This is a genomic window from Pseudomonas sp. EA_15y_Pfl1_P101 (genome assembly GCF_963970835.1).
Classification (GTDB): domain Bacteria; phylum Pseudomonadota; class Gammaproteobacteria; order Pseudomonadales; family Pseudomonadaceae; genus Aquipseudomonas; species Aquipseudomonas tritici.
Window position 1 is genome coordinate 1 of the sequence record NZ_CAXAPA010000001.1, and the last position, 114478, is coordinate 114478.

General features: G+C 59.8%; 107 protein-coding genes and 1 pseudogene (1 of these 108 cut by a window edge). 40 read left to right on the top strand and 68 right to left on the bottom strand.

All coding sequences use genetic code 11. The features are described from left to right. Window positions 1–241 precede the first annotated feature (241 nt). The 5 genes from pdxH to dinG form a co-directional block, all read right to left on the bottom strand. Window positions 242–889 (bottom strand): pyridoxamine 5'-phosphate oxidase, encoded by a 648-nt coding sequence (pdxH, locus tag AACY36_RS00005; RefSeq protein ID WP_339418073.1) that lies wholly within the window; start codon window positions 887–889, stop codon window positions 242–244. Between the two features lie 27 nt (window positions 890–916). Further along, window positions 917–2080, bottom strand: a complete 1164-nt coding sequence (locus AACY36_RS00010) for an OmpA family protein (protein WP_339427092.1) — start codon at window positions 2078–2080, stop codon at window positions 917–919. A gap of 143 nt (window positions 2081–2223) precedes the next feature. Further along, entirely contained in the window at window positions 2224–3369 is a 1146-nt protein-coding gene (locus tag AACY36_RS00015) for a serine hydrolase domain-containing protein (protein WP_339418076.1), read from the bottom strand. Between the two features lie 82 nt (window positions 3370–3451). Next, entirely contained in the window at window positions 3452–5749 is a 2298-nt protein-coding gene (locus tag AACY36_RS00020) for a beta-galactosidase (protein WP_339418079.1), read from the bottom strand. A gap of 88 nt (window positions 5750–5837) precedes the next feature. Continuing rightward, window positions 5838–7982 (bottom strand): ATP-dependent DNA helicase DinG, encoded by a 2145-nt coding sequence (dinG, locus tag AACY36_RS00025; protein ID WP_339418082.1) that lies wholly within the window; start codon window positions 7980–7982, stop codon window positions 5838–5840. A 99-nt stretch (window positions 7983–8081) separates the two neighbouring features. Here dinG and AACY36_RS00030 point away from each other — a divergent pair, with 99 nt between their 5' ends. Continuing rightward, window positions 8082–8546: a CopD family protein gene (locus AACY36_RS00030; RefSeq protein ID WP_339418084.1), complete on the top strand. Its 465-nt coding sequence runs from the start codon at window positions 8082–8084 to the stop codon at window positions 8544–8546. A gap of 57 nt (window positions 8547–8603) precedes the next feature. Here the strand turns inward: AACY36_RS00030 and AACY36_RS00035 are convergent, their stop codons facing one another. Both AACY36_RS00035 and AACY36_RS00040 read right to left on the bottom strand, forming a co-directional pair. Beyond that, entirely contained in the window at window positions 8604–9362 is a 759-nt protein-coding gene (locus tag AACY36_RS00035) for a collagen-like protein (RefSeq protein WP_339418086.1), read from the bottom strand. Between the two features lie 169 nt (window positions 9363–9531). Continuing rightward, window positions 9532–10227 (bottom strand): OmpA family protein, encoded by a 696-nt coding sequence (locus AACY36_RS00040; RefSeq protein WP_339418088.1) that lies wholly within the window; start codon window positions 10225–10227, stop codon window positions 9532–9534. A 190-nt stretch (window positions 10228–10417) separates the two neighbouring features. Here AACY36_RS00040 and AACY36_RS00045 point away from each other — a divergent pair, with 190 nt between their 5' ends. From AACY36_RS00045 to AACY36_RS00105, 13 genes and pseudogenes are all read left to right on the top strand, one after another. Beyond that, entirely contained in the window at window positions 10418–10915 is a 498-nt protein-coding gene (locus tag AACY36_RS00045; RefSeq protein WP_339418089.1) for a DUF6231 family protein, read from the top strand. Between the two features lie 4 nt (window positions 10916–10919). Beyond that, window positions 10920–11390, top strand: a complete 471-nt coding sequence (locus AACY36_RS00050) for a YchJ family protein (protein WP_339418090.1) — start codon at window positions 10920–10922, stop codon at window positions 11388–11390. Between the two features lie 19 nt (window positions 11391–11409). Then, window positions 11410–11892 carry an LEA type 2 family protein gene (locus AACY36_RS00055; protein ID WP_339418091.1) on the top strand — a complete coding sequence of 161 codons (483 nt, stop codon included), beginning with the start codon at window positions 11410–11412 and terminating at the stop codon, window positions 11890–11892. Continuing rightward, complete coding sequence (locus tag AACY36_RS00060) at window positions 11889–12089, top strand: SEC-C metal-binding domain-containing protein (RefSeq protein ID WP_003189235.1); 201 nt, start codon at window positions 11889–11891, stop codon at window positions 12087–12089. Before AACY36_RS00055 ends, AACY36_RS00060 begins: the two co-directional genes overlap by 4 nt. A gap of 193 nt (window positions 12090–12282) precedes the next feature. Beyond that, window positions 12283–12934, top strand: a pseudogene (locus tag AACY36_RS00065) (glutathione binding-like protein). Window positions 12935–13172: 238 nt separating this feature from the next. Next, window positions 13173–15614 carry a penicillin acylase family protein gene (locus AACY36_RS00070; RefSeq protein ID WP_339496667.1) on the top strand — a complete coding sequence of 814 codons (2442 nt, stop codon included), beginning with the start codon at window positions 13173–13175 and terminating at the stop codon, window positions 15612–15614. Window positions 15615–15754: 140 nt separating this feature from the next. Then, window positions 15755–16759, top strand: a complete 1005-nt coding sequence (locus tag AACY36_RS00075) for a ligase-associated DNA damage response exonuclease (protein ID WP_339418097.1) — start codon at window positions 15755–15757, stop codon at window positions 16757–16759. After that, window positions 16756–18390 (top strand): ATP-dependent DNA ligase, encoded by a 1635-nt coding sequence (locus AACY36_RS00080; protein WP_339496669.1) that lies wholly within the window; start codon window positions 16756–16758, stop codon window positions 18388–18390. Before AACY36_RS00075 ends, AACY36_RS00080 begins: the two co-directional genes overlap by 4 nt. Window positions 18391–18639: 249 nt before the next feature. Continuing rightward, window positions 18640–19419, top strand: coding sequence for a transporter substrate-binding domain-containing protein (locus tag AACY36_RS00085; protein WP_339469488.1), 780 nt, complete (start codon window positions 18640–18642; stop codon window positions 19417–19419). A gap of 56 nt (window positions 19420–19475) precedes the next feature. After that, complete coding sequence (locus AACY36_RS00090) at window positions 19476–20204, top strand: ABC transporter permease (RefSeq protein WP_339418102.1); 729 nt, start codon at window positions 19476–19478, stop codon at window positions 20202–20204. After that, a complete protein-coding gene (locus AACY36_RS00095) occupies window positions 20201–20911 on the top strand; it encodes an ABC transporter permease (protein WP_065872420.1) in 711 nt (236 codons plus the stop codon). The genes AACY36_RS00090 and AACY36_RS00095 overlap by 4 nt, the downstream gene beginning before the upstream one ends. A gap of 9 nt (window positions 20912–20920) precedes the next feature. Next, window positions 20921–22039, top strand: coding sequence for a succinylglutamate desuccinylase/aspartoacylase family protein (locus tag AACY36_RS00100; protein ID WP_339427095.1), 1119 nt, complete (start codon window positions 20921–20923; stop codon window positions 22037–22039). 13 nt (window positions 22040–22052) lie between these two features. Further along, window positions 22053–22817: an ABC transporter ATP-binding protein gene (locus AACY36_RS00105; protein ID WP_339418106.1), complete on the top strand. Its 765-nt coding sequence runs from the start codon at window positions 22053–22055 to the stop codon at window positions 22815–22817. Here the strand turns inward: AACY36_RS00105 and AACY36_RS00110 are convergent. Together AACY36_RS00110 and AACY36_RS00115 are read right to left on the bottom strand one after the other, a co-directional pair. Further along, complete coding sequence (locus tag AACY36_RS00110) at window positions 22810–23958, bottom strand: sensor histidine kinase (protein ID WP_339496671.1); 1149 nt, start codon at window positions 23956–23958, stop codon at window positions 22810–22812. The two genes, AACY36_RS00105 and AACY36_RS00110, sit on opposite strands and share 8 nt — an antisense overlap. A gap of 40 nt (window positions 23959–23998) precedes the next feature. Continuing rightward, window positions 23999–24676, bottom strand: coding sequence for a response regulator transcription factor (locus AACY36_RS00115; protein ID WP_339418109.1), 678 nt, complete (start codon window positions 24674–24676; stop codon window positions 23999–24001). 125 nt (window positions 24677–24801) lie between these two features. Here AACY36_RS00115 and AACY36_RS00120 point away from each other — a divergent pair, with 125 nt between their 5' ends. Genes AACY36_RS00120 through pdeM form a run of 5 tightly spaced genes read left to right on the top strand, consistent with a single transcriptional unit; the run spans window position 24802 to window position 30698 of the window. Next, complete coding sequence (locus tag AACY36_RS00120; protein ID WP_339455714.1) at window positions 24802–25188, top strand: GtrA family protein; 387 nt, start codon at window positions 24802–24804, stop codon at window positions 25186–25188. Next, complete coding sequence (locus tag AACY36_RS00125) at window positions 25160–26095, top strand: glycosyltransferase family 2 protein (RefSeq protein WP_339418111.1); 936 nt, start codon at window positions 25160–25162, stop codon at window positions 26093–26095. The genes AACY36_RS00120 and AACY36_RS00125 overlap by 29 nt, the downstream gene beginning before the upstream one ends. A gap of 23 nt (window positions 26096–26118) precedes the next feature. After that, a complete protein-coding gene (locus tag AACY36_RS00130; RefSeq protein ID WP_339418112.1) occupies window positions 26119–27510 on the top strand; it encodes an ArnT family glycosyltransferase in 1392 nt (463 codons plus the stop codon). A gap of 57 nt (window positions 27511–27567) precedes the next feature. Continuing rightward, the gene (locus AACY36_RS00135) at window positions 27568–30048 is read left to right on the top strand and encodes a ligase-associated DNA damage response DEXH box helicase (protein WP_339418113.1); all 2481 of its coding nucleotides are present in this window, start codon (window positions 27568–27570) and stop codon (window positions 30046–30048) included. After that, window positions 30048–30698, top strand: coding sequence for a ligase-associated DNA damage response endonuclease PdeM (gene pdeM / locus AACY36_RS00140; protein ID WP_339437971.1), 651 nt, complete (start codon window positions 30048–30050; stop codon window positions 30696–30698). The genes AACY36_RS00135 and pdeM overlap by 1 nt, the downstream gene beginning before the upstream one ends. Before the next feature lie 15 nt (window positions 30699–30713). On the opposite strand, the gene AACY36_RS00145 is transcribed toward pdeM, so the two are convergent. Together AACY36_RS00145 and dcd are read right to left on the bottom strand one after the other, a co-directional pair. Beyond that, window positions 30714–30914 carry a hypothetical protein gene (locus AACY36_RS00145; RefSeq protein WP_049709645.1) on the bottom strand — a complete coding sequence of 67 codons (201 nt, stop codon included), beginning with the start codon at window positions 30912–30914 and terminating at the stop codon, window positions 30714–30716. 108 nt (window positions 30915–31022) lie between these two features. Then, window positions 31023–31589: a dCTP deaminase gene (gene dcd, locus AACY36_RS00150; RefSeq protein WP_010212421.1), complete on the bottom strand. Its 567-nt coding sequence runs from the start codon at window positions 31587–31589 to the stop codon at window positions 31023–31025. Between the two features lie 386 nt (window positions 31590–31975). On the opposite strand from dcd, the gene AACY36_RS00155 reads away from it, so the two are divergent. Further along, window positions 31976–32185: a cold-shock protein gene (locus AACY36_RS00155; RefSeq protein ID WP_002554837.1), complete on the top strand. Its 210-nt coding sequence runs from the start codon at window positions 31976–31978 to the stop codon at window positions 32183–32185. 154 nt (window positions 32186–32339) lie between these two features. On the opposite strand, the gene rpoS is transcribed toward AACY36_RS00155, so the two are convergent. The 8 genes from rpoS to AACY36_RS00195 form a co-directional block, all read right to left on the bottom strand. After that, a complete protein-coding gene (rpoS, locus tag AACY36_RS00160; protein WP_339418116.1) occupies window positions 32340–33344 on the bottom strand; it encodes an RNA polymerase sigma factor RpoS in 1005 nt (334 codons plus the stop codon). A gap of 106 nt (window positions 33345–33450) precedes the next feature. Beyond that, entirely contained in the window at window positions 33451–34287 is an 837-nt protein-coding gene (locus AACY36_RS00165; RefSeq protein WP_339418297.1) for a peptidoglycan DD-metalloendopeptidase family protein, read from the bottom strand. 207 nt (window positions 34288–34494) lie between these two features. Next, window positions 34495–35130, bottom strand: coding sequence for a protein-L-isoaspartate(D-aspartate) O-methyltransferase (locus AACY36_RS00170; protein WP_010563544.1), 636 nt, complete (start codon window positions 35128–35130; stop codon window positions 34495–34497). Between the two features lie 41 nt (window positions 35131–35171). Beyond that, on the bottom strand, window positions 35172–35921 hold the full coding sequence (surE, locus tag AACY36_RS00175; protein WP_339418117.1) for a 5'/3'-nucleotidase SurE: 750 nt from the start codon (window positions 35919–35921) through the stop codon (window positions 35172–35174). Continuing rightward, complete coding sequence (gene truD / locus AACY36_RS00180; RefSeq protein WP_339418119.1) at window positions 35909–36967, bottom strand: tRNA pseudouridine(13) synthase TruD; 1059 nt, start codon at window positions 36965–36967, stop codon at window positions 35909–35911. The genes surE and truD overlap by 13 nt, the downstream gene beginning before the upstream one ends. After that, window positions 36964–37437: a 2-C-methyl-D-erythritol 2,4-cyclodiphosphate synthase gene (ispF, locus tag AACY36_RS00185; RefSeq protein WP_025855145.1), complete on the bottom strand. Its 474-nt coding sequence runs from the start codon at window positions 37435–37437 to the stop codon at window positions 36964–36966. Before ispF ends, truD begins: the two co-directional genes overlap by 4 nt. A 54-nt stretch (window positions 37438–37491) precedes the next feature. Beyond that, on the bottom strand, window positions 37492–38337 hold the full coding sequence (gene fghA / locus AACY36_RS00190; protein ID WP_370468013.1) for an S-formylglutathione hydrolase: 846 nt from the start codon (window positions 38335–38337) through the stop codon (window positions 37492–37494). A gap of 88 nt (window positions 38338–38425) precedes the next feature. Further along, window positions 38426–39538, bottom strand: a complete 1113-nt coding sequence (locus tag AACY36_RS00195) for an S-(hydroxymethyl)glutathione dehydrogenase/class III alcohol dehydrogenase (protein WP_065880066.1) — start codon at window positions 39536–39538, stop codon at window positions 38426–38428. 109 nt (window positions 39539–39647) lie between these two features. On the opposite strand from AACY36_RS00195, the gene AACY36_RS00200 reads away from it, so the two are divergent. After that, window positions 39648–40544, top strand: a complete 897-nt coding sequence (locus tag AACY36_RS00200) for a LysR substrate-binding domain-containing protein (protein ID WP_339418121.1) — start codon at window positions 39648–39650, stop codon at window positions 40542–40544. Between the two features lie 122 nt (window positions 40545–40666). Here AACY36_RS00200 and ispD read toward each other — a convergent pair whose 3' ends face one another. From ispD to rpsB, 23 genes are all read right to left on the bottom strand, one after another. After that, the gene (gene ispD / locus AACY36_RS00205; RefSeq protein WP_339418124.1) at window positions 40667–41374 is read right to left on the bottom strand and encodes a 2-C-methyl-D-erythritol 4-phosphate cytidylyltransferase; all 708 of its coding nucleotides are present in this window, start codon (window positions 41372–41374) and stop codon (window positions 40667–40669) included. Continuing rightward, window positions 41371–41649 (bottom strand): cell division protein FtsB, encoded by a 279-nt coding sequence (ftsB, locus tag AACY36_RS00210; RefSeq protein ID WP_339418126.1) that lies wholly within the window; start codon window positions 41647–41649, stop codon window positions 41371–41373. Before ftsB ends, ispD begins: the two co-directional genes overlap by 4 nt. A gap of 183 nt (window positions 41650–41832) precedes the next feature. Then, window positions 41833–43122, bottom strand: a complete 1290-nt coding sequence (eno, locus tag AACY36_RS00215) for a phosphopyruvate hydratase (RefSeq protein WP_065872435.1) — start codon at window positions 43120–43122, stop codon at window positions 41833–41835. A 157-nt stretch (window positions 43123–43279) separates the two neighbouring features. Next, window positions 43280–44125: a 3-deoxy-8-phosphooctulonate synthase gene (gene kdsA / locus AACY36_RS00220; protein ID WP_339418128.1), complete on the bottom strand. Its 846-nt coding sequence runs from the start codon at window positions 44123–44125 to the stop codon at window positions 43280–43282. Window positions 44126–44130: 5 nt separating this feature from the next. After that, window positions 44131–45762 carry a CTP synthase gene (locus AACY36_RS00225; protein ID WP_339427097.1) on the bottom strand — a complete coding sequence of 544 codons (1632 nt, stop codon included), beginning with the start codon at window positions 45760–45762 and terminating at the stop codon, window positions 44131–44133. Between the two features lie 274 nt (window positions 45763–46036). Continuing rightward, a complete protein-coding gene (gene tilS / locus AACY36_RS00230) occupies window positions 46037–47356 on the bottom strand; it encodes a tRNA lysidine(34) synthetase TilS (RefSeq protein WP_339418131.1) in 1320 nt (439 codons plus the stop codon). 178 nt (window positions 47357–47534) lie between these two features. Then, window positions 47535–48482: an acetyl-CoA carboxylase carboxyltransferase subunit alpha gene (locus AACY36_RS00235; protein ID WP_339418132.1), complete on the bottom strand. Its 948-nt coding sequence runs from the start codon at window positions 48480–48482 to the stop codon at window positions 47535–47537. 138 nt (window positions 48483–48620) lie between these two features. Continuing rightward, window positions 48621–52142 carry a DNA polymerase III subunit alpha gene (dnaE, locus tag AACY36_RS00240; RefSeq protein WP_339418133.1) on the bottom strand — a complete coding sequence of 1174 codons (3522 nt, stop codon included), beginning with the start codon at window positions 52140–52142 and terminating at the stop codon, window positions 48621–48623. A 76-nt stretch (window positions 52143–52218) separates the two neighbouring features. Then, window positions 52219–52851: a ribonuclease HII gene (gene rnhB / locus AACY36_RS00245; RefSeq protein WP_339469472.1), complete on the bottom strand. Its 633-nt coding sequence runs from the start codon at window positions 52849–52851 to the stop codon at window positions 52219–52221. Further along, entirely contained in the window at window positions 52848–53987 is a 1140-nt protein-coding gene (gene lpxB / locus AACY36_RS00250) for a lipid-A-disaccharide synthase (protein WP_339418136.1), read from the bottom strand. The genes rnhB and lpxB overlap by 4 nt, the downstream gene beginning before the upstream one ends. A gap of 2 nt (window positions 53988–53989) precedes the next feature. After that, window positions 53990–54766: an acyl-ACP--UDP-N-acetylglucosamine O-acyltransferase gene (lpxA, locus tag AACY36_RS00255; RefSeq protein WP_339418138.1), complete on the bottom strand. Its 777-nt coding sequence runs from the start codon at window positions 54764–54766 to the stop codon at window positions 53990–53992. Continuing rightward, complete coding sequence (fabZ, locus tag AACY36_RS00260; RefSeq protein WP_003172281.1) at window positions 54763–55203, bottom strand: 3-hydroxyacyl-ACP dehydratase FabZ; 441 nt, start codon at window positions 55201–55203, stop codon at window positions 54763–54765. The genes lpxA and fabZ overlap by 4 nt, the downstream gene beginning before the upstream one ends. Window positions 55204–55314: 111 nt before the next feature. After that, window positions 55315–56370, bottom strand: coding sequence for a UDP-3-O-(3-hydroxymyristoyl)glucosamine N-acyltransferase (gene lpxD / locus AACY36_RS00265; protein ID WP_339418141.1), 1056 nt, complete (start codon window positions 56368–56370; stop codon window positions 55315–55317). A 3-nt stretch (window positions 56371–56373) separates the two neighbouring features. Beyond that, on the bottom strand, window positions 56374–56877 hold the full coding sequence (locus AACY36_RS00270; protein ID WP_003189173.1) for an OmpH family outer membrane protein: 504 nt from the start codon (window positions 56875–56877) through the stop codon (window positions 56374–56376). 45 nt (window positions 56878–56922) lie between these two features. Further along, window positions 56923–59310 (bottom strand): outer membrane protein assembly factor BamA, encoded by a 2388-nt coding sequence (bamA, locus tag AACY36_RS00275; protein WP_339418143.1) that lies wholly within the window; start codon window positions 59308–59310, stop codon window positions 56923–56925. A gap of 74 nt (window positions 59311–59384) precedes the next feature. Further along, entirely contained in the window at window positions 59385–60737 is a 1353-nt protein-coding gene (gene rseP / locus AACY36_RS00280) for a sigma E protease regulator RseP (RefSeq protein ID WP_339427100.1), read from the bottom strand. 53 nt (window positions 60738–60790) lie between these two features. Then, window positions 60791–61981: a 1-deoxy-D-xylulose-5-phosphate reductoisomerase gene (gene ispC, locus AACY36_RS00285; RefSeq protein ID WP_339418147.1), complete on the bottom strand. Its 1191-nt coding sequence runs from the start codon at window positions 61979–61981 to the stop codon at window positions 60791–60793. Next, window positions 61978–62784: a phosphatidate cytidylyltransferase gene (locus AACY36_RS00290; protein ID WP_339418148.1), complete on the bottom strand. Its 807-nt coding sequence runs from the start codon at window positions 62782–62784 to the stop codon at window positions 61978–61980. The genes ispC and AACY36_RS00290 overlap by 4 nt, the downstream gene beginning before the upstream one ends. Continuing rightward, a complete protein-coding gene (gene uppS, locus AACY36_RS00295; RefSeq protein WP_339418149.1) occupies window positions 62785–63540 on the bottom strand; it encodes a polyprenyl diphosphate synthase in 756 nt (251 codons plus the stop codon). Between the two features lie 17 nt (window positions 63541–63557). Continuing rightward, window positions 63558–64115, bottom strand: coding sequence for a ribosome recycling factor (frr, locus tag AACY36_RS00300; protein ID WP_049709667.1), 558 nt, complete (start codon window positions 64113–64115; stop codon window positions 63558–63560). Continuing rightward, entirely contained in the window at window positions 64112–64855 is a 744-nt protein-coding gene (pyrH, locus tag AACY36_RS00305) for a UMP kinase (protein ID WP_003172271.1), read from the bottom strand. The genes frr and pyrH overlap by 4 nt, the downstream gene beginning before the upstream one ends. A gap of 210 nt (window positions 64856–65065) precedes the next feature. Continuing rightward, window positions 65066–65929: a translation elongation factor Ts gene (gene tsf / locus AACY36_RS00310; protein ID WP_314563261.1), complete on the bottom strand. Its 864-nt coding sequence runs from the start codon at window positions 65927–65929 to the stop codon at window positions 65066–65068. Window positions 65930–66132: 203 nt separating this feature from the next. Continuing rightward, a complete protein-coding gene (gene rpsB, locus AACY36_RS00315) occupies window positions 66133–66870 on the bottom strand; it encodes a 30S ribosomal protein S2 (RefSeq protein WP_049709669.1) in 738 nt (245 codons plus the stop codon). 387 nt (window positions 66871–67257) lie between these two features. Between rpsB and map the strand changes: the two genes are divergently transcribed. The 3 genes from map to dapC all read left to right on the top strand — a co-directional run bounded on the left by map (window position 67258) and on the right by dapC (window position 72162). Further along, on the top strand, window positions 67258–68052 hold the full coding sequence (map, locus tag AACY36_RS00320) for a type I methionyl aminopeptidase (RefSeq protein ID WP_065872446.1): 795 nt from the start codon (window positions 67258–67260) through the stop codon (window positions 68050–68052). 64 nt (window positions 68053–68116) lie between these two features. Further along, window positions 68117–70819 (top strand): [protein-PII] uridylyltransferase, encoded by a 2703-nt coding sequence (locus AACY36_RS00325; RefSeq protein WP_339496672.1) that lies wholly within the window; start codon window positions 68117–68119, stop codon window positions 70817–70819. A gap of 143 nt (window positions 70820–70962) precedes the next feature. Next, a complete protein-coding gene (gene dapC / locus AACY36_RS00330; protein WP_339435887.1) occupies window positions 70963–72162 on the top strand; it encodes a succinyldiaminopimelate transaminase in 1200 nt (399 codons plus the stop codon). Between the two features lie 12 nt (window positions 72163–72174). Here dapC and AACY36_RS00335 read toward each other — a convergent pair whose 3' ends face one another. Further along, window positions 72175–73818: a Na+/H+ antiporter gene (locus tag AACY36_RS00335; protein WP_339435886.1), complete on the bottom strand. Its 1644-nt coding sequence runs from the start codon at window positions 73816–73818 to the stop codon at window positions 72175–72177. A gap of 253 nt (window positions 73819–74071) precedes the next feature. On the opposite strand from AACY36_RS00335, the gene AACY36_RS00340 reads away from it, so the two are divergent. From AACY36_RS00340 to AACY36_RS00355, 4 genes are all read left to right on the top strand, one after another. Next, a complete protein-coding gene (locus AACY36_RS00340) occupies window positions 74072–74380 on the top strand; it encodes an arsenate reductase (RefSeq protein ID WP_231984831.1) in 309 nt (102 codons plus the stop codon). Between the two features lie 32 nt (window positions 74381–74412). Further along, the gene (gene dapD, locus AACY36_RS00345; protein ID WP_339469465.1) at window positions 74413–75447 is read left to right on the top strand and encodes a 2,3,4,5-tetrahydropyridine-2,6-dicarboxylate N-succinyltransferase; all 1035 of its coding nucleotides are present in this window, start codon (window positions 74413–74415) and stop codon (window positions 75445–75447) included. 64 nt (window positions 75448–75511) lie between these two features. After that, the gene (locus tag AACY36_RS00350) at window positions 75512–76717 is read left to right on the top strand and encodes an aminotransferase class V-fold PLP-dependent enzyme (RefSeq protein ID WP_339418161.1); all 1206 of its coding nucleotides are present in this window, start codon (window positions 75512–75514) and stop codon (window positions 76715–76717) included. Beyond that, complete coding sequence (locus AACY36_RS00355) at window positions 76714–77127, top strand: SufE family protein (protein WP_339418162.1); 414 nt, start codon at window positions 76714–76716, stop codon at window positions 77125–77127. Before AACY36_RS00350 ends, AACY36_RS00355 begins: the two co-directional genes overlap by 4 nt. A gap of 130 nt (window positions 77128–77257) precedes the next feature. Here AACY36_RS00355 and tcdA read toward each other — a convergent pair whose 3' ends face one another. After that, window positions 77258–78067: a tRNA cyclic N6-threonylcarbamoyladenosine(37) synthase TcdA gene (gene tcdA, locus AACY36_RS00360; RefSeq protein ID WP_339418163.1), complete on the bottom strand. Its 810-nt coding sequence runs from the start codon at window positions 78065–78067 to the stop codon at window positions 77258–77260. A gap of 217 nt (window positions 78068–78284) precedes the next feature. On the opposite strand from tcdA, the gene AACY36_RS00365 reads away from it, so the two are divergent. From AACY36_RS00365 to AACY36_RS00380, 4 genes are all read left to right on the top strand, one after another. Next, a complete protein-coding gene (locus AACY36_RS00365; protein WP_339418164.1) occupies window positions 78285–80876 on the top strand; it encodes a glycosyltransferase in 2592 nt (863 codons plus the stop codon). Between the two features lie 159 nt (window positions 80877–81035). Next, a complete protein-coding gene (dapE, locus tag AACY36_RS00370; RefSeq protein WP_065872455.1) occupies window positions 81036–82187 on the top strand; it encodes a succinyl-diaminopimelate desuccinylase in 1152 nt (383 codons plus the stop codon). Then, the gene (locus tag AACY36_RS00375) at window positions 82187–82996 is read left to right on the top strand and encodes a putative RNA methyltransferase (RefSeq protein ID WP_339418165.1); all 810 of its coding nucleotides are present in this window, start codon (window positions 82187–82189) and stop codon (window positions 82994–82996) included. The genes dapE and AACY36_RS00375 overlap by 1 nt, the downstream gene beginning before the upstream one ends. A gap of 48 nt (window positions 82997–83044) precedes the next feature. Then, a complete protein-coding gene (locus AACY36_RS00380; RefSeq protein WP_339418166.1) occupies window positions 83045–83422 on the top strand; it encodes a hypothetical protein in 378 nt (125 codons plus the stop codon). A 75-nt stretch (window positions 83423–83497) separates the two neighbouring features. On the opposite strand, the gene AACY36_RS00385 is transcribed toward AACY36_RS00380, so the two are convergent. Beyond that, entirely contained in the window at window positions 83498–83707 is a 210-nt protein-coding gene (locus AACY36_RS00385; protein WP_032891681.1) for a cold-shock protein, read from the bottom strand. A 182-nt stretch (window positions 83708–83889) separates the two neighbouring features. On the opposite strand from AACY36_RS00385, the gene plsB reads away from it, so the two are divergent. From plsB to AACY36_RS00400, 3 genes are read left to right on the top strand one after another with little or no spacing between them, the layout of a single operon-like run. Further along, on the top strand, window positions 83890–86409 hold the full coding sequence (gene plsB, locus AACY36_RS00390; protein ID WP_339418167.1) for a glycerol-3-phosphate 1-O-acyltransferase PlsB: 2520 nt from the start codon (window positions 83890–83892) through the stop codon (window positions 86407–86409). A 51-nt stretch (window positions 86410–86460) separates the two neighbouring features. Further along, window positions 86461–86862, top strand: a complete 402-nt coding sequence (locus tag AACY36_RS00395) for a YbaY family lipoprotein (protein ID WP_339418168.1) — start codon at window positions 86461–86463, stop codon at window positions 86860–86862. A gap of 25 nt (window positions 86863–86887) precedes the next feature. Next, window positions 86888–87577, top strand: coding sequence for a DUF4197 domain-containing protein (locus AACY36_RS00400; protein WP_339418169.1), 690 nt, complete (start codon window positions 86888–86890; stop codon window positions 87575–87577). 65 nt (window positions 87578–87642) lie between these two features. Here AACY36_RS00400 and AACY36_RS00405 read toward each other — a convergent pair whose 3' ends face one another. The 3 genes from AACY36_RS00405 to AACY36_RS00415 all read right to left on the bottom strand — a co-directional run bounded on the left by AACY36_RS00405 (window position 87643) and on the right by AACY36_RS00415 (window position 92174). Further along, window positions 87643–87846, bottom strand: a complete 204-nt coding sequence (locus tag AACY36_RS00405) for a hypothetical protein (RefSeq protein WP_339418170.1) — start codon at window positions 87844–87846, stop codon at window positions 87643–87645. A 154-nt stretch (window positions 87847–88000) separates the two neighbouring features. After that, window positions 88001–91066: an efflux RND transporter permease subunit gene (locus AACY36_RS00410; RefSeq protein WP_339418171.1), complete on the bottom strand. Its 3066-nt coding sequence runs from the start codon at window positions 91064–91066 to the stop codon at window positions 88001–88003. A gap of 7 nt (window positions 91067–91073) precedes the next feature. After that, window positions 91074–92174 (bottom strand): efflux RND transporter periplasmic adaptor subunit, encoded by a 1101-nt coding sequence (locus AACY36_RS00415; RefSeq protein ID WP_339418172.1) that lies wholly within the window; start codon window positions 92172–92174, stop codon window positions 91074–91076. A gap of 93 nt (window positions 92175–92267) precedes the next feature. Here AACY36_RS00415 and AACY36_RS00420 point away from each other — a divergent pair, with 93 nt between their 5' ends. Beyond that, window positions 92268–92921, top strand: a complete 654-nt coding sequence (locus AACY36_RS00420) for a TetR/AcrR family transcriptional regulator (protein WP_339418173.1) — start codon at window positions 92268–92270, stop codon at window positions 92919–92921. Window positions 92922–92965: 44 nt separating this feature from the next. Here the strand turns inward: AACY36_RS00420 and AACY36_RS00425 are convergent, their stop codons facing one another. Beyond that, window positions 92966–93748 (bottom strand): class I SAM-dependent methyltransferase, encoded by a 783-nt coding sequence (locus tag AACY36_RS00425; RefSeq protein WP_339418174.1) that lies wholly within the window; start codon window positions 93746–93748, stop codon window positions 92966–92968. A 96-nt stretch (window positions 93749–93844) separates the two neighbouring features. Between AACY36_RS00425 and AACY36_RS00430 the strand changes: the two genes are divergently transcribed. After that, entirely contained in the window at window positions 93845–94465 is a 621-nt protein-coding gene (locus tag AACY36_RS00430) for an energy transducer TonB (protein ID WP_339418175.1), read from the top strand. Window positions 94466–94468: 3 nt separating this feature from the next. Here the strand turns inward: AACY36_RS00430 and AACY36_RS00435 are convergent, their stop codons facing one another. The 7 genes from AACY36_RS00435 to ppc form a co-directional block, all read right to left on the bottom strand. After that, window positions 94469–95167, bottom strand: coding sequence for an extensin-like domain-containing protein (locus tag AACY36_RS00435; RefSeq protein WP_339418176.1), 699 nt, complete (start codon window positions 95165–95167; stop codon window positions 94469–94471). A gap of 3 nt (window positions 95168–95170) precedes the next feature. Continuing rightward, window positions 95171–95998: an isocitrate lyase/PEP mutase family protein gene (locus AACY36_RS00440; protein WP_339418177.1), complete on the bottom strand. Its 828-nt coding sequence runs from the start codon at window positions 95996–95998 to the stop codon at window positions 95171–95173. A 27-nt stretch (window positions 95999–96025) separates the two neighbouring features. Then, window positions 96026–96886 (bottom strand): DUF72 domain-containing protein, encoded by an 861-nt coding sequence (locus AACY36_RS00445; RefSeq protein WP_339418178.1) that lies wholly within the window; start codon window positions 96884–96886, stop codon window positions 96026–96028. After that, entirely contained in the window at window positions 96886–97188 is a 303-nt protein-coding gene (locus AACY36_RS00450; protein ID WP_339418179.1) for a hypothetical protein, read from the bottom strand. Before AACY36_RS00450 ends, AACY36_RS00445 begins: the two co-directional genes overlap by 1 nt. 160 nt (window positions 97189–97348) lie before the next feature. Beyond that, on the bottom strand, window positions 97349–98035 hold the full coding sequence (tsaB, locus tag AACY36_RS00455; RefSeq protein ID WP_339418180.1) for a tRNA (adenosine(37)-N6)-threonylcarbamoyltransferase complex dimerization subunit type 1 TsaB: 687 nt from the start codon (window positions 98033–98035) through the stop codon (window positions 97349–97351). Between the two features lie 90 nt (window positions 98036–98125). After that, the gene (gene adk / locus AACY36_RS00460; protein ID WP_049709696.1) at window positions 98126–98773 is read right to left on the bottom strand and encodes an adenylate kinase; all 648 of its coding nucleotides are present in this window, start codon (window positions 98771–98773) and stop codon (window positions 98126–98128) included. 294 nt (window positions 98774–99067) lie between these two features. After that, window positions 99068–101695: a phosphoenolpyruvate carboxylase gene (gene ppc, locus AACY36_RS00465; protein ID WP_339427103.1), complete on the bottom strand. Its 2628-nt coding sequence runs from the start codon at window positions 101693–101695 to the stop codon at window positions 99068–99070. 184 nt (window positions 101696–101879) lie between these two features. On the opposite strand from ppc, the gene AACY36_RS00470 reads away from it, so the two are divergent. From AACY36_RS00470 to AACY36_RS00480, 3 genes are all read left to right on the top strand, one after another. Then, complete coding sequence (locus AACY36_RS00470) at window positions 101880–102224, top strand: pilin assembly protein (RefSeq protein ID WP_339418182.1); 345 nt, start codon at window positions 101880–101882, stop codon at window positions 102222–102224. 282 nt (window positions 102225–102506) lie between these two features. Then, window positions 102507–102932, top strand: coding sequence for a DUF4398 domain-containing protein (locus AACY36_RS00475; RefSeq protein ID WP_339418183.1), 426 nt, complete (start codon window positions 102507–102509; stop codon window positions 102930–102932). Between the two features lie 55 nt (window positions 102933–102987). Then, window positions 102988–103773 (top strand): OmpA family protein, encoded by a 786-nt coding sequence (locus tag AACY36_RS00480; RefSeq protein ID WP_339418184.1) that lies wholly within the window; start codon window positions 102988–102990, stop codon window positions 103771–103773. A gap of 29 nt (window positions 103774–103802) precedes the next feature. Here the strand turns inward: AACY36_RS00480 and AACY36_RS00485 are convergent, their stop codons facing one another. From AACY36_RS00485 to AACY36_RS00540, 12 genes are all read right to left on the bottom strand, one after another. Continuing rightward, window positions 103803–103997 carry a hypothetical protein gene (locus AACY36_RS00485; protein WP_339418185.1) on the bottom strand — a complete coding sequence of 65 codons (195 nt, stop codon included), beginning with the start codon at window positions 103995–103997 and terminating at the stop codon, window positions 103803–103805. Between the two features lie 202 nt (window positions 103998–104199). Continuing rightward, a complete protein-coding gene (locus AACY36_RS00490) occupies window positions 104200–104490 on the bottom strand; it encodes a hypothetical protein (protein ID WP_339418186.1) in 291 nt (96 codons plus the stop codon). A 204-nt stretch (window positions 104491–104694) separates the two neighbouring features. Continuing rightward, a complete protein-coding gene (locus AACY36_RS00495; RefSeq protein ID WP_017738324.1) occupies window positions 104695–105021 on the bottom strand; it encodes a hypothetical protein in 327 nt (108 codons plus the stop codon). Then, window positions 105018–105923, bottom strand: a complete 906-nt coding sequence (locus AACY36_RS00500) for an alpha/beta hydrolase (protein ID WP_339418187.1) — start codon at window positions 105921–105923, stop codon at window positions 105018–105020. Before AACY36_RS00500 ends, AACY36_RS00495 begins: the two co-directional genes overlap by 4 nt. A 163-nt stretch (window positions 105924–106086) precedes the next feature. Then, window positions 106087–107364: a flavohemoglobin expression-modulating QEGLA motif protein gene (locus AACY36_RS00505; RefSeq protein WP_339418188.1), complete on the bottom strand. Its 1278-nt coding sequence runs from the start codon at window positions 107362–107364 to the stop codon at window positions 106087–106089. Window positions 107365–107385: 21 nt separating this feature from the next. Further along, a complete protein-coding gene (locus tag AACY36_RS00510; RefSeq protein ID WP_339418189.1) occupies window positions 107386–107946 on the bottom strand; it encodes a hypothetical protein in 561 nt (186 codons plus the stop codon). A gap of 146 nt (window positions 107947–108092) precedes the next feature. Continuing rightward, window positions 108093–108809 carry a TetR/AcrR family transcriptional regulator gene (locus AACY36_RS00515; protein WP_339418190.1) on the bottom strand — a complete coding sequence of 239 codons (717 nt, stop codon included), beginning with the start codon at window positions 108807–108809 and terminating at the stop codon, window positions 108093–108095. Between the two features lie 106 nt (window positions 108810–108915). Next, window positions 108916–110415, bottom strand: coding sequence for a lysine--tRNA ligase (gene lysS, locus AACY36_RS00520; protein WP_339418191.1), 1500 nt, complete (start codon window positions 110413–110415; stop codon window positions 108916–108918). Window positions 110416–110493: 78 nt separating this feature from the next. Next, a protein-coding gene (gene prfB, locus AACY36_RS00525) for a peptide chain release factor 2 (RefSeq protein WP_339418192.1) occupies window positions 110494–111589 on the bottom strand; the annotation gives its coding sequence in 2 pieces (ribosomal slippage) (window positions 110494–111516 and window positions 111518–111589; 1095 coding nt in all). A 173-nt stretch (window positions 111590–111762) separates the two neighbouring features. Continuing rightward, the gene (locus AACY36_RS00530) at window positions 111763–112764 is read right to left on the bottom strand and encodes a PleD family two-component system response regulator (RefSeq protein ID WP_339418193.1); all 1002 of its coding nucleotides are present in this window, start codon (window positions 112762–112764) and stop codon (window positions 111763–111765) included. 52 nt (window positions 112765–112816) lie between these two features. Next, window positions 112817–113827 carry a chemotaxis response regulator protein-glutamate methylesterase gene (locus AACY36_RS00535; RefSeq protein WP_339418194.1) on the bottom strand — a complete coding sequence of 337 codons (1011 nt, stop codon included), beginning with the start codon at window positions 113825–113827 and terminating at the stop codon, window positions 112817–112819. Further along, window positions 113824–114478, bottom strand: partial view of a hybrid sensor histidine kinase/response regulator gene (locus AACY36_RS00540; protein ID WP_339418195.1) — the 3' portion only. Its footprint extends 1613 nt past the window's final position; only the last 655 of its 2268 coding nucleotides appear in the window; its start codon lies off the right edge, out of view; it ends in the stop codon at window positions 113824–113826. Before AACY36_RS00540 ends, AACY36_RS00535 begins: the two co-directional genes overlap by 4 nt.

Below are 114478 nucleotides of genomic sequence, written 5' to 3' on the forward strand. Positions count from 1 at the left end.
GAGCGGTTGCCGCATGCATCCACGGCAGAAGACTACGAAGCGTTGTTACCGTGGAACTGCTCACCGGAAATGCCACGGTAAACGGAAACCGTACCTGATTGTAGGTGTGCTTGGTGGATCGCTTACGTCCGATTTGCCGAACTGGTTGAAAAAAGCCGCGCAGCAGCACACGCCCGAAGCCTCTGCGATAGAGACTTCGGAGTGATCGGCAACATTCAGGTGAGGTGACGAAAGGTGCGGCTCAGGGCGCCAGGCGTTCGCGGGTCCAGTCGGCCCCTTGCAAGCGATAGTTCAAGCGGTCATGCAAGCGGCTGGCGCGACCTTGCCAGAACTCGATGCGCTCCGGCAGCAAACGATAGCCACCCCAGTGCTCGGGGCAATCGGGTTGGGAATCGCTGAAGCGTTGTTCGGTGGCCTTGAGCAGGTCCTGCAGTTCTTCGCGGTCACGGATGACCTGGCTCTGCGGGGACGCCCACGCCCCCAGGCGGCTGCCCAGCGGGCGGACCTGGTAATAAGCGTCCGACTCCTCAGGCGTGACCTTGACCACCCGACCCTCGATGCGCACTTGGCGTTCGAGGGTCGGCCAGAAAAAGGTCATGGCCGCAAACGGCCGAGCCGCGAGCTGTTCGCCCTTGGCACTCTGATAATTGGTGAAGAAGGTAAAGCCCTGCGCATCCAGGCCCTTGAGCAACAGGATGCGGCAGTGCGGGCGACCGTCCTGGTCGACCGTGGCCAAGGTCATGGCATTGGCTTCCACCGGGGGCTGCTCGGTTGTCACCGCGTCAGCAAACCACTCGTGGAACAACGCAAACGGCTCGCTCGGGGCCTGGGCCTCGCTCAAACCATCCCGTGTGTAGTCACGGCGCATATCGGCCAGTGCCTGGGTCATGCGGCTTTATCCTTCTGGTTCAACAGATCAGTTTTTCGCCTGGTCGTTTGCCGGTGCAGCGGCCTTGGCTTTGGCTGGAGCAGGCTTTTTGGCAGCAGGCTTAGCCGGTGCTTTTTTAGCGGCTGGCTTGGCAGCGGCTTTCTTGGCAGCGGCTTTCTTGGCGGCTGTAGCCTTCTTGGCCGGAGCTTTGGCAGCCGGGGCCGGGGCTGGAACGTTGTGTACTGCAACCATTTCAGCCACCGGTGGAGTCTTGCCCGACTGATACTTGCTCAGCAAAGCCAGCATGGTGGTGCGCTGGGTAAACATGATTTCCATACGACGGTTCAGTGCGCGACCCTGAGTGCTGTCGTTGGCGGCACGTGGCATCATGTCGCCCATGCCGCGCAGCATCAGGCGGTCTTGCTTGAGGCCGCTGAGGCTGAAGATAGAGGCGATGGATTGTGCACGTTCCTTGGTCAGCACCTGGCTGGCCGGGGCGGTGCCGGTGGCATCGACGTGGCCCAATACCAGTACGGCGGTCTTTGGATCGGCTTCAACGGCCTTGGCAACGCGAGTGAACGGGCCGAGGGTGACGGGCAGCAGCATCGCTGGGCGTTTCGGGTTGTAGGAGCCGTCTACCGGTGCAATCACCACCAGCACATTGTCACGACGCTCCAGTTGCAGGTTGCTGTCCTTGATGGCGGCGCGCAGGCGTGGCTCATAGTCGTCCAGCCAGGCCTGAGTGATTTTCGGGTCGGGCATTGGTACGTTGGTCACGTCGACCTTGGCCAATGGCTTAGGTTTGCTTTCGAAAGGCCACCACCATTTGGTGTCGGTCTTGGCGACGACTGGGGCGGCGGCAGGTGCTGGCTCCGCGGCCTTGAGGTCGGCTTTCAGGTCAGCCTTGGCATCGGCAGCCTTTTCGTCGGCGCTTTTGAACGAGAACGGCCACCAGCTGGAGCCGGTGTCAGCCTTTGCAGTTGGCGCTGGGGCTTGCGCAGCAGCAGCGGCCGCTACCGGTGCTGCAGGCTTGGCGCCCGCAGCGGGCTTGGCATCCGGCTTGGCGTCGGTTTGGGTCACTGCGTCCTTGGTAGCGGCCTTATCAGATCCAAATGACCACCAATGCCCGCCCTCGGCATCATTTTGTGGAGTTTGTGCGCAGCCAGTAATAGTGAGGCACAGCGCCAGTGCCAAGGACTTGTTCGATAACATGAGATATCCACAAAATGAGAAAAGAAACGGGGGTCTGGGTGACCCGTTAAACAGACGCTTACAGAACATTAAAGTTACATCATTTCGTTCAGCGTCTTCTTATAGTTGCCTTTGTAACAAAAAAACGTGAAACAGCAAGGGGTTTACAGACAACCGGCCAATATTCCGACCAACTTCTGTGCCCGCGGGTCCATTAGTACATAAGGCCCCAATGTATTAGTCACGAAACCAAACGCTACATCATGCTCGGGATCGGCAAACCCGACCGAGCCACCCGCACCGGGATGCCCGAAAGCACGCGGGCCAAGGCCGAAGGTGGCGTTGGGCAACTGCGGTTGGTCCAACATGCAGCCCAGGCCAAAACGGGTTTGTGTCAATAATGTTTTATCCGGCCCGATACTGTGTTCACGGGTCAATTGTTCAAGCATGTCGGCCTCCAGCAAACTACCGTCCAACAATCCACTATAAAAACCCGCCAGGCTACGTGCATTACCGTGACCATTTGCCGCTGGCTGCTGCATACGCCGCCATTCAGGTTTATTAGTGCTGGTCAGAATAGACGGAGGATTGGCAAAAGCACGTGTAGTCATGGCCTCAGGTTCACGCATCATTACTTGCAGTAAACGTTGTGCGGCCTCATCGCCCCTATTGCCTTTGCTGCGCGCTATATGTGCGACGCGATAAAACTCTTCATCGGCCAAGCCCACATGAAAGTCCAGCCCCAATGGCCGTGCAACCCGCGCCACGATGGACTCTCCCGGCCCGCGCCCATCAGCGCGACGCAGCAATTCACCCACCAACCAGCCGTAGGTGATCGCCTCGTACCCATGGCCTTGGCCCGGCGTCCACCAGGGTGCTTCGGCCGCCAGTGTGTCAACCATCAGTTGCCAATCGTACAGGGCTTCAGTAGGCAGCATCTGGCGGATCGCCGGCAACCCGGCCTGGTGGCAGAGCAACTGGCGCAGGGTGATGGCTTCTTTGCCTGACGCCGCAAATTCCGGCCAGTAGTTGGCGACCGGTGCATCCAGTTGCAATTTGCCTTCGGCCACCAGTTGCAGGGCCGTAACGGCGGTAAAGGTCTTGGTGCAGGAAAACAAGTTGACGATCGTATCGCTGTGCCAGGCCTCGCTACCGTCCTTGTCGGCGGTACCGGCCCACAGGTCGACGACGGTTTCACCGCCGATCTGGATGCAGAGCCCGGCCCCGCGCTCTTGCGGGTCATCGAACAACGCGACAAAGGCTTCACGTACCGCTTCGAACTGGAGTTCGTAATGACCCTGGATCTGCACCTGAACACCCTCGGACAACACAGCAAAAAGTGGCCGACATTGTTCCAGCCCTTGTGGGTTTTGTGAACCCGTCAGCACTCAATCAATGACCATTTCCGGAGTGCCCACCGGCATTCCCGGCGCCCTGCACCGGGCCTTTGCCTCCGTGCCCGGCCCTGCCCCCTTCGCTTTCGCGCACGGCACCGGCCGCCTTGGCCTTTTCTGCCTCTTTGCCGAGTTGATCGACCGCCGCCAGGTTACTTTTGCGCACGCTTTCAACAAAACCCTGGAACGGTACGTCGGTGATGCCCACCAGGCCAAAGTGGCCATTTTCACCGTCGAGCAATCGACCGGTCACCGGCTGGTCCAGGTACTGGAACCAATGCACGCCGACAATCGACGGCTCGGCCATGGCCTGCTTCAAGAAGTTGCCGTAAGCCGTGCCACGGTCTTCTTCCTTGGCCAACTGCGTCACGCCGCCCCAGAACGGCCCACGATCGGCCGAGCCAAAGTTGAATTCGGTGATCAGCACCGGCTTGTCCAGCGCACGCAACGCGGCAAAGTCATAGCCGTCCTGTGGCTTAAGCGTGTACATGTTGAAGCTCAGCACATCGCAATACTGCGCGCAGGAGGCCACGGCTTCCGGCGTGCTGACCGCATAACGGCCACCCAACAGCAGTTGGTTGGGGGCGTGCCATTTCAGCGAGTCGGAGATGGTCTTGAAGTAGGCATCCGCAAACGTCTTCTGGAAGTATTGGAAGTCAGCTTCGATTTCCGGGTGCTCAGGGTTGGGAATCGGCGGTTCGAAGCCCGGGTCTTCCATCAATTCCCAGCCCTTCAACTCGATGCCCCAGGCTTTCGACAGGCCTCCTTCGTTACGGTATTTGTCACGCAGTTGTTTGAGGAAGGCGCGCTTGGCCGGTACGTCGGTGGTCATGCGCAAGGTGCCGTAGGCCAAGGCGTAGCGGGATTTAGCATCATCGCTGGGACCGGCCCAGGCCAGCTCGTTGTCGGCAAAAAAACCGACCAACCACGGGTCGTTACGGTGATCGCGGGCGGCGATAGCCACGGCGCGTTCGGTGGCCATGGCGAAACGCGGGTCGAACGGGTCGGGCATGCCACCCCACCAGTCGGTGCCGGTGCTGATGCTGGCGTAGTCACCGACGATCGACAGCGGCAAGGTGTAGGGCACACGATTGGCAGTGGTCAAATCCTCGTCGCTCCAGTTGCCTACGGTGTTGAAACCCCAGGCTTGCAGGCGGTCGAGGGCATGGGTGACCCAGCGTTTTTGGTCGAAACCGTCACCGCCATACGTGCGTTGCAAGTTGGCGCCGTAAAAGTCATACCAACGACCGGCACCAAAGCTACGCCCTTCGCCTGCACCGTTACCGGTACGGTTGTCGCCGCTGCCGTAGTACTTGTCGAAGGGTTCGCCACCTTTAGGCAGCGCCGCGAACATCCATTCACGGCCGGCCACATAAGTCTGGCTGTTGTCCGGGGCCACAGTATTGACGCCCAAGGAGTAGAACGGATGCCCCTCCGGCGTCACCAGGTACCAGCGGCCGTCGCGTTTTTCGGTGCGGAAAAACCCACTGGCGTCGAACGCCGGGCCTTTGTTCCAGCCGCCGTACTGGTCCAGGGCGGACTTATCCCGCGTGGCCAGCCAGCCCTGAAGTTGCTGTTGCTCCTTGGCCGCGGCGGCTTTGAGTTGCCCGTCGCCGCTGACTTTTTCCGGCCAGCGCGCCCGGGCGGATTGACCATAGGCATCCACCAACTCGCTGTAGGCCGCCTTCAACACCGGCTCGCTGTCCTGCACGCCAAAGCGCTCCAGCAAGATGCTCTGGGCGGCGTTAGGCTTGAGCATTGACAAGGTCACCGAAACCACCTGGCTGCGGTCAATTTCACCCACGCTGCCGGCCAGCAATACGCGCCGGCCGTCCACCGTGATCGGCATCGGCGGGCCAGCCTTCATGCCCTGGCTCAACGGCGAATTGGCTTGCAGCGGGATCAGCAAGGTCTGGGCCGGACCGGCTGGCAAGTCAATGCGACTGACCAGGGTGCGGCCATCGCTGCTCTGCACCTTGACATAGAGGGTCAACGCCCAGTCCATCGCACTCTGGATACGCAAGCTCATAGCGCTCGATTGCGACCAGTCCCAGGCGCCGCTTTGCGGGCTGAGCACCAGGCTCGGTTCGGCCGCCGGGTTGAAGGTGATGCGACGCAGCACTTCGCCTTCGGCGGTCTGTTCGGCGTTGTATTGCGGCAGGCTGGCGTCCTGGGTCGCCACCTTGACCACATCGGCAGGCCGGACGAAATTGAACAGCGTTTGTTGCCCCACAGGCGCAGCCATCAAGGGCGCTGTAAACAGCAGGGCAAAAAGAGCGGGCAGCGTGCGAATCATACGAGCAAGGTTCTCCCAGGCGGCTGGTGAATGGCCTGATGACATAATTGAGATAGACCACGAAGTGGGCGAATCCGCCCACGGTGGCTCAAGAAATTTCGCGCCTGAACGGCGGCAAGGCATTAAGGATAGCCTTGCCATAGCGTTGGGTGACCAAACGGCGGTCGAGCAAGGTGATGGTGCCCCGGTCTTCTTCGGTACGCAGCAAGCGACCGCAGGCCTGGACCAGCTTCAAGGAAGCATCCGGCACCGAGATTTCCATGAACGGATTGCCACCCCGTGCTTCGATCCATTCGGCCAGCGCCGCCTCGACCGGATCATCCGGCACCGAGAACGGGATCTTGGCGATCACCACGTGTTCGCAGTAGGCACCGGGCAAGTCCACACCCTCGGCGAAACTCGCCAGGCCGAACAGCACGCTGGAGTCTCCACCGTCGACCCGCGCCTTGTGCTTGTTCAGGGTTTCCTGCTTGGACAGGTTGCCCTGGATAAACACTTGCTTGCGCCAGTCACGGTCGAGGCCGTCGAAAACGTCCTGCATCTGCTTGCGCGACGAGAACAGCACCAGGGTGCCCCGCGAGCCTTCTACCAGCTCCGGCAGGTCGCGGATGATCGCGGCCGTGTGGGCGGGGGCATCCCGCGGGTCGGCCTTGAGGTCCGGCACCCGCAACACACCCGCGTCGGCGTGATGGAACGGGCTTGGCACTACCGCCGTAACCGCTTTTTTTGGCAGGCCGGCACGCATGCGGAAGCGATCAAAAGTACCCAGTGCGGTCAGCGTGGCCGAGGTCACCAGGCAGCCGTAGGCCACGTTCCAGAGGTTGCGCCGCAGCATTTCGGCCGCCAGGATCGGGCTGGCGTTGACCTCGATATCAAACAGTGCCCCGCTTTCGGACAGGGTCAGCCAGCGGGCCATGGGCGGGTTGTCTTCCGGGTCTTCGACGGTAAAGGCGGTCCACAACTCCCAGTTGCCTTGGGAACGGGAAAGCAGACTGCCGAACAGCGGGTACCATTCTTCGGCCTGGTTGCTGGCGATGCCAATGTTGACCTCGCCGTCCATGCCTTCCTTGAGCAGGTCAGTAAGGCGGGTGAACAGGTCGGTCAGGCGCGAGAAGCCCTTCTTTAACTCGATGCCCATTTCACGCATGTGTTCGGGGATCAACCCACCGACGAAACGATGACGGGGTCGCTCACGGCCCTCGACGTCTTCACCGGGCTTGAAGTCAGCCACCTGTTCGCAGGCGCTGAACATGAATTGCTGTTGGGTCTTGATCTCCCTCGCCAGCTCCGGCACTTGTTCGATCAGCTTGCCCAGGTCGCCGGGCAGCGGGTGCTGGGCCAGCAACTTGGTGAGGTTCTTCGCAGTGGTTTCAAGCCAGTCGGCGGTTGAGCGCAGCCGCGTATAGTGGGCGAAGTGGCCGATGGCCTTGTCGGGCAGGTGATGACCTTCGTCGAACACATAGAGGGTGTCGCGCGGGTCAGGCAGCACGGCGCCACCGCCCAGGGCCAGGTCGGCCAGGACCATGTCGTGGTTAGTGACGATGACATCGACCTTGCCCATGCCTTCGCGCGCTTTGTAGAAAGCGCACTGGCCGAAGTTGGGGCAATGGCGGTTGGTGCACTGGCTGTGGTCGGTGGTCAGGCGCGCCCAGTCGGCGTCTTCCAGCGCGGTGGGCCAGCTGTCGCGGTCGCCGTCCCATTTATTACCGGCCAGCTTCTCGATCATGCTGGTGAACAGCTTCTGGCTGACTTCATCCACTTCGATCTTGAAGCCTTCTTCTTCAAACAGCGACGCCGTGGCGGTTTGCGCGTGGCCTTCCTGCAACAGCACGTCGAGCTTGGACAGGCACATGTAGCGGCCACGGCCCTTGGCCAGGGCGAAGGTGAAGTTCAGGCCGCTGTTGCGCATCAGGTCAGGCAGGTCTTTGTAGACGATCTGCTCTTGCAGGGCGACGGTCGCGGTGGCAATCACTAAGCGTTTGCCGGCAGCCTTGGCGGTAGGAATCGCAGCCAGGCTGTAGGCCACGGTCTTGCCGGTACCGGTGCCGGCCTCAACGGCCACGATCGCCGGGTCGCCACTGCGCCGGCCTTCGTCGTCGGTGTCGATATCCCCGAGGACCTTGGCCACTTCGGCGATCATCAGGCGTTGGCCGTAGCGCGGTTTCAAGCGCTTGGCTTCGAGAAAACGCGTGTAGGCGCCCTGGATCGTAGTTTTGAGTTCAGTGCTGATCATGGATAGTCGGGCGCAAAAAACGCTGGATAAATTTTCAGTGGTTCGGATCGGCCGCTATCATACCCCGCTAATTAATCCTGCGCAGAACGGAGTACCTCAATGACTGTGTTTAGCCTCGTTTATACCCTGCATGTACTGGCTGCCCTGATCTGGGTCGGCGGCATGTTTTTCGCCTGGATGATCCTGCGCCCCGCCGCTGTGGCGGCGCTTGAAGGCCCTGCCCGGCTTAAGCTGTGGGCAAATGTATTTCAACGTTTTTTCGTTTGGGTGTGGGTCGCGGTGGCGATTTTGCCGATCAGCGGAATTGGCCTGTTGCACCTGCGCTTCAGCGGGTTTGAGACGGCACCTCGCTATGTGCAGGTGATGATGGGGTTGTATCTGGTGATGACGGCGCTGTTTATCCGTATCCAGGCGTTGAAACTCCCGGAATTGCGCACGGCAGTGGCGGCTGAGGATTGGCCGGCGGGTGCGGCGGTACTGGGTCAGATTCGCAGGTTGGTGGGGATTAACTTGATTGTGGGGTTGGTGGTGGTGGCGATCGCTTCGGCTCGGCCGATGTTCTAATAGTGTGCTTTAGGGCTTCTTCGCGGGCAAGCCCGCGAAGACGTCAGCCCCAACGACTCACAGCCGCTGAATGGTCACAGTACCCGCAGGCCCCGTCGGCCCAGGCTGCCCTTCCAACCCTGGGCGGCCCTTCTCGCCGCCATCAGCGCGGTACACCACACAGCCTTTGGATTGCCCGCCTTTGCCGGGTTTACCCGCCGTGCCCGCTAAACCACCGGCGCCACCGTCGACCCAGACCTTTATCTGCTCAGTCGGAAAACTCTGCGGCAATTCGACCCGCACCTGTGCACCCGCCGCTCCCGGAAGGCCATCCCCGCCGTTATCACCATTGAAACCCCGGCCCGCCGAACCCCAGGTGCAACCTGGGTCTTCACCATTGGCACCATCCAGCCCGGCATAACCCTGGGCACCGGCGCCGCCACGGGCGTCCACCGAGAGCTCTTCAGCGTTCAGCGAATTGATGCGCAAGATCAAATCACGCCCAGCCTTGGCAGGCTTTTCATGGGTACCGGGAGCACCGCGCGAAGTGATCTGGCTGCCGTGATCCAACTGCGCATGGCGCACCTGCAATTGCAGCGCAGTGCCGCCGGGCACGATGGCGATACGAGCGTCACGCCCCAGGTGCAACTCATCCACCGTGACTTGGCTGATGGTGGAAGGCACCAGCAAGGTGCCGTAGTCCGCCACGTCCAGGCGCTCCAGTTGCAACACGCTGGTGCTGCTGGGCAGGCGCATCAACGAGTTGGTTTCAACACTGACGCTTTGCGCCAGGGCAACGGGGCTGACCAACACGGCCAACAGTAAAACCTTACGCATATGAAGCTCCCCGGAATTATTACAAAAGCTATTTCAACTTATTCTTTCGACGCACATTAACGACTTCTACCGGCGTTTTGCCAGTGAAGGATCAAAAAAGTTAACAAAGGGGAGACTTCAGCGAAAGTTGCCAGCAATGCCCCTGTGGAACCCACAGGGGCAAGGGCCGTCAGCGGTTGATCTGGATTTCCGTACGGCGGTTCAAGGCACGGCCTTCAGCGGTTTTATTGTCAGCCACAGGCTGGCTCTCACCCGCACCCGTCACCGCCACAAAAGCGCTGCGTGGCACACCCGAGCCGACCAGGTAATCCGTCACCGAATGCGCGCGCTTATCCGAGAGCCGTTGGTTGTAGGCGTCTTTGCCCACGCTGTCGGTATGGCCGGTGACACGCAGTTGAGCGCTTGGGGCTTCCTGTTTCAGGCGGGTGGCGATGATGTCGAGCTCGGTTTTATCCGCCGCAGTCAGCCTGGCCGAGTCGAATTCAAAGTGCACATCGCGAATCACGATGGTTTCTTCCTTGACCACCACGACCTCCTCAACCACGGCCGCTGGCGGCGCAGGCGGGCACCCATCGGCATTTACCTGCACGCCTTTTGGCGTGCCCGGGCACTTGTCGCGGCTGTCTGGCACGCCGTCGCCGTCTTCGTCGCCATCGCCGTGCACCCAGCAATAGGCGCCGGCCATGCCACCGATCAGCAGCGCACCATAGCCTGCATAGGCCGAGCTTTCAGTGGCACCGATCGCCGCGCCGGTCACACCGCCAACGGCGGCACAGGTGGGCCAGTCGGTTTTTTGCAAACCTGCGCAACCTGTCAATACTCCGGTTAGCAGAACCAAGGGTAGAGCTGTCCGCATGATGCTCATCTGATTTCTCCTGAGGGGATCGGCGGGGGCCGATGGGTGGAGTAAAGACGGCTCTTTTCATCTTCGCCACTGCGCCGTCCCCCTGTATTCATTGAGGTTCGTTGCTACTGTCGGACTTTTCGCTGCCGCCCGCTCTAGGCCCGCACGCTCAGCCGCGCTAGTCTCTACGGTCCTGATGTGAGGATCTCTGATGACCGCTGGTATTTCTGCTCGTACACCCCAGCAAGCCTTGGCCGCCTTGCTTGATCTGCACCCGCCAAAACGCCTGTTGCTGTTGGGCGCCAGCCAGTTCCCGGCGCTGGAGGCTTTTAAAAAGGCGCACCCGGATACCCAGGTGTCTATCGCGGCACCGGGAGCCTTGCCGGCGGAGCTTGCCGCACAGCGGTTTGACCTGGCGCTGGTGGTGGACTGCCTGGAGCACCTGTCAAAACCACAAGGCCTGACGCTGCTGGGCGGCATCCGCAACCTCAATGCCAGCCGCATCGCGGTACTGGTGGACCTGGGCGCCTGTGACTGGAAAGACACCGACTTCTTCTCCCTGGCCTTGCAGGCTGGTGAGCGTTTCCAGCGTGATGAGCAGGTTCTGACGCTGTTTACTTATGATCTGCTTGACTATAAACAAGTACCGGACTGGCTCAACGCCCGCTTTTGGGCCAACCCGGAAAACTTCGGAAAGTACTGGTGGTAACCCGATGAGCACACCCATTTGCCCCTGCGGCAGTGGCAACCTGCTGGATGCCTGCTGCGGCCATTATCACGCCGGGCACCCGGCACCTTGCGCCAGCGCGCTGATGCGCTCGCGCTACAGCGCCTACGTGCTGGGCCTGGTGGACTATCTGGTCGCCACCACCCTGCCCGCCCAACAGCCGGACCTGGACCGCAATGCCATCGGCGCCTGGAGCGCGCAGAGCACCTGGCTCGGCCTTGAAGTGGAAAGCTGCGAGGTGTTTGGCGGCCAGCCGGAACACGCCTTTGTGACCTTCACCGCACGCTGGCATGACAGCACCGGCGAACATAGCCACCGCGAGCAGTCCTCTTTCGTACAGAATGACGGGCGCTGGTACTTCATCGACCCGACAGTGCAAGTGAAGGCCGGACGCAACGATCCGTGCCTGTGCGGCAGTGGGCAGAAATTCAAGAAGTGTTGTTCCAGCTATCTCTAGCCACCACAGGACTCACGCCATGCTCCGGATGTACAGCTTGATGCTGGCGTTAACCCTTGGTTTGAGCGGCTGCGCGTCGTGGTTCGAAGACGACTCACCGCCGCCGCACGTGTCCCTGGTGAAAGTCGAAGTGGTGCGCGCCAAGCTGCTGGAGCAGAAGTTCAAGCTGTTCTTTCGCGTGGACAACCGTGACGACGCCGACCTGACCGTGCGCGGCCTGATCTACAAGGTCAGCCTGGGCGACTTCGTGTTGACCGAGGGCGAGTCCGACGAGTGGCTAACCGTACCGCCGCGCAGTCATAAGTTTTTCCGGGTGTCGGTACGCACCAACCTCTGGCCGCAGATCCGTGATGTGGTGCAGATGCTGAAAAACCCCAACAAGCCTGTGCCGTATCGCCTGGAAGGTGAGTTGAAAACCGGATTATTCATCGGTTATGACGTGCAGGTGAACCACAATGGCGAGATAATCCCCGGCGATTTTATTCCGGAGCGACATCAATGACTCAGCAACCCCATGTCCATGGTCCTGACTGCAACCATGATCACGATCACCATGATCACGACCACGGCCATGTCCACGGCCCGAACTGCGGCCACGCTCACCAGGAGCCTGTGCGCAATGCGTTGAAGGACGTGGGTCGCAATGACCCTTGCCCGTGCGGCAGCGAGAAGAAATTCAAGAAGTGCCACGGGGCGTAAGCCACGCTGAAGATCCAAATGTGGGAGCGGCGGTGCGACGATTCGATTTGCTCGCTCCCACATTGGGTTGGTGGATGGGGCCGTATAAATTGCTTCTAAGATTATGCGCAAATGTTTCATTGAATTTTTGCGCACTGAACATCACCTATACCTACAGGCATCCGCTCAAGCATTCCCCTTTTAGGAGAGCTTCATGATCGACCTGTATTACTGGACCACCCCCAACGGTCACAAAATATCGCTGTTCTTGGAAGAAGCCGGTCTCCCCTACGAGGTGCACCCGATCAATATCGGCCAGGGCGAACAGTTCAAGCCTGACTTCCTGAAGATAGCCCCCAACAACCGCATTCCGGCGATCGTCGATCAGAACCCTGCCGACGGCGGCGCGCCGATTTCGCTGTTTGAATCCGGTGCAATCCTGCTGTACCTCGCGGAAAAAACTGGCCAGTTCATTCCAAAAGACCTGCGCGGTCGTCAGGAAGCCTTGCAATGGCTGTTCTGGCAAATGGGCGGATTGGGGCCAATGGCCGGTCAGAATCATCACTTCAGCCAGTTCGCGCCGGAGAAGATTCCCTACGCAATCAAGCGTTATATAGATGAGACCGCCCGGCTTTACGGCGTGCTGGACCGGCGCTTGGCGGATCGGCCGTGCGTGGCAGGCGAGGCCTACAGCATCGCGGATATGGCGATCTACCCGTGGATTGTTTCCCACAAGTGGCAGAGCCAGCGGCTGGAAGATTTCCCACACCTGGAGCGCTGGTTCAACCGCATCAAGGAACGGCCGGCGACGGTCCGCGCCTATGAACTATGAACTGGTGCAGAAGATCAACCCGCCCAAATCCTGATCTTAAGTCGCACTCAATCAAAATGTGTGGGGTTGCTCGCGAAAGCGGTGTATCAGTCGGTACGTGTGTGACTGACCGACCGCCTTCGCGACCAAGTCGAATCGTCACACCGCAGCCCTCACATTGGTCTGCGCAAGACTCAAGATCTCACGCTTTCCCCAAACTCCCGCTTGCGTCGTTTAGCCGCGCTCACTAACGTAGCGCCTTTACTGACGCTACCCCCCGCAGGAGCTTTGCCATGGCCTCGCCAGCCCTCTCACATTTTCTTCCCCGGTTCGGCGTTGCCGCGGCAGTGGCCAGTGCGTTAAGCTTGGCCGGTTGCCAGCTCCAGAACACCCAGGACACCCTGCCGCCGGTCGCCGGTGTGCTGCCGATCAAAGGCCTGGCTCAAAACGTTTCCGTGCGTCGCAATGCCCAGGGCATGCCGCTGATCGAAAGCAATACCTTCCATGACGCGCTGTTCAGCCTCGGTTACGTGCACGCCAGCGATCGCATCACCCAGATGGTCACCCTGCGCCTGCTGGCCCAGGGTCGCTTGGCGGAAATGGCGGGTGCTGAAGTGCTGGACGTCGACCGTTTCATGCGTGCGGTCAACCTGAAAAAAAGTGCCGGCGAGCTGTATAACGCTTCGTCGCCGCGCCTCAAACGCTTCTTTGAAGTGTATGCCCGTGGCGTCAACGCCTACCTGTTCCGCTACCGCGACAAGCTACCGCCAGACCTGGCCCAGACTGGCTACAAGCCGGAATACTGGAAGCCGGAAGATTCGGCGCTGCTGTTCTGCCTGCTGAATTTCAGCGAGTCGGCCAACCTGCAGGAAGAAATTTCATCCCTGGTGCTGGCGCAGAAAGTCGGCGTCGACAAACTCGCCTGGCTGACCCCAAGCGCGCCGGATGAAGCGGTCCCGCTGGCCGAAGCCGAGAAACTCAAGGGTGTGAGCCTGGGCCAGATCACCGGCCTGGCCGGGCTGGACGCGGTCAGCCAGCAACTGAGTCGCCTCAACTCACTGGCGGTCACCACCTCGAGCAACTGGGCAATCGGTCCGCAACGCAGCCGCAGCGGCAGAAGCCTGTTGGCCAACGACCTCGCCGCCCAGCCGCAAGCCCCGTCGCCATGGAGCTACGTGCAGATCCGTGCACCTAAATACCAGGCCGTGGGCGCCTCGATTGCCGGCTTGCCGACGCTGCTGTCCGGCTTCAACGGCAAGGTCGCGTGGAGCATGAGCACGGTAAAGGGCGACACTCAGGACCTGTTCCTGGAAAAGGTCAAACGCCAGGGCAACGCGTTGTACTACGAGAACAACGGGAAATGGCTACCGGCAGGTGTGCGTAACGAAACCTTTTTCGTGAAAGGCCAGCGCTCGATTCGTGAAGTGGTGTACGAAACCCGCCACGGTGCCCTGCTCAACAGCAGCCAGGCGCTGACCACCGGCCTGGGCCTGGCCCTGCACACCGCCGACTTCAAGGACGACAAGAGCCTGGATGCGTTCTTCGACCTGTCGCGCGCGCAAAACGCCGCCAAGGCCTCGGACGCAACCCGCGAGATTCGCGCCATTGCGCTGAACATGGTCTTCGCCGACGCCAGCAATATTGGCTGGCAAGTCACCGGCCGCTTCCCCAACCGTCGCGAAGGCGAAGGTTTGCTGCCGTCGCCGGGCTGGGACACGCGTTTCGACTGGGACGGTTACGCCGACGCGATGTTGCACCCCTATGACCAGGACCCGGCCCAAGGCTGGGTCGGCACTGCCAACCAGCGCACCGCGCCACGCGGCTATGGCATGCAGTTGTCCAATTCCTGGGACGCCCCGGAACGTAGCGAGCGCCTGGCGCAGTTGGCCAATGCCGGCAAGCATGACAGCCGCAGCATGATCGCCATGCAATACGACCAGACCACCACGTTTGCTGCCAAGCTAAAGACCATGTTCCAGGCCCCAGGCATGGCCCAGCCACTGAAACAGGCGATCGATGCGTTGCCGGCGGCTGAGCAGGTCAAGGCGCGGGAAGCACTGAATCGCTTGATGGCCTTCGATGGTCGACTGGTGGCAACGTCCGCCGACGCCGCGATCTACGAACTGTTCCTGCAAGAAAGCACCCGTCAGATCTTCCTCGACGAACTCGGCCCGGAAAACAGCACCAGCTGGAAGGCTTTCGTCAGCAATGCCAGCCTGTCCTACGCCGCCCAGGCCGATCACTTGCTGGGCCGCGAAGACAGCCCATTCTGGGACGACGTGCGCACCCCGCAGAAAGAAGACAAACCTTTGGTCCTCGCCCGCAGCCTGGCCGCGGCGATCAGCGCCGGTGACAGCCAACTGGGTACCGATCACAAGGCCTGGCAGTGGGGCAAGCTGCACACGACTACCTGGAAAAACACCAATGGCCAGGTGATTCGTGGCCCACTGGCGTCCGGCGGCGACCACAACACCTTGAACCCGGCACCGTACAACTGGGGCCAGGATTTCACCACCACCCAAGTGCCGGCGCTGCGCATGATTGTCGATTTCGGCCAGGTGGAACCAATGATGGGCCAGGGGGGCATCGGCCAGTCCGGCAACCCGGCCAGCCCGAACTATGCCAATGGCATCGACCCGTCGCTCAAGGCGCAATACCTGAGTTTCCCGATGCAGCCGCAGAACTTTGAGAAGGTGTATGGGAAAACAAGGTTGACCCTGACGCCGGGTAAATAACCCGGGGCCTTACTGAAGAAACCGGACAAGAATGTGGGCGCTGGCTTGCCTGCGCCCACATTTGTTCTGTATACATTCCGATCGAACTTCTGCGTTCAGCCCCGCCTCATAAGTAACAAGCCCACTTCCCCGGTCATTCCATGGACCTCGTCATCGCCCGCCCCGAAGGCCTTTATTGCCCCGCCGGAGATTTCTACATCGACCCCTGGCGCCCGGTGGAACGTTCGGTCATCACCCACGCCCACGGCGACCATGCCCGCACCGGCAACCAGCACTACCTGGCGGCGGCTCCCGGCGAAGGCATCCTGCGCTCGCGGCTGGGGCAGGACATCAACCTGCAAACCCTGGCCTACGGCGAACAACTGGTCCATCACGGCGTCACCCTGAGCTTCCACCCGGCCGGGCATGTATTGGGATCGGCCCAAGTGCGCCTGGAATATCAAGGCGAAGTCTGGGTCGCATCCGGCGATTACAAAGTCGAGCCCGACGGCACCTGCACCCCCTTCGAACCGGTGCGTTGCCATACCTTCATCACCGAATCCACCTTCGGCCTGCCGATCTACCGCTGGCAACCCCAGGCGCAGATTTTTGCCGGGATCAACGATTGGTGGAAGGCGAACATCGCAGCCGGCAAGGCCAGCGTGTTGTTCTGTTATTCCTTTGGCAAAGCCCAGCGAATCCTGCATGGGATCGACGCCAGCATCGGCCCGATCCTCAGCCATGGCGCAGTCGAACCGCTGAACCGGGTGTACCGCGAGGCCGGGATCTACATCCCCGAAACCCTGTATGCCGGTGACTTCAAAAAGACCGACCCGTTGTTGCGCCAGGCCTTGATCATCGCCCCCCCCTCCGCCGGCGGCAGCAGTTGGATAAAGCGCTTTGGCGACTATAGCGATGCCTTCGCCAGCGGCTGGATGCGCCTGCGCGGTACCCGTCGGCGGCGGGGGGTGGATCGAGGTTTTGTGCTGTCAGACCACGCCGACTGGCCCGGTTTGTTGTGGGCCATCGAGCAAACCGGCGCCGAACGGGTGATGGTCACCCACGGCTCTGTCGGTGTATTGGTGCGCCATCTGCGGGAAAAAGGTCTGGATGCCCAAGGCTTCACCACTGAATACGGCGATGACGAAGAGGAGGCCAGCGCATGAAGGCCTTCGCCGAGCTGTACGCCAACCTCGACGCCACCACCTCCAGCAACGCCAAGCTTGCTGCACTGCAAGCCTACTTTCTGCAAGCGCCACCGGCCGATGCCGCCTGGGCGGTGTACTTTCTGTCCGGGGGTCGCCCTCGCCAGTTGGTCCCCACGCGCCTACTGCGGGACATGGCCACCGAAGCGTCGGGCATAGAACCTTGGCTGTTCGAAGAAAGCTACCAGTCGGTGGGTGACTTGGCGGAGACGATTTCCCTGCTGTTACCGGAATCCACCTACACCTCAGAAGACGGCCTTGCCGTGTGGCTGGAAGAAAAACTCCTGCCCCTGCGTGGCTTGCCTCCGTTGGAATTGGCTGAGCGCCTACCGGCGTTATGGGCGCAACTGGATCAGCCCAGCCTGATGGTATGCATCAAGTTGATCACCGGCAGTTTTCGCGTGGGCGTGTCCAAGTTGCTGGTCACGCGAGCCCTCGCTGCCATGGCCGACCTCGACAGCAAGCGCGTGGCGCAGCGGCTGGTGGGCTACACGGACTTGTCCAACCGTCCTACGCCTGAGGGCTACCTCAAGCTGATCGCCGCCGAATCGTCCGACGAACATGCACAAAGGGGTGGGCAGCCCTATCCGTTTTTCCTCGCCCACGGTTTGGCGCAACCGGTGGAGCAGTTCGACACCCTGCTAGGCTCGCCCGCCGACTGGCAGGTGGAATGGAAGTGGGATGGTATTCGTGCGCAACTGGTGAAACGTGAGGGCCGCCTGTGGATCTGGTCCCGGGGCGAAGAACTGGTCACCGAGCGTTTCCCTGAACTTCACAGCCTGGTCAGTGGCTTGCCCGATGGCACCGTAATCGACGGCGAAATCGTGGTATGGAAAGACGCGGTGCAACCCTTCGCCTTGCTGCAACAGCGGATCGGCCGCAAGACCCTGAGCAAAAAAGTACTGAAGGACGCCCCGGTCGCAGTCCTGGCCTACGACCTGCTGGAACATCAGGGTGACGACTGGCGCAACCACACTCAGGCTGAGCGCCGCGCGCAACTTGAGCAGGTGATTGCCCAGTGCAACCAATCCTTGTTGCAGGCATCACCCTTGCTGACGGGGAGCAGTTGGCAGGACCTCGCCGAACAACGCGAAGCCTCTCGCAGCCTCGGGGTGGAAGGCATGATGCTCAAGGACCGCAAAGGTCTCTACGGCGTGGGCCGTACCAAGGATATGGGTCTATGGTGGAAGTGGAAGGTGGACCCGTTCAGCATCGATGCGGTGTTGATCTATGCCCAGCGCGGTCATGGTCGACGCGCCAGCTTGTATAGCGACTACACCTTTGCGGTGTGGGACGGTCCGCCCGGTACCGAACGCACGCTGGTGCCGTTTGCCAAGGCGTATTCAGGGTTGACCGATGAGGAAATGCGCAAGGTCGACGCGATCGTGCGCAAGACCACGGTGGAGAAGTTCGGGCCGGTCAGCAGCGTCACGCCGAGCATGGTGTTTGAGCTGGGGTTTGAGGGGATCGCCCTTTCCAGGCGGCATAAAAGCGGGATTGCGGTGAGGTTTCCGCGCATGTTGCGGTGGCGGCAGGATAAGGCGGTGGAAGAAGCCGATAGTTTGGCCTCACTGCAAGAGTTATTGGTCTGACACATACCCCCTGTGGGAGCGAGCAAGCCCGCTCCCACTTTTTGACCTGCACATGGCTCAAATTGGGGCGTCAGATTTTCCATGCCCATTTCCGGGCATCTCCTACACTCTAACTTCCCTCATCCCACCTTTTAAAACGCTCATTCGGAACTATGGTGCAGAAATTGCTACCAGTGATCCGTCTGACACCGTTCAGTAACAGTCCTAAACGCGCCACAAGCGCTTATCTTGGTTTCCAGGGATTACATAATGAAAAAAGCATTGCTGACCCTTTCTGCACTGGCTCTGTGCATGGCCGCCGGTACCGCGCTGGCCAAGGAATACAAGGAACTGCGTTTTGGTGTCGATCCGTCCTACGCACCGTTTGAATCCAAGGCCGCCGACGGCAGCCTGGTCGGCTTCGATATCGATCTGGGCAATGCGATCTGCGCCGAGCTGAAAGTGAAGTGCAAGTGGGTCGAAAGTGATTTCGACGGCATGATTCCAGGCCTGAAAGCGAAAAAATTCGACGGCGTGATTTCGTCCATGACCGTGACCCCGGTGCGTGAAAAGGCCATCGACTTCTCTAACGAGCTGTTCTCCGGCCCAACCTCGCTGGTGTTCAAGAAGGGGGCTGGCTTCTCGACGCCCGAGTCCCTCAAGGGTAAATCCGTGGGCTACGAGCAAGGCACCATCCAGGAAGCCTACGCCAAGGCTGTATTGGATAAAGCCGGTGTGACCACCAAGGCCTACGCCAACCAGGACCAAGTGTATGCCGACCTGACCTCCGGCCGTCTCGACGCTTCCGTGCAGGACATGCTGCAAGCCGAACTGGGCTTTTTGAAGTCGCCAGCCGGTGCAGGCTACGAAGTCAGCGCCGCCATTGACGACCCACTGCTGCCGTCGAAAACCGCCATCGGTATCAAAAAAGGTAACACTGAATTGAAGGCGCTTTTGGATAAAGGTATCAAAGCGTTACACGATGATGGCACCTACGCCACCATCCAGAAGAAACACTTTGGCGATCTGAACCTGTACAGCGGCAAATAATGCCTGGAGCGCCCTTCCCTGGAAGGGCGCTTTTTTATCGCCATAGGTCCTGATTTATGTTCGAAGAACTGTTGCAAACCCTCGGGCTGAGCGCGCTCAGCTTGAAGGGTTTCGGCCCGCTGTTGCTGCAAGGCACGTGGATGACGATCAAGTTGTCGGTGCTGTCCCTGGCCGTCAGCATCGTGCTCGGCTTGCTCGGTGCCAGCGCCAAATTGTCCAGCCTGCCCTTTTTGCGCATCCCCGCCCGGCTCTACACCACGCTGATTCGCGGCGTACCCGACTTGGTCCTGATGCTGCTGGTTTTTTACAGCCTGCAAACCTGGCTCACCGGCTTCACTGACTTCATGGAATGGGAATACATCGAGATCGACCCATTCAGCGCCGGGGTGATCACCCTGGGCTTTATCTACGGTGCTTATTTCACCGAAACCTTTCGCGGCGCGATCCTCGCCGTGCCCCGTGGCCAACTGGAAGCCGCCACGGCCTACGGCCTCAAGCGCGGGCAACGGTTTCGCTACGTGACCTTCCCGCAGATGATGCGCTTTGCCCTGCCGGGTATCGGCAACAACTGGATGGTGATGCTCAAGGCCACGGCGCTGGTGTCGATCATCGGCCTGGCCGACTTGGTCAAGGCTGCCCAAGACGCGGGCAAGAGCACCTATCAGTTGTTCTACTTCCTGGTGCTCGCCGCGTTGATCTACCTGATGATCACCAGCGCGTCCAACTTCGTCTTGCGTCGCCTTGAACGGCGCTACTCCGCAGGCGCCCGGGAGGCAGTGCGATGATCGAACTCTTGCAGGAATACTGGCGCCCCTTCCTTTATAGCGACGGCCAGCACATCACCGGTCTGGCCATGACGATGTGGCTGCTCAGCGCCGCGCTGGTCATCGGCTTTCTGGTGTCGATTCCGCTGTCCATTGCGCGTGTCTCGCGCAATCGTGCCGTGCGTTGGCCAGTGCAGTTCTACACCTACCTGTTCCGGGGCACGCCGCTCTATATCCAGTTGCTGATCTGCTACACCGGCATCTACAGCATCGCCGCCGTGCGCGAGCAACCGCTGCTGGACGCGTTCTTTCGCGATGCGATGAACTGCACCATCCTGGCCTTCGCCCTCAACACCTGCGCCTACACCACGGAGATTTTCGCCGGGGCGATCCGCAGCATGGCCCATGGCGAAGTCGAAGCGGCCAAGGCCTATGGCTTGAGCGGCTGGAAGCTGTACGCCTACGTGATCATGCCGTCCGCGCTGCGTCGCTCGCTGCCTTACTACAGTAATGAAGTGATCCTGATGCTGCACTCGACCACGGTGGCCTTCACCGCGACGATTCCAGACATCCTCAAAGTGGCGCGGGACGCCAACTCGGCCACCTTCATGACCTTTCAATCATTCGGTATCGCTGCGCTGATCTACCTGACCGTGACCTTCGCGCTGGTCGGTCTGTTTCGTCTGGCGGAGCGCCGCTGGCTGGCGTTTCTCGGGCCGAGCCATTAAGGAGTGTGTATGCGTCACCAGGTTCATGAACTGATCGCGCCAGTGCCAGGTACGGCGCGGCAGGTTCACAGTTTTCACTTCGGCCCGGAGCAGGCCGAGGGCAAGATTTACATCCAGTCGTCGCTGCACGCCGATGAGCTGCCGGGCATGCTGGTGGCCTGGCACCTCAAAGTGCAATTGGCGAAGCTGGCCGCGGCCGGTCGCCTGCGCAGCGAGATCGTGCTGGTGCCCATCGCCAACCCGGTTGGCCTGGAACAGGTGTTGATGGATATCCCGCTGGGTCGCTATGAGCTGGAGAGCGGGCAGAACTTCAATCGCCTGTTTGTCGACCTCAGTGAAGCCGTCGGCAACCAGGTCGAAGATGTGCTCGGGGATGATCCTCGGCACAACGTCGAACTGATCCGCGCCGCGCTGTCCACCGCCCTCGCCGCGCAAAATGCCGACACCCAGTTGCAATCCCAGCGCCTGGTGCTGCAACGCCTGGCCTGTGACGCCGACATAGTGCTGGACCTGCATTGCGATTTCGAAGCCGTGGCGCACGTGTACACCACGCCCGAGGCCTGGCCGAAGGTGGAACCGCTGGCGCGGTATATCGGTTCGGAGGCCAATTTGCTCGCGACCGACTCCGGTGGGCAATCCTTCGATGAGTGTTTCACCTTGGTCTGGTGGCAATTGCAGCAACGCTTCGGCGAGCGCTTCCCGATCCCCATGGGCAGTTTTTCGGTGACCGTCGAACTGCGCGGGCAAGGCGACGTCAACCACGGCCTGGCCAGCCTCGACTGCCAGGCAATCATCGACTACCTGATTCACTTCGGCGCCATTACCGGTGATGCGGCACCGCTGCCCGACCTGCCCTACCCGGCCACACCGCTGGCCGGCGTTGAACCGGTGGCGACGCCAGTGGGTGGCCTGCTGGTGTTCAGCGCCCTGCCCGGTGAATACCTGGAAGCCGGGCAACTGATCGCCGAAATCATCGACCCCATTTCCGACCGCGTAACGCCGGTGCACTGCCAGAAGGCCGGCCTGCTTTACGCCCGTTCGCTACGCCGCATGGCCACTGCCGGGATGGTCATCGGCCATGTCGCAGGCACCGAGGCCTACCGCAGCGGCTATCTACTTTCGCCTTGAGGATGCACGCCCCATGTACAAATTGACCGTTGAAGGCCTGCATAAAAGCTATGGCGACAATCAGGTGCTCAAAGGTGTTTCGCTCAAGGCCAACACCGGTGACGTGATCAGCCTGATCGGCGCCAGCGGCTCGGGCAAGAGCACCTTTTTGCGCTGCATCAACTTCCTGGAAACCCCCAACGACGGCGCCATGACCCTGGACGGCCAGTCGATTCGCATGGTCAGCGATCGCCACGGCATGCGCGTGGCCGACGACGCCGAACTGCAGCGCCTGCGCACGCGCCTGGCGATGGTGTTCCAGCACTTCAACCTGTGGAGCCACATGAGCGTGCTGGAAAACATCACCATGGCCCCGCGCCGGGTGCTGGGTTGCAGCAAGAAAGACGCCGAAGACCGCGCCCGTCGCTACCTCGACAAGGTAGGGTTGCCGGCGCGTGTGGCCGATCAATACCCGGCGTTCCTGTCCGGCGGCCAGCAGCAACGGGTCGCCATCGCCCGCGCATTGGCCATGGAACCCGAGGTGATGCTGTTCGACGAGCCCACCTCGGCCCTCGATCCGGAACTGGTGGGCGAAGTGCTCAAGGTGATCCAGGGCCTGGCCGAGGAAGGCCGCACCATGATCATGGTGACCCACGAGATGAGCTTTGCACGCAAGGTGTCGAGCCAGGTGCTGTTCCTGCACAAGGGCCTGGTGGAAGAGCAAGGTGCGCCTGAGGATGTGTTGGGCAATCCCAAGAGTGAGCGCTTGCAGCAGTTTCTAAGTGGCAATCTCAAGTGAAGCAGATACGCGCATGAAACGTATGGCGTGTGCGTCGGGTTTCAAAGCGCCAGCCTGCCTGCGTGCAGGCACGCGAGACGATTTCCAGGCCAAAGCCGAACCCCGGCGACACGCGCTGTTCCACACGGTTATTGATGATCACCAGTTGCTGCTCAGTGAGGACAACCCGGACTTTGCCGGCGCCATGCTGAACAGCGTTGCCCAGCAGGTTCTGCACCACACTGCGGGCTATCGCCTCATTGGTCTGCACGCAGATCGTTGATGCTCCAGTCAGCACCCGCGCATCAGCCGCGAGAGGGTAAAGCAGCTGGTATTTTTCGATCTGCTCGGCGACAACGGCGCACAGGTCAATCGCCGCATGGGGTAATTGACGCGGTTCACGGGCCAGGGACAAAAACAGCTCAATGGTCATTTTCATTCCGGACAACGCGCCTTCCATGCGTAGCAGGCTGCGTGCGGATTTTTCGGCGTTGCAGCCGGGCAAACGCAGGATCGCCAGGCTGTTGTTCAAGATACCCAAGGGGGTGCGTAGCTCGTGGCTCACGTGCCGGGTAAAGGCCTGCTCGCGCAGCAGCGCGGCATTTTGCTGGGTCACCAGAGCCGACAGCGTACGGCTCAACGTGCCGATTTCATCCTGGCGCTCGAACCCGCTGAATCTGCACGGCCCACGCGGTTCAGAGGCCACGTCCTCCACCAATTGGCTGACGGGTTGGGCAATGGCACGGGCAATCGCGATGGCCAGGATCGTACCCAGGATCAGGATCAATCCGGCCACCGCGCACAACAGCCCGAAAATCCGAGCGCCGTAGCCTTCGGTCTGGCTGAGTTCAGACTCGTTCAGCACCAGTATCAGCCACTGTGACGCACCCGGTACAACACTTACGAACACATGGTCATCCTCTCCCTCCAGTTCATGGTGACCGGCTGGCAATTGGCGCATGACGGCCGGAACTTCAGCGTCCCCTGACCAGTAGCCTTGCAGGTAAATGCTGTTGGGCATCGCTGTCGCTGCCCCCTGCAGGCTATGCCGTTCCGTGAACGCCTGTGCCTCAAGCTTCAAATAGCTGGCAATGATGTTGTCCTCTGTCACGTTGACAGTGGCCCAGATCAGCACGCTGTAGAACAACGTGATGGTTGCCATGAACGGCAGCAGTGCAGAGAGGATTCGCGCAAAAAAGGAATCAGTAAGGAATCGCAAGACGATAGCCCTTACCGTGAACCGTGCGTATCAGTTCGTTACCGTATGGCTTGCCCAGGGCTTGGCGCAGCCGGTAGATATACGTGCGCAGTGCATCACTGTCTGGCGGATCACCCTCTGGCCACAACGCGGCCTCCAGTTTGCGCCGGCTGACGGGCTCCGGTGCCCCATCGGCAAGCAGGTTCAGCAAGGTGAATTGGAGGGCGGGCAACACCGTCATGACGCCGTTGTGACGCAACGCCTGCGAGACCGGATCAATCACCAGGTCGCCCAGTTGTTTGACACCGCGTGGCTGGCGCGGGGAGCCCCGGCGGATCAGCGCGCGGATACGCCATAGCAACTCTTGAGGCTCAAAGGGTTTGACCAGGTAATCGTCGCCGCCTGCGTCGTAACCCTCTTGTTTATCGGGCAGTGCGTCGCGTGCCGTCAGGAATATAACGGGCGTGTGGTTCTGCTCGCATCGCAACTGGCGACAGGTGTCAAAACCACTCATGCGAGGCATTGCCACATCCATGACGATGAGGTCGTATTCATGGTGCTGGACACGCTCCAGACAACTTCGCCCATCGCGAGCGAAATCTACATCGAAACCAAATTCACCGAGATAATCCCCTAACGAGCCCGCCAACGCATGATCATCTTCAACTAGTAATATTTCCATCAGGACAAACTCCAAATTCTTACAAGCAACTAAGAACATCCCTTCAGCAAACAAATAAAACCCGACAACAAATATCGTTTCGCGACGTTACATTTGATTCACACTTCATCTTATACATTCTTGTCATGCAAAAAATACTTCGATTGTTCATCCGTTATCTGGGCGCAGGCTTCTTCGCGACACTGGTGCATTTCGTAGTGTTCGTCTGCGTGCTGCCTTACTACGGCCCAACACCATCCGTTTTTTTTGCAGCCGTTGCGGGGGCGCTGGTCGCCTATTGCCTGTCCAGGCATTGGGTATTTGCACAGCGAGACTGCAATAGAGGGCGATTTTTCATAACGACCGCCAGTCAGGTTTTATCTAGCACGCTTATTGTCACGCTACTGATCCACTGGGGCGTACCTGCACAACTTTCACAGCTCATGACAATGGTAGCCGTGACCCTTCAAGGTTTTACGATTAATTACCTCTGGGTATTCAAACATGACAGCAAACGCGAACCTCTTCAGTGAGTCCTTGCCTGCCACGAAACTTACAATACTGGTGCCTTGCTTTAACGAGCAGTGCGTAATAATGCAATTCCATTCGCGCCTGATGGCCATCATTGACCGCGTAAAAATCCGCACTGAAGTGTTCTACATCAATGACGGCAGTCAAGACCAGACAGCGGCTATGATCGATCAATTTTCTCAGGACCCGCGTGTCAGGTGTCTGCACTTGAGTCGCAACTTCGGCAAAGAAGCGGCCATGCGCGCAGGCATCAACGACATAGACGGCGGCGCAGTAATCATCATGGACTGCGACCTGCAAGACCCACCGGAGTTGATCCCGCTCATGGTGCAGGAATGGCACAAGGGCTATGAGGTCGTGAACATGCAGCGCCGTTCGCGGCACTGCGATTCCTGGATAAAACGCACGGCCGCAAGGCTCTATTACGCCACGCTGGACCAACTGATCGACAATTTCGAAGTCCCCCAGCAAGTCAGTGATTTCAGACTGATAGGGCCCAACGCACTCGCGGCCATTCGCGCCATGGACGACAACGCCGGCGTATTGAAACTACTGGTCAGTTGGCTCGGCTATCCAAGTACCGAAGTGAACTACGACCGCAAGCCACGCCAAGCGGGCACAACCAAGTGGACGCCATTGTCATTGCTGGACCTGTGTGCGGACTCGATTCTTGCTTTCTCTACTCGCCCGCTGCGCCTGTACAGCTACTTGAGTGCCATGAGTTTTCTGGTTGGCTCACTGTGGGTTGCAGTCACCGCGACATTCGGTGAACTGACCCATGCGCATCTGCTGGTGCAATCGATTCTGTTGTTGTGCCTGGGAACCGCCGTGGTCGGCGAGTATGTCGGTCGGGTGCTGACGGTGGCGAGCCCCAGGCCCAACTCCCTGCATAAGCGCGATCAATCTTGAATCCCTTCATAAAGGCTGACGGCATGAATCATTCCGCGTCCGTGCGTTTGCTCTGGGGCATCCTGTTCGCGGTGCTGCTGGCGCGCCTGGTCACACTCGGGCTCTATCCAATCATGGATACCTCGGAGGCCCGCTATGCCGAAATTGCCCGAAAAATGCTCGTTTCCAATGACTGGATCACGCCGATGTTCGATCACGGTGTGCCGTTCTGGGGCAAGCCGCCTTTGTCATTCTGGCTACAGGCCCTGAGCATGAAAGTGTTCGGCATCAACGAGTTCTCCAGCCGTTTTTCAACCTGGCTGCTGCATGTCGCCAGCTGCGCGCTGATCGTGCACTTCGCCTGCCGCGAGCGCAGCCTGCGAGTCGGCCTGACGGCAGCGATTATCTACTCGACTTGCACACTCGGGTTCCTTTCCAGCGGTGCCGTGTTGACCGACGGCGCATTGGCGTTCGCCCTTTTGCTCGCCCACTTGGGCGTGTGGCGCGGTTTGATGCACGGTGACCGCAGGTGGGCCATGGCGGGATTTCTCGGGCTTGGCCTGGGCCTGCTCGCAAAAGGCCCGCTGGCGCTTGTGTTGCTGGCGATGCCCGCGTCAATCTGGCTGGCGCTTACCGGCCATTGGCGGCGATTGCTGGGGCTGCCATGGTTGCCGGGGTTGGCACTGATGCTCGTCGTGGCCATGCCCTGGTATTGGCTGGCCGAACTGAAAACCCCGGGTTTTCTGGAGTACTTCATCGTCGGCGAACATTTCAGTCGCTACGTCATCAGCAAATGGCAAGGCGATCTATACGGCAGCGCGCATGCGCAACCCTTGGCGATGATTTGGGGGCACCTGCTGGGCGGGCTTTTGCCCTGGGCGCTGTGTTTACCGATGCTGGTCAAGCTGCGCGGGCAATTTGAAGGTCAGCGGGAGTACTTGATCTTTGTACTGGGGTGGGCTGTTTCAGCGCCCTTGTTCTTTACCATGTCCACCAACATTCTCTGGACCTACGTACTGCCCGCGCTGCCAGCCTGGGCGTTATTACTGGCTGAGGTGCTGTGCCGCAAAATACGCGGTACCGTCATCGCAGCCATGGCGTCGGCCTTGCCACTACTGGGCTACATCTTGATCATCAGCGGCGAGGTTGCCGACCGCCCACAAAACCAGAAAAACATGGTTGCGCTTTGGAAAGCGCAACAAGCCGCTGCGCCCGGCGACTTGATCTACCTGGGCTCACGCTCCTATTCGGCCGAGTTCTATAGCAGCGGCTGGGCACGGCACACCAAAAGCCCACAACAACTGCCGCTGTCGAAAGACTTTTACCTAGTCCGACGCAAAAACAACCAGCAACCGCTGCCGCCAACCTTGACCTGCAACGCAGTGGCCCAGGCCAATACCTACCAATTGCATTACTGTCGTGCTGCACCCGGTTAAACCTTTGGCAGGCGTTCAGGGTCTGTGCAATAAGCCCTTCAGAGCGTCAGCGCCCGCATGGCAAAACCTCTCGACTTCGCCCGGCAATGGTTCACCGCCAAAGGCTGGAAGCCGTTCGCCTTTCAAAAAGAAGTCTGGGCGGCGGTCAAGGAAGGCCGATCGGGTTTGCTGCACGCCAGCACCGGCGCCGGTAAAACCTATGCACTGTGGTTTGCCGCGCTCAACCGCTTCGCCATCACGCGCCCAGCGGCAACCGGTAAACGCAAACCGCCGGTTGAACCGCTGACGGTGCTGTGGATCACGCCCATGCGTGCGTTGGCCGCCGACACCGCCCGCGCCCTTGAAGCGCCGCTCGAGGCGTTACAGATTCCCTGGCGTGTCGGCCTGCGCACCGGCGATACCAGCAGCAGCGAACGCGCACGGCAGACCCGCCGCCAGCCCACCGCACTGGTCACCACTCCGGAAAGCCTGACGTTAATGCTCGCCCGCGCCGATAGCGAAGCCAGCCTGGGAAACCTGCGCATGGTGGTCGTGGATGAGTGGCACGAACTGATCGGTAATAAACGCGGCGTGCAACTGCAACTGGCGCTGGCACGCTTGCGGCGCTGGCATCCAGAGTTGATGGTGTGGGGTATTTCGGCAACTTTGGGTAATCAGTCTCACGCATTGGAAGTACTGGTCCCACAGGGTGACGGGATCAATGTGCAGGGGCTAACGACCAAGCAGTTGATCATCGACACGTTATTGCCACCCGTTACAGAACGTTTTCCCTGGGCCGGGCATATCGGCTTGAAGATGCTGCCCCAAGTGGTGGCCGAGGTGGAAAGCAGCAGCAGTTGCCTGGTCTTTACCAACACGCGAGCGCAATCGGAAATCTGGTACCAGGCATTGCTTGATGCCCGTCCCGATTGGGCCGGAGTGATTGCCCTGCACCATGGTTCGCTGTCGCGAGAGACCCGTGACTGGGTGGAGCGGGCGTTGAAAGACGGCCAGCTCAAGGCGGTGGTGTGTACGTCAAGCCTGGACCTGGGGGTGGACTTCCTGCCGGTGGAGCGCGTACTGCAGATCGGCTCGGCCAAAGGCGTGGCCCGCCTGATGCAACGCGCGGGTCGCTCGGGACACGCGCCGGGGCGGCCCTCGCGGGTGACATTGGTGCCGACCCACAGCCTGGAGTTAGTGGAGGCCGCAGCAGCGCAGGATGCGATTGCGCAGCGGCGCATTGAAGCGCGCGAGTCGCCGCACAAATCGTTGGATGTACTCGTCCAGCATCTTGTCAGCATGGCATTGGGCGGTGGCTTTACACCGCAAGCGCTGCTGGCCGAGGTACGCGGCGCCTGGGCTTATCGCGATCTGACGGATGAAGACTGGGCCTGGGCGCTGGGATTTGTGCGCCATGGTGGCCTTTCGTTGACGGCTTATCCGGATTACCGTCGCGTCGAGCCGGACGAGCACGGCATCTGGCGCGTCCCGGACGCAAGGCTGGCACGTCGGCATCGCATGAGCATCGGCACCATCGTCAGTGACGCGAGCATCCAGTTGAAGTTCTGGAGCAAGGGCGGCGGCGGCAAAAACCTCGGCAGCGTCGAGGAAGGTTTTATTGCGCGGCTCAAGCCGGGAGATGGCTTCCTGTTCGCCGGGCGCTTGCTGGAGCTGGTGCGGGTCGAAAACATGACCGCCTATGTACGCCGCAGCACCGCGAAAAAAGCCGCTGTGCCGCGCTGGAATGGTGGGCGCATGCCGCTTTCCAATGAGCTGGCCCAGGCCGTCGTCGTGCGCTTGGATGAAGCGGCCCAGGGACACTTCGAAGGGCCGGAGATGCAGGCGGTGCAAACCCTCTTGCAAACACAATTGCGCTGGTCCGGCTTGCCGACGCGCGCGCATTTGCTGGCTGAAGCCCTGAAATCGAGGGAGGGATGGCACCTGTTCCTCTACCCCTTCGCCGGACGCCAGGTGCACCTGGGGCTGGCGAGTGTGTTGGCGTGGCGGGTCAGCCGAGGGCAGCCGGTCACCTTCTCCATTGCGGTGAATGATTACGGGCTGGAGTTGTTGAGTGCCACGCAATTGGATTGGCCGGCGCTGTTGAACGACGCGCTGCTGAGTTCTGAAAACCTGCTGGATGATGTGGTGGCCAGCCTGAATGCCGGGGAGCTGGCCCTGCGCCGTTTCCGTGAAATCGCACGGATCGCCGGGCTGGTGTTCGCCGGTTACCCTGGCGCGCCGAAAAGTACCCGACAGGTGCAGGCGTCCAGCGGGTTGTTCTTTGAGGTGTTCAAGCAATATGACCCGCAGAACCTGCTGCTGGCCCAGGCGGGGGAAGAAGTCCTGCGTGATGAGTTGGATATTCGCCGGCTGGAAGAGACATTACGTCATCTGTCGGCGCTGAAACTGGACCTGCATGAGATCGAACGGCCTACGCCGCTGGCCTTTCCCCTGTTGGTTGAGCGGATGCGCGAAAGCATGAGTTCGGAAAAACTCTCTGAGCGCATTGCGCGGATGGTCAAGGACCTGGAAAAAGTCGCGGATAACGGGAAGCGCTGATGGTTTGTTCGGTAATGCTAGAGGGAGAAGCGTTGTGGTTGCTGGCAGACAAGGCCGTCTATTGGCCTGCGCGTCAGTGCCTGTTGATTGCAGATGCGCATTTCGGCAAGGCGTCGGCGTATCGAAGCCTGGGGCAACCGGTGCCGCAGGGAACCACGACCGAGAATTTGCAACGACTGGACCGGCTGCTATCGACGCTACCGTGTGCACAGATGATCTTTCTAGGTGATTTCCTACACGGTCCAGGCTCCCATGCCAGCGGCACGCTGAGCGCACTGAGAACCTGGCGAGCACGCCATCCTGACCTGCCTATGACCTTGATTCGAGGCAATCATGATAAACGTGCGGGTGACCCGCCTGCGGATCTGAGGATCGAGGTTGTTGCGCAGCCGCTGCTGATGGCCCCGTTTGCACTGCAACACGAACCGGAAGCCCATGCGACCCACCATGTATTGGCAGGGCACGTGCATCCTGTGTATCGCTTGCGCGGCAAGGGACGGCAAAGTTTGCGCCTACCGTGCTTTCAGATCGGGACGCAGGTCAGCTTGCTGCCGGCGTTTGGCGCGTTTACCGGTGGCTTTGCCGTGGAACACGCCAATGACCGCCGAATATTTGTCATCGGCGACCATCAAGTTTGGCCAGTGCATTGATTGGCTGACGAGGTGTCAGGCTACAGGCGCGGGAGGCGGCTCATCTGGAACAGTGGGCGAGCCCGGTTCTTCAATGGGCTGCGGGGAATCCGGGTCTGGCTGGCCGGGAATACCACCCGCATACGCAGGGTCGGCCATCAGGGACCAGGCCAGAACGCCAATCTGGTTGGGTTCAAGCCGGGCAATTTCTGCGCTGATTCGCGGGTCGATCTTCATAAAGTACTCCTCAAGCGTGGCTCGACGCGTTTTACACGCGCCGAGGCAGTACACCTAGATAGAGTCACTTTCTTCAGACTAATTCCCTTTACGCGTAAGACCTTTCTATCAAGCGCGTGGGAGAGTGACGCCGCGCTGGCCCTGATACTTGCCCGCGCGGTCTTTATAGGACACTTCACAGGCCTCGTCAGACTGCAGGAACAGCATCTGCGCCACGCCTTCGTTGGCGTAGATTTTCGCCGGTAGCGTCGTGGTGTTGGAGAATTCCAGGGTGACGTGGCCTTCCCACTCAGGCTCAAGCGGAGTCACGTTGACGATAATGCCGCAGCGCGCGTAGGTACTTTTACCCAGGCAGATGGTCAGCACGTCGCGGGGGATACGGAAGAACTCCACGGTGCGCGCCAGGGCGAAGGAGTTCGGAGGGATGATGCACACGTCGCTCTTGACGTCGACGAAGCTCTTTTCGTCGAAGTTCTTTGGATCGACGATGGCCGAGTTGATGTTGGTGAACACCTTGAATTCATCGGCACAGCGCACGTCGTATCCATAGCTGGAAACGCCGTAGGAAATCACCGGGGCATCGCCTTGGCCGCGGATCTGCCGCTCGACGAACGGTTCGATCATGCCGTGCTCTTGCGCCATGCGGCGAATCCACTTATCCGATTTGATGCTCATGGCGGTGTCCTGAATAGCGAGGTGAAAAATCTGTTCGGCATCTTACCGGGGCCGGCGTTGGGGTTCAAAGGCCACGGGACTTTTCTTAAAAAAACGCCGGTTGCTTACACGTCTTAGCCAACGGAGCCGGGCCCCCTATAGCGGTGGGAGGGGAATAGAAATACCACCCCCAGTCACGAAAATAGAGAAACCTTCGGAAATATCATTGGCACGTCCGAGAAAAACAGTTAAGGTGACGTCACTGTGTTGCTTGTGTCACTGAGAATCTCTACACGATATGTTGAATTTCGATCCAACCATCTCCAAGAATTTTTCCTGCTCTTTGCACTCAGTCTCGGCCAGGGCTTTTCCTGAGTCGCAGTTAACTTTGTTCAAGGAGTTACACCATGTCTAATCGCCAAACTGGTACCGTTAAGTGGTTCAACGATGAAAAAGGCTTCGGCTTCATCACTCCACAATCCGGTGACGACCTGTTCGTTCACTTCAAAGCTATCCAATCCGACGGCTTCAAAAGCCTGAAAGAAGGCCAACAGGTTTCTTTCATCGCTACCCGCGGTCAGAAAGGCATGCAAGCTGAAGAAGTTCAAGTTATCTAACTTGTACTGACTTAGTCGAAAAGACCCCGCCCTTAAAAGCGGGGTTTTTTTATGCCTGGGATTTCATGCAGCATGACTGTGCTACGGCAGCAGAAAGCAAAACGCCCGGCGCACTCTCATGCACCGGGCGCTTTAATAGCGGCCTTAGGCGTCGTTACTGGAACAACGACTCACTCGACAAGCCATTCTTCTCCAGGATCTCGCGCAAGCGCTTGAGCCCTTCCACCTGGATCTGCCGCACCCGCTCACGGGTCAGACCGATCTCCAGACCTACGTCTTCCAGGGTGCTGCTCTCATGGCCACGCAGGCCGAAGCGGCGAATCACCACTTCACGCTGCTTGTCCGTGAGCTCAGACAGCCACTGGTCAATGCTCTGGGAAAGATCATCGTCCTGCAACAGCTCACAAGGATCCGTAGGGCGATCATCCGTCAGGGTGTCCAGCAGGGTTTTATCCGAATCCGGACCCAACGAGACGTCGACCGAAGACACGCGCTCGTTAAGACCAAGCATGCGCTTGACCTCCCCTACCGGTTTCTCCAGCAGGTTGGCGATTTCTTCAGGCGAAGGTTCATGATCGAGTTTTTGGGTAAGCTCACGCGCTGCCCGCAGGTAGACGTTGAGCTCCTTGACCACATGGATCGGCAACCGGATCGTGCGAGTCTGATTCATGATCGCCCGTTCGATGGTCTGACGAATCCACCAGGTCGCATAGGTCGAAAAGCGGAAGCCCCGCTCAGGGTCGAACTTCTCTACCGCCCGGATCAAGCCAAGGTTGCCCTCCTCGATCAAGTCCAGCAAGGAAAGCCCACGATTGACATAGCGTCGGGCGATTTTCACCACCAGGCGCAGGTTGCTTTCAATCATGCGCTTGCGCCCGGCCGGATCGCCCTTTTGCGACAAGCGCGCAAAATGGACTTCTTCTTCGGGGGTAAGCAGAGGGGAAAAGCCGATTTCATTGAGATACAACTGGGTCGCATCGAGCGCCCGCGTGTAGTCAATGTATTTGTGTTGCTTTAACGCGGTGGCGTTCTTGGATTTGGTGCGAACTGAAGGTACAGCAGGTCCCTCATTCGACATCGATTCCGTAGCAATGCCGGTCTCCATAAGGAGGACCTCATCGTCGATGTCAAACTCCGGCGCTTCTTTACTGAGAGCCATTGTTATAGTCCTTTGGTGAGTTCGACCTCAAGCTCAAGCGGCGCCTTTATCCTTGGCAACGCTGGAGCCTGTTCCTTCTACGTGAGGGAACAGGCTGTGCAACATATCAACGACGGGGTAAGAATTGCAGCGGATCTACAGGCTTCCCTTGTCGGCGAATCTCAAAGTGCAGTTTCACCCGGTCCGTACCAGTTGACCCCATTTCGGCAATTGTCTGTCCGACTTTGACCTGCTGCCCCTCCCGAACCAACAGCCTACGGTTATGACCGTAAGCACTGACGTAGGTATCGCTGTGCTTGATGATGATCAGCTCGCCGTAGCCCCGTAAACCACTCCCGGCGTACACAACCGTCCCATCAGACGCAGCTAAAACAGGCTGTCCCAAATCTCCGGCGATATCAATGCCTTTATTCAAACTACCGTTTGAAGAGAATTTTCCAATCAACACGCCGTTTGAAGGCCATCCCCAACCGGTCGGCGAAGGCCCAGCAGGTGGCAACGGCGCGGGTGCCGGCTTGTTCGCAGAGGCAGGCGCCGCAGTACCGGCAGGCCGGGTGAAGACGGTAGTTTTGCTTGAGGACGACGGCGAAGAACCACTCTTTGTCACGACTGCCGTAGGCGTTGAACCCGTGCGACCGTCGAAGCGAATCGTCTGACCCGGATGTATCGTGTAAGGCACAGGAATATTGTTACGCGCTGCGAGGGCCTTGTAGTCCCAGCCATAACGGAAGGCGATCGAAAACATCGTATCGCCCTTTCGCACCACATATTGCCCGGTGGTTACCGTCGGCCTTTGCGGTGCCGCATTATTACGATCAACCACCCGCGCGCCGCCGCTTGGCGAGCTGGAGCACCCTACCAACACAGAACTGAAGACGAGGCCAAGCACCAGTCGATGAAAGCTTGTTTTACTCATACGCTGCGCAAGACCTGTGAGACTCACCCGCCGCTCCCTTTGTGCTGGCTGAACATGAACGCCTGTATCAGGCTTGAAATATGACGCAAGTATAACTGGGCATTGGAGTTTTACCGGCACACGTCTGAAACGAATCGTCCAGCGTGTTGAATCGTCGCGCCAGTGATGTTGATTCAATAGACCCCGCCGTAAGACACATCCCCGCCAGCAGAATTCACCGCCGGAAAAAATTGATCAGGCCAGCGGGCCATTGAGCAGCGGTACAAAACGAACAGCGCCCAGTACATGCCGTGAAAAGCCTTCGTCCTCACGGATAATGAGCATCAATTGTTGCACTTCACCGGAGCCGACCGGAATCACCAGGCGCCCACCGGGGGCGAGTTGATCGAGCAGCGCTTGCGGAACATCGGTGGCCACGGCAGTAACAATGATGCCGTTGTACGGTGCCAGCGCCGGCCAACCTTCCCAGCCATCGCCCCAGCGAAACACCACGTTGCGCAGGTTCAACTCCACCAGGCGCTCCTTGGCGCGGTCTTGCAGCACCTTGATGCGCTCCACCGAGAACACCCGCTCCACCAACTGCGCCAGCACGGCGGTCTGGTAGCCGGAGCCCGTACCGATTTCCAGCACCTTGTCCAACGGACCCGCGGCCAGCAGCAGCTCGCTCATGCGCGCCACCATGTAAGGCTGGGAAATGGTCTGGTTATGGCCGATGGGCAGCGCCGTGTCTTCATAGGCACGGTGGGCCAGGGCTTCATCGACAAACAGATGGCGAGGCGTGCGCCGGATCACTTCCAGCACCTGGGCGTTGGACAAGCCCTCTTCGTACAGGCGCTGTATCAGGCGTTCGCGGGTACGCTGGGAAGTCATCCCGATGCCCCGGCGCAGCAAGTCGTCTTGTTCACGGCCCATCAGCGCAGCCCCTCCAGCCAGCCATCGAGACCACTGAAGGCATCACTGAAGGTGCGATCAAATTGCAATGGGGTAATCGATACATAACCTTGCATCACCGCATGAAAGTCCGTGCCCGGACCGCCATCTTCGGCGTCACCCGCTGCAGCGATCCAATAGCCTTCCTTGCCGCGCGGATCAATTACCTTCAACGGCGCCGCCGCGCGGGCGCGATGGCCCAGGCGCGTGAGCTGGATGCCGCGAATATGATCAAGGGGCAAGTTGGGAATATTGACGTTGAGCACCGTGCGCGGCGGCAAGTCCAGGGAGCCATGAGCCTCTACCAGCTTGCGCGCGAAATAGGCCGCGGTCGGCAGGTTATCCAATTGGCGCGAGGCAAACGAAAAGGCGAACGCGGTTTGGCCCAGGAAACGCCCTTCAAGGGCTGCCGCCACGGTACCGGAATACAGCACGTCATCCCCCAGGTTCGCACCAAGATTGATGCCCGACACCACCAGGTCCGGCTGCGGATCCAACAGGCTGTTGATCGCCAGGTGGACGCAGTCGGTAGGCGTGCCGTTCACGCTGATAAAGCCATTGGCCAGGACCTGCGGGTGCAGCGGACGGTCGAGCGTCAACGAACTGCTGGCGCCGCTCTTGTCCTGGTCGGGGGCAACCACCACGCACTCGGCATAATCTTCCAGCGCAGCATAGAGCGCGGCAAGACCGGGTGCGGTGGCACCGTCATCGTTTGATATCAGAATACGCATGGGTTGTCCGTCTGCCCCACCGGCACCAGATCAACAAGCTCGCGCACCAAGACAGTGGCGAAACATCCGGCCGGCAGGACGAATTCCAATTGCAGAATGTCCAGCGAGGGATAATGCCACGTCAAACCGCCAATGGGCAGTCGCAGAATGCGACGTTCCTGGCTCATGCCGGCATTCACCAGCCAATCGCGCAGGTCGGCTTCACCGGCGGCGACCGCCTGTTCCAGCTCGAAGGTTGCGCCACTGGCGGGTGAGTCACCTTCCCCCCACTGCGGCCCGGTCGGGTGCAGGTCCAGAATGGCCAGGCGCGGGTCGCTGCATTCCGCCTCCCCCGCCGGGAAAAAGCTGCGGCTGTCAGTAAACGCCAACAGGTCGCCGACCTGCGCGCGCTGCCAGGAACCGTCGGCCACGCGCGCCGCCAGCACCTTATTGAACAGGTAGCTGCGCGCCGTCGACAGCAGCCGTGAACGCACGTTGCGCTGTTCCGGCAAAGCCTTGCGTGCGGCCCACTCGCGGGCGTCAACCACGTTGCCACCATTGTGACCAAAACGCTGGGCGCCGAAATAGTTGGGGATGCCCTGCTGTGCAATCACTTGCAAACGCGCGTCGAGGGCGGCGGTATCACCGGCCAGCTGGGTCAGGCGCAAGGTGAAACCATTGGCCGAATGTGCGCCGCGCTGCAATTTGCGTTTATGTCGGGCGGTCTTGAGAACCTTGAGGCTTTCGTTTTCCGCAGCGCTCATGTCCGGATCGGCTTTGCCTGGCAACTGCACGCTGAACCATTGGCGGGTCAACGCCTGGCGATCCTTGAGCCCGGCATAGCTGACAGTGCGCAACGGCACGCCGGCCGCCTTGGCGATACGCCGCGCGGCTTCTTCTGTATTGAGGCCACGCTTCTCAACCCACAACCACAGGTGCTCACCCTCGCCGGTCAGCGGGATATCCAGCACCTCATCAACCTGGAAGTCTTCAGCGGTCGCCTTCAGGACCGCGCTGCCCAAGGCTTCGCCATAGGCCCGTGGGCCCAGCAATTGCAGATCATTCATGCGCGCAGCAACAAGGCAACGGAGTGCACGGCGATGCCCTCTTCACGACCGGTGAACCCGAGCTTTTCGGTGGTGGTAGCTTTCACGTTCACTTGATCCAATTCAATGTGCAGGTCTGCGGCAATCAGTGCGCGCATCGATTCAATATGGGGCGCCATTTTTGGCGCCTGGGCCACGATGGTGTTGTCGACGTTGCCGACCTTCCAGCCTTTGGCATGGATCAGGCCAACCACATGGCGCAGCAATACACGGCTGTCCGCGCCCTTGAAGGTCGGGTCGGTGTCCGGAAAGTGCTTGCCGATATCGCCCAACGCCGCCGCGCCGAGCAAGGCATCGCTCAAGGCATGCAACACAACGTCGCCATCGGAATGAGCCAGCAACCCATGGTGGTGCGCAATGCGCACGCCGCCCAGGGTGATGAAATCGCCTTCAGCGAAACGGTGCACATCGTAGCCGTGGCCAATACGCATATAAAAACGCCCCGATTTAATTCAGGGCGTGATTCTACCTACTTTTGCCTCACATTAACCGAGCAAAGCACGACCATGGTGTCGCAAATGGTCTTCGATGAAGCTGGCGATAAAGAAGTAACTGTGGTCGTAGCCAGGTTGCAGCCGCAGTTCCAACGGATGGTTGGCTGCCTTGGCCGCTTGCTGCAGGGCTTCAGGCTTGAGTTGCACGGCAAGGAAATCGTCGCGATCACCTTGGTCCACCAGCAGTGGCAGCTTTTCCGCGGCTTCGCTGATCAGCACGCAGGTATCCCACTCGCGCCATTTCGAACGCTCTTCGCCCAGGTAGCGGGAAAAGGCCTTCTGGCCCCATGGGCAGTCCATCGGATTGCTGATCGGCGAAAACGCCGACACCGACAGGTAACGCCCGGGATTGCGCAACGCACACACCAGTGCACCGTGGCCACCCATGGAGTGACCGCTGATGCCACGTTTATCTGACGCCGGGAAATGCGCTTCAACCAACGCAGGCAATTCCTTCACAACGTAGTCATGCATCCGATAGTGCTTGGCCCAGGGCTCCTGCGTGGCATTCAGATAGAAGCCGGCGCCAAGGCCAAAATCCCAGGCGTTATCGGGATCACCCGGAACACCCGGCCCACGAGGGCTGGTGTCCGGCGCCACGATGATCAACCCCAGCTCGGCGGCCATGCGCTGCGCGCCGGCCTTCTGCATGAAGTTCTCATCGGTGCAGGTGAGACCGGACAGCCAGTACAGCACCGGCAACTTACCGCCCTGCTCCGCTTGCGGCGGCAGGTAGACGGCGAAGGTCATGTCGCAGCCGAGCACGAGGGAGCTGTGTTTGTAGCGTTTATGCCAGCCACCAAAACTCTTTTGGCAGGAAATATTTTCCAAGGTCATGGGAATGCTCCCAGCTAGAAGCTACAAGCTCCAGGCTGCAAGTAAGGCGCGCTCACTTGCAGCGTATGGCTTGTCGCTTGCCGCTGCTTCAAAAATGAATGACGGTACGAATGCTCTTGCCTTCATGCATCAGGTCAAACGCTTTGTTGATGTCTTCCAGGCCCATGGTATGGGTGATGAAGGTGTCCAGCGGGATCTCGCCGGTCTGGGCCATTTCCACGTAGCTTGGCAGCTCAGTACGACCGCGCACGCCACCGAAGGCCGAACCGCGCCAGACGCGACCGGTCACCAGCTGGAAGGGACGCGTGGCGATTTCCTGACCGGCACCGGCCACGCCGATGATCACCGACTCACCCCAACCTTTGTGGCAGCACTCGAGGGCAGCGCGCATCAGTTGAACGTTGCCGATGCATTCAAAGGAGAAGTCCACGCCGCCATCGGTCAGGTCGACAATCACGTCCTGGATCGGGCGATCGTAGTCTTTCGGGTTGATGCAGTCGGTCGCACCCAACTGTTTGGCGATCTCAAACTTGGCCGGGTTGATGTCAATGGCGATGATGCGGCCAGCCTTGGCCTTGACTGCGCCGATGACGGCGGACAGGCCGATACCGCCGAGACCAAAGATGGCCACGGTGTCGCCCGGCTTGACCTTGGCGGTGTTGATCACCGCGCCGATGCCGGTGGTGACGCCGCAACCCAACAGGCAGACCTTTTCCAGTGGCGCTTCTTTAGGAATCTTGGCCACGGAAATTTCCGGCAACACGGTGTACTCGGAAAAAGTCGAGGTGCCCATGTAGTGGAAAATCGGCTGACCCTTGTAGGAAAACCGCGTGGTGCCATCCGGCATCAAGCCTTTGCCCTGAGTGGAGCGAATGGCCTGGCAAAGATTGGTCTTGCCCGACAGGCAGAATTTGCACTGACCGCATTCCGGGGTGTACAGCGGGATCACGTGATCGCCGACGGCTACGGAGGTCACGCCTTCGCCGATCGCTTCAACCACTGCACCACCTTCATGGCCGAGGATCGACGGGAAGATACCTTCGGGGTCGGCGCCCGACAGGGTGTAGGCGTCGGTATGGCATACACCGGACGCGACCACGCGCAACAGCACCTCGCCAGCCTTGGGCATGGCGACATCCACTTCAACAATCTCAAGGGGCTTCTTGGCTTCGAAGGCTACGGCGGCGCGGGACTTGATCATCCGGGTTTCTCCATGGAGTTGAATACTGAGACGGTGAGTGTAAAACATGGCTAGCTGATTAATAATCCAAGCGAAAGCAAAACTTTATTGCTGTACAGGGATAATCACCGTGCTTGAAAACCGCTGGGAAGGCATCGATGAATTTGTCGCAGTGGCCGAATGCAGCCAATTCACTGCGGCAGCGGAACGCCTGGGCGTCTCTTCGTCGCATATCAGCCGGCAGGTGGCGCGCCTGGAAGAACGCCTGCAAACGCGGTTGCTGTATCGCAGCACGCGCAAGGTCACCTTGACGGAAGCCGGCCAGACCTTTCTGCAACATTGCCAACGTTTGCAGGACGGGCGCGAAGAAGCCTTGCGTGCGGTGGGTGACCTCACCAGCGAACCCAAAGGCATGTTGCGCATGACCTGCGCCGTGGCCTACGGCGAGCGTTTTATCGTGCCGTTGGTAACGCGGTTCATGGGCCTCTACCCGCAGTTGCGCGTGGATATCGAGCTGAGCAACCGTCAACTAGACCTAGTGCACGAGGGCCTGGATCTGGCGATTCGCCTGGGCCGTTTGCAGGATTCGCGCATGGTCGCCAGCAGGCTGGCACCGAGGCGCATGTACCTGTGCGCGTCGCCGTCCTACCTGGCGCGGTACGGTCGGCCACATAGCTTGTCGGAATTGAGTCGGCATAACTGCTTGATTGGTAGCTCGGATATCTGGCAACTGGCCCAGGACGGGCGCGAATTTTCCCAGCGGGTGCAGGGAAACTGGCGCTGCAACAGTGGGCAAGCGGTATTGGATGCGGCGTTACAGGGCGTCGGGTTGTGCCAGTTGCCGGATTATTACGCACTGGAGCACTTGCACAGTGGCGCGCTGGTGTCGCTGCTGGAGGCGCATCAGCCGCCGAATACAGCGGTGTGGGCGCTGTATCCGCAGCAGCGGCATTTGTCGCCGAAGGTCAGGAAGTTGGTGGATTACTTGAAGGAGGGGCTGGCTGAGAGGCCGGAGTACAGCCAGTAATTATTGGCTGTTTGTGCCGTCCTCTTCGCAGGCAAGCCAGCGCCTACATTTGACCGCGTTTATCCTGTTGGAACGCGGCAAATGTGGGCTTGCTCGCGAAGGGGTCGACTCGGTGCAACTGACTACCGGCGATTAGCCCACCGCAACCTGAGCCACTCCAGATCTTCCGGCCGCGTCACCTTGATATTGTCCGACCGCCCTTCGATCAGCCGCGGCGCCTGGCCGGACCATTCCATGGCAGAGGCTTCATCGGTGATGACGGCGTCCGCCACCAGGCTGTCAGCCAAAGCACGATGCAGCGGACCCAGACGGAACATCTGCGGCGTGTAGGCTTGCCAGATCAGGCTACGGTCGACGGTTTCGACGACACGCCCATGCTTATCGACTCGCTTGAGGGTGTCACGTGCCGGCACGGCCAGCAGACCGCCCACCGGGTCGTCCGCCAGTTCAGTCAGCAGTTTGTCGAGGTCATCGCGACTCAGGTTCGGCCGCGCCGCATCGTGCACCAGCACCCAATCATCATCACTGGCCCCCAAAGCGTTCAGCTGCAACAGCGCGTTGAGCACCGAACCGGAACGCTCAAAATCGCCGTCCGCACGGTGAATGCGCGGGTCCATGGCACACGCCAGGGTAGGCCAATACGGATCATCAACAGCAAGACTGACCATCAGCCCCTTGAGCGAAGGATGGTCGAGAAAACAGCCAAGGCTGTGTTCGAGAATGGTGCGTCCGCCCAGTTGCAGGTACTGCTTGGGACGGTCCGCGGCCATGCGGGCACCGATGCCCGCGGCAGGAATCACGGCCCAGAAGGCCGGCAAGCTGTTGGTCATTGGGCCAACTGGTAGAGGGTTTCGCCCTCCTTGACCATGCCCAACTCATGACGAGCCCGCTCTTCAACGGTCTCGGTACCCTTTTTCAGCTCAAGCACTTCCGCATAAAGTACCCGGTTGCGCTCCAGCAGGACTTCGTTTTCGGCGCGTTGTGCAGCGATTTGCTCGGCCAGGTCTTTTACCTGCGCAAAGCTGCCATTACCGACCCATAGGCGGTACTGCAGGCCAGCCAGCAACAAGAGCAAGACGAGAAACAACCAATTGGGACTGCGCATCGAAATCCGGGTATCCAGTGAAAAAAGACAGCCATGCAAAACTTTTAAAGTAACTGATAGCACGAAGCCTGGAAAAACCAGGCTTGTGCTTGATAGCCATCAGATTAGCGTCGAAACCCACACTGTCGTGAGTTTTCCGACGCAATCCGTCAGCTTTTTACCATGTCTTACCCTCAAGAGCGATCAGCCGCGAAACTCGCCGCGACCGTTGTACTTGGCTTTGCCGGCCAGTTGCTCTTCGATACGCAGCAATTGGTTGTACTTGGAAACGCGGTCGGAACGGCACAGAGAACCGGTCTTGATCTGGCCCGCCGAGGTGCCCACGGCCAGGTCGGCAATGGTCGAATCTTCGGTTTCGCCGGAGCGGTGCGAGATCACGGCAGTGTAGCCCGCTGCCTTGGCCATCTGGATGGCTTCCAGGGTTTCGGTCAGGGTGCCGATCTGGTTGAACTTGATCAGGATCGAGTTGGCGATCTTTTTATCGATGCCCTCTTTCAGGATCTTGGTGTTGGTGACGAACAGGTCGTCGCCCACCAGCTGGGTTTTCTCGCCGATCTTGTCGGTGAGGATTTTCCAGCCATCCCAGTCGGACTCGTCCAGCCCGTCTTCGATCGAGATGATCGGGTAACGCTCGGTCAAGCCTTTGAGGTAGTCAGCAAAACCTTCGGAGTTGAACACCTGGCCTTCGCCGGACAGGTTGTATTTACCGTCCTCGTAGAACTCACTGGCCGCGCAATCCAGCGCCAGGGTCACGTCGGTGCCCAGCTTGTAGCCAGCGTTGGCTACCGCTTCGGAGATCACTTTGAGTGCATCTTCGTTGGACGCCAGGTTCGGTGCAAAACCACCTTCGTCACCCACGGCAGTGCTCAGGCCACGGGCCTTCAGCACAGCTTTGAGGTGATGGAAAATCTCGGTGCCCATGCGCAGGCCTTCGGAGAAGGTCTTGGCGCCGACCGGCTGCACCATGAATTCCTGAATGTCGACGTTGTTATCGGCGTGCTCACCACCGTTGATGATGTTCATCATCGGTACCGGCATCGAGTAAACACCGGGGGTGCCGTTCAGGTTGGCAATGTGTGCGTACAGCGGCAGGTCCTGGTCCTGGGCAGCAGCCTTGGCAGCAGCCAGGGACACGGCGAGGATGGCGTTGGCGCCCAGGCTGCCTTTGTTTTCGGTGCCGTCGAGCTTGATCATCGCGTGGTCCAGGGCTTTCTGGTCCAGCGGGTCTTTGCCCAGTAACAGGTCTCGGATCGGGCCGTTGATGTTGGCTACAGCCTTGAGTACACCCTTGCCCAGGTAACGGCTCTTGTCGCCATCACGCAGTTCCAGCGCTTCGCGCGAACCGGTGGAAGCACCGGACGGCGCGCAGGCGCTGCCGATGATGCCGTTATCGAGAAGCACGTCTGCTTCGACGGTGGGGTTGCCACGGGAGTCGAGAACTTCACGACCTTTGATGTCGACGATTTTTGCCATTGTTGTAAACACTCCAAAGTTGACGAAAACGACGCAGCTGAAGGAAATCTTTTGACCGACCGCAAGGGTGGAACAACGGGGCAGGCTTGCAGGCGACATGGCTCAGGCCCGTAGGCCTGAGCGTAAAGCGTGGGAAAGTCTACCGGAGAAATGGCGCTTACGCGGTCTCTACCGTCGGAAAACTCTTGACCAGTTCGTCCAACTGCTTGAGCTGGGCCAGGAATGGCTCCAGTTTGTCCAGGCGCAGGGCGCACGGACCGTCGCATTTGGCGTTGTCCGGGTCCGGGTGGGCTTCGAGGAACAGGCCCGCCAAAGACTGGCTGATGCCAGCCTTGGCCAGGTCCAGCACCTGGGCACGCCGCCCGCCCGCAGAATCAGCGCGACCACCGGGCATTTGCAGCGCGTGGGTCACGTCGAAGAACACCGGGTATTCGAACTGTTTCATGATGCCGAAACCGAGCATGTCGACCACGAGGTTGTTGTAGCCGAAGCTCGAACCGCGCTCGCAGAGGATCAACTGGTCGTTACCCGCTTCAACGCACTTGCTCAGGATGTGCTTCATTTCCTGGGGCGCGAGGAACTGGGCTTTCTTGATATTGATCACAGCACCGGTCTTGGCCATCGCGACAACCAAGTCGGTCTGGCGCGACAGGAAGGCCGGCAACTGGATGATGTCGCACACCTCAGCGACCACGGCAGCCTGTTCAGGCTCGTGGACGTCAGTGATGATCGGTACACCGAAGGCTTGCTTGATGTCCTGGAAGATCCGCATGCCTTCTTCAAGGCCCGGGCCGCGATAGGAGGTCACGGACGAACGGTTGGCCTTGTCGAAGCTGGCTTTGAACACGTAAGGGATACCCATTTTTTGGGTCACCTTCACGTACTCTTCACAGACCTGCATCGCCATGTCGCGGCTTTCCAGCACGTTCATGCCGCCAAACAGCACCATGGGCTTGTCGTTGGCAATCTCGATGTCGCCTACGCGAATGATCTTCTGGGCCATCAGGGTTACGCCTTTTTCTGATGTTGCGTCAGTGCTGCTTTAACGAAACCACTGAACAACGGGTGACCGTCGCGCGGCGTCGAGGTGAACTCCGGGTGGAACTGGCACGCCACGAACCATGGATGATCCGGTGCCTCGACCACTTCAACCAGCGCGCCATCACCGGAGCGACCGGAGATTTTCAGGCCGGCCTCTTTGATTTGTGGCAGCAGGTTGTTGTTCACTTCGTAGCGGTGACGGTGACGCTCGACGATCACATCCTTGCCGTAGCAATCGTGAACCAGCGAACCCGGCTCCAGCAGGCAGTCCTGCGCGCCAAGGCGCATGGTGCCACCAAGGTCGGAGGCTTCGGTACGGGTCTCGACGGCACCAGTGGCATCTTCCCACTCGGTGATCAGGCCCACGACCGGGTGACCGCTCTTGCTGTCGAACTCGGTGGAGTTGGCGTCTTTCCAGCCCAACACGTTACGGGCGAACTCGATAACGGCCACTTGCATGCCCAGGCAGATACCCAGGTAAGGCACCTTGTTCTCACGAGCGTATTGCACGGCAGTGATCTTGCCTTCCACGCCGCGCAGGCCGAAACCGCCCGGTACGAGGATCGCATCGACACCTTCGAGCAGCGCAGTGCCCTGGTTCTCGATGTCTTCGGAATCAATGTAGCGCAGGTTGACCTTGGTACGGTTGCTGATGCCGGCGTGACTCATCGCTTCGATCAGCGACTTGTACGCGTCCAGCAGCTCCATATACTTGCCGACCATGGCGATGGTGACTTCGTGCTCAGGGTTGAGCTTGGCGTCGACCACAGCTTCCCACTCGGACAGGTCCGCGCTGTTGCATTGCAGGCCGAAACGCTCGACCACAAAATCGTCCAGGCCTTGCGAGTGCAGGATGCCCGGGATCTTGTAGATGGTGTCGGCGTCTTCCAGCGCGATCACCGCACGTTCTTCAACGTTGGTGAATTGCGCGATCTTGCGACGCGAGGAAATGTCGATCGGGTGATCGGAGCGGCACACCAGCACATCCGGCTGCAGGCCGATGGAACGCAGTTCCTTTACCGAGTGCTGGGTAGGCTTGGTTTTGGTTTCGCCGGCGGTGGCGATGTACGGCACCAGGGTCAGGTGCATCAGCATCGCGCGCTTGGCGCCGACTTCGAAACGCAGCTGGCGGATGGCTTCGAGGAACGGTTGGGACTCGATGTCACCGACGGTGCCACCAATCTCGACCATCGCCACGTCGGCATCGCCTGCACCCTTGATGATGCGGCGCTTGATTTCATCGGTGATGTGCGGGATCACCTGGATGGTTGCACCCAGGTAGTCACCACGGCGTTCCTTGCGCAGCACGTGCTCGTAGACACGGCCGGTGGTGAAGTTGTTGTTCTGGGTCATGGTCGTGCGGATGAACCGCTCGTAGTGGCCCAGGTCCAGGTCGGTCTCGGCGCCGTCGTGAGTGACGAACACTTCACCGTGCTGGAACGGGCTCATGGTGCCCGGGTCGACGTTGATGTACGGGTCCAGCTTGAGCATGGTGACCTTAAGTCCCCGCGCCTCCAGGATGGCCGCCAATGAAGCGGAGGCAATGCCTTTCCCCAATGAAGAAACAACACCGCCCGTGACGAATATGTAGCGCGTCATGAAAAACCCTAGAAGTCTGCGTTAAAGCGGTCCGAACCGCCGGGGAGAGCGAAGAGAGGCCGAAGCCCCCGATCACCTGCATTAATCACAGTGCACCTTTCAAAAAAAACCGCCGCGTGATGACAGACCGGCAATGAAACACCAGTACGTTGATCGCTACACATTTTTTGGAATCGCCCAGCAAAGACTGCTTGGTAATCGGCAACTGCTGCGATTCAGGCGAATCCACAGAAGTTGTATCAAGAAGGGAGCGTAGTCTACCGGAAAGGCGCTATCAGCTCAAACCTTGATCGCAGGTCTGTGGCATCCAATGTAATTGCCAGTCGCCCGCCCCTGTGTTCCACAATCCCGCCAGGTTAGGCACCCCGAGCAATTGCTCCCCCTGATACAGCAGCGGCAATCTGCCACGGACGAAGCTCGGAAGCCCACTTTCATTAAGCAGGCGCTTCAAGTCACGCCGCCCGCGACGTGGCACGTCGATGATTTCGCCGCCATGACGGTAGCGAACCTCCAGCGGGCCTTCAGGCGCCTTGCCGGTGAGTTTCAGCCGGCCATTGCCGGGTAACTCTAGTGGATTTCGCGGATCGGGCCAGCGCAGCGATGCGTCGGAAAACTCCGACCATGTGGAGGGCAGCCACCATAGGCGTTCGCCGCTACGGTGCAGTTCGCCGTCGGCCAGGCGCCATAGAGGCTGTGCGTCGCCCTTGGCATCACGCAGGGAATGCCAACTGGCCCAGTGGTCGCTGTCGGGTAGACGGGTCAGTGGGGCCAGCCAATGGCGCAGGGCGTTACGCTGGCGGGCGTCGGAAAGTTCGCGCAGCGGCGCAAGTGCCAAAGATGGCAGGTGCAACCAGGGAAAAGGTGCAGGCTGGTCGGCGGCTTGCAGGTCCATTTGCGCCAATTCATCGAGCAGGCCCTGGGCTTCACCTAGGTGCTCGGCAGTGCGGGCAAGGCTGATGACAGCTTGAGGCCAGCGCTTCGTGAGCGCCGGGAACACGTGATGGCGCAGATAATTGCGTGAGAACCGCGGGTCGGCGTTGGACGGGTCTTCGACCCATTTGAGTTGATGCTCGTGGGCGTAGGCCTCCAACTCACCCCTTGCTACATCCAATAAAGGCCGAACCAGATAACCAGCCGCCAACGGGCGCTGTGCAGGCATTGCCGACAGCCCGCGCGCGCCTGCGCCGCGCAACAGGCGGAATAACAGGGTTTCGGCCTGATCATCGCGATGCTGGCCTGTCAGCAGCACCTCCCCTGCTCCGATGACTTCGGTAAACGCCTGGTAACGCGCGTCACGGGCGGCCCGCTCAAGGCTGGCGCCGGGTTGTACCTGCACGCGCATGACGCGCAGGGGGATGCCCACGCTGTCGCATATCGACTGGCAATGGTTTGGCCAGGCGTCGGCGGCGGTTTGCAGGCCATGGTGGACATGGATTGCGTTGAGGGGTGGGAGTGTTTCGGTTTCTGGCAGGGCGGCCAGGAGATGGAGCAGGACGGTGGAATCAAGGCCGCCAGAGAAAGCGATATGCCAGGCCGGGGCATTTTGCCAGGGAACCAGGGCTTGCAGCAGTTTGGCGGTCAGCGTCCGTTTCATCACACATTGTCGCCGCATACTTGGAACACGATAGCCCAGCATACACAAAGCAAATGTGGGAGCGGGCTTACTCGCGAAAGCGTGGTGTCAGTCACCGGATATATTGACTGATTCACCGCTTTCGCGAGTAAGCCCGCTCCCACATCAGTACAGCAATGTCTGCCAGATCAGTAGTTGATCAGAGACCGTAGCTCATCAGACGCTCATAACGACGGGCCAACAGCGCTTCGTTATCCAGCTTCTTGAGCATCGCCAGTTGCGAACCCAGCTCGGCACGAATAGTCGCGGCAGCAGCAGTCGGATCACGATGAGCGCCGCCCAATGGCTCGGCGATCACTTTGTCGACAATGCCCAGGCCCTTGAGGCGATCAGCGGTGATACCCATCGCTTCAGCAGCGTCCGGCGCTTTTTCAGCGGTTTTCCACAGAATCGAAGCGCAACCTTCCGGTGAGATCACCGCGTAGGTCGAGTATTGCAGCATGTTCAACTGATCGCACACGCCAATGGCCAGTGCGCCACCGGAACCACCTTCACCAATCACGGTAGCGATGATCGGGGTTTTGAGGCGCGACATGACGCGCAGGTTCCAGGCGATTGCTTCGCTCTGGTTGCGCTCTTCAGCGTCGATACCCGGATAAGCACCCGGCGTGTCGATGAAGGTCAGGATCGGCATTTTGAAACGCTCGGCCATTTCCATCAGGCGGCACGCCTTGCGGTAGCCTTCCGGACGCGGCATGCCGAAGTTGCGGCGCACTTTCTCGCGCACTTCACGGCCTTTCTGGTGACCGATCACCATCACCGGCTGGTCGTCCAGGCGAGCGATACCGCCCACGATGGCCGCGTCGTCGGAGAAGTGGCGGTCGCCGTGCAGCTCGTCGAACTCGGTGAAGATGTGCTGAATGTAGTCCAGGGTGTACGGACGACGCGGGTGGCGAGCCAAACGCGCGATCTGCCAGCTGGTCAGCTTGCCGAAGATATCCTCGGTGAGCGTGCTGCTCTTGTCTTGCAGGCGAGCGATCTCATCGCCGATATTCAGCGAATTGTCATTGCCGACCAGGCGCAGTTCTTCAATCTTGGCTTGCAGGTCAGCGATCGGCTGTTCGAAATCAAGAAAATTCGGGTTCATAAGCGTCCGTCTTGGGTCGACGGCCAAGGAGTGCCTGGCCAGCCGGTTGTCTATTCGCGCCCTACCTTAAGGGAGAGGCGCGTCTAGGTCGAGATTAAATGTTTCGCCGAGATCAGGCTAAATATTAATGCCTGACCGTCAACGGTATTGGAGAAAGACGTTGTCACGGCCGAACTGGTCACGCAATGCTTGAATCAAGCCATCCGCAGGATCAATTCGCCAGGTCTCGCCAAACTGCAACATGGCCTTGGCGTCATTGCCGGTGTACTCCATAGTCACCGGGCACGCGCCACGGTGGCGTTTGAGCAGGTCGCCCAACCAGCGTAGCTGATCGCCCTTGAGCGCTTCGGTTTTCACCTTCAAGCGCAAGCTCTCGGCCAAATTGGTGCGCGCATCTTCCATGCTCATCACGCGCTTGATCCGCAGCCGCAGGCCGCCGGAGAAGTCATCGTTGCTGACCTCCCCTTCCACCACCACCATGGCGTCAGTCTGCAGCAGCGACTGCGCGGAGTGGAACGCATCGGCAAACAGCGACGCTTCGATGCGGCCCGAACGGTCGTCGAGAGTGATAAAGCCCATCTTGTCGCCCTTTTTGTTTTTCATCACCCGCAGGGCGATGATCATACCGGCGACGGTCTGCGTATCCCGCGCCGGTTTCAGGTCGATGATGCGCTGGCGGGCGAACCGCCGGATTTCACCTTCGTACTCATCAATCGGGTGGCCGGTGAGGTAAAGGCCCAAGGTGTCTTTCTCACCCTTGAGGCGCTCCTTCAGGGTCAGGTCCTTGGCCTTGCGGTGGTTGGCGTACACATCCGCGTCTTCCTCGACGAACAATCCGCCAAACAGGTCGGCATGGCCACTGTCATGGGTGCGGGCAGTCTGCTCGGCAGCCTTGATCGCCTCTTCCATCGCAGTGAGCAACACGGCGCGGTTACGGTCGATATTCGCCTGGTAAGCCTTCGGCTCATCATGGAAATAGGGGCCGAGGCGGTCGAGTGCACCACTACGGATCAGCCCATCGAGGGTTCGCTTGTTGATGCGCTTGAGGTCAACCCTTGCACAGAAGTCGAACAAGTCCTTGAAAGGCCCGTCCTGGCGCGCTTCGGTGATGGCTTCCACCGGGCCTTCGCCCACGCCTTTGATCGCGCCCAGGCCATAGATGATGCGACCTTCGTCGTTCACCGTGAACTTGAACTCCGAGGCGTTCACGTCCGGTGCGTCGAGGCGCAGTTTCATGGTGCGCACTTCCTCGATCAAGGTCACAACCTTGTCGGTGTTGTGCATATCCGCCGAAAGTACCGCAGCCATGAACGGCGCCGGGTAGTGAGCCTTCAGCCAGGCAGTCTGGTACGACACCAGGCCGTAGGCGGCGGAGTGGGATTTGTTAAAGCCGTAACCGGCGAATTTTTCTACCAGGTCGAAAATGTTACCGGCCAGGTCAGCGTCAATATTGTTGGTGGCGCAACCTTCAATGAAACCGCCGCGCTGCTTGGCCATTTCCTCGGGTTTTTTCTTACCCATGGCGCGACGCAGCATGTCCGCACCACCGAGGGTGTAACCGGCCATCACCTGGGCGATCTGCATCACCTGTTCCTGATACAGGATGATGCCGTAGGTCGGCGCCAATACCGGCTTGAGGCCTTCGTATTGGTAGTCGGAGTGCGGATATGCCAGCTCGGCGCGACCGTGCTTACGGTTGATGAAGTCGTCCACCATGCCCGATTGCAGCGGGCCCGGACGGAACAGCGCCACCAGTGCGATCAAGTCTTCCAGGCAGTCGGGCTTGAGCTTTTTGATCAGCTCTTTCATACCGCGCGACTCAAGCTGGAACACCGCCGTGGTTTCGGCCTTTTGCAGCAACTGGTAGGTCGGCTTGTCGTCCAGCGGGATGAACGCAATATCCAGCGGCTCTTCGTCAACCTTGGCACGCTCACGGTTGATCGTCTTGAGCGCCCAGTCGATGATCGTCAGCGTGCGCAGGCCGAGGAAGTCGAACTTCACCAGGCCGGCCGCCTCGACGTCGTCCTTGTCGAACTGGGTGACCAGGCCACCGCCTTCTTCATCGCAATAGATCGGCGAAAAGTCGGTGAGCTTTGTAGGCGCGATAACCACACCACCGGCGTGTTTACCGACGTTACGCACCACGCCTTCGAGCTTGCGCGCCATGTCCCAGATTTCGGCGGCTTCTTCATCGATCTTGATGAAGTCACGCAGGATCTCTTCCTGCTCGTAGGCCTTTTCCAGGGTCATGCCGACTTCGAACGGAATCATCTTCGACAGGCGATCCGCCAGGCCGTAGGACTTGCCCTGCACCCGCGCAACGTCGCGGATTACAGCCTTGGCAGCCATGGAACCGAAGGTGATGATCTGGCTTACCGCGTTGCGGCCGTATTTCTCGGCCACGTACTCAATGACGCGGTCGCGACCATCCATGCAGAAGTCGACGTCGAAGTCGGGCATGGAAACCCGTTCCGGGTTCAGGAACCGTTCGAACAGCAGGTCATATTCCAGCGGGTCGAGATCGGTAATCTTCTGTACGTAAGCAACCAGCGAGCCAGCACCCGACCCCCGGCCCGGGCCTACCGGCACACCGTTGCTTTTGGCCCACTGGATAAAGTCCATTACGATCAGGAAGTAACCGGGGAACCCCATCTGGATGATGATATCCAGCTCGAAATTCAGCCGGTCGACATAGACCTGACGCTTGGCCTCGTAATCCTCAGTGGTGTCCTTGGGCAACAGCACACTGAGGCGCTCTTCCAAGCCGTCGAACGACACCTTGCGGAAGTACTCATCGATGGTCATGCCATCGGGAATCGGGAAGTTGGGCAGGAAGTGCTTGCCCAGCTTCACTTCAATGTTGCAACGCTTGGCAATTTCGACAGAGTTTTCCAGGGCCTCGGGCAGGTCGCTGAACAGCTCGGCCATCTCGTCGGCACTTTTGAGGTATTGCTCTTCGCTGTAGTTCTTCGAGCGTCGCGGGTCATCCAGAGCCCGGCCCTCGCCGATGCACACGCGGGTTTCGTGGGCTTCGAAATCTTCTTTCTTGATGAAGCGCACATCGTTGGTCGCTACCAACGGCGCGCCCAGCTTATCGGCCAGGGCCACGGCGGCGTGCAGGTGCTCTTCGTCGTTGGGGCGGTTGGTGCGCTGGACTTCCAAGTAGAGACGGTCGGGAAAAACCTGCATCCACTCGCGGGCCAGCACTTCAGCCTCTTGAGGATTGCCGCCGAGTAGCGCGAGACCGATCTCACCCTCTTTAGCGGCCGACAGCATGATCAGCCCTTCGCTGGCCTCGGCGACCCACTCGCGCTCGATGATGATCGAACCGTTGCGCTGGCCGTCGATAAAGCCACGGGAAATCAGTTCGGTGAGGTTGCGATAACCCACGCCGTTCATCGCCAGCAGACTGATACGGCTAAGGGCGTTATCCGGATCTTTGTTGGACAACCACAGGTCGGCGCCGCAGATCGGCTTGATGCCGGCGCCCATGGCGTTTTTATAGAATTTGACCAGGGAACACATGTTGTTCTGATCGGTAACCGCCACGGCAGGCATGTTCATGCCCACCAGGGTTTTGACCAGCGGTTTGATCCGTACCAGGCCGTCAACCAGGGAGTATTCAGTGTGCAGGCGCAGGTGAACGAATGAAGCCGGCATAGTGATCCTGTCTTAAACGTAGAAACAACAAGGCCCGGGATTGTACCGGGCCTTGGCAAAAACATCAGCCTCGCGACTACACCTCGCTGAGACTCTCTCGCAGCTCATAAGCCTGGCGTACGGGGGCGAACGAGCGGCGGTGGATCGGCGTCGGGCCGAGGCGAGCCAGGGCTTCCAGATGAACGGGGGTCGGGTAGCCTTTATGGCCGCCAATGCCGTAGCCGGGGTAGATCAATTCGAAAGCAGCCATTTCACGATCGCGGCTGACTTTAGCCAGGATTGACGCTGCCGCAATCGCAGGCACCTTGCTATCGCCCTTCACCACCGCTTCCGCCGGCATGGCCAATTTTGGGCAGCGGTTGCCGTCGATCATCGCCATTTTGGGCGTGATGTGCAGGCCTTCTACTGCACGCTGCATGGCAAGCATGGTGGCGTGAAGGATGTTCAACGCGTCGATTTCCTCGACTTCGGCCCGAGCAATATGCCAGCTGAGGGCCTTCTCAATAATCTCGTCGTAGAGCTTTTCGCGGCGCGCTTCGGTGAGTTTCTTCGAGTCGTTGAGGCCGAGAATCGGGCGGTTCGGATCGAGAATCACCGCCGCCGTGACGACAGCGCCGCACAAAGGCCCGCGCCCGACCTCGTCAACACCGGCCACCAGTTCGTGGGCTTCGGCAACCAAGCTGAAATCCAGGCCGATTTGCTTGGTCATAAAGCTTCCTGTTTCTTGCCGATCAAGGTCAACACGGCGTCCGCCGCCTGGTTCGAGGCATCACGGCGCAAGGTGCAGTGAATGTCGTCAAAACCGCGGGTCTGCTCTTCGCCGCCGTCGATCAAGGGTAGTAGAGTTTGTGCCAAGGCCTCAGGCGTTGCATCGTCCTGCAACAACTCCGGCACCAACAGGCGCTGGGCCAGCAGGTTGGGCAGGGAGATGTAAGGGCTTTTGACCATGCGCTTGAGAATCCAGAAGGTCAGCGGCGCCAGGCGATAGGCCACGACCATCGGACGCTTGTACAGCAAGGCCTCCAGGGTGGCCGTACCCGAGGCGATCAGCACGGCATTACAGGCCGCCAGGGCCAGGTGCGATTGGCCGTCGAGCAAGGTCACCGGCAGGTTGCGACCGTCCAATAGGGCCTCGATCTGCGCACGCCGCTGCGGGCTCGCGCAGGGCAGCACGAAACGTACGCCTGGCTTCAAGGCTTGCAGGCGCTCGGCAGCATCGAAGAACACCGCAGCCAGGCGGCCGACTTCGCCGCCACGGCTGCCCGGCATCAGCGCCACCAGCGGACCGTCAGGCAGACCCAGCTCGGCGCGCGCGGCTGTGCGATCAGCGTGCAAAGGGATGGTGTCGGCCAGGGTGTGACCGACAAATCGCACCGGCACGCCCTTTTCTTCGTAGAACCTGGCTTCGAACGGCAGCAGGGTCAGCATCAAGTCACAGCCTTCGCGGATCTTCAGTACGCGCTTCTGACGCCATGCCCACACGGAGGGGCTGACGTAGTGCACGGTCTTGATCCCGGCCTGACGTAACTTGAGCTCGATATTAAGGGTGAAGTCCGGTGCGTCGATCCCGATGAAAACATCGGGTTTCTCTTCGATGAGGGTCTGGATCAGCAGCTTGCGGCGAGCCAGCAGCTCACGCAGACGGCCCAGCACTTCCACCAACCCCATGACCGATAGCCGCTCCATGGGAAAGTAGGACGTGAGCCCTTCGGCCTGCATCAGCGGGCCGCCGACACCCATAAATTCCACCGCAGGGTGCTGGGCCTTGAGGGCCCGCATAAGACCCGCGCCCAGAATGTCACCGGAAGCTTCTCCGGCCACCAGCGCAATACGCAGATTAGCCATGATTAGCGGGTGATGCCGCGAGTCGACGCCTGGATAGAGTCACGGAACACCGCGACTTCCGGGAACAACGTCGATGGCTCGGCCAATTGCGTCAACGCCTGATCCACGGTAAGCCCCTGGCGATAAACCACCTTGTAGGCACGGCGCAGGGCGTGGATGGCCTCTTCGCTGAAACCACGACGGCGCATGCCTTCGAAGTTCATGCTGCGAGCTTCGGCCGGGTTGCCAAATACTGTGACGAACGCCGGAACATCCTTGCCGATGGCGGTACCCATGCCGGAAAAGCTGTGTGCGCCGATATGGCAGTACTGATGCACCAGGGTGAATCCGGAGAGGATCGCCCAATCGTCGACGTGCACATGGCCGGCTAACGCCGTGTTGTTGACCAGGATGCAGTGGTTGCCGATGACGCTGTCGTGGCCGATGTGCGCGTAGGCCATGACCAGGTTGTGATCACCCAGGGTGGTCTCGGCCCGATCTTGCACGGTGCCACGGTGAATGGTCACGCCTTCACGAATGATGTTGTGATCACCGATTACCAGGCGTGTTTCTTCACCCTTGTACTTCATGTCCGGGGTGTCTTCGCCTACCGAGGAAAACTGGTAGATACGATTGTGTTTGCCAATACGGGTCGGACCTTTAAGGATCACGTGCGGCCCGATGACAGTCCCCTCGCCGATTTCCACACCTGCGCCGATGATCGACCAGGGGCCGACCTCAACGTCGGCGGCCAGTACGGCCGACGGATCGATGATTGCGCGAGGGTCAATCAAACTCATAGTTTGCGTTCCGCACAGATGATTTCGGCGGAGCACACAGGCTTGCCGTCCACCGAAGCCTGGCATTCGAACTTCCAGATCTGGCGCTTGCAACTGATGAACTTGGCTTCCAGGATCAACTGGTCACCCGGGGTGACCGGGTTGCGAAAACGCAACTTATCGGACCCCACGAAATAGTAGAGTGTGCCGTCGGCAGGCTTGAGGTCGAGCATTTTGAAACCAAGGATACCGGCAGCCTGGGCCATCGCTTCGATGATCAGCACGCCCGGCATGATTGGATGCGCGGGAAAGTGACCGTTGAAGAACGGTTCGTTGATGCTGACATTCTTGTAGGCACGAATGCGCTTTTCCTCGACGTTGAGGTCCACTACGCGGTCCACCAGCAGGAACGGGTAACGGTGAGGCAGGTATTCGCGAATCTCGTTGATGTCCATCATTTCGGGGGGAAGCCTGTAATAAAGATTGGGGGCGGGCGAACTAAACGCACGCCCCGCTAGCAAATCAAGGAGGCAGTCTAGCGGCTGTGCACACTTGATATGGAAATGGTATCAGCCTTCTGATGAAGCATTACCGCCAGGGGTCACGTCCCCAACACGCTTTTCCAGCTGTTTGAGACGTCGAGCCATGTCGTCGAGCTGCCTCAACCGTGCTGCGCTCTTGCGCCATTCAGCCGCAGGCTGCATGGCGGTACCGGATGAGTAGGCCCCTGGCTCGGTAATCGAGTGGGTAACCATGGTCATGCCGGTGATGAAGACGTTGTCGCAAATATCGATATGCCCCACCAGCCCTACGCCACCGGCGAGCATGCAATGCTTGCCGATCCTGGTGCTGCCGGAAATGCCCACACACGCTGCCATGGCAGTGTGATCACCAATCTGCACGTTGTGGGCGATCTGAATCTGGTTGTCGAGCTTCACGCCGTTGCCGATCACGGTATCGGCCAGGGCCCCGCGATCAACAGCAGTGTTGACGCCAATTTCCACGTCGTCGCCGATCAATACGCCGCCGACCTGGGCAATCTTGTTCCAGATACCCTTGGCGTTGGCGAAGCCGAAGCCTTCCCCCCCGATCACCGCACCCGATTGGATGACCACACGCTCACCGATACGCACATCGTGGTACAGGGTTACGCGCGGTGCGAGCCAACCGTCAGCGCCGATCTCGCAGCGCGCGCCGATAAAGCAATGGGCACCAATGGTCACACCTGCTGCAATGCGCGCACCGCTCTCGATCACCGCAAAGGCGCCAATGCTGGCCGCAGGATCAACCTGAGCATCATCGGCGATGACCGCAGACGAATGAATACCGGCTGCGGCCCTTGGTTTCGGATCGAACAGGTGCGACACCCGGGCATAAGCGAGGTACGGGTCGGGCACCACCAGCGAGTCCCCGGCAAACCCTTCGGCGTCAGCAGCTTTCAGCAACACGGCGGCGGCTTGGCTCTCGACCAGGTATTTACGGTATTGAGGGTTTGCGAGGAAGCTCAACTGAGCTGGGCCAGCCTCCTGCAAGGTGGCTAGCCCAGTGATTTCTTTCTCCGGGGAGCCATTTAAGGTGGCCCCCAGGAACTCGGCCAACTCGCCGAGCTTGATAGTCGCGGTCATGGCTTACTTCAGCTGGTTCATGCGCTCGATCACCTGGCGGGTGATGTCATATTGAGGCTTGACGTCGATAACCGCGCCACGCTCGAACACCAGGTCAAAGGCACCTTTCTTGATGACTTCTTCCACGGCGCTGTCGAGTTTCGGCTTCAGCTGTTTCAGCATTTCACGGTCAGCAACCGCTTTGGCTTCGTTCAGCTCCTTGGACTGGAACTGGTAGTCACGGGCCTTTTGCTTGAATTCAAGCTCCAGACGCTCGCGCTCGCCTTGCTGCATCTTGTCGCCACCGGCTACCAGACGATCCTGGATGCCCTTGGCGCTGCTTTCCAGGGTCTTGAGTTTGGTCAGTTGCGGACCGAATTTCTTCTCGGCATCCACGGCATAACGCTTGGCCGCGTCGGATTCCAACAGCGCCATCTGATAGTTCAGGACGGCGATTTTCATTTCGGCGAAGGCCGGGGTGGTTACCAGCACAGTGGCCAGCAAAACCAATTGAGTCAACTTACGCACGATGTACTCCTACAGAATCCGTTGTCGTTATCTTAGGTCAGACGCTTAGAACGTCTGGCCGAGGGAGAATTGGAAAATCTGGGTTTCAGCGTTATCCGGTTTCTTGATCGGCATGGCCAGCGCGAAGCTCAACGGGCCCAGCGCAGTCACCCAGGTCACACCCAAGCCCACGGAGCTCGCCAAGTTACTGAGGCTCACATCGTTGCACTGGGTGTTGGACTTCAAGCCGCTCGGGTTACGAATCTGCTCGCACTTGGAGTCGAACACGTTACCCACGTCCCAGAAGACCGAGGTCCGCAGGGAACGCTGATCCTTGACGAACGGCAGCGGGAACAGGATCTCGGCACCACCCTGGATCAGCACGTTACCACCGAACGGCAGCGGATCGTTGTCGGAGTCAGCCACAGTGCCTTGGTTACCGGTTACACCAACACCACGGCTTGGGGTACCACGTGGACCCAGGGTGCTGTCTTTGAAACCACGTACGGAGTTGAAGCCACCCGCGTAGTAGTTCTCGTAGAAAGGTAGACCGTTGGTGGAACCATAACCATCGCCATAACCCAATTCAGTGTGCAGGCGCATGGTGTAGTTGTCGCTCAACGGCGTGAACAGTTGGCCACGGTAGTCGAGCTTGAAGAACGACAGGTCGCTGCCCGGCGTGGTGACTTCCGCAGTCAGGCTCTGGGAATGGCCACGGGTTGCCAGCACCCCTTTGTTCAGGGTCGACTCGGACCAGCCAGCAGATGCCTTGAAGTTCAGGAACTTGTCACCTTCACGACGGGTGAAGTCAAAGATTTCATCCACGGTGTAGACACCGGTCTTGATCTCATCCTGTTGCGCAGTCAGGCCGAAGGTCAGGCGCGACGTCTCGCTGATCGGGTAACCAACGTTGACACCGGCACCGAGGCTGTCGATCGCATAGCTTGCAACGTCAACGTCGAGGTCTTTGTAGTCGGTGGTGCGGTAGAAGGCGTTGTAGCCCAGGCTCACACCATCAGCAGTCCAGTAGGGGTCGGTATAACCGAAGTTATATCGGCTCTGGTATTCGCTTCGGGTCAGGCCGATAGACACGCGGTTACCGGTACCCAGGAAGTTGTTCTGGGTGATGGAGCCACCAAGGATCAGACCGGCACTTTGTGCGAAGCCGACACTGGCGGTGATCGAGCCCGAGGCTTGTTCTTCCACGGCGTAGTTCACGTCAACCTGGTCATCAACACCCGGTACGGCCGGGGTTTCGACGTTGACTTCCTTGAAGAAGCCCAGGCGTTCAAGACGGGTCTTGGACTGGTCGATCAGGTAAGTCGACGCCCAGCCACCTTCCATCTGACGCATTTCACGACGCAGCACTTCGTCCGCTGACTTGGTGTTGCCACGGAAGTTGATGCGGTTCACGTAGGCACGTTTGCCGGGATCGACGACGAAAGTGATGTCCACGGTGTGGTCATCATCATGCGGAGTCGGCACGCCGTTGACGTTGGCGAAGGTATAGCCTTCGTTACCCAGGCGGCGAGTGATCAGTTCTGACGTGGTGGTCATCAGCTTGCGGGAGAACACCTGGTCTTTCTGCACCAGCAGCAGCGCCTTGACCTGGTCTTCAGGCACTTTCAGGTCGCCGCTCAGCTTGACATCACGAACCTTGTACTTCTCGCCTTCGTTGACGTTGACTGTGATGTAGACGTGTTTCTTGTCCGGGGTGATGGAGACCTGGGTCGAGGCGATATCCATGTTGATATAGCCACGGTCCAGGTAGTAGGAACGCAGGCGTTCCAAGTCACCAGACAGTTTCTCGCGGGCGTACTTGTCATCGTTCTTGAAGAACGACAGCCAGTTGGTGGTCTTGAGCTCGAACAGGTCGATCAGGTCTTCATCAGCGAACTTGGTATTACCCACCACGTTGATGTGCTGGATCGCCGCCACGGTGCCTTCGTTGATGTTGACCTTGAGGCCCACACGGTTACGCGGCTGCGGCACCACTTCCGTTTCCACGGTGGCGGAGTAGCGGCCTTGGGCAACGTACTGGCGTTGCAGCTCGTTACGCACACCTTCAAGGGTGGCGCGTTGGAAGATCTCGCCTTCGGCCAGGCCGGATTGCTTCAGACCTTTCATCAAGTCTTCAGTAGAGATCGCCTTGTTGCCTTCGATCTCGATACTGGCGACGGAAGGTCGCTCGACAACGGTGATGACCAGGACGTTGCCTTCACGCCCCAGTTGGATGTCTTGAAAGAAACCGGTTTTGAACAGCGCACGAGTGGACTCCACCAGGCGACGGTCATCAGCCTGTTCACCGACGTTCAACGGTAACGCACCAAAGACGCTACCGGCGGAAACCCGCTGGAGGCCGTTGACGCGAATATCGGAGATGGTGAAGGACTCGGCGTGAACTTCGGCGATCATCAATACGGTGAGAACCGCAGTTAGCAGCAGACGTTTCATGAAGTCCTTTCTTATTCCAACTGGCAATAAACAAACTGCCGCAAAATGCGGCAGATTCGCAATTCAGCGAAGCGTTACAGTCGACCCAGATCGTTGACCAAGGCTAATAACATCACCCCGACCACCAAACTGATACCGATCTGTATCCCCCAACCCTGCACCCGATCCGACAAGGGGCGACCACGCACCCACTCGACCAGATAAAACAACAGATGCCCCCCATCCAATACTGGAATGGGCAACAAATTCAGAACACCCAGGCTAATACTCAGATAAGCCAGGAAATTCAGGAAATCCGCGACACCCGACTGGGCAGAAGCGCCCGCCACTTTAGCAATGGTTATCGGTCCACTCAAGTTTTTTACCGAGAGCTCGCCGAACAACATTTTCTTGAGGGATTCCAGGGTCAGCACACTCATGGTCCAAGTGCGTTTTGCACCCTCGCCAATTGCTGCCAACGGCCCGAAGCTGACCTCACGCACCATCGATGGCGGCCAGTCGACACCTTTGACTCCGGCACCGAGGTAACCCCCGGCCGCCTTGGCTTCCCCGCGAACAGACAAGGTCACAGGGACGTCGATTTGAGCACCGTCGCGCTCAACTTTCAGCAGAATTTTAGTATCAGGACGTACACGAACCAGGTCGACTACTTGCTGCCAGTCGCCCAGCGCCTGTCCATCGAGGGCCAACAGCCGATCGCCTGTTTTCAGGCCAGCGGCCTGGGCCGGACCTTTCGGATCGAGCTCCGCCAGGACTGGCGGCAAGGCCGGACGCCATGGACGTATGCCCAGGGACTTGATCGGATCAGGTTCATCAGCGCCCTTGAGCCAGTGGTCGAGGGTCAGATCACGCGGGGTTTCGGTAGTCGAGTCCTGCTCACGCACCACCACATTGACGATGCCGCTTTCGCCCAGGCGGCGCACCAACTGCAGATTGACCGCACCCCAACCTGTGGTGGGCTCGCCATCAATGGAAACAATTTCTTGCCCGGCAACCAGGCCGGCTTTAGCGGCAATACTGTCCGACTCGACCGCACCGATGACCGGACGCACCTGCTGGCTGCCCAGCATGGCGAGGACCCAGAAGAACACCATCGCCAACAGGAAGTTGGCGATCGGGCCAGCGGCAACAATGGCGATACGCTGACGAACGGTCTTGCGATTGAAGGATTGGTCCAACTGATCTGCCGGCACTTCGCCTTCGCGCTCATCGAGCATCTTGACGTAGCCACCCAGCGGGATGGCGGCAATCACGAATTCGGTGCCTTGGCGGTCACGCCAGCGCAACAGCGGCATGCCGAAACCGACGGAAAAGCGCAGTACCTTGACGCCGCAACGACGCGCGACCCAGAAATGGCCGAATTCGTGGAAGGTAACCAGCACACCCAGAGCAACCAGGGTGCCGACGATCATGTAAAGCGCACTCATCTAATTTCTCCGCATTCCAATCCAGTGCCTAAAGGCTCAAACCCGCCCAAAGACTAACGCGCGTTCCGGCTCAACCATTGCTCAGCCAGGGCTCGAGCCTTGGCATCAGCCTCGAATACCGCCCCCAGATCATTCACCGCCACTACAGGTTCAAGCGCTAGGACGCCCTCGATGATACTCGCGATCTGCGGAAAGCGGATGCGCCGTTCGAGAAACGCTGCCACAGCCACTTCATTCGCGGCATTCAGCATCGCCGGCGCGCTGTTACCCGCTTCGGCAGCTTGCCGCGCCAGGCGCAGGCAAGGAAAGCGCTGCTCGTCCGGCGCCTCGAAGTCCAGACGGGCCACGGCAAACAGGTCCAACGGCGCCACACCGGAGTCAATCCGCTCCGGCCAGGCCAAGGCATTGGCGATGGGCGTGCGCATATCGGGATTGCCCAACTGCGCCAATACCGAACCGTCCACGTAATCAACCAGCGAATGAATCACACTTTGCGGGTGAATCACCACCTCGACCTGATCCGGGCGCGCATCGAACAGCCAGCACGCCTCGATCAACTCAAGACCCTTGTTCATCATGCTCGCCGAATCAACCGAGATCTTGCGCCCCATGGACCAGTTCGGATGAGCGCACGCCTGGTCAGGCGACACATCTTCCAACTCAGCCAACGGAGTTTGCCGGAAAGGACCACCAGACGCCGTCAGCAGAATCCGACGCACGCCAACCTGACTCAAGCCCCGGGCGTAGTCACCCGGCATGCATTGGAAAATCGCATTGTGCTCGCTATCGAGGGGCAGCAACACGGCGCCGCTTTTGCGCACCGCCTGCATAAAGAGTGCACCAGACATCACCAGCGCTTCTTTATTGGCCAGCAGGATCTTCTTGCCGGCATCGACAGCAGCCAGGGTCGGACGCAAACCGGCCGCACCGACAATAGCGGCAACCACGGTATCCACGTCAGCGTCGGCCGAGACCTGGCACAACCCCTCCTCCCCGACCAACACCTGAGTGGCAAGCCCGGCAGCCCGCAGATCATCCTGCAGGCCACGAGCCGCGGCCGCTTCAGGCACCACGGCAAAGCGCGGCGAATGACGCACGCACAAAGCCAGCAGCTCGCTCAAGCGGGTAAACCCGGTGAGGGCGAAGACCTGATAGCGATCAGGATGACGCGCAATCACGTCAAGGGTACTCAGCCCTACCGACCCCGTCGCACCCAGCACGGTTATTTGTTGCAGGCGGCTCACGAAGCCGTCATCCACAACAGCACGGCGAAGATCGGAATGGCCGCGGTCAAGCTGTCGATGCGGTCCAGCACGCCGCCATGGCCCGGCAGCAGGTTGCTACTGTCCTTGATCCCGGCCTGGCGCTTAAACATGCTTTCAGTGAGGTCACCCACCACCGAAATGAACACCACGATGGCCGTGGCCAACAGCGCCAGGAAGATTTCCTTCACCGACCAGCCACGCACGACACCCACTACCAGCGTGATCACCAGCGTTAGTGCCAGGCCGCCGTAAACGCCTTCCCAGCTCTTGCCCGGACTGACCGCCGGCGCCAGCTTGCGCTTGCCGAAGGCCCGGCCGGAAAAGTAGGCACCGATATCAGCGCCCCAGACCAGCACCATCACGGCCAGAATCAACCAGTTACCCATTGGGTAACGCTTGATTTCCACCAGCCCTTGCCACGCAGGCAAGAGGATCAACAAACCAATCACCAACTTGCAGGCAACGGTGGACCATTGGCCACTGGTACGCGGATAGGTCAACACCAGGAACGTCGCCAGTGCCCACCACAACACTGCCGCCCCCAACACCCAAGGCGCAAGGTCCGGCAGGATGTACAAGAGAAACGCCAGGGCAGCCACGACAGTGGCATACACCACACGCGGCAATTGCGCGCTGAAACCCGCCAGGCGCGCCCACTCCCAGGCACCCAGGGTGACGACTAGGCCGATAAACAGCGCAAAGCCGGAACCCTCGAGCAGGAAAAACCCACACAAGGCAATCGGCAACAGGATCAGTGCTGTGATGATTCGTTGTTTAAGCATTTAAACCCGGGCTCCAGCTTCGATCTGCTCGCTCGTTTTACCGAAGCGACGCTGACGGGAAGCGAAATCGGCCAGTGCTTTACGCATGGCATCGTGTTTGAAGTCCGGCCAGAACAGGTCGGAGAAGTACAGCTCGGTATAGGCCAACTGCCACAACAGGAAATTGCTGATGCGGTGCTCACCACCGGTACGGATGCACAAGTCAGGCAACGGCAGGTCGCCGGTGACCAGGCAGGTTTGCAACAGTTCGGGCGTAATGTCGTCGGGACGCAGATGGCCGGCCTGCACTTCGCGGGCCAGCCGTTGCGCGGCCTGGGCGATATCCCACTGGCCACCGTAATTGGCTGCGATCTGCAGCACAAAACGCTCGGCGCCAGCGGTAATGGCCTCGGCTTCGCGCATGGCGGCTTGCAGTTCCGGATGGAAGCGCGAGCGATCACCAATGATACGCAGGCTGATGTTGTTGTCGTTGAGGCGCTTGGCCTCACGACGCAAGGCCTTGAAGAACAGGTCCATCAAGGCACTGACTTCTTCGGCGGGCCGCTGCCAGTTCTCACTGGAGAAGGCGAACAAAGTCAACACTTCGACCTTGGCCTCGGCACACACTTCAATCACAGCCCTTACCGCATCGACACCCGCTTTATGCCCGGCGACACCCGGCATAAAGCGCTTTTTCGCCCAGCGATTATTCCCATCCATGATGATCGCGACATGGCGCGGCACCACGGAGGGTACAGTCTGCTTGGTCTTTTCCATGAAGGCGTCCTGACCCCTTATACGGCCATCAGGTCCTTTTCTTTTTCTTCCGTGGCCTTGGTGATCTGGGCCTCGGCATCTTTGGTCAGTTTGTCGATATCAGCAACGGCACGGCGCTCTTCGTCTTCGCTGATTTCCTTGTCCTTGACCAATTTCTTCAGATCACCCAAGGCATCACGACGAATGTTGCGCACGGCAACCCGCGCATCTTCAGCTGCGCTGCGCGCCTGCTTGGTGAAGCCCTTGCGGGTTTCTTCAGTCAGGGCTGGCATGGAAATCAGCAGCAACTCGCCCAGGTTGGTCGGGTTGAGGTTCAGACCGGCGCTCTGGATAGCCTTGTCGACGGCGCCGAGCATGTTGCGCTCAAAGGCGACGACTTGCAGGGTGCGCGAGTCTTTTACGGTGATGTTGGCCACTTGGGTGATGGAGGTATCTGCGCCGTAATACGGCACCATCACGCTGCCCAGAATGCTTGGGTGAGCCTTGCCTGTACGAATCTGACCAAATGCATGGTTCAGGGAGTCCAGGGATTTCTGCATACGCTCTTGAGCGTCTTTTTTAATTTCGTTGATCATTGTTGGCCTTCCTCGATCAGAGTCCCTTCTGCGCCGCCGTGTACGATATTCAGCAGGGCACCGGGTTTGTTCATGTTAAATACGCGTAGTGGCATCTTGTGGTCGCGGCACAGGCAAATAGCAGTCAGGTCCATCACGCCCAATTTGCGATCCAGCACCTCATCGTAGGTCAGATGATCGAACTTCTCGGCATGCGGGTCTTTGAATGGATCTGCGGTGTACACGCCGTCTACCTTGGTCGCCTTGAGCACCACGTCAGCATCGATCTCGATGGCGCGCAGGCACGCTGCCGAGTCGGTGGTGAAGAACGGGTTACCTGTGCCAGCGGCGAAGATCACCACTTCCTTGGCGTTCAGGTGGCGCATGGCTTTGCGGCGGTCATAGTGATCGGTCACGCCGACCATGGAAATGGCCGACATCACGATAGCCGAGATATTGGCGCGCTCCAGGGCGTCGCGCATGGCCAAGGCGTTCATCACAGTGGCCAGCATGCCCATGTGGTCGCCTGTGACCCGATCCATGCCGGCCGCACTCAGTGCCGCGCCGCGGAACAGGTTACCGCCGCCGATCACCAGGCCGACCTGAACGCCGATACCGACCAGTTGGCCGACTTCCAGCGCCATGCGGTCGAGCACTTTGGGATCGATCCCGAACTCTTCCGAGCCCATGAGGGCCTCGCCGCTAAGCTTGAGTAGAATGCGTTTATAGCGAGCCTGATAACCACTGCCCTGCTGAGCCATTGCGAATCTCTCCTGCGGCGTATTTTCAAAAATTCTTGGCGAGCCGTTTACGGCTTGCGTTCACTCTAGCTGGACGCTGCTACAGCGCCACCGGAACACGGCTTTGTAAGCCAGTTCCGAAGGGATGCCAATTAAAATCGGCCTTCCCATTTGAAAAGAGGCTGCGCGCGTGAGCGGGCAGCCTCTTTCGGGCGACAGTTGAAAACTGTCTTATTGCTTGGCGGCAGCCAGCTGGGCAGCAACTTCTTCAGCGAAGTTGTCGACCGGCTTCTCGATGCCTTCGCCTACTTTAAAGTAGGTGAAGGAAACGATTTCAGCACCGGCTTTCTTAGCCAGTTCGCCAACCTTGATTTCAGGGTTCTTGACGAACGCCTGCTCAACCAGGCTCGCTTCAGCCAGGAACTTGCTGATACGGCCTTTGATCATGTTTTCAACGATGTTTTCTGGCTTGCCGGCGATCTTGTCAGCGTTGAGGCTCAGGAACACGGCTTTTTCGCGTTCGATGGCGTCAGCGGACACTTCCGATGGCAGCAGGAATTCAGGGTTGCTGGCCGCTACGTGCATAGCGATGTCTTTGGCCAGTTCAACGTTGCCGCCTTTCAGGACAACAGCTACGCCGATTTTGTTGCCGTGCAGGTAACCACCCACAACATCACCTTCAACGCGAACCAGGCGACGGATGTTGACGTTTTCGCCAACCTTGCCGACCAGTACCAGGCGAGCAGCTTCTTGAGCTTCGATCAGCGGCTCAACGGTGGTCAGCTTGTCGTCGAATGCTTTCTGGACGCTGGCAGCAACGAATGCCTTGAAGTCGTCTTGCAGAGCGAGGAAGTCGGTCTGCGAGTTCACTTCCAGCAGAACGGCGGCTTTACCGTCTTCAACCAGAGCGATAGCGCCTTCGGCAGCCACGTTGCCGGCTTTCTTGGCAGCCTTGATGGCGCCCGAGGCACGCATGTCGTCGATGGCTTTTTCGATGTCGCCGCCGGCCTTGGTCAAGGCCTTTTTGCAATCCATCATGCCTTCGCCGGTACGCTCACGCAGTTCTTTAACCAACGCTGCAGTAATCTCTGCCATTTCAAAATCCTCTTGGATAGGTTTTCAACCATTCCACCCGATCAAACGGGCGATCAATTCTTCCCGAATCACCCTTGTAGGCCGCTGCACGTTACAGTCGCTAGGTTGCGCTGCCACAAATGGGCGCCGACAAATGGTTTTCGAGGTGGCAAAAAGGGGGCCAAGCCCCCTTTTTGCTTACTGAGTCAACGCCAGGGCGTCAATTACTCAGCTGCGGCTACCGGAGCTTCTTCAACGAACTGCTCGGCACCACCAGCAACGTGGTTGCGACCACGGATTACAGCGTCAGCCATCGAACCCATGTACAGCTGGATAGCGCGGATTGCGTCATCGTTGCCTGGGATGATGTAGTCAACGCCTTCCGGGCTGCTGTTGGTATCGACTACGCCGATAACAGGGATGCCCAGCTTGTTGGCTTCGGTGATCGCGATGCGCTCGTGATCAACGTCGATAACGAACAGTGCGTCAGGCAGACCGCCCATGTCCTTGATACCACCCAGGGAACGATCGAGCTTTTCCAGGTCGCGAGTGCGCATCAGCGCCTCTTTCTTGGTCAGCTTGGCGAAAGTACCGTCTTCGGCTTGCACTTCAAGGTCACGCAGACGCTTGATGGAAGCACGGATGGTTTTGAAGTTGGTGAGCATGCCGCCCAACCAGCGGTGATCGACGTACGGCGAACCGCAACGTGCTGCTTCTTCAGCAACGATCTTGCCAGCGGAACGCTTGGTGCCGACGAACAGAATCTTGTTTTTGCCCTGAGCCAGGCGCTCTACGAAAGTCAAAGCTTCGTTGAACATAGGCAGGGTTTTTTCAAGGTTGATAATGTGGATCTTGTTACGCGCGCCGAAAATGTATTTACCCATTTTCGGGTTCCAGTAACGGGTCTGGTGACCGAAGTGCACACCGGCCTTCAGCATATCGCGCATGTTGACTTGGGACATGATAGTTCCTTAATAAGTCGGGTTTGGCCTCCACGTATCCCAATGACCAACCAGCGGCTTCAAAGCCTCCGGCACCCAGGTCATCGTGTCGACACGTGTGTGGATTTAAGCTCTGCGGGGCATCCCCTGAAAGCGGCGCATTTTATACCACAGCATCGGCAAAAACGGAACACGCAATCACATTTGCCGCCGGTCGCTTTCGTGTAACCCCTTGAATAGAGCCAACATCGCCCTACCTTATAGAAAGAAGCGATCATCAGAGGCTCATGATTTGACGCCATCGTCTGTTAGAATCGCGTTTTTTGTGGCTTGTGCGAATTCTGTAACCTCTTGTCGCACGCCCGTAAACCGTATTGATTTCAGCGCGTCGCGCTAGAGAGAGCCTGTATGACCGTTAGTTTGAAAACCGCCGAAGACATCGCCGGCATGCGCATCGCCGGCAAACTGGCTGCCGACGTGCTGGAAATGATCGCCGAGCACGTCAAGCCCGGCGTTACCACCGAGACCCTCAACCAAATCTGCCATGACTATATCGTCAACGTGCAGGGTGCTATCCCTGCGCCGTTGAACTACAAAGGCTTCCCCAAGTCGATCTGCACCTCGGTCAACCACGTGGTCTGCCACGGGATTCCCGGTGACAAACCGTTGAAGGACGGCGACACCCTGAACATCGACGTTACCGTGATCAAGGACCGCTACTTCGGCGACACCAGCCGCATGTTCCACGTCGGCACCGTGCCGGTCTGGGCCGAGCGCCTGTCCCAGGTGACCCAGGAATGCATGTACAAGGCCATCGAAATCGTCAAACCGGGTTGCCGCCTGGGCGACATCGGCGAAGTGATCCAGAAGCACGCTGAAAAGAACGGCTTCTCGGTGGTGCGCGAATTCTGCGGCCACGGTATCGGCACCGTGTTCCACGAAGAGCCACAGATCCTGCACTACGGCCGCGCCGGCACTGGCATGGAACTCAAGGCAGGCATGACCTTCACCATCGAGCCGATGATCAATCAGGGCAAGGCCGATACCAAAGTGCTGGGCGACGGCTGGACCGCCATCACCAAGGACCGCAAGCTCTCGGCCCAGTGGGAACACACCCTGCTGGTCACCGAAACCGGCTATGAAATCTTCACCCTGCGCGCCGACGACACAATCCCGCGCACTTCAGGTGCTGCTTCGGCGTAACGGTTGCTCAGGTTTTCCCCCACTGTGTTGTGACTGACTGTTTGATAGAAAGGAAAGCCGATCGATGCCCCAGGTGGATCCCGAACTCTTCGACCGTGGCCAGTTCCAGGCCGAACTGGCCCTGAAGGCGAGCCCCATCGCCGCGTTCAAGAAAGCTATTCGCCAGGCCCGCGAGGTGCTCGATGCGCGCTTTCGCAGCGGCCGGGACATCCGTCGGTTGATCGAAGACCGCGCCTGGTTTGTCGATAACATCCTGCAAAAGGCTTGGGAGCAGTTCAGCTGGAGCGAAGACGCCGACATCGCCCTGGTGGCGGTCGGCGGCTACGGGCGTGGCGAACTGCACCCCTACTCCGACATCGACCTGCTGATCCTGCTGGACAGCGCCGATCATGAGATCTTTCGCGATTCCATCGAGCGTTTTCTGACGCTGTTGTGGGACATCGGCCTGGAAGTCGGCCAGAGCGTACGCTCGGTCGACGAATGCGCCGAAGAAGCCCGCGCCGACCTCACGGTGATCACCAACCTGATGGAAAGCCGCACCATCGCCGGCCCCGAGCGCCTGCGCCAGCGCATGCTCGAAGTCACCAGCACCGCGCACATGTGGCCGAGCAAGGAGTTCTTCCTGGCCAAGCGCGCCGAGCAAAAGGCCAGGCACCACAAGTACAACGACACCGAATACAACCTGGAACCCAACGTCAAAGGCTCACCGGGCGGACTGCGGGATATCCAGACGATTTTGTGGGTTGCCCGCCGCCAATACGGCACCTTGAACCTGCGGGCATTGGCCGGTGAAGGCTTCCTGGTGGAAAGCGAGAACGCCCTGCTGGCCTCGTCCCAGGATTTTCTGTGGAAGGTGCGCTACGCCCTGCACATGCTCGCGGGGCGCTCCGAAGACCGCCTGCTGTTCGACCATCAGCGCTCCATCGCCACCCTGCTGGGGTTTGAAGGCGAAGACGCAAAGACCAGCATCGAAAGCTTCATGCAGCAGTATTACCGGGTGGTCATGAGCATTGCCCAGCTCAGCGACCTGATCATCCAGCACTTCGAAGAGGTGATCCTGGCCCCTGAAGACGAAGCGCCGCCGCAACCGATCAACTCGCGTTTCCAACTGCACGACGGCTATATCGAAGCGCGCAACGACAATGTGTTTCGCCGCACGCCGTTCGCCATGCTGGAAATCTTCGTGCTGATGGCCCAGCAGCCGGAAATAAAAGGCGTGCGCGCCGACACCATTCGCCTGCTGCGGGAAAACCGTCACCTGATCGACGACGATTTCCGCAACGACATCCGCAACACCAGCCTGTTTATCGAGCTGTTCAAGTGCAAAATCGGCATCCACCGCAACCTGCGGCGCATGAACCGTTACGGCATCCTCGGGCGCTACCTGCCGGAGTTCGGCTTTATCGTCGGGCAAATGCAGCACGACCTGTTCCACATTTATACCGTGGATGCGCACACCCTGAACCTGATCAAGCACCTGCGTAAGGTGCAGTACACCCAGGTGTCAGAGAAATTCCCTTTGGCCAGTAAGCTGATGGCCAAGTTGCCCAAGCCCGAGCTGATCTACCTGGCCGGCTTGTACCACGACATAGGCAAGGGCCGGCATGGCGACCACTCCGAGATCGGTGCGGTGGATGCCGAGGCGTTCTGCCAGCGCCACCAGTTGCCGCTGTGGGACAGCCGCCTGATCGTCTGGCTGGTGCAGAACCATTTGGTGATGTCCACCACCGCCCAACGCAAGGACCTGTCCGACCCACAGGTGATCCACGACTTCGCACAGATCGTCGGCGATGAAACCCACCTCGACTACCTGTACGTCTTGACCGTCTCCGACATCAACGCCACCAACCCGACGCTGTGGAACTCCTGGCGCGCCAGCCTGTTGCGCCAGCTGTACACCGAGACCAAGCGCGCCCTGCGCCGCGGCCTGGAAAACCCGGTGGACCGCGAAGAGCAGATCCGCCGCACCCAAAGCGCGGCGCTGGATATATTGGTGCGCGGCGGCAACGACCCAGACGACGTCGAACAACTGTGGTCGCAACTGGGCGACGATTACTTCCTGCGCCACACCGCTGGCGACGTGGCCTGGCACACTGACGCGATCTTGCAGCAGCCAGCCGATGGCGGCCCGCTGGTATTGGTCAAGGAGACCACCCAGCGCGAATTCGAGGGCGGTACGCAGATCTTCATTTATGCGCCGGACCAGCACGACTTCTTCGCTGTGACGGTAGCCGCCATGGACCAGCTCAACCTCAACATCCATGACGCCCGGGTCATCACCTCCAGCAGCCAGTTCACCCTCGACACTTATATCGTGCTCGACACCGATGGCGACTCAATTGGTGACAACCCAGCACGCGTGAAAAAGATCCGCGAAGGCCTGACCGAGGCCCTGCACAACCCTGACGACTACCCGACCATCATCCAGCGCCGGGTGCCGCGTCAGCTCAAGCATTTTGCGTTTGCCCCACAGGTGACCATCTCCAACGACGCCCAGCGCCCGGTAACTGTGCTGGAACTCAGCGCCCCGGACCGCCCGGGCCTGTTGGCGCGAGTCGGTGGGATTTTCCTGGAGTTCGACCTGTCGTTGCAGAATGCCAAGATCGCGACCCTCGGCGAGCGCGTGGAAGACGTGTTCTTCATCACCGACGCCGACAACCAGCCATTGTCCGACCCGGAACTGTGCCGCCGCTTGCAGAAAGCCATCGAGCAGCAATTAAGCGTGACTCAGCAACCGAACGTCGAACTGACGCACCTGACTATATGAATTTTTAACTTTGTAAACACGATCCCTGTGGGAGCTGGCTTGCCTGCGATGGCATCGCTGCGGAGTCTCTGGTGTACCGCGGCGTCCCCATCGCAGGCAAGCCAGCTCCCACAGAGTCTGTGTTCACCGTGATAGAGGCTTACATGAACAACGCCCTGAACCAACTGCAGCCCTACCCGTTCGAAAAACTGCGCGCCCTGCTGGGCAGTGTCACGCCGAACCCGGACAAACGCCCGATCGCGCTGTCCATCGGCGAGCCGAAGCACAAATCCCCGACCTTCGTGGCCGAAGCGCTGAGCAATAACCTTGACCAGATGGCCGTGTACCCGACCACCCTGGGCATTCCCGCGCTGCGCGAGGCCATCGGCGCCTGGTGCGAGCGCCGCTTCAATGTGCCCAGGGGCTGGCTCGACCCGGCGCGCAACATCTTGCCGGTCAACGGCACGCGTGAAGCGCTGTTCGCCTTCACCCAAACCGTGGTCAATCGCGGCGACGATGCGCTGGTGGTGAGCCCGAACCCGTTCTACCAGATCTACGAAGGCGCCGCGTTCCTGGCCGGGGCCAAGCCGCATTACCTGCCGTGCCTGGCCGCCAATGGCTTCAACCCGGATTTCGATGCCGTGACGCCGGACGTCTGGAAACGCTGCCAGATCCTGTTCCTGTGCTCCCCCGGCAACCCGACCGGCGCGTTGATACCGGTCGACACCCTGAAAAAACTCATCGCCCTGGCCGACGAATACGACTTCGTGATCGCTGCCGACGAATGCTACAGCGAACTCTACTTCGACGAGCAAACCCCGCCGCCGGGCCTGTTGAGTGCCTGCGTCGAGCTGGGTCGCCAGGACTTCAAGCGTTGCGTGGTGTTCCACAGCCTGTCCAAGCGCTCCAACCTGCCGGGCCTGCGCTCCGGTTTTGTGGCCGGCGACGCCGACATTCTCAAGGCGTTCCTGCTGTACCGCACCTACCACGGTTGCGCGATGCCGGTGCAAACCCAACTGGCGAGCATTGCTGCCTGGCAGGACGAAGCCCACGTGCAGGCCAATCGTGATCTGTACCGCGAGAAATTCGATGCGGTGCTGGCGATCCTCAAGCCAGTACTGGACGTGCAAAACCCCGACGGCGGTTTCTACCTGTGGCCGAATGTCGAAGGTGATGACGCCGCTTTCTGCCGGGATCTGTTCGTAGAGGAACATGTCACTGTGGTGCCAGGCTCGTACCTGTCGCGGGAAGTCGACGGCTTCAACCCCGGCGCCGGGCGTGTGCGCATGGCGTTGGTTGCCCCCTTGGCGGAGTGTGTGGAAGCGGCGGAGCGGATTCGCGATTTTATTCAGCGTCGCCGCTAACGGCTAGCTGGGTCATTTCACATGACCCAGATTAGCCTCACTCATATCCAACTCGGCCAACACTTCCCTCAAGACGTCGTCACCAATCTGGTGATGACGGCTCAAGCTGTACAACTCCAAGCGCTGCGCGCGCAGGGCCTTCAGACGCAACTTGCGCTCAAGCAGGTCCATCTGCCGCGCCAGCGCCTGGGCTTCGGCTGAGTCGTTGAACACGTTCAACTGATGGCGATACTCCGACATCAGGCGAGCCTTGAGTTCGGTCGCGAGCGCAGCCTGGGCGGCGTCCTGGGTTTCGCTTTCCGCCGGTTCTTCAGCCTCCAGCGCATGGATTGCAGCCACTGCGGTCTTTTTCCAGGCCTCGCGCACTTCGTTATGGCGCTTTTCATCGGGGCTCTTTTCGATCCCGCGCAACAGCAGGGGCAAGGCGATGCATGCGGCGATCAGCGACAGCAGGATCACCCCGGCAGCAATGAAGATCAGCAAGTCGCGCTCGGGGAAATCCTGGCCCGGCGCCAGCAGCAACGGCACTGACATCACACCCGCCAGCGTCACCGCACCGCGCACACCACCGACGGTCAGCAGCCAGCAAGAGCGTGCAGTCGGCACCAGCGTCAATTCACTTTTCCCACGAATCCGGCGCAGTAAACCCGACAGCCGCCAGATGCTCTGCACCCAGATGAAACGCAACACCACCAGCACCAGAAAGATCGAGACCACATCCAGGCAGCGATAAAACAATGTCGGCCACAGCGTCGGCTCGTGACTGACCACGGCCTTAATGATGTCCGGCAGTTGCAGGCCCAGCAGCAGGAAAATCAAGCCGTTGAAGGCAAACTCCAGCAACGACCACACACTGCGATTGAGCAAGCGGGTGCTCGTCTGGCGGGGTAGCAGGTCGAGCCAGCTTTGCATCATGCCCGCCGCCACCGCCGACAAAATGCCCGATGCGCCCAAGCGCTCAGCCAGCACATAAGCGGCGAACGGTAGCAGCAACATAAACACCACGTGAGTCGCCGGGTCGTCCCAGCCTCGCGCGATCATCCACGCACGCAGTCGCCCGACCAGCCAACTCAATGCCACCCCCACGGCCAGGCCGCCCACGGCGACCAACACAAATGCCAGGCTGGCATCCGCCAGGGAAAACACGCCAGTCAACGCCGCCGCCAGGGCAAACTTGAAGGTCACCAAGCCCGACGCATCGTTCATCAGGGCCTCGCCCTGGAGCATGTGCATCAGCGGCGTGGGCAGACGGTTCTGGGAAATGGCCGACACCGCAACGGCGTCCGTCGGTGACAACACAGCCGCCAGGGCGAAGGCCACGGGCAGCGGGATCGTAGGCAAAATCCAGTGAATGAAGTAACCGGCGCCCACCACGGTGAACAGCACCAGCCCCACCGCCAACGTCAGGATTGGCCCACGCAGGCGCCACAACTCACGCTTGGGCATGCGCCAGCCATCCGAGAACAGCAGCGGCGGCAGGAACAGAAACAGGAACAACTCCGGGTCCAGCGCCACGTGCAGCCCCAACGTGGGCCAGGCCAGCAAGGCGCCCGCTGCGATCTGCACCAAGGGTAACGGCAGGGGGATGACACGCCCGACCAGACGCGAAACGCTGACCAACATCAGTAGGATAAGAACGGTGTAGGCGGTTTGCATAACGCGGGTTTCCCGGACAATCGACTCGCAACGACACATGAGGCAACAACTCGCCGTTGAAGTGCCATATTACCCACCTATGCTGCCGGCTGGCATTTGCACATAAGTCTCACGCCAGCATGACGAGGGGCACCAGAGGCCGCTGGTCGTGGCATAATCCGTAACCTTTCCATTTCATTCGCTCAAAGGGGGCAATTCCTTGACCGCTTCAAGCAAAACGTTGCACCTTTTCGGCATCAAAGCCTGCGACACCATGAAAAAGGCCCGCACCTGGCTCGATGAGCACGCTGTGAGCTATGAGTTCCACGACTATAAAACGGCCGGTATCGACCGCGAGCACTTGACCCAATGGTGCAACGAGCACGGTTGGCAGGTGGTCTTGAACCGTGCGGGCACCACCTTTCGCAAACTCGAAGACGAACGCAAAGCCGATCTCGATCAGTCGAAAGCCATTGAATTGATGCTCGCACAACCCTCGATGATCAAGCGCCCGGTGCTCGATCTCGGTGACAGAACCCTGATTGGCTTCAAGCCAGAAAGTTATTCGGCGGCCCTCAAGTAGGCCAGCCTTCCATTTTTTGTAGAGGTAACACCATGTCCCATTCCCTGTTCAGCCTGGGCTTCGGCGTCGGCACTCAGAACCGCCAAGGTGCTTGGCTGGAAGTGTTTTACGCACAACCGTTGCTCAACCCATCGGCTGAAATCGTCGCGGCGATCGCGCCGATCATCGGCTACACCGAAGGCAACCAGGCAATCACCTTCACCGTCACCCAGGCCCTGCAAATGGCTGACGCGCTCAAAGGCGTCGACGCTACCCAAGCTGCCCTGATCAGCCGCCTGGCTGAAAGCCACACGCCGCTCGTCGCCACCTTGCTGGCCGAAGACGCTGCACTGACCTCCACGCCTGAGGCTTACCTCAAGCTGCACCTGCTGTCTCACCGCCTGGTCAAACCACACGGCCTGAGCCTGGCCGGTGTGTTCCCGCAGCTGCCGAACGTAGCCTGGACCAGCCAAGGTGCGATCGACATCAATGAGCTGGCCGAACGCCAGCTGGAAGCGCGCCTGCGTGGCGATCTGCTGGAAGTGTTCTCGGTAGACAAGTTCCCGAAAATGACCGACTACGTAGTGCCGAGCGGTGTGCGTATCGCTGATGCGGCGCGTATCCGCCTGGGCGCCTACGTGGGCGAAGGCACCACCGTGATGCACGAAGGTTTCGTCAACTTCAACGCCGGCACCGAAGGCCCGGGCATGATCGAAGGCCGCGTATCGGCGGGCGTGTTCGTCGGCAAGGGTTCTGACCTGGGCGGCGGTTGCTCCACCATGGGCACCCTGTCGGGTGGCGGCAACATCGTGATCAAGGTCGGCGAAGGCTGCTTGATCGGCGCCAACGCCGGTATTGGTATCCCGTTGGGCGACCGCAACACCGTCGAATCGGGCCTGTACGTGACGGCCGGGACCAAGGTTGCGCTGCTGGACGAGCAGAACCAACTGGTCAAAGTGGTCAAGGCGCGCGAGCTGGCCGGCCAGCCGGACCTGCTGTTCCGCCGTAACTCCGAGACCGGTGCCGTGGAGTGCAAAACCCACAAATCGGCTATCGAACTGAACGAAGCGCTGCACGCTCACAACTAAGCAGCCACTCGATGCCACTAGCGGGCCCCTCCCCTGGGGCTCGCTTATACGAGTCTTGATCACCATGCTTGTGCCCTCCCCCTGGCGCGCCGATTTCCCGGCCATCGCCACCCTGCAACGGCAAGACCAGACTTACCTGGACAACGCCGCCACCACGCAAAAACCCCAAGCCTTGTTGGATGCCATCAGCCATTACTACGCCAATGGCGCAGCCAATGTGCACCGCGCGCAACATTTGCCGGGAGCCCATGCGACACAGGCGTTCGAAGACAGTCGCAGCAAGGTCGCGCAATGGTTGAATGCAGGTGACAGCGGGCAGATTGTGTTTACCCACGGCGCGACCTCTGCGCTGAACCTCCTGGCTTATGGCCTGGAGCATTTATTCAATGCGGGCGATGAGATTGTCATCAGCGCCCTCGAGCACCACGCCAACCTGTTGCCGTGGCAGCAGTTGGCCAAACGTCGCGCGCTGACGCTGGTGGTATTGCCACTTGGCGAGGACGGCGTGATCGACCTGCAAGCCGCCGCGGAGCTGATCGGCTCGCGCACACGCCTGCTGGCGGTAAGCCAGCTGTCCAACGTGCTCGGCGCCTGGCAGCCGCTGGAGGCCCTTCTCGCGCTGGCCCAGCCCCACGGTGCCCTGACCGTGGTCGACGGCGCCCAAGGCATCGTCCATGGCCGCCACGACGTGCAGGCCCTGGGTTGCGACTTCTACGTATTTTCCAGCCACAAACTGTACGGCCCGGACGGCGTCGGCGTGCTGTTTGGGCGCAATGACGCCCTGCATCACCTGCGCCACTGGCAGTTTGGAGGAGAAATGGTGCAAAAAGCCGACTACCACAGCGCCAGTTTCCGGCCCGCGCCGCTGGGTTTCGAGGCCGGCACACCGCCGATTGCCAGCGTGATTGGCCTGGGCGCCAGCCTGGATTACTTAAGCTCGCTGGATCAGCCTGCGGTGGTCGCCCATGAAGCAGCCCTGCATGACTACCTGTTGCGTGGGCTCAAGGCGCGCAATGGCGTGCGCGTGCTGGGTTCGCCGCAGGTGGCGTTGGTCAGTTTTGTGGTCGACGGCGTGCATAACGCCGACCTTGCGCACCTGCTGACCGAGCAAGGTATTGCCGTGCGCGCGGGTCATCACTGCGCGATGCCGTTGCTCAAGGCCATGCACCTGTCGGGGGCGATCCGCGTATCCCTGGCGCTGTATAACGATTCCGATGACCTGGAACGCTTTTTTGAAGCGCTGGACCAGGCCCTGGATATGTTGCGATGAGTGTGCCGGTGGATGCGGTCAGCGCGCTTGAAGCCTTTCAAGCCGTCGGTAGCTGGGAGCAACGCGCGCGGATGTTGATGCAGTGGGGCGAGCGTATGCCGGCCCTGGCGGATGAAGATAAGGTCGACGCCAACCTGGTGCAGGGCTGCGAAAGCCTGGTGTGGTTGGTGGGGCGTTTGCAGGATGGGCATTGGCAGTTTGCGGCGAGCAGCGATGCGCGGCTGATTCGCGGGCTGGTGGCGTTGCTGCTGGCACGGGTCAATGGGTTGTCGGCGGCTGAGTTGCAAGGGGTGGATCTGCCTGACTGGTTCAACCAGTTGGGCCTTTCCCGTCAACTGTCACCGTCGCGCAGCAATGGCCTGAACGCGGTCCTCAAGCGCATGCGAGAACTAAGCCCTACACAAAACTAAATGTGGGAGCGGGTTTGTGTGGGAGCTGGCTTGCCTGCGATACAGGCACCTCGGTCTATCCGGCACACCTCGGTGATGCTATCGCAGGCAAGCCAGCTCCCACATTTTGAGCGGTGCACGGCATTAAGTTTTAGGCAGACTTGACCCGTTCCGACGGCCTACGCACCCCAGCCACAATCTTGTCCACTGCCTTGGTCGCCGCCACCATGCCGAACGTGGCCGTGACCATCATCACCGCGCCAAACCCACCGGCGCAGTCCAGCTTCACGCCATCCCCGACAAAACTCTTCTGCAAACATATACTGCCATCCGGCTTGGGATAGCGCAGTTGCTCGGTGGAAAACACGCACGGCACGCTGTAATGGCGGGTCACGGTGCGTGAGAAACCATAGTCGCGACGCAGCGTGGAGCGCACTTTCGACGCCAGCGGGTCATTGAAGGTACGGTTCAGGTCGCAGACCTGGATCAGCGTCGGGTCGATCTGCCCGCCGGCGCCGCCGGTGGTGATGATCTGGATCTTGCGGCGCTTGCACCAGGCAATCAATGCCGCCTTGGCGTTAACGGCGTCAATGCAGTCGATCACGCAGTCGATATCCGGCGTGATGTACTCGGCCATGGTGTCGCGGGTCACAAAGTCCGCCACCGCATGCACGGTGCAATCCGGGTTGATGCCCTTCAGGCGCTCGGCCATCACCTCGACCTTGGGCTTGCCCACGGTGCTGTCCAGCGCGTGCAACTGGCGGTTGCTGTTGCTGACGCAGACATCGTCCAGATCAAACAGCGAAATCTCGCCCACCCCGCAACGGGCCATGGCTTCCGCCGCCCACGAGCCCACGCCGCCGATGCCGACGATTGCCACGTGGGCCGCTTTCAAGCGTTCCAGGCCTTCAATGCCATACAAACGGGCGACGCCTGCAAACCGTGGATCTTCTGTGCTCATGACCATTACCCCAAAAACCGGCGCGCATTATGGACTACGCAGCGACAAGTTCGAAGCGACAAGCTACAAGTAAAGAACTTAGATGGCCTTTCGCTGACTAATGTCCGGTTTTTCTCTGCTTGCTGTACGGTCAGGGAAGGGCCGGTGTAGGATGCGCGCCGTTCGGCGCAGGCCGACACCTCTTTTCGTTCCACACCTTTTGGAACCTGACATAACCATGGCATCGCGTAAATTTGGACTCAACCTGGTGATCGTGCTGGCAATTGCCGCACTGTTCACCGGTTTCTGGGCGCTGATCAACCGCCCGGTCACTGCTCCCAACTGGCCTGAGCAGATCTCCGGTTTTTCCTACTCGCCGTTCCAGCAAGGTCAGTACCCACAGAAAAACCAGTTCCCGACCGACGATCAGATGCGTCGCGACCTTGAGATCATGAGCAAGCTGACGGACAACATCCGTACCTACTCGGTCGACGGCACCCTGAGCGACATCCCCAAGTTGGCGGAAGAATTCGGCCTGCGCGTGACATTGGGGATCTGGATCAGCCCGGACCTTGAACGTAACGAGCGGGAAATCCAGCGCGCCATCGAAATCGCCAACACCTCGCGCAGTGTGGTGCGGGTGGTGGTCGGTAACGAAGCGGTGTTCCGTAAGGACATCACGCCAGAAGCGTTGATCGTGCTGCTGGATCGAGTGCGCGCCGCTGTGAAAGTGCCGGTGACGACATCCGAGCAATGGGACATCTGGGAGAAGAACCCACAACTGGCCAAGCACGTCGACCTGATCGCCGCGCACATCCTGCCGTTCTGGGAATACATTCCGATGGACAAGGCCGGCCAGTACGTACTCGACCGCGCCAAGGATCTGAAGAAACTGTTCCCGAAAAAGCCGCTGCTACTGTCGGAGGTTGGCTGGCCGAGCAACGGGCGCATGCGCGGCGGCAATGAAACGTCGCCGGCCGACCAGGCGATTTACCTGCGTACGCTGGTGAACAAGCTGAACCGTCAGGGCTACAACTACTTCGTGATCGAGGCGTTCGATCAGCCGTGGAAAGTCAGCGACGAAGGCTCGGCCGGCGCTTACTGGGGTGTGTTCAACGGCGCACGCCAGCAGAAATTCAACTTTGAAGGGCCGGTGGTCGCGATCCCGCAATGGCGCGTACTGGCCATTGGCTCGGTCATACTTGCGCTGCTGTCCTTGACCCTGTTAATGATCGACGGCTCGGCCCTGCGCCAACGCGGCCGGACCTTCCTGACGTTTATCGCGTTCTTGTGCGGTTCAGTGCTGGTGTGGATCGGTTACGACTACAGCCAGCAATACAGCACGTGGTTCAGTGTCACCGTGGGCATCCTCTTGGCCCTCGGCGCCCTGGGCGTGTTTATCGTGTTGCTGACCGAAGCCCACGAACTGGCGGAAGCGGTATGGACTCACAAGCGCCGGCGTGAATTCCTGCCGGTGGAGGGGGAGTCGGACTACCGCCCGAAAGTGTCGATCCATGTGCCGTGCTACAACGAGCCGCCTGAGATGGTCAAACAGACCCTCGACGCCCTGGCCGCCCTCGATTACCCGGACTACGAAGTCCTGATCATCGACAACAACACCAAGGACCCGGCCGTTTGGGAGCCGGTGCGCGACTACTGCGAAACCCTGGGCCCGCGCTTCAAGTTCTTCCACGTCGCGCCCCTGGCAGGTTTCAAGGGCGGCGCACTGAACTACCTGATCCCGCACACCGCCAAGGATGCCGAAGTGATCGCGGTGATCGACTCCGACTACTGCGTGTCGCCCAACTGGCTCAAGCACATGGTGCCGCACTTCGCCGACCCGAAAATCGCCGTGGTGCAGTCACCGCAGGATTACCGCGACCAGAACGAAAGCACCTTCAAGAAGCTCTGCTACGCGGAATACAAGGGCTTCTTCCATATCGGCATGGTCACCCGCAACGACCGCGACGCGATCATCCAGCACGGCACCATGACCATGACCCGTCGCTCGGTGCTTGAAGAACTGGGCTGGGCCGACTGGTGCATCTGCGAAGACGCCGAACTGGGCCTACGTGTATTCGAGAAAGGCCTGTCGGCGGCGTATTACCACGACAGCTACGGCAAGGGCCTGATGCCGGATACCTTTATCGACTTCAAGAAACAGCGTTTCCGCTGGGCCTACGGTGCGATCCAGATCATCAAGCGTCACACCGCAAGCCTGTTGCGCGGCAAAGGCACAGAGCTGACCCGTGGCCAGCGCTACCACTTCCTCGCGGGCTGGTTGCCGTGGGTGGCGGACGGCATGAACATCTTCTTCACCGTTGGCGCGCTGTTGTGGTCGGCGGCGATGATCATCGTGCCGACGCGGGTCGACCCGCCGTTGCTGATTTTCGCGATCCCGCCGTTGGCACTGTTTGTGTTCAAAGTCGGCAAGATCATCTTCTTGTACCGCCGCGCCATGGGTGTGAACCTCAAGGATGCGTTCTGCGCAGCCCTGGCCGGCCTGGCGTTGTCACACACCATCGCCAAAGCGGTGCTGTACGGATTCTTCACCACCAGTATTCCGTTCTTTCGTACACCGAAAAACGCGGATAACCACGGCTTCTGGGTGGCGATTTCCGAAGCCCGCGAAGAGATGTTCATCATGCTGCTGTTGTGGGGCGCGGCGCTCGGGATTTACTTGGTGCAGGGCCTGCCAAGCAATGACATCCGCTTCTGGGTGGTGATGCTGCTGGTGCAGTCGCTGCCGTATGTGGCGGCGCTGATCATGGCGTTCCTGTCTTCGCTGCCAAAACCTTCGGTGAAGGCTGAGCCTGTCACAGCCGTGTAAAAACTTGCGCAATGCACTAAACGGCGGCCTCTGGCCGCCGTTTTGCTATAAGATAACGGCCGTTTTGCAAGACTTGGCATAGCCCCGGCTCTGTGTGGGAGCTGCACCGCTTCAAGTCCACATTCGTCCTGCGCCCATTACACGCTTCCGGAGTTTTTCATGACGGCCCATGCCGACCTTTCGCCGACCCTTCAACTTGCCATCGACCTGATCCGTCGCCCCTCGGTGACGCCGATCGACGCCGATTGCCAGAAGCTAATGATGCAGCGCCTGGGCGACGCAGGTTTTGCGCTGGAACCGATGCGCATCGAAGACGTGGACAATTTCTGGGCCACTCACGGCAAGCATGACGGCCCGGTGCTGTGCTTTGCCGGCCATACCGACGTGGTGCCGACCGGTCCGGTGCAGGCTTGGCAGAACGACCCGTTCGACGCGCTGATCGACGAAAACGGCATGCTCTGCGGGCGTGGCGCGGCAGACATGAAAGGCAGCCTGGCAGCCATGTTGGTGGCGGCGGAACGTTTCGTCACCGATTACCCGGACCACAAGGGTTCGGTCGCTTTCCTGATCACCAGCGATGAAGAAGGCCCCGCGCACCACGGCACCAAGGCGGTAATCGAACGCCTGGCCGCGCGCAAGGAGCGCCTGGACTGGTGCATCGTCGGTGAACCGTCAAGCACCACACTGGTGGGCGATGTAGTCAAGAACGGCCGTCGTGGCTCACTCGGCGCCACCCTGACCGTACGCGGTGTGCAAGGTCACGTGGCCTACCCGCACCTGGCGAAAAACCCGATCCATCTGGCCGCTCCGGCACTGGCCGAACTGGCCGCTGAGCACTGGGATGACGGCAACACGTTCTTCCCGCCGACCAGCTTCCAGATCTCCAACCTCAACTCGGGCACTGGCGCAACCAACGTGATCCCCGGTGAGCTGACAGCGGTGTTCAACTTCCGCTTCTCCACCGAATCCACCGTGGAAGGCCTGCAGCAACGGGTTGCGGCGATTCTCGACAAGCATGGCCTGGACTGGCACGTGGAATGGGCGCTGTCGGGCCTGCCGTTCCTGACCGAGCCGGGCGCTTTGCTGGATGCGGTATCGGCGAGCATCAAGGCGATCACCGGTCGTGAGACCAAGGCGTCCACCAGTGGCGGCACCTCCGACGGGCGCTTCATTGCGACCCTCGGCACTCAAGTGGTAGAGCTGGGCCCGGTCAACGCAACGATCCACCAGGTCAACGAACGCATCCTCGCCAGCGACCTCGATGTGCTGACCGAAATCTATTACCAGACCCTGATCAAGTTGCTCGCCTGATGCTCGCGTGCCCCATTTGCAGCGCACCGCTCAACGCGGTCGACAATGGCGTGGCCTGCCCGGCCGGGCACCGTTTCGACCGTGCGCGCCAGGGTTACCTGAACCTGTTGCCGGTGCAGCACAAGAACAGCCGCGACCCGGGCGATAACCTGGCGATGGTGGAAGCGCGCCGCGACTTCCTCAACGCCGGCCACTACGCTCCCGTGGCAAAACGCTTGGCCGAGTTGGCTGCTGAACGCGCGCCGGCGCGCTGGGTCGACATCGGTTGTGGCGAGGGTTACTACACCGCGCAAATAGCCGACGCCCTGCCCCACGCCGATGGCTACGCGCTGGATATCTCCAAAGAAGCGGTCAAGCGCGCGTGCAAGCGCAACCCGGCGCTGACCTGGTTGATCGCCAGCATGGCCCGTGTGCCCTTGGCCGATGCCAGTTGCCAGTTCCTCGCCAGTGTGTTCAGCCCATTGGACTGGCAGGAGGCCAAGCGCCTGCTCAGCACTCGCGGCGGCTTGATGAAGGTCGGTCCTACCAGCGGCCACCTGATGGAACTGCGCGAACGCCTGTACGACGAAGTGCGCGAATACACCGACGACAAGCATCTGGCCCTGGTGCCAGACGGCATGAGCCTGGCGCACAGCGAGACGCTGGAATTCACGCTGAGCCTGGCCGAGCCCCTGGACCGCGCCAACCTGCTGGCCATGACACCCCACGGCTGGCGCGCCAGTGCCGAGCGCCGCGCGCAAGTGATCGAGGCGGCCGAGCCGCTGCTGGTCACTGTGTCGATGCGCTACGATTATTTCGTGCTTAACTAACCGACTTTTCCGCGAATGGATTTTCGAATCCCGCAACGAGGAACATCCATGCGCCAACCCGATATCGAGATTTACCTGAAGGACGCTGACGTCGACTACAAGGCCATTGCCGCCTGGCTGGGCGCCGCCCTCGGCCCGTGCACCGACTGGGTCCAACGGGGTCAGACCTACAAGTGCAAGGCCGGCGATGTGCCGGTAACGTGGCTGCCGAAAGCTGTAGGCAAATGGAATAGCCTGTTCCTGGAAAGCGACCAGACCCCGTGGGATGACGACATCGCCTGCGCCCGCGCCGCGTTTGCCGCGCTGAAGGTGGAAGTGCGTTGCGCGCCGGGTACTTGGGTTGAAGAGGAAGGTGAGGAAAGCGCTGACACCTGGATTCGTATCAGTGAAGACGGTGAAGAGCAGATCACCTGGAAGACAGCTTAAAGCAGTTGCAAGCTACAAGCCTCAAGCTGAAGCAAACCCGCTTGCAGCTTGAAGCTTGCAACTTGCAGCTCGGCCTTACAGGCCGACTACATCCTCCGCCTGCAACCCCTTCTCGCCAGTCACCACGGCGTACTCCACCTGCTGGCCCTCGGCCAAAGAACGGTGACCATCACCGCGAATGGCGCGGTAGTGCACAAACACATCCTTGCCGTCCTCGCGTTGAATAAACCCATAGCCCTTTGCATCGTTGAACCACTTCACATTGCCGGTTTCGCGCGTTGCCATCTGTCTTACTCCCACATGCATTTTTATTGTTGAGTCGCTCGCATTGAACTGCCGAGTATAAGACAGGCTCAAAAACGATCAACTCAAGTTTACATCGCTGCTTTTTTGCCGATTTTCGGCGAATACGGCACACTACCCGCCCGAGCGTCTGCTCGGTTTTTCCCACTCAAAGCAGAAGCCGTATGACCCGCTCCCCGTTTCGCCGTCTGGTATTTGGCACCTTGCGCCGACTGTTGTACCTCTGGGTTCGCTCGGAGACGATCAACCAGTCGTCCTTAACCCTCAACCTGGACCGCAGCCGGCCGGTGTTATACGTCCTGCAATCACCCTCCCTCAGCGAATTGGCGGTGGTCGATGCCGAGTGCACCAAGGCCGGCTTGCCGCGCCCGGTGCTGCCGGTAGCGGTCGGCCCGCTAATGGAAGCGGCGGCGTTCTTCTACCTCACGCCAGAGCCCGACTGGCTCGGCCGCCAAGACAAGCGCGGCGCGCCGCCGACCCTGACCCGCCTGGTCAACACCCTCAGCGAGCACGCCGAGGAGAATGCACAAATCATTCCGGTCAGCGTGTTTTGGGGCCAATCCCCCGAAAGCGAGTCCAGTCCGTGGAAATTGTTATTCGCCGACAGTTGGGCGGTCACCGGGCGTCTGCGTCGGTTCTTGAGCATCCTGATCCTCGGTCGCAAGACCCGTGTGCAATTCTCTGCGCCTATCAACCTGCGTGAATTGATCGAGCACAATAAAGGCCACGAACGCACGGTGCGGATGGCCCAGCGCATCCTGCGTGTGCACTTTCGTAACCTGAAGACCGCCGTGATCGGCCCCGACCTGTCCCACCGCCGCAATCTGGTGAAAGGCCTGGTCAATATGCCGCTGGTGCGCAAAGCCATTGCCGACGAGGCTGAGCGGGAAAAAATCTCCCCGGAAAAAGCCAAGGCCCAGGCCTTGCGCTACGGCAACGAGATCGCCTCGGACTACACCTACACCGCGATCCGCTTCCTGGAAGTGGTGCTGAGCTGGTTCTGGAACAAGATCTACGACGGGATCAAGGTCAATAACATCGAAGGTGTGCAAAAGGTTGCCCAGGGTTACGAGGTGATCTACGTACCTTGCCACCGCAGCCATATCGACTACCTGTTGCTGTCTTACCTGTTGTTCAAAAATGGCCTGACTCCGCCGCATATCGCCGCCGGTATCAACCTGAACATGCCCGTCATCGGCAGCCTGCTGCGCCGTGGCGGTGCGTTTTTCATGCGCCGCACCTTCAAGGGCAACCCGCTGTACACCTCGGTGTTCAACGAATACCTGCATACCCTGTTCACCAAGGGTTTCCCGGTGGAGTACTTCGTCGAAGGCGGGCGCTCGCGCACCGGTCGCATGCTGCAACCGAAGACCGGGATGCTGGCGATTACCCTGCGCAGTTTCTTGCGCTCCTCGCGTATGCCGATCGTGTTTGTGCCGGTGTACATCGGCTACGAACGCGTGCTCGAAGGCCGCACCTACCTCGGCGAGCTGCGCGGCGCGACCAAGAAGAAAGAATCGATCTTCGATATTTTCAAGGTGGTTGGCGCGCTCAAGCAGCGCTTTGGCCAGGTCGCAGTCAACTTCGGCGAGCCGATCAAGCTGGCCGAATTCCTCGACAGCGAACAGCCGGATTGGCGCGCCCAGGAACTCGCCCCGAACTACAAACCAGCCTGGCTCAACGAAACCACTAACCGCCTTGGCGAACAGGTGGCGCGCCACCTGAACGAAGCTGCGGCAGTGAACCCAGTGAACCTGGTAGCGCTGGCACTGCTGTCCACTACGCGCCTGGCGCTCGACGAACAAGCCATGGCGCGCCAGTTGGACCTGTACCTGGCGCTGCTTCGCCGTGTGCCGTACTCGCCTCACACCACGTTGCCTGAGGGCGATGGCCTGGCGCTGATCAAGCACGTCAAGGACATGGACCTGCTATCGGAACAGAGCGACGCCCTCGGTAAAATTCTGTACCTGGACGAGCAAAACGCCGTCCTGATGACCTACTATCGCAATAACGTTTTGCACATTTTTGCCCTGCCGGCGCTGCTGGCGAGCTTCTTCCAGAGCAGCTCGCGCATGAGCCGCGACCAGATCCTGCGCTACACCCACGCGCTGTATCCGTACCTGCAATCGGAGCTGTTTATCCGCTGGTCGCTGGAAGAGCTGGACACGGTGGTTGACCAATGGCTGGAGGCTTTTGTCGAACAGGGCCTGCTGCGGTTCGAGAAAGACGTGTTCTTGCGCCCGGCCCCCAGTTCGCGGCACTTCGTACTGCTCACGCTGCTGTCCAAGAGCATCGCCCAGACCCTGCAACGCTTCTACATGGCGATTTCGCTGCTGCTCAACAGTGGCCAAAGCAGCATCAGCGCCGAAGAGCTGGAAGACCTGTGCACGATCATGGCCCAGCGCCTGTCGATCCTGCATGGCCTCAACGCTCCAGAGTTCTTCGACAAGAGCCTTTTCCGACATTTCATCCAGACCTTGTTGGAGCAAGATGTGCTGCGTCGCAATGAAGCCGGCAAGCTGAGCTACCACGACCTGCTGGGTGAGCTGGCTGAAGGCGCAGCCAAGCGCGTGTTGCCGGCGGATATTCGCCTGTCGATCCGTCAGGTGGCCCTGCATCGTGTGGATGGCGCTGCTGAAGCGTCCGTCGAACCCGAAGCCCCGATACCTGAAGAAACCCGCTAGATTTAAACAGGCGCCGGTTGGATGCCGGCGCCGTTGAAAAGGAGCTGTACCATGAAAAAGATCATTCTCCTGGGCCTCACCGCCTTGCTTGGAGCCTGCCAATCCATGACCCACACTTCCAAGGCCAGCCTTGATGGCGAAGTGTTCTATCTGCAACGCATTGCCCTGCCGCCGACCGCGACCTTGAGCGTCAGCCTGCAAGACGTGTCGTTGATGGACGCCCCGGCCGTCACCCTGGCCGAACAGAAAGGCCCGGTCAAAGGCCAAGTGCCGTTGCCCTTTCACCTGAGCTACGACCCGGCGCACGTCAAGCCTGGCCGCAGTTACTCGGTGAGCGCTCGCATCGAGCTGGATGGCAAGCTACTGTTTATCACCACCGAACGGCATTCTGTGCAGCTCAACGGCCAGGACCCACAACCGTTGCGTCTGCGGGTTGATGCTGTCGCCCACTGAATTCGAACTTCATAAGGAAGCGCCCATGCTCCGTAACTCCCTTCGTTTTACTGCCCTGTGTGCCGGATTGCTGCTCGGGGCCAATGCCATGGCCCTGGATCTTGGCAGCCTGTCCCAAGGTGATGCCGCCGGCGGCCTCAAGGATGCACTGACCCAAGGCGCGCAGATCGCCGTGAAGCAACTGGGCGTCCCCGGTGGTTTCAGCGATAACCCCGAAGTGAAGATCGGCCTGCCGGGCAAGCTGGGCAAAGTCGCCGACAAACTGAAAATGTTCGGCATGGGTGATCAAGTCACTCAGCTGGAAACCAGCATGAACAAGGCCGCCGAAACCGCCGTGACCCAGGCCCAGCCGATCCTGGTCAACGCCGTGAAAAACATGAGCGTGAGTGACGCCAAGGGCATCCTCAGTGGGGGTCAGGATTCGGCAACCCAGTACCTGAACAAAAGCAGCCGCGAACAAATCCGCGCCAAGTTCCTGCCGATCGTCAAGGCGGCTACCGACAAGGTCGGCGTGGCCCAACAGTACAACGCCCTGGCCGGCAAGGCTGCTGCCTTTGGCGCGTTGGACGCCAAGAGCGCCAACGTCGAAAACTACGTGACCGAGCAAGCGCTGGATGGGCTGTTCAAAATGATTGCCAAGCAGGAAGAAACCATTCGCGAGAACCCTGCAGCTGCCGCGACCAGCCTGGCGAAGAAAGTCTTCGGCGCCCTGTAAGCCCAGGCAGAAGCCCGGGCAGATGTGGGGAGCTCACCTGCCCGGATCTGGAAGTCTTCACGTGATTAGAAGATCTTCCCTAAAAGCCCAATACCCCCAAAAGCGATCGCGCCCAACGGCATGACACCGAAGCCTATCGCGAAACTATTGCGGGGCTTGCAAGCGTCTTTGCAAGGGTCGTTGGGCTTGGCAGGTTCAGGCTTGCCAGGCCCGCATGGGTTGCTGTTGCAGGCGGGTTTGAAAGCGCTGACATTGATATCAATTTTCATAAACACTCCTTGAATCATCAGATTTAAGCTTCTACCAGCAGGGGTGAAGCCTGCTGGTAGAAGACCTGGCAATCAGGTAATTCATGTGTGGCCCCGCGTCTCTGAAACGTTCCCGCCTGCGTATTGCCTTTGTGAAAATCCCTACGACAAGCTTTTACACGGACTGTGGTTTGACTCGGAACCATGCCGCGTACAACGCTGGCAAGAATAACAACGTCAACGCCGTCGCCACGATCAAGCCACCCATGATCGCCACGGCCATTGGTCCGAAGAACACACTGCGTGACAGTGGAATCATTGCCAGCACGGCCGCCAGGGCTGTCAGCACAATCGGGCGGAAACGTCGCACGGTGGCTTCGATGATTGCCTGCCAAGGTGCCAGGCCCGCCTTGATGTCCTGTTCGATCTGATCTACCAGGATCACAGAGTTGCGCATGATCATCCCGGACAGTGCGATGGTCCCCAGCATGGCCACAAAGCCAAACGGCTGGCGGAATACCAGCAGAAATAACGTCACACCGATCAACCCCAGCGGCGCTGTCAGAAACACCATGGCAGTGCGCGAGAAGCTACGCAGTTGCAGCATCAGCAGGGTGAGCACCACCACGATAAACAGCGGCACGCCTGCCTTGACCGAGTTCTGGCCACGGGCCGAGTCCTCGACCGTACCGCCGACGTCCAGCAGGTAGCCATCCGGCAGTTCGGCCCTTACGCCTGCAAGGGTTGGCAAGATCTGCTGGACCAATGTCGCCGGCTGCTCCTTGCCATAGATGTCAGCGCGGATGGTCACCGTCGGCAGACGGTTGCGGTGCCAGATAATGCCTTCCTCGAAGCCATATTCGAGGGTGGCGATTTGCGACAGCGCTACGCTTTTACCGTTGTCGGTGGGCACCGCCAGGCTTGGTAGCAATGACAGCTCGGTGCGTTCATGCACCGTGCCGCGCAGAAGGATCTCGATCAACTCGTTGTCCTCGCGGTACTGACTGACGCTGGAGCCGGTCAACGAACTCTGCAGGAACTTCGACAGGTTGGCCGTGCTCACGCCAAGGGCGCGGGCGCGGTCCTGGTCGATATTGAGGTAGACGATCTTGCTCGGTTCTTCCCAGTCCAGGTGCACGTTGACCACATGGGTATTTTCGCGAACCTTGGCCGCGACTTTGCGTGCCAGGGCGCGGACTTCTTCGAGGTGCTCACCGGTCACGCGGAACTGCACCGGGTAGCCCACGGGCGGACCGTTTTCCAGGCGTGTGACACGTGAGCGCAGATCCGGGAATTGCTCGTTGAGGGTTTCGATCAGCCAGGTGCGCAGGCTTTCACGTTCTTCAATGGTTCTGGCCAGCACCACAAACTGCGCGAAGCTGGCGGCCGGCAGTTGCTGATCCAGGGGCAAGTAGAAGCGCGGCGAGCCCGTACCGACATAGGCCACGTAATTGTCGATGCTTTCATGCTCCTTGAGCAGCGCCTCCAGGCGTTTGACCTGGTCAGCGGTGTTGCTCAAAGAGGCACCTTCGGCTAGCTTCAGGTCGACCATCAGCTCCAGTCGGCCAGAAGCCGGGAAGAACTGTTGAGGCACAAAACGGAACAACGCCACCGAGCCGATAAACAGCAACAGGGTTAGCACGATCACGGTCTTGCGCCGACGCACACACCATTCCACCAAACGCCTTACACGTTGATAGAACGGCGTGCCGTAGGGATCCGGGCCATCGGTGCCGTGCTTGGCTGCGTGAATCTTCGCCAGGTCCGGCAGGAGTTTTTCCCCCAGGTAGGGCACAAACACCACGGCGGCCACCCATGAGGCGAGCAACGCAATGGTCACCACCTGGAAAATCGAACGGGTGTATTCGCCGGTGCTCGATTGCGCCGTGGCGATCGGCAGGAAGCCCGCCGCCGTGATCAGCGTACCGGTGAGCATCGGGAATGCGGTGCTGGTCCAGGCAAAGCTGGCCGCCTTGAGCCGGTCATAGCCCTGCTCCATTTTGATCGCCATCATTTCTACCGCGATGATCGCGTCATCCACCAGCAAACCCAAGGCAAGCACCAGGGCACCGAGGGAAATCTTGTGCAGGCCGATGCCGAGGTAATACATGGTGGCAAAGGTCATCGCCAGCACCAGCGGAATCGCCAGGGCCACCACCATGCCCGTGCGCACGCCAAGGGAGAAGAAGCTCACCAGCAACACGATGGCCAGCGCTTCGGCCAGCACCTGCACGAATTCGCCGACGCTGGTTTTCACCGCCGCCGGTTGGTCCGACACTTTGCGCAGTTCCATGCCTGCCGGAAGGTTCTTCTGCAGGCGTGAGAATTCGCTCTCCAAGGCTTTGCCCAATACCAGAATATCGCCGCCGTCACGCATGGCCACGGCCAGGCCAATGGCATCTTCGCCCATGAAGCGCATACGCGGTGCCGGTGGATCGTTGAAGCCGCGGTGGATGTCGGCTACATCGCCGATGCGGAAGGTCCGGTCACCCACGCGAATCGGGAAGTTGCGGATCTCTTCCACGCTCTTGAAGTTGCCCGACACCCGCAGTTGCACGCGCTCGCTAGGGGTTTCAAAGAAGCCCGCAGTGGACACCGCATTTTGCTCCTGCAATGCCTGCTGCACCGCCGCCAATGGCAGGCCGAGCGTGGCCAGCTTGAGGTTGGACAGTTCGATCCAGATCTTTTCATCCTGCAGGCCGAGCAGTTCGACCTTGCCCACATCCGCCACCCGCTGCAGTTGAATCTGGATGCGGTCGGCGTAGTCCTTGAGCAGGGCGTAGTCAAAACCATCGCCGGTCAGCGCGTAGATATTGCCAAAGGTGGTGCCGAACTCATCGTTGAAAAACGGCCCCTGGATATCCGGCGGCAAGGTCTGGCGGATGTCGCTGATCTTCTTGCGCACCTGGTACCACAGGTCGGGGATCTGCGCCGAATGCATGGAATCACGGGCAATGAAAGTGACCTGGGATTCGCCGGGCCGCGAGAAGGAGACGATGCGCTCGTACTCACCCGTCTCCATGAGTTTTTTCTCGATGCGCTCGGTGACTTGCCGCGAAACTTCCTGGGCCGTGGCCCCCGGCCAGTTGGTCTTGATCACCATGGCCTTGAACGTGAACGGTGGGTCTTCACTTTGTCCCAGCTTGGAGTAGGACAAGGTGCCAACCACCGCCAGCAGGATCATCAGGAACAGTACGATCTGGCGATTACGCAGCGCCCATTCGGAAAGATTGAAACCCATTGGGGGACTACTCCTTGGCCGCCAGATTCACCACACGGTTGGCACGATCCACCGGGCGCACTTGCTGGCCCTCGTGGAGCACATGGACACCGGCGGCGATCACCCAATCGGTCGGGGTCAGGCCTTCCAGTATCGGGACGATTTTTTCACCAAAGGCGCCGATGCGCACCGGTGTGCGCTTGAGCGTGTTGTCGGGCTGCACACGCCAGACGTAGGACTCACCGTTCTGCGCACTGAGGGCAGACAGCGGCACCGACAACGGAATCACACCGTCAGCCTGTATGAAAACGCGGGCGCTTTGGCCCAGCTCGGCCGGTATCTTGCCACCAGTGAACGCCACGCGGGCCGCGAACGTACGCGACTTCGGATCGGCCGCCGGTGACAGCTCACGAATACGCCCGGTGAAGCGTTGATCGGGCTGGCTCCACAGCTCCACCGACACCGGCTGACCGAGCTTGAAACGGGCAAAACCCTGCTCCGGCAGGCTGATCAGCACTTCGCGCTCACCATCGGTGGCGAGGGTGAACACGGTCTGGCCGGCGGACACCACTTGGCCAACTTCCACTGCGCGCTTGGCGACCACACCGTCTTGTGGCGCACGCAGCACGGCATAGCCGGCCTGGTTGCTGGCCACGTCGAACTCAGCCTTGATCTGCTTGAGGCGGGCAACACCGGCCCGGTAGAGATTTTCGGCATTGTCATACTGAGATCGGCTGACCATCTGACGGTCCATCAAGGTCTTGTAGCGATCACGCTCGGCACGCACCAGGCTCAGGTTGGCCTCGGCGGCGGCGACTTGGGCACGGGTGGCTTCCAGTTGCAGGCGCACGTCCTGTGGGTCGAGCTCTGCCAGCGGTTGGTTGGCCTTGACTCGCTCGCCCTCCTCCACCAGCCGCTTGCTGATTTTGCCGCCGATGCGGAATGCCAGGTCTGGCTCATAGCGCGCACGCACTTCGCCGGGGTAACTGCCCATCGACTGCGACGACGGCAGTGGCTGCACCACCATGGCCGGGCGGATGGTGGCCTGGGTCGCTTCCTCATGGCCGCAAGCGGTCAACAGGACGACCAGACTGACAGGCAACGCAAAGGGCAGGAAAGTGCTGCGCATGCTGTAGGACCTTTCGCAAATGAAGCTAAGAATAATTATACTGGCCGGTATGTTATTAATACCAAACTCGCCAGTCCAGTATTAAAGGTGAAAATGTCCGACAATCCTGTAAACACCAATAGCCCCGGGCGCCCCAAGGACATGGCAAAACGCCAGGCTATCCTCGAAGCAGCGAAATTCCTGTTTTTGAGCAATGGTTACGCCAGTACCAGCATGGACGCCGTGGCCCTTGAGGCGGGCGTCTCAAAACTGACCGTCTACAGCCACTTCAATGACAAAGAAACCCTGTTCACCGCCGCCGTGGTGGCCAAGTGCGAGGAACAGCTGCCGGTGATGTACTTCGAGCTGCCCGAAGGCGTGCCCGTGGAGACTGTGTTGTTGAACATCGCGCGGGGGTTCCATCGCCTGATCAACAGCGAAGAGTCGATAAACCTGCATCGTCTGATGATGACCACCGGCAGCCAGGACGTGAAACTCTCGCAGATCTTCTTCGAGGCCGGCCCCATGCGCATGCTGCAAGGCATGGAGCGTCTGCTCGGCAAGATCGACCAGGGCGGCGCCCTGAGCATCGATAAACCCTTCACGGCAGCCGAGCACTTTTTTTGCCTGCTCAAGGGCACGGCGAATTTTTGCCTGCTGTATGGCTGCGGCGGACAACTGAGCGAAGAAGCCGCCGAAGCGCATGTGCAGGAAGTGGTGGGGTTGTTTATGCGGGCTTATGGGAGAGGAGCAGTTGCAAGGGGTTAGCTACAAGCGGCAAGCGTACAGCGCGTTTGCTTGCAGCTTGCAGCTTAGAGCTTGAGCGCTTTTTTAGCATAAATATCATACCGGCTGGACTTACCCTCCAGCGCGTGGCTCGGCTTGGGCCCTTCAATGCACGGCGCCTTGCGCGGACGCTTGACCACCACGCGGTGGCTGGCCAGGGCCAGGGCGGCGGCCAGCAGCGCCGGTGCGTCCGGATCATCGCCCACCAGCGGGCGGAACAGGCGCATTTCCTTCTTCACCAATGCCGTCTTCTCACGGTGCGGGAACATCGGATCGAGGTAGATCACCTGCGGCGGCTCGCCTTCCCAGTTGCACATTACGTCAATGGAGTTGCCCTTGAGCAACTTCATGCGCGCCACGATCGGCGCCACCTCACAATCATCCGCGCCGCGCGCCAGGCCATCTTCGAGCAGGGCGCCGATCAGCGGCTGGCGCTCGATCAGGCTCATTTCGCAGCCCAGACTGGCAAGCACGAAGGCGTCCTTACCCAGGCCCGCCGTGGCGTCCAGCACCCGTGGGCGCACGCCTTGGGCGACACCCACGGCCTTGGCAATCATCTGCCCGCTGCCACCGCCGTACAGGCGTCGATGCGCGGCGCCGCCCTCGACAAAGTCCACCCGCACCGGCCCTGGCGCGTCAGGCCCAAGCTGTTGTAGCTGTAGGCCATGCTCCCCGAACTGCAGGGAAAAGTCCGCATCCGCCAGGTGTAACGGCAAACCCAGCAGTGAAGCCCACTGCTCGGCACGGTCCTTGAAACCTTCGCCCAAGGCCTCGACACTGATGCGGCTGGCCGCTGGTTGTTCGCTCATCAATCGCTACGCTCAAAAATATTAAGGATCGGCCAAAACCGGCCGATAAAAACAACAGTCAGGTATTTTGCCAGAGCTGAGCGTCGACCGAGAAAAATGTCAGACATTCTTCCCCTAACCATCGGTGTACTGCCGACCCATAACCACTACGGCCTGCGTAATACTCAAGCGCTGGCCGGGGTGAGTCATGTGTGGCAGGACTTCTTCGCCCGGGCATTGGCCGAACAGCTCGGCGATACGCCTGGCGCGCTGGCGGTCCAGGCGCCTGCACCTGCGGACCCAGCGGTAGAACCCAACGCCGGCGCCGACCTGTTGTCGCAGATCCTCACCCAGCGTGAGTGTGACGTGAAGGACACCGAGATCGCCCCTCCAGAGCCGCTGTTCCTGCCGATCGCGGAGTTCGAAACCGAACTGCTGCCACCCGCCGCCGAGCCATTCCCGGAAGAGGAAATCGTCGCCCAGCAACGCCAGCAGAATTTCGAAAGTGGCTGGGTGCGCCCGATCGTGCTGACAGCCGGCCAGCCGCTGCCGGAGCCAGGCCCGGTGCCGGCACCACGCCCACTGCACCTGCCCATTGCCGAATTCGAGCTGGACCTGCTGCCACCGGCCGCCACCCCGTACCCTACCGAAGAACTGGTCGCGCAACAAAAGGCCCTGGACTTCGATTACTACTGGGCACGCCCGTTGATCGCCAACAACCTGCGCCTGGCCGCTTAAACCTTAGCGGCACACCCACCAACGCCCCATGTCCAGATGGAAATGGTTGCGGTGCGCAGCGTTGTAGTCCGGGGTCAACACCACATTGAAATCATCGCAGGCGCTATCGCGCACCCGACGCAGGAACCGCGCATCAGCGCCCTCCCCCGGCCAACCTTTAAGCACACTGATGCGGCGCCCATCCGCCAGGCGAAAGCCGGCAATATCCAACGCATTGGCGGAGGCATGCTCGCTGAGTCGCCCTACAGAACGGTTATACATGTTGCGGCAGGCAAAGCTGCCCAGGTGATCGACCCGCGTCACCGCCTGGCCAAACACCGCCTGGGCCGCCGGCTGCAAACTGTGCCGCTCGAACAACGCGAACGCCACCGCCAGTGGGCAACTGGCGAGAAAGCTACTGCTGAGCCCAACCGCAGCGCCCTGTACACGCAAGGTATTGCGTAAAGGGCAGGCGACGTCGACGGGGGTATCGGCCTGATGGCTGACGCGCAGGCCGGAAGTTTCCAGCACGTTGTCGCACAGCGCTGGATCATCCTGCAGACGTCCCAATTTATAACGGGTCAAAAAGTTGGGGCTGGCGCGCACATCCAACGGCGCCCAAGGGTTCCAATCAGCCGGCAACGGCACCCAGCCCCGCCAGATACCAACGGCAAACACCCCGCCCAGAACCAGCAGTACGCCGATGATTTTGAAGAAACTCACCGCTTAGTCCTTAAAGAACTGGTTGGCCTGACTGAACGGCATTTTGCGGTCGGTGAAGGTGAACGTGCCCAGCTCATAGACTTCCTGGGCCGCGCGGTAGAACTCACCATAGGCGGCCAACGCCAGCGCCGAGCCGACGCTGATACGCCGCACGCCCATCTCGCTCAATTGCGCCACACTGAGGTTCAAGCCGCCGGACATCAACACATTCACCGGTTTGGGCGCCACCGCTTTGACCACCGCCAGCACTTCCTCGGCAGTGCGCAGGGCCGGTGCATACAGCACGTCGGCACCGGCTTCGGCGTAGGCTTGCAGGCGCCGGATGGTGTCAGGCAAATCCAGACGACCATGCAGGAGGTTTTCCGCGCGGGCAGTCAGGGTGAAGGGGAATGGCAGGCTGCGCGCGGCGGCAACGGCAGCTTCCACGCGCTCGACGGAGAGGTCGAAGGGATAGATCGGGTCAGCGGCAATACCGGTGGCATCTTCGATGGAACCGCCCACGATACCCGTGGCGGCGGCACGCAGGATCGTCTGGGCGCAGCCTTCAGGGGTGTCACTGAAGCCGTTTTCCAGATCTGCCGCTACCGGCAACACTGTGGCCTTGACGATCATACTGGCATTGATCAAGGTGTCATCCAGGGACAGCGCCCCTTCCGCATCCGGGCGCCCCAGGCTGAACGCACACCCCGCACTGGTGGTGGCCAGCGCTTCAAACCCCAGGCTGGCGAGCATCACAGCGGAACCAGCATCCCACGGGTTGGGCATCACAAACGCACGGTCTCGCTCATGCAAGGCCTTGAAGGTTTCGGCGCGAAGGGTTGGGGCATCCATGTCTGGCTCCAGGCGGAAAAAGGTGCCCTAGAGTAACCCCAGTTGCTCCGCTGCGGGAGCTCGATCCAAGGTTGCCAGCGCTGGCAGGCCAGGCAGACGCACCATCAACTGGTCGTGAAAACGCAGCGCCAATTGCGCGGCGAGGCGGTTGTCCGAGGTGTGCAGGAACACGTAGGGCGTGCGGCCTTCTTCAATCCAACCGGCGACTTTCTCCACCCATGGGACCAGGAACGGGTCATTGGCTTCCAATTCGGGATGGCCGATAAAACGCACTTGGGGAAACAGCGTCAGCGCCGCCGGACGCGGCGGCACCTTGGGCTTTTTGGATTGCGCGTGCAGTACGGCCGCCGAGGTGGACGTGCAACTGAACAAGGCCCGCGGGTCAAGGCAGACCCGCTCGACCCCGCGATCACGCAACAAACGGTTGAGCGTTCGCTCGGCCTCGCCCTTGGCGAAAAACTCAAGATGCCGCACTTCGACAGCCATCGGACGCTCGAGCCCATCAATGAAACCTGCCAACTCACCGAGCCGCTGCGGCGTGAACGTCGCGGGCAGCTGCAACCAAAACGGCGATACCCGCTCACCCAGCGGGCTCATCAAGCCAACAAAGCTTTCTGCCGCCGGCAGTTGTTCGATCAGGTTGCCGCTGTGGCTGATATCACCGGGAAATTTGGCCGTGAAGCGGAAATCGTCAGGCATGATTTCAGCCCAGCGTTGCACCGTGGCAGCTGAAGGGCGGGCATAAAAGGTGGTGTTGCCTTCAACGGCGTTGAAGACCTGGGAATAGAGTGCAAGGTAGTCGCTGGAACGGGCATCGGCGGGGTACAGGTACTCGCGCCAAGCGTTTTCGCTCCAGGACGGGCAACCGAGGTAGTAAGGCAGACGCATCAGATGTGGATGTCGAGGCCCAGCACTTCCATATCCCATTCGACAAAACCGGCGGTGGTCATGTAGCTGGCCAGGGCGGTGGCGACGCTTTTGCTCATGGAGCGCGGGAAGACCATGTCTTGCTGACGGGCTGGAAGACCGCTGATACGAGCGCCTGCGCAACCCTGGGCATTTTGCTGTGCTTCGGACTGGACTTCGATGAAGTCCGGCGAATCTTCGACGGACTCGTCTACCGTAACGTTTGCCTTGCGTGGCTTACGCTTGATGGGGTAGGACGGTGAGGAAAATCCATCTATACGCATGTATGCGAACTCGATATCGGTGATGGCATTTTAGTGGCGTAATCCATAACGCGCAAATGCTCTGGTGATAACTAGAACACATAATTTGAAAAAGGTTTAAAAGCGGGGGCAAATTCTGACGATTGGTGAATTTAGCCCCAAAGTGCCAGCATTTTTGGCGTCAAATAATCCCGCGCTCAGCTTTAGTCTGCGCAACCTTATCGCGCAGATAAACCGGAGCAGCTTGGTCCGCCAGAATCGCTTCACCGCGTTCGAACGCGAAGCGCGCTAGGGTCAATAAGTCTTCGGCATGCGGCAACATCGCAGCGTCCTGGCCAGCCAACGACACGCCAATACGTTCGCCATAAACCCAGCCGGTGCCGGCGCCGAACCAATCACCGCTGGCATCCAACGGCAACGCAGACGACTCCGGCGGCTGCACCGCTTCCACGCCCACCAGGCGCATCTCGCCCGCCGTTGCGCGATAGCAACCCCAATACACTTCATCCATCCGCGCATCGATAGCGGCCGCCACCTGCTGCGCGCCGTGTTCACGCAAGGCACGCTGGGCCAGTACCGCCAGGTTGGACACCGGCAACACTGGGCGCTCCAACGCGAACGCCAGCCCCTGCACCACGCCGATGGCGATGCGCACACCGGTAAACGCGCCCGGGCCACGGCCGAAGGCGATGGCATCGACCGCAGCCAACGTCGTGCCTGCGTCTTCAAGCAGTTGCTTGATCATTGGCAGCAGCTTCTGCGCATGCAGGCGCGGGATCACCTCGTAGTGGCTCGTTACCTTGCCATCGTGCAGCAAGGCAACGGAGCAAGCTTCAGTCGCGGTGTCCAGGGCCAGCAGGGTGCTCATCGTTGTGGGTGTCCAAGTCGAAAAAAAGTGCGCCAGTATAAACAACAACGGCCCGCAAGCGGGCCGTTATCCGTGAAGCCAGTCGAGGGATCAGCTCAGTGCTTGCAGCACTTTGGCAGTGATCGCTTCAACCGAGCCGACGCCAGGAATGTGGCTGTACTTCGGCTTGCCGTTAGCGGCGGACAGCTTCTGGTAAAAATCCACCAGCGGCTTGGTCTGGGAGTGGTAGACCGACAGGCGATGACGCACGGTTTCTTCGGTGTCGTCTTTACGCTGCACCAGGTCTTCACCCGTCACATCGTCCTTGCCTTCAACCTTTGGCGGGTTGTAGACGGTGTGGTACACGCGGCCAGAAGCTTCGTGAACGCGACGACCAGCAATGCGCTGGACGATTTCTTCGTCTTCAACCGCGATTTCGACGACGGCATCCAGCTCGACGCCGGCCTTCACCAGGGCTTCGGCCTGGGGAATGGTGCGCGGGAAGCCGTCGAACAGGAAACCGTTCTTGCAGTCTTCCTGGCTGATGCGCTCCTTGACCAGGTTGATGATCAGGTCATCAGAAACCAGGCCACCGCTGTCCATCACGCTCTTGGCGATCAGGCCCAGCTCGGTGCCGGCCTTGACGGCCGCACGCAGCATGTCGCCGGTGGAGATTTGTGGAATACCGAATTTTTCAGTGATGAACTTTGCCTGAGTACCTTTACCGGCCCCCGGAGCTCCCAGCAGAATGACGCGCATTGATGTGCTCCTCAATTTTTTATAGAGATGACGCTCGGATTCGCCGCGTGGGGCCAATCTCGTAAAATAGGGTTTGTAACTGTATGAGCCCAGCCGTCCAAAACGGCCAAAGGCTGATCAAGATACACAGCAGGCCCTAACCACACAAGCCGCCGAAAGTCGCAGGAACCGTGCCCGGCTTACGTCATAGGTAGGGGTGTGCCTGAGTGCAACCCAGCCGCATAAACGCCAGCCGCCCTTTTCAGGACGGCCGACGTGGTTTATCTGCAAGCCATTGAGAACACGCAAAAAACCTTAGCCGGTGTTACGCAAACCAGCGGCAATACCGGCCACAGACACCAGCAGCGCCTGTTCCAGAGGGCTGTCTTGCGCCGCTTCCTGCTGGCGCGAGCGTGCCAGCAGCTCGGCTTGCAGCAAGTGCAAGGGGTCGAGGTAGGTGTTGCGCAGGCGGATGAACTCTAGGGTGTCTGGGCTATGGGCAAGCAGTTGCGACTGACCGGTCAGGCCAAGCACCACGCCGCACGCCTGCGACAATAGGTCGCGCAGGTGCACACCCAATGGCAGCAGGTCTGGCTGCACCAGCCGCTCGTCATACAGACGGGCGATATCGGCATCGGCCTTGGCCAGCACCATTTCCAGCATGTCGATGCGCGTACGGAAGAACGGCCATTGCTCACGCATCTGCCCCAGCAGTTCGCCTTCGCCGCGCTCCAGCGCCTTGCTCAGCGCCGCTTCCCAACCAAGCCAGGCCGGCAGCATCAGGCGGGTCTGGGTCCAACCGAAGATCCATGGGATCGCGCGCAGGCTTTCAATCCCGCCCGCACGGCGCTTGGCCGGGCGACTGCCCAATGGCAAACGGCCCAGTTCCTGTTCCGGCGTGGACTGGCGGAAATACTCAACGAACTGCGGATTTTCCCGCACGACGGCGCGGTAAGCGCTGACACCGTCTGCCGCCAATTCATCCATCAAATGGCGCCAGGCCGGTTCAGGCGGCGGCGGTGGCAACAGCGTGGCTTCGAGTACCGCCGCCAGGTACAGATTCAGGTTCTGTTCGGCGATATCCGGCAGGCCGAATTTGAAGCGAATCATTTCGCCCTGCTCAGTGGTACGGAACCGCCCCGCCACCGAACCCGGTGGCTGCGACAGGATCGCCGCGTGCGCCGGGCCGCCGCCACGGCCGACCGTGCCGCCACGACCGTGGAACAACAGCAATTCCACTTGTTGTTCGCGGCAGATATCCACCAGCCGTTCCTGTGCCCGGTACTGCGCCCAGGCAGCGGCGGTGGTGCCGGCATCCTTGGCTGAGTCCGAGTAGCCAATCATTACTTCCTGCGGGCCCTGCAAACGCGCGCGATAGCCCGGCAACAGCAACAGTTGCTCGATCACAGGACCGGCGTTATCCAGGTCGGTCAGGGTTTCGAACAGCGGCACCACGCGCATCGGCCGTTGCACGCCTGACTCTTTAAGCAGCAGTTGCACTGCCAGCACGTCCGACGCCGCGCCCGCCATGGAGATGACATACGAACCCAGGGAGGCGGCCGGTGCGGCGGCGACTTCCTTGCAGGTGTTGAGCACCTCGGCCGTATCGGCCGACGGCTTGAAATAACTCGGCAATAGCGGTCGACGGTTGGACAACTCCTTCATCAGGAAGCTGATGCGCGCGTCTTCGTCCCAGTCTTCGTAACGTCCCAGACCCAGATAATCGGTGATCTCGGTCATCGCCGCCGAATGGCGACTGGAGTCCTGGCGCACGTCCAGGCGTACAAGGAATAAGCCAAAGGTCACGGCCCGACGCAGGCAGTCGAGCAATGGGCCATCGGCAATCACGCCCATGCCGCACTCGTGCAGCGACTGGTAGCACAATTCCAGCGGCTCCAGCAGGTCACGGTTGTTTTGCAACACCTCGGCCGGCGCCGGGGTGCTGCTGCTCAACGCCGTGTGTGCCCATTGGCGCGTGGCGCGCAGGCGTTCGCGCAGTTGCTTGAGCAACGCGCGATAAGGCTCCACGCTGTCACCGACCTTGGCCTGCAACGCCGGGCTGGCCTGTTGCATCGACAGCTCCGAGGCCAGGTGATCGATATCACGCAGGTACAAGTCGGCCGCCATCCAGCGCGCCAACAGCAACACTTCGCGGGTGACCGGCGCAGTGACATTCGGGTTGCCGTCACGGTCGCCGCCCATCCAGGACGCAAAGCGGATTGGCGCCGCTTCCAGGGGCAGGCGCAGGCCGGTGGCGGCGTGCAACGCCTGGTCAGCCTTACGCAGGTAATTAGGGATGGCGTGCCACAGCGAATGCTCGATCACCGCAAAGCCCCACTTGGCCTCGTCCACCGGAGTGGGCCGGGTGCGGCGGATTTCTTCGGTGTGCCAGGCTTCAGCGATCAGCCGTTGCAGGCGCTGGCGGATCTGCTCGCGCTCGGCGGTAGTGAGGTCGCGGTGATCCTGCAGGGCCAGTTGGGCAGCAATGGCATCGTATTTCTGGATCAGGGTACGGCGCGCCACTTCAGTAGGGTGAGCGGTGAGGACCAGTTCAATCTCCAGGCGCCCCAACTGGCGGGCCAGGGATTCGTTGCTATGCCCTTCACTTTGCAGGCGGGCAAGCAACTCCGGCAATACGCGGGATTCAAACGGCGCGGCTTGCGACTCATCGCGTCGGTGAATCAGTTGGTATTGCTCAGCGATGTTGGCGAGGTTGAGGAATTGATTGAACGCACGGGCCACCGGCAACAGTTCGTTTTCCTGCAACTGATTCACGCGGGTACTCAGTTCATCGCCAGCGCCGCGGCGATCAGCCTTAGCGCCTTTGCGGATCTGCTCGATCTTGTCGAGGAAATCATCGCCGTACTGCTCTCGAATCGTGTTGCCCAACAGCTCACCCAGCAGGTGAACATCCTCACGCAAGCGTGCATCGATATCACTCATCAGCCAATCTCCAGCCAGAAATCCGGGACGCGCAGGTCTGTCAGAGTGCCGCCAGCGTCCATTTATGACAAGACTTTAAACCTTGTGAGTTGTAGCGAGTCTCAAGGTTGAGTCGTCGCGTTTACCTACGCAGACGACTGGTTGCTCATCACCGCCTGCCAACGCGCGCTTTATTGAGGTTGCCATGAAAATCCGAGAATTGGCCCAGCACTGGGAAGAGAACGCCAAGGGTCGCCTGACCAAAACCGAGTACGCGATTCATCTGGATGTAGAGGCCGCCGCGAGGCTGGCGGCCATCGCCGAAATGTACCCCAAGCGTCAGACCGAAGAATTACTTGGCGAGTTGATCGGCGCGGCCCTGGAAGAGCTTGAAGAGAGCTTTCCCTACGTCAAGGGCGAGCATGTGATTGCCACCGACGAAGAAGGCGACCCCCTTTACGAAGATGTCGGTGCTACCCCTCGCTTCCTGTCACTTTCGCGGCGTTTTCTGCACGACCAGTCGGCCAGCGACGAAGACCCACAACGCTGACCCCCCTCTTCAAAACTTCCTTTTCACCCAATTATTTCGGGCTTTTATCAAGCCCGGCATACCGTTCGTGCAGCAGAAAGTTCCAATTTTTGGACCTGACCAATCAGTCAAAAATTTTTTTAGGCAATTCGCCATCTTCGCTGAACTATTCAAAAAAGCCTCGGGTCACACCGAGTAAGCCATCACTTGGAACAGCCGTTTGAATAGGCGTCCGCAGCTTTACCGCTAGCCCGCCGCCGCTGACCACCTGAGATGGATTTTGATGTTATTAGGAGCTATCTAATGGAGTTGAAGACGATGAAGACCAGCACTGCCAAAACCTCGTTTAACCCTCTGCGCGGGCTCAAGTTGGCCGCGCTGGCAATCGGCACAAGCTTCGTTTTGGCTGGCTGCGCCGGCAACCCTCCGACCGAGCAATATGCGGTCACCCAGTCTGCGGTGAACAGCGCTGTCAGCGCCGGTGGCACCGAGTACGCAGCTGTAGAAATGAAGTCGGCCCAGGACAAGCTCAAGCAAGCTGAGATTGCCATGCACGACAAAAATTACGAGGAAGCCCGTCGCCTGGCCGAACAAGCCGAGTGGGACGCTCGCGTTGCAGAGCGCAAGTCCCAGGCTGCCAAGGCTGAACAGGCTTTGAAGGATTCCCAGAAGGCTGTTGATGAGTTGCGTAAGGAAGGCATGCGCCCGGCTGCTATCCAGCAGAAGTAAGACGCTTCCTGTGACCGAATCGCACCCGATAAAGAATTGAAAGGACGACACGACTATGCGTAAACAATTGATGATCCCTGCCCTGCTGGCGATGAGCGTTGCACTGGCGGCTTGCTCCACCCCGCCGAACGCGAACCTGGAAAATGCACGGACCAACTTCTCGTCCCTGCAAACCAACCCGCAAGCGACCAAGCTCGCGGCGCTGGAAACCAAGGACGCCAGCGAATGGCTGGACAAGGCTGACAAGGCTTACCGCGACAAGGAAGACCAGAAGAAAGTCGACCAACTGGCCTACCTGACCAACCAGCGTGTTGAAGTGGCCAAAGACACCATCGTGCTGCGCGAATCCGAAGCCAAGCTGAAAAACGCCGGCGACGAACGCGCCCGCGCTTTGCTGGAGGCTCGTGATGCGCAGATCAAGCAGCTGCAAGACAGCTTGAACGCCAAGCAGACCGATCGCGGCACCCTGGTGACCTTCGGTGACGTGCTGTTCGCCACCAATAAATCTGATCTGAAATCCAGCGGCCTGGTTAACATCACCAAGCTGGCTCAGTTCCTGCGCGACAACCCGGACCGTAAGGTGATCGTCGAAGGCTACACCGACAGCACCGGTTCCGACTCGTACAACCAGAGCCTGTCGGAGCGCCGTGCAGCCTCCGTGCAACGCGCACTGGCTCAGCAAGGCGTGGACATCTCGCGCATCGTGACCCAGGGCTATGGCAAGGAATACCCGGTTGCCGACAACACCAGCGTGTCGGGCCGTGCCATGAACCGCCGCGTTGAAGTGACCATCTCCAACGACAACCAGCCGGTCAAGCCACGGTCTTCCGTTGCTAACTGATTGATTGGCGCCGCATAAGAAAACCCACTTCACGGTGGGTTTTTTTTCGGCTCGTCAAACTGAATGGTGCGATTCGTATCCTCGGCAGGCATTTCAATCTTTGCGCTGGCCGGCTCATCCATCCGTTGATCGCGCTTGTACCTGCGAGCGGCTTCCTGTTCCAGCGCCACATGCTGTCTTGCCATGGCCAACATGTTTTCCAATACAGGAATATGTATTTTCATCCTCGACCCAATCTGAGTAGGTTGCACCATTTTATGTGGGAGTTTGAGTCGAAACGGTTCCAGACATTTCCTCCGCAAGTGTCCCCGGCAACGGCGTGAGCTGCCGCGCCACACGTTACACCGCCCGCTCCGTTGCTGGTTGTCGGTTTGAATCAACATGAAAAAACCGCCCGATAGAGGCGGTTTTTTGAGGGCGCGCGAATTAAACGCCGACCTTGCCTGAGCCCTGTGTCTGCGGCATTTGGATTTGGCCCTGACTGCCAGCCTGACCATCTTGTGCGCCTTGATCGCCTTGCGCGCCCTGAGACTTTTGTGCCAGCAGCTTCTCCAGCAGTTTCATCAGTTCATCGAGGCCACCTCCGCCCTCGCTACCCTGACCGCCTTTAGCACCTTGTGCCTGCATGTCTTTGATTTTGTTTTGAACGTCTCGAATCTGCTGATCGAGGCCTTGGTTTGATTGGGAGCCCCCGCCAACATTGGCACCAGCGCCCATGCTCCCTACGCCCGACACTCCGTTTATACCAGCCATATATGCTCACTCCAGACTAATGAAAAAATGGGCTGATCAGCATTGCCAATCAGCCCATAATCTGTGGTGAGCGCGCCAGACTGGTTCCAGCCGGCTGAACGCCTGACAGGCGTTAAATCATTAATCGGTACGTAAAATGGACCTTTCCCACAGCGCTGAAAACAGCGTTCACTGCTGCAATTGCGGGGTTTCTTGCCCCATGCATCGCACGGCCTGCTTCTTGTTGTTCACCAGCACACCGCTGAGGCCTTTCTGCTCGGTGTCGAACATCACCAGCACGCCATCCACGCATTGCGCGACTTGCGCGGCCGGGGTCAGGGAGATCTTGTAGTCCTCGCCGGGCACGGTCTTGAGCATGGTGAAATCGCTGAGCAGCAGCGCATCTTCGGGTTTGGCAAAGTGCAGGTAACCGTAGAACCACAGGCAACCGACGGTACCGATGATAGTGCCAATACCGGTGAGGATCAGCGGGATCATATTGCGTTCTTCGCTCATTGCGGGCTCTCTGATGAATCCACTCTTGGAGTGGGATAGTTCGGAATTTCGCCCAGGCGGCGTAGGCCGTTGAAGTGCCGCGGGTCGTCCAGGTAGCGCAGCATCACGGTTTGCCAGGTCTTGTCGGCAAAGGTTTGCACATGGCCGCCCCGGGTTAACTGCAGCACCCTTGGCGGCGGCGCGGCTTGGTACAGGCGGATGCCATTGGCCACTGGCACAACCGGGTCATCCAGGCTGTGAAACAACAGTTTCGGCACACCCGTCAGCTGAGGCATGGCGCGGATAGCACTGTCGGCGTCCGGTACCAGCCAGGACAGGGGCACTTGAAACGGCCATGTTAACCAGGAGGTACTTAGGGCGAATTGTCCTACGTCACGATAACTGGCGGGCACGCCGTCCAGCACCAGCGCCTTGAGCCGGGATTGGCGTTCCGGGTGGGCTGCCAGGTAGTGCACCGCCAGCGCGCCACCCAGGCTTTGGCCCAGAACGATCAGCGGCTGGCCCTGGGTTTCGGGCGCCTTGTCGATCCAGCGGAACGCCGCATCAACATCCTGATAGACCGCGGGTAATGATGGCGTGCCTTCCGACAGCCCATAACCGCGATAGTCCAGCAGCAGCACTTGGTAACCCTGCTCAGGCAACCACCAACTGCCGCCCAGGTGCCAGGCCAGGTTGCCGCCGTTGCCGTGCAAGTGCAGCACCGTACCCTTGAGCGGCACGCCGGGCTTGGCCGGTAGCCACCAGGCGTGCAGCTTCACGCCGTCGGCGGTGGTCAAGGTGACGTCGCGGTATTGCAGGTGGGCTTTTTCCGGTGTGAAAGGCAGGCCGGGCTCGGGGTAGAACAGCAGGGAGCTGCAGCCGTTCAAAGTGAGTAGCAGGCACAAAATGCCGAGGATTCTCATCCGTTGAAGCCTCGCTGGAAGGTTGTACTCATTTCTCAAGAACAAATGAGATCAAATGTGGGCGCTGGGGTAGCCTGCGATAACGGTGTATCAGTCACAGGTGTTTTCACTGAATGACCGCCATCGCAGGCGACCCAGCTCGCACATGTTTGGCGCGGTTTCTTCAAAGGATATTCGAATAATCCGCCTCAATCCGGTCCAGGCTCAAATGATTGAGGAAGTTGGAAAAGCACATCCATGCCGCCAGTGCATTCATGTCGCGGAACTGCTCCGGCAGGTACTTGGGCGGCACCACGAGGCCTTCGTCGACCAACTGACGCAGGGTTCGCATGTCTTCCAGGGTGGTCTTGCCGCAGAACAGCAGCGGCACTTGCTCCAGCTTGCCTTTACGCACGGCGAGCTGAATGTAGTTGTAGACCATGATAAAGCCCTTGAGGTAGGACAGATCCTTGGTAAACGGCAGACCGTTCGGCACCGAGCCACGGAATACGCGACTGGCGTTGCCATAGCTTTCGCCCATCTCAAAGCCTTGCTCGCGGAAGAACTCAAACACCTGCAGGAAGTCGGCGCCCTCCTCCACCATGTGAATGGCACGGGTGCGGTTGGTCAGTTTGCGCAGGCGGCTCGGGTAGGAGGCAAAGGTGATGATTTCCATCAGGATCGCCAGGCCTTCCTGAGTCACGGTGGAGGACGGCGGGCCCTTGGACAGGAACGTGCAGATCGGTTGGTTCTGCCCGTTTAGCGTGGTGCCAACATGCACCAGGCCTTCATGCACTTCCAGGGCCCGCACGTCGCGGTCATTGAACATCGCGTCGGCGCGGATCTTGATGTAGTCGGCGCCCGCCGCGGCGTCAGCGACAATACCGTCGGACTCAAACACGCGGATAGTCTCTTCGGCCTCGCCAAATACCTTGTTCAGGCGTGTTTGCAGCAGCGCCACGGCGTCCTGGGCGGTGAGGGTCTTGGCTTCATCCTTCAAATCGCCACGGCCGTCGATGTTGTTCAGATAGTCAGAAAGCATCAGGCCCAGGTCCGCCAGGGTCGGGTCGCCCGCGTGGAACGCATCGGAGGCGGCGCCATAGAGTTCCTGGGATATCAGGCCGAAATCCTCGGTACCGCGCGCTTCAAGCATGCGCACCACCATGCGATATTCCCGGCACATGCGGCGCATGATCTGCCCCACGGGGCTGAACTGGCCGAGGCGACGGGTAATGTCGCGCTCGATGTTCTGGAACTCCAGCTTTACCGCGCTGGAGTCGAACGTCAGTGGCCGATTCAGGTAATAGTCGCGGTCCACGGCGGGCATTTCCTTGCCCTTGGCCTTGAGGAATCCCTGACGAATGTTGTCGTCCCACTTCACGGCGTCGAGGACGCGAATCGGTGTCTGCGCCAGCACAATGCGATCAGACAAGGTGCGTATCGTCTGCTGGTAATCGTCCACCCGGTGCTTCCTCTTTAAACGTTATTTGCCCGTGCGCTGGTAGCGCACGGCTTCCACGAATACATCGGCGTTGGCCGGGTCATCCAGGTAGGCAAACACTTGGTCCATGGGGCTGTCGACCAATACGCCGTCGCCTTCCACGGTTTCCACAGTACTGCCGTGCAACGTCTTTTGGCCTATCGCTTGGTGGATCTGCTCAAGGTCCAGGTTATAGACCACCAATTCATGTTTTTCGCCGCTCTTACCCTCAAAGTCAAACCCCGCCAGGATGAAATGCCCGCCCAGTTTGGCCGGCAACGGCGCCGACAAGTACCAGCGGCTACCATGCCGGGAAACAGTAAACAGGTACTCATCACGCGGGCCCGGCTTGGCTGTAGGGTAGCTCACGGCTTTATAACGGTGGTCCCCCACGCGAGTGATGTGCAGGTTGAGCGGCTCGCCCCAGGCGTTTTTGCTCGACCATTTCCCCAGCAGGGCCGGCGGCGCGGCCTCATGGGCCGGCAGCGGGTCCTTGAAGGTCACCAGGCAACCGCTGAGCAGCAGGAACGACAAGGCAATTACCGCGATTCGCCAGGCTTTCATCGTGTACTCCACTGAATATCGTGCATGGCACCCGTTTATGTGGGAGCTGGCTTGCCTGCAATGGCATCAACCAACCGTGCCTGATTTACCGAGTTGTCTGCAGCGCAGGCAAGCCAGCGCCCACATAAAGCAGCGTCGACTTGTGACTACACCGAGGCCAACACCAAATGCATGTAACGCTTGAGAATTTCAAGCATCTCTTCACCGGTCAGAGGCTCTGCGCCGCTCAGCAGGCCCTGATATTCCATCCGACTGATTATCGCCGTCAACACTTTGGCATCCTGTTGCGGTTCGCGGGAGCCCAGTACCTGGAAAAACTGCTCAGTGCCCTGCAACAGAATCTGCTGATGGGAACGCACCAGTTCTGCCAGCCGCGGGTTCAGAAGCGCTTCCTGGCGAAAGGCCTGCTCGGCCATCAGGTGCTCACGGCGGTTGGTCAGTTGGCGCAACACGTAGTCAGCGGTCAAACGCGCAATATCATCGGCCAGTTGTGAACGCGACTGTGGGCTGCCATCGCCATAGGCGACCATTTCGCGCAGCAGGCCCTCGTTACGTACCCATAGCTTGCCCATGAACGCGGCACTGCGTTCGACGTATTGAGCGAAGGTATCGGTGAGCAAGTCGTCGATATCCTTGAAATAGTAGGTCGTGGCCGACAACGGCACCCCCGCCTCTGCCGCGATTGCACGATGGCGCACGGCCCGTACGCCATCACGCACCACGATGCGCATCGCCGCATCGAGAATGTCTTGCCTGCGTTGCTCACTGCCTCGGCGACTGGCCTTACGGCCCTGGTACTGGACGCTTTCAGCCACGGCAGCAGCAATGCCGGCGGCGCCTTCTTGAGCCATTACGCGGTTCACGACACACATCCTTGAATAGATCAAAACCTGGCGCTGTTTGCTTGACGCTTATAAACGCCGCATAAAAAAGCCGCCTTATAAAAGGCGGCTCTGGATTTCGCTAAGGTTACGCTTGTGGCCGCATGTGCGGGAACAGGATCACATCGCGGATCGACGGCGAGTTAGTCAACAGCATCACCAGGCGATCGATGCCGATCCCTTCACCGGCGGTTGGCGGCATGCCATATTCCAGGGCGCGCACGAAGTCGGCATCGTAGTGCATGGCTTCGTCGTCGCCGGCGTCCTTGTCGGCCACCTGGGCCATGAAACGCTCGGCCTGGTCTTCCGCATCGTTCAACTCGGAGTAGGCGTTGGCGATTTCGCGGCCGCCGATGAACAATTCGAAACGGTCGGTGACGTTCGGGTTGTCATCGTTGCGACGGGCCAGCGGCGATACTTCGAACGGGTACTGGGTAATGAAGTGCGGCTGTTCCAGCTTGTGCTCCACCAACTCTTCGAAAATCATCACCTGCAATTTGCCCAGGCCTTCGAAGCCCAACACTTTTGCGCCGGCTTTCTTGGCAATGGCGCGTGCCTTGTCGATGTCGGTCAGGTCGTCAGCGGTCAACTCGGGGTTGTACTTGAGGATCGAATCGAACACCGACAGGCGCACGAACGGTTCGCCAAAGTGGAACACCTTGTCGCCGTACGGCACGTCAGTGCTGCCCAGGACCAACTGCGCCAGTTCGCGGAACAGTTCTTCAGTCAGGTCCATGTTGTCTTCGTAATCGGCGTAGGCCTGGTAGAACTCCAACATGGTGAATTCTGGGTTGTGACGCGTCGAAACGCCTTCGTTACGGAAGTTGCGGTTGATCTCGAACACTTTCTCAAACCCGCCAACCACAAGGCGCTTGAGGTACAGCTCAGGCGCGATACGCAGGAACATTTCCAGGTCCAGTGCGTTGTGGTGGGTTTCGAACGGCTTGGCTGCAGCACCACCGGGGATGGTTTGCAGCATCGGGGTTTCAACTTCCAGGAAGTCACGCTGCATCAAGAAGCTGCGGATGTGCGCGATGACTTGCGAACGCACGCGGAAGGTGTGGCGCACGTCTTCGTTGACGATCAGGTCAACATAGCGCTGGCGGTAGCGCTGCTCGGTGTCGGTGAGACCGTGGTGCTTGTCCGGCAGCGGGCGCAGGGATTTGGTCAGCAGGCGTACGCTGGTCATTTCAACGTACAGGTCGCCCTTGCCGGAACGGGCCAGGGTACCCTCGGCGGCGATGATGTCGCCCATGTCCCAGGTTTTCACCGAGGCCAGGGTATCTTCAGGCAGGGTCTTGCGGTTGACGTAGACCTGGATGCGACCGGTCATGTCCTGGATCACCATGAACGAGCCGCGGTTGAGCATGATGCGACCTGCCACCTTGACCGGGATCGCCGCTTCCGCCAGCTCTTCCTTGGTCTTGTCCGCGTATTGCTTCTGCAAGGCATCGCAGTAGTTTTCGCGGCGGAAGTCGTTGGGGAAGGCATTGCCCTTGGCGCGCTCGGCAGCCAGCTTTTCCTTGCGCAGGGCGATCAGGGAGTTTTCTTCCTGTTGCAGGGCTTGGTCGAGTTGTTGGTCGCTCATGTCTTTAAATATTCCATCAGGTTCGTTGCCCCCGGCCTGCGGCCGGGGATCGCCGGCGTGCCGGCTCCTAAAAAAGGGTTACAGGCCTGACTTCAGGCTGGCTTCCAGGTATTCGTCGATATCACCGTCGAGCACCTTGTCGCAGTCGCTGCGTTCGATGTTAGTGCGCAAATCCTTGATCCGCGACGCATCAAGCACATAAGAACGGATCTGGTGACCCCAGCCGATATCCGACTTGGTGTCTTCCAGCGCCTGGGAAGCGGCGTTGCGCTTCTGCATTTCCTGCTCGTACAACTTGGCCCGCAGCATTTTCATGGCGGTGTCCTTGTTCGCGTGCTGGGAGCGTTCGTTCTGGCAGCTGACCACGGTGTTGGTCGGTACGTGGGTAATACGTACGGCCGAGTCGGTGGTGTTTACGTGCTGGCCACCGGCACCGGAGGAGCGGTAGGTATCGATGCGCAGGTCGGCCGGGTTGATCTCGATCTCGACCTTGTCGTCGATCTCTGGCGAGACGAAAACAGCAGAGAACGAGGTGTGGCGACGGTTGCCGGAGTCAAACGGGCTCTTGCGCACCAGGCGGTGCACGCCGATCTCGGTGCGCAGCCAGCCAAAGGCGTACTCGCCCTTGATATGCACGGTCGCGCCCTTGATACCGGCGACTTCACCGGCGGACAGTTCCATGATCGTCGCTTCGAAACCGCGCTTGTCAGCCCAGCGCAAGTACATGCGCAGCAGGATGTTGGCCCAGTCCTGGGCTTCGGTACCGCCGGAACCGGCCTGAATGTCTAGGTAGGCGTTGTTCGGGTCCATTTCGTGGCTGAACATGCGGCGGAATTCGAGCTTGGCGAGGTTGTCCTCAAGACGGGCCAGCTCGGCGACGACATCGCCCACTGCGCCTTCGTCGTCTTCTTCGACGGCCATGTCCAGCAGGTCACGGCAATCAGCCAGACCGGTGTTCAGTTCATCGAGGGTGTCGACGATCTGCGCCAGCGCAGCGCGCTCGCGGCCCAGTTCCTGGGCGTATTCAGGTTTGTTCCAGACAGCAGGATCTTCAAGCTCGCGATTGACTTCGGTCAGACGCTCATGCTTTTGATCGTAGTCAAAGATACCCCCGAATAGTTTCGGAGCGCTCGGACAGGTCCTTGATGGTGTTAAGGATCGGGTTGATTTCCATGGCGGGCAGCACTCGTTGGCGAACTTTTGAAAGCCGGCGAGTATAACGGCAAACGGGGGGGAACGGCAGCCCGCTGGGCGAAAAGGCGCGGGCCTTGTACACGATCCATAGAACGATACGGATCAAACTCGTGAGCAAGCCCGCTCCCACATTAGATTTCCAGCGCCTTCAGGTCACTCAATCCCCACCTGATTGCGCCCATTATGCTTGGCCGTATACAACCCCTTGTCCGCCGCCATGATCAACTGTCGGCAGTCCGTGCCCTGCACCGGTGTCATGGTCGACAGGCCGATGCTGATGGTCAGGCTCGCCCCCTCAGCCGGCGCTATGTGTGGGATTTTCAGCGCGGCAACGGCCATGCGTAGCTTTTCAGCCACCAGGCGTGCGCCGCCCGGCGAGGTGTTCGGCAGTACCAAGGCGAACTCTTCACCGCCGTAGCGCGCCGGCAGGTCCGAGGGGCGACTGCTGGCTTCGCGGATGGTGTCGGCGACCTTGCGCAAGGCTTCGTCGCCTTCGACGTGGCCGAAGCTGTCGTTGTAGGTCTTGAAAAAATCCACGTCGATCATCAGCAGCGACAGTTGGGTCTGGTCGCGCATGGCACGACGCCATTCCAGTTCCAGGTATTCGTCGAAGTGGCGGCGGTTGGACAGCCCGGTGAGGCCGTCGGAGTTCATCAAGCGTTGCAGCACCAGATTGGTGTCCAGCAGTTGCTGCTGGCTGACTCGCAGCGCTCGATAAGCCGCGTCCCGTTGCAACAAGGTCATGTAGGAGCGCGAGTGATAGCGGATGCGCGCCACCAGTTCGATATTGTCCGGCAGCTTGACCAGGTAGTCGTTGGCGCCGGCCGAAAACGCCGCACTCTTGATCAGCGGGTCTTCCTTGGTGGAAAGCACGATGATCGGAATGTTTTGCGTGGCCGGGTGGTTGCGGTATTCGCGCACCAGCGTCAGGCCGTCGAGGCCAGGCATCACCAAGTCTTGCAGGATAACGGTCGGTTTGATGCGGATCGCCTGGGCAATCGCCTGGTGCGGGTCGGCGCAGAAGTGGAAGTCGATGTTTTCTTCATGGGCCAGGCCACGTCGCACGGCTTCGCCGATCATGGCTTGGTCGTCGACAAGCAACACCATGGCAGCATTTTCATCGGTCTTGATGTCGTCGATCTGTAAATCATTCATGTGCAATCACCTGAATTACTTTCCTGCTGGCCAGCACCCTGGAGGGTCTTGATCATTTTGCGAAGACCTCCAGTAATCGGGGCGCAATTGTGTCCAGTGGGCGAATTTCAACAGCAGCATCAATCGCCGCCGCCGCTTTGGGCATGCCATACACCGCCGAGCTCTGCTGATCCTGGGCGATGGTTAGATAACCTTGTTCACGCAGCAACTTGAGGCCTTGGGCCCCGTCGCGCCCCATACCAGTCAGCAAGACGCCAACGGCGTCACCATTCCAGTGGCTCGCCACGCTTTCGAAAAACACGTCGATCGACGGCCGGTAAATCTCGTTCACTGGCTCTGCGGTATAGGCTAGCGTGCCATTCTTCAACAGACGAATATGGTGGTTGGTGCCGGCCAGCAGCACGACACCGCTTTGCGGTGGCTCACCCTCGCGGGCCAGGCGCACCGGCAGGCCAGAGGCGCTGCTCAGCCACTCGGCCATGCCGGCGGCAAACACCTGGTCCACATGCTGCACCAGTACGATGGCGGCGGGAAAGTCTTGAGGCAAACCCTTGAGCAGGATTTCCAGGGCCGCCGGGCCACCTGCCGAGGAACCGATAGCCACCAGACTCTGGCGCTTGCCGGTGGCGCGCGGCGGGGCGGCGTCGGCACGCAGGCGGCTGCCACGCTGGCCGATCAACCAGCCGATATTGAAGATCTTGCGCAGCAGCGGCGCCGCGGCATCCTTGGGGTTGCCCACGCCCAGCGGCGGCGTGTCCACCACATCCAGGGCGCCATGGCCCATGGCTTCGAACACGCGGCTGACATTGGCTTGGCGGTCGACGGTGACGATAACGATGGCACACGGGGTCTCGGCCATGATCTGCCGAGTGGCTTCCACGCCGTCCATTACGGGCATGATCAAGTCCATCAGGATCAGATCCGGGGTCAGCTCAGCGCAGCGCTGCACCGCTTCCAGGCCATTGGCTGCCACCCACACAACCTGGTGAGCAGGTTCGAAACTCAAGGCACGGCGAAGGGCCTCAACCGCGAGGGGCATGTCATTGACGATTGCGATCCTCATGCGCGCGCGCCTCCGATCAGTTCCACCACCGCGTCCAGCAACGCGTCATCATGGAAACTGGCTTTGGCTAAATAATAGTCGGCGCCGGCATCCAGTCCACGACGCCGGTCTTCTTCGCGATCCTTGTAGGACACCACCATCACCGGCAACGATTGCAGGCGACTGTCACGGCGCAAGAGTGTGACCAATTCAATACCGTCCATGCGAGGCATATCAATGTCTGTGATCAGCAGGTCGAAGTCTTCGGAACGCAGGGCGTTCCAGCCGTCCATGCCATCGACCGCGACGGCCACTTCATAGCCACGATTGAGTAACAATTTGCGTTGCAGCTCACGCACGGTCAGCGAGTCATCCACCACCAGCACCCGTTTACGCGGCGCCTCGGTGGTTTGTTGACTGCGCCGGGCAATACGTTCCAAACGCCCGGTGTTGAGCAACTTGTCCACCGAACGCAGCATGTCTTCAACGTCGACGATCAACACCACCGAGCCGTCGTCGAGCAAGGCGCCGGCGGAGATGTCCTGGACCTTGCCCAGGCGATCATCCAGCGGCAACACCACCAGCGTACGCTCGCCGATAAAACGCTCCACGGCAATCCCGTACACGGCATCGCGCTCGCGGATCACCACCACTTTCAACGTGTCTGACTGA

Bases quoted from the DNA above. Each gene is read 5' to 3' on its own strand.
- AACY36_RS00085 (WP_339469488.1), top strand. From the start codon at position 18,640: ATGAAAAAAGCATTGCTGACCCTTTCTGCACTGGCTCTGTGCATGGCC.
- fghA (WP_370468013.1), bottom strand. From the start codon at position 38,337: ATGACCTTGGAAAATATTTCCTGCCAAAAGAGTTTTGGTGGCTGGCAT.
- kdsA (WP_339418128.1), bottom strand. From the start codon at position 44,125: ATGGCCCAGAAGATCATTCGCGTAGGCGACATCGAGATTGCCAACGAC.
- AACY36_RS00445 (WP_339418178.1), bottom strand. From the start codon at position 96,886: ATGCGTCTGCCTTACTACCTCGGTTGCCCGTCCTGGAGCGAAAACGCT.
- pdeM (WP_339437971.1), top strand. From the start codon at position 30,048: ATGGTTTGTTCGGTAATGCTAGAGGGAGAAGCGTTGTGGTTGCTGGCA.
- AACY36_RS00115 (WP_339418109.1), bottom strand. From the start codon at position 24,676: ATGGAAATATTACTAGTTGAAGATGATCATGCGTTGGCGGGCTCGTTA.
- AACY36_RS00475 (WP_339418183.1), top strand. From the start codon at position 102,507: ATGGAGTTGAAGACGATGAAGACCAGCACTGCCAAAACCTCGTTTAAC.
- dapD (WP_339469465.1), top strand. From the start codon at position 74,413: ATGTCCCATTCCCTGTTCAGCCTGGGCTTCGGCGTCGGCACTCAGAAC.
- AACY36_RS00145 (WP_049709645.1), bottom strand. From the start codon at position 30,914: ATGAAGATCGACCCGCGAATCAGCGCAGAAATTGCCCGGCTTGAACCC.
- bamA (WP_339418143.1), bottom strand. From the start codon at position 59,310: ATGAAACGTCTGCTGCTAACTGCGGTTCTCACCGTATTGATGATCGCC.
- rseP (WP_339427100.1), bottom strand. From the start codon at position 60,737: ATGAGTGCGCTTTACATGATCGTCGGCACCCTGGTTGCTCTGGGTGTG.
- AACY36_RS00510 (WP_339418189.1), bottom strand. From the start codon at position 107,946: ATGAAAGCCTGGCGAATCGCGGTAATTGCCTTGTCGTTCCTGCTGCTC.
- tilS (WP_339418131.1), bottom strand. From the start codon at position 47,356: ATGAAACGGACGCTGACCGCCAAACTGCTGCAAGCCCTGGTTCCCTGG.
- rnhB (WP_339469472.1), bottom strand. From the start codon at position 52,851: ATGACCAAGCAAATCGGCCTGGATTTCAGCTTGGTTGCCGAAGCCCAC.
- AACY36_RS00325 (WP_339496672.1), top strand. From the start codon at position 68,117: ATGCCCCAGGTGGATCCCGAACTCTTCGACCGTGGCCAGTTCCAGGCC.
- AACY36_RS00500 (WP_339418187.1), bottom strand. From the start codon at position 105,923: ATGAGAATCCTCGGCATTTTGTGCCTGCTACTCACTTTGAACGGCTGC.
- AACY36_RS00355 (WP_339418162.1), top strand. From the start codon at position 76,714: ATGAGTGTGCCGGTGGATGCGGTCAGCGCGCTTGAAGCCTTTCAAGCC.
- AACY36_RS00470 (WP_339418182.1), top strand. From the start codon at position 101,880: ATGAAAATCCGAGAATTGGCCCAGCACTGGGAAGAGAACGCCAAGGGT.
- dcd (WP_010212421.1), bottom strand. From the start codon at position 31,589: ATGAGCATCAAATCGGATAAGTGGATTCGCCGCATGGCGCAAGAGCAC.
- map (WP_065872446.1), top strand. From the start codon at position 67,258: ATGACCGTTAGTTTGAAAACCGCCGAAGACATCGCCGGCATGCGCATC.
- AACY36_RS00535 (WP_339418194.1), bottom strand. From the start codon at position 113,827: ATGAGGATCGCAATCGTCAATGACATGCCCCTCGCGGTTGAGGCCCTT.
- AACY36_RS00040 (WP_339418088.1), bottom strand. From the start codon at position 10,227: ATGAGCATCATGCGGACAGCTCTACCCTTGGTTCTGCTAACCGGAGTA.
- AACY36_RS00125 (WP_339418111.1), top strand. From the start codon at position 25,160: ATGACAGCAAACGCGAACCTCTTCAGTGAGTCCTTGCCTGCCACGAAA.
- ispD (WP_339418124.1), bottom strand. From the start codon at position 41,374: ATGACCAACAGCTTGCCGGCCTTCTGGGCCGTGATTCCTGCCGCGGGC.
- AACY36_RS00380 (WP_339418166.1), top strand. From the start codon at position 83,045: ATGCGCCAACCCGATATCGAGATTTACCTGAAGGACGCTGACGTCGAC.
- AACY36_RS00340 (WP_231984831.1), top strand. From the start codon at position 74,072: ATGAAAAAGGCCCGCACCTGGCTCGATGAGCACGCTGTGAGCTATGAG.
- dinG (WP_339418082.1), bottom strand. From the start codon at position 7,982: ATGATCAGCACTGAACTCAAAACTACGATCCAGGGCGCCTACACGCGT.
- AACY36_RS00400 (WP_339418169.1), top strand. From the start codon at position 86,888: ATGCTCCGTAACTCCCTTCGTTTTACTGCCCTGTGTGCCGGATTGCTG.
- AACY36_RS00110 (WP_339496671.1), bottom strand. From the start codon at position 23,958: ATGGCAACCATCACGTTGTTCTACAGCGTGCTGATCTGGGCCACTGTC.
- AACY36_RS00385 (WP_032891681.1), bottom strand. From the start codon at position 83,707: ATGGCAACGCGCGAAACCGGCAATGTGAAGTGGTTCAACGATGCAAAG.
- AACY36_RS00485 (WP_339418185.1), bottom strand. From the start codon at position 103,997: ATGAAAATACATATTCCTGTATTGGAAAACATGTTGGCCATGGCAAGA.
- AACY36_RS00075 (WP_339418097.1), top strand. From the start codon at position 15,755: ATGGACCTCGTCATCGCCCGCCCCGAAGGCCTTTATTGCCCCGCCGGA.
- lysS (WP_339418191.1), bottom strand. From the start codon at position 110,415: ATGAGCGACCAACAACTCGACCAAGCCCTGCAACAGGAAGAAAACTCC.
- eno (WP_065872435.1), bottom strand. From the start codon at position 43,122: ATGGCAAAAATCGTCGACATCAAAGGTCGTGAAGTTCTCGACTCCCGT.
- tsf (WP_314563261.1), bottom strand. From the start codon at position 65,929: ATGGCAGAGATTACTGCAGCGTTGGTTAAAGAACTGCGTGAGCGTACC.
- AACY36_RS00095 (WP_065872420.1), top strand. From the start codon at position 20,201: ATGATCGAACTCTTGCAGGAATACTGGCGCCCCTTCCTTTATAGCGAC.
- AACY36_RS00415 (WP_339418172.1), bottom strand. From the start codon at position 92,174: ATGCGCAGCACTTTCCTGCCCTTTGCGTTGCCTGTCAGTCTGGTCGTC.
- frr (WP_049709667.1), bottom strand. From the start codon at position 64,115: ATGATCAACGAAATTAAAAAAGACGCTCAAGAGCGTATGCAGAAATCC.
- AACY36_RS00045 (WP_339418089.1), top strand. From the start codon at position 10,418: ATGACCGCTGGTATTTCTGCTCGTACACCCCAGCAAGCCTTGGCCGCC.
- AACY36_RS00450 (WP_339418179.1), bottom strand. From the start codon at position 97,188: ATGCGTATAGATGGATTTTCCTCACCGTCCTACCCCATCAAGCGTAAG.
- ppc (WP_339427103.1), bottom strand. From the start codon at position 101,695: ATGAGTGATATCGATGCACGCTTGCGTGAGGATGTTCACCTGCTGGGT.
- AACY36_RS00480 (WP_339418184.1), top strand. From the start codon at position 102,988: ATGCGTAAACAATTGATGATCCCTGCCCTGCTGGCGATGAGCGTTGCA.
- pyrH (WP_003172271.1), bottom strand. From the start codon at position 64,855: ATGGCTCAGCAGGGCAGTGGTTATCAGGCTCGCTATAAACGCATTCTA.
- dnaE (WP_339418133.1), bottom strand. From the start codon at position 52,142: ATGCCGGCTTCATTCGTTCACCTGCGCCTGCACACTGAATACTCCCTG.
- AACY36_RS00530 (WP_339418193.1), bottom strand. From the start codon at position 112,764: ATGAATGATTTACAGATCGACGACATCAAGACCGATGAAAATGCTGCC.
- AACY36_RS00070 (WP_339496667.1), top strand. From the start codon at position 13,173: ATGGCCTCGCCAGCCCTCTCACATTTTCTTCCCCGGTTCGGCGTTGCC.
- uppS (WP_339418149.1), bottom strand. From the start codon at position 63,540: ATGGAAAAGACCAAGCAGACTGTACCCTCCGTGGTGCCGCGCCATGTC.
- AACY36_RS00130 (WP_339418112.1), top strand. From the start codon at position 26,119: ATGAATCATTCCGCGTCCGTGCGTTTGCTCTGGGGCATCCTGTTCGCG.
- pdxH (WP_339418073.1), bottom strand. From the start codon at position 889: ATGACCCAGGCACTGGCCGATATGCGCCGTGACTACACACGGGATGGT.
- dapE (WP_065872455.1), top strand. From the start codon at position 81,036: ATGACGGCCCATGCCGACCTTTCGCCGACCCTTCAACTTGCCATCGAC.
- AACY36_RS00195 (WP_065880066.1), bottom strand. From the start codon at position 39,538: ATGATCAAGTCCCGCGCCGCCGTAGCCTTCGAAGCCAAGAAGCCCCTT.
- tsaB (WP_339418180.1), bottom strand. From the start codon at position 98,035: ATGAGCACCCTGCTGGCCCTGGACACCGCGACTGAAGCTTGCTCCGTT.
- plsB (WP_339418167.1), top strand. From the start codon at position 83,890: ATGACCCGCTCCCCGTTTCGCCGTCTGGTATTTGGCACCTTGCGCCGA.
- surE (WP_339418117.1), bottom strand. From the start codon at position 35,921: ATGCGTATTCTGATATCAAACGATGACGGTGCCACCGCACCCGGTCTT.
- tcdA (WP_339418163.1), bottom strand. From the start codon at position 78,067: ATGAGCACAGAAGATCCACGGTTTGCAGGCGTCGCCCGTTTGTATGGC.
- AACY36_RS00105 (WP_339418106.1), top strand. From the start codon at position 22,053: ATGTACAAATTGACCGTTGAAGGCCTGCATAAAAGCTATGGCGACAAT.
- AACY36_RS00020 (WP_339418079.1), bottom strand. From the start codon at position 5,749: ATGATTCGCACGCTGCCCGCTCTTTTTGCCCTGCTGTTTACAGCGCCC.
- AACY36_RS00365 (WP_339418164.1), top strand. From the start codon at position 78,285: ATGGCATCGCGTAAATTTGGACTCAACCTGGTGATCGTGCTGGCAATT.
- AACY36_RS00170 (WP_010563544.1), bottom strand. From the start codon at position 35,130: ATGACTTCCCAGCGTACCCGCGAACGCCTGATACAGCGCCTGTACGAA.
- AACY36_RS00090 (WP_339418102.1), top strand. From the start codon at position 19,476: ATGTTCGAAGAACTGTTGCAAACCCTCGGGCTGAGCGCGCTCAGCTTG.
- AACY36_RS00100 (WP_339427095.1), top strand. From the start codon at position 20,921: ATGCGTCACCAGGTTCATGAACTGATCGCGCCAGTGCCAGGTACGGCG.
- AACY36_RS00050 (WP_339418090.1), top strand. From the start codon at position 10,920: ATGAGCACACCCATTTGCCCCTGCGGCAGTGGCAACCTGCTGGATGCC.
- adk (WP_049709696.1), bottom strand. From the start codon at position 98,773: ATGCGCGTCATTCTGCTGGGAGCTCCGGGGGCCGGTAAAGGTACTCAG.
- ispF (WP_025855145.1), bottom strand. From the start codon at position 37,437: ATGCGTATTGGCCACGGCTACGATGTGCACCGTTTCGCTGAAGGCGAT.
- lpxD (WP_339418141.1), bottom strand. From the start codon at position 56,370: ATGACCGCGACTATCAAGCTCGGCGAGTTGGCCGAGTTCCTGGGGGCC.
- AACY36_RS00405 (WP_339418170.1), bottom strand. From the start codon at position 87,846: ATGAAAATTGATATCAATGTCAGCGCTTTCAAACCCGCCTGCAACAGC.
- AACY36_RS00420 (WP_339418173.1), top strand. From the start codon at position 92,268: ATGTCCGACAATCCTGTAAACACCAATAGCCCCGGGCGCCCCAAGGAC.
- AACY36_RS00430 (WP_339418175.1), top strand. From the start codon at position 93,845: ATGTCAGACATTCTTCCCCTAACCATCGGTGTACTGCCGACCCATAAC.
- AACY36_RS00375 (WP_339418165.1), top strand. From the start codon at position 82,187: ATGCTCGCGTGCCCCATTTGCAGCGCACCGCTCAACGCGGTCGACAAT.
- dapC (WP_339435887.1), top strand. From the start codon at position 70,963: ATGAACAACGCCCTGAACCAACTGCAGCCCTACCCGTTCGAAAAACTG.
- lpxA (WP_339418138.1), bottom strand. From the start codon at position 54,766: ATGAGTTTGATTGACCCTCGCGCAATCATCGATCCGTCGGCCGTACTG.
- AACY36_RS00350 (WP_339418161.1), top strand. From the start codon at position 75,512: ATGCTTGTGCCCTCCCCCTGGCGCGCCGATTTCCCGGCCATCGCCACC.
- AACY36_RS00080 (WP_339496669.1), top strand. From the start codon at position 16,756: ATGAAGGCCTTCGCCGAGCTGTACGCCAACCTCGACGCCACCACCTCC.
- AACY36_RS00290 (WP_339418148.1), bottom strand. From the start codon at position 62,784: ATGCTTAAACAACGAATCATCACAGCACTGATCCTGTTGCCGATTGCC.
- AACY36_RS00155 (WP_002554837.1), top strand. From the start codon at position 31,976: ATGTCTAATCGCCAAACTGGTACCGTTAAGTGGTTCAACGATGAAAAA.
- ftsB (WP_339418126.1), bottom strand. From the start codon at position 41,649: ATGCGCAGTCCCAATTGGTTGTTTCTCGTCTTGCTCTTGTTGCTGGCT.
- rpsB (WP_049709669.1), bottom strand. From the start codon at position 66,870: ATGTCCCAAGTCAACATGCGCGATATGCTGAAGGCCGGTGTGCACTTC.
- fabZ (WP_003172281.1), bottom strand. From the start codon at position 55,203: ATGATGGACATCAACGAGATTCGCGAATACCTGCCTCACCGTTACCCG.
- rpoS (WP_339418116.1), bottom strand. From the start codon at position 33,344: ATGGCTCTCAGTAAAGAAGCGCCGGAGTTTGACATCGACGATGAGGTC.
- AACY36_RS00440 (WP_339418177.1), bottom strand. From the start codon at position 95,998: ATGGATGCCCCAACCCTTCGCGCCGAAACCTTCAAGGCCTTGCATGAG.
- truD (WP_339418119.1), bottom strand. From the start codon at position 36,967: ATGAATGATCTGCAATTGCTGGGCCCACGGGCCTATGGCGAAGCCTTG.
- AACY36_RS00425 (WP_339418174.1), bottom strand. From the start codon at position 93,748: ATGAGCGAACAACCAGCGGCCAGCCGCATCAGTGTCGAGGCCTTGGGC.
- AACY36_RS00495 (WP_017738324.1), bottom strand. From the start codon at position 105,021: ATGAGCGAAGAACGCAATATGATCCCGCTGATCCTCACCGGTATTGGC.
- AACY36_RS00335 (WP_339435886.1), bottom strand. From the start codon at position 73,818: ATGCAAACCGCCTACACCGTTCTTATCCTACTGATGTTGGTCAGCGTT.
- AACY36_RS00060 (WP_003189235.1), top strand. From the start codon at position 11,889: ATGACTCAGCAACCCCATGTCCATGGTCCTGACTGCAACCATGATCAC.
- AACY36_RS00410 (WP_339418171.1), bottom strand. From the start codon at position 91,066: ATGGGTTTCAATCTTTCCGAATGGGCGCTGCGTAATCGCCAGATCGTA.
- AACY36_RS00490 (WP_339418186.1), bottom strand. From the start codon at position 104,490: ATGGGCGCTGGTGCCAATGTTGGCGGGGGCTCCCAATCAAACCAAGGC.
- AACY36_RS00235 (WP_339418132.1), bottom strand. From the start codon at position 48,482: ATGAACCCGAATTTTCTTGATTTCGAACAGCCGATCGCTGACCTGCAA.
- AACY36_RS00225 (WP_339427097.1), bottom strand. From the start codon at position 45,762: ATGACGCGCTACATATTCGTCACGGGCGGTGTTGTTTCTTCATTGGGG.
- AACY36_RS00395 (WP_339418168.1), top strand. From the start codon at position 86,461: ATGAAAAAGATCATTCTCCTGGGCCTCACCGCCTTGCTTGGAGCCTGC.
- AACY36_RS00135 (WP_339418113.1), top strand. From the start codon at position 27,568: ATGGCAAAACCTCTCGACTTCGCCCGGCAATGGTTCACCGCCAAAGGC.
- AACY36_RS00120 (WP_339455714.1), top strand. From the start codon at position 24,802: ATGCAAAAAATACTTCGATTGTTCATCCGTTATCTGGGCGCAGGCTTC.
- AACY36_RS00030 (WP_339418084.1), top strand. From the start codon at position 8,082: ATGACTGTGTTTAGCCTCGTTTATACCCTGCATGTACTGGCTGCCCTG.
- lpxB (WP_339418136.1), bottom strand. From the start codon at position 53,987: ATGGCTAATCTGCGTATTGCGCTGGTGGCCGGAGAAGCTTCCGGTGAC.
- AACY36_RS00035 (WP_339418086.1), bottom strand. From the start codon at position 9,362: ATGCGTAAGGTTTTACTGTTGGCCGTGTTGGTCAGCCCCGTTGCCCTG.
- AACY36_RS00055 (WP_339418091.1), top strand. From the start codon at position 11,410: ATGCTCCGGATGTACAGCTTGATGCTGGCGTTAACCCTTGGTTTGAGC.
- AACY36_RS00010 (WP_339427092.1), bottom strand. From the start codon at position 2,080: ATGTTATCGAACAAGTCCTTGGCACTGGCGCTGTGCCTCACTATTACT.